The 81,396-nt window shown below is 39.3% G+C and carries 68 protein-coding genes, 2 tRNA genes, 4 rRNA genes and 1 pseudogene (1 of these 75 running past the window's edge); 35 read left to right on the forward strand and 40 right to left on the reverse strand.

Features of this window, described 5'->3' with window-relative positions; genetic code table 11:
* Both F933_RS08810 and tyrS read right to left on the reverse strand, forming a co-directional pair.
* Positions 1-1,180, reverse strand: a 16S ribosomal RNA gene (locus F933_RS08810) (it extends 358 nt beyond the left edge of the window).
* A 496-nt stretch (positions 1,181-1,676) separates the two neighbouring features.
* A complete protein-coding gene (gene tyrS / locus F933_RS08815) occupies positions 1,677-2,909 on the reverse strand; it encodes a tyrosine--tRNA ligase (RefSeq protein ID WP_155757855.1) in 1,233 nt (410 codons plus the stop codon).
* Between the two features lie 61 nt (positions 2,910-2,970).
* Here tyrS and F933_RS08820 point away from each other — a divergent pair, with 61 nt between their 5' ends.
* On the forward strand, positions 2,971-4,104 hold the full coding sequence (locus F933_RS08820; protein ID WP_005060429.1) for an anhydro-N-acetylmuramic acid kinase: 1,134 nt from the start codon (positions 2,971-2,973) through the stop codon (positions 4,102-4,104).
* A 48-nt stretch (positions 4,105-4,152) separates the two neighbouring features.
* On the opposite strand, the gene erpA is transcribed toward F933_RS08820, so the two are convergent.
* From erpA to F933_RS08850, 6 genes are all read right to left on the reverse strand, one after another.
* Positions 4,153-4,488, reverse strand: a complete 336-nt coding sequence (gene erpA, locus F933_RS08825; RefSeq protein ID WP_005055364.1) for an iron-sulfur cluster insertion protein ErpA — start codon at positions 4,486-4,488, stop codon at positions 4,153-4,155.
* 121 nt (positions 4,489-4,609) lie between these two features.
* Positions 4,610-5,614 (reverse strand): putative solute-binding protein, encoded by a 1,005-nt coding sequence (locus F933_RS08830; RefSeq protein WP_005055365.1) that lies wholly within the window; start codon positions 5,612-5,614, stop codon positions 4,610-4,612.
* 221 nt (positions 5,615-5,835) lie between these two features.
* On the reverse strand, positions 5,836-6,843 hold the full coding sequence (locus tag F933_RS08835) for a putative solute-binding protein (protein ID WP_005060433.1): 1,008 nt from the start codon (positions 6,841-6,843) through the stop codon (positions 5,836-5,838).
* A gap of 217 nt (positions 6,844-7,060) precedes the next feature.
* Positions 7,061-8,062 carry a putative solute-binding protein gene (locus F933_RS08840; protein WP_034710658.1) on the reverse strand — a complete coding sequence of 334 codons (1,002 nt, stop codon included), beginning with the start codon at positions 8,060-8,062 and terminating at the stop codon, positions 7,061-7,063.
* A gap of 224 nt (positions 8,063-8,286) precedes the next feature.
* Positions 8,287-9,294 carry a putative solute-binding protein gene (locus F933_RS08845; RefSeq protein WP_005060435.1) on the reverse strand — a complete coding sequence of 336 codons (1,008 nt, stop codon included), beginning with the start codon at positions 9,292-9,294 and terminating at the stop codon, positions 8,287-8,289.
* Positions 9,295-9,340: 46 nt separating this feature from the next.
* Positions 9,341-10,348 (reverse strand): putative solute-binding protein, encoded by a 1,008-nt coding sequence (locus tag F933_RS08850; RefSeq protein WP_005060437.1) that lies wholly within the window; start codon positions 10,346-10,348, stop codon positions 9,341-9,343.
* A 211-nt stretch (positions 10,349-10,559) separates the two neighbouring features.
* On the opposite strand from F933_RS08850, the gene F933_RS08855 reads away from it, so the two are divergent.
* A complete protein-coding gene (locus F933_RS08855) occupies positions 10,560-12,485 on the forward strand; it encodes an ATP-binding cassette domain-containing protein (RefSeq protein WP_005060438.1) in 1,926 nt (641 codons plus the stop codon).
* A gap of 283 nt (positions 12,486-12,768) precedes the next feature.
* Positions 12,769-13,326, forward strand: a complete 558-nt coding sequence (locus F933_RS08860) for a VTT domain-containing protein (RefSeq protein ID WP_005060440.1) — start codon at positions 12,769-12,771, stop codon at positions 13,324-13,326.
* Between the two features lie 116 nt (positions 13,327-13,442).
* Here the strand turns inward: F933_RS08860 and gyrB are convergent, their stop codons facing one another.
* The 4 genes from gyrB to dnaA form a co-directional block, all read right to left on the reverse strand.
* Positions 13,443-15,911 (reverse strand): DNA topoisomerase (ATP-hydrolyzing) subunit B, encoded by a 2,469-nt coding sequence (gyrB, locus tag F933_RS08865; protein ID WP_005060443.1) that lies wholly within the window; start codon positions 15,909-15,911, stop codon positions 13,443-13,445.
* A gap of 48 nt (positions 15,912-15,959) precedes the next feature.
* On the reverse strand, positions 15,960-17,042 hold the full coding sequence (gene recF / locus F933_RS08870; RefSeq protein WP_005060446.1) for a DNA replication/repair protein RecF: 1,083 nt from the start codon (positions 17,040-17,042) through the stop codon (positions 15,960-15,962).
* Positions 17,043-17,069: 27 nt separating this feature from the next.
* On the reverse strand, positions 17,070-18,218 hold the full coding sequence (gene dnaN / locus F933_RS08875; protein ID WP_005060448.1) for a DNA polymerase III subunit beta: 1,149 nt from the start codon (positions 18,216-18,218) through the stop codon (positions 17,070-17,072).
* A 111-nt stretch (positions 18,219-18,329) separates the two neighbouring features.
* Positions 18,330-19,736, reverse strand: coding sequence for a chromosomal replication initiator protein DnaA (gene dnaA, locus F933_RS08880; RefSeq protein ID WP_005060451.1), 1,407 nt, complete (start codon positions 19,734-19,736; stop codon positions 18,330-18,332).
* Positions 19,737-20,394: 658 nt separating this feature from the next.
* Here dnaA and rpmH point away from each other — a divergent pair.
* The 7 genes from rpmH (at position 20,395) to F933_RS17405 (ending at position 26,047) form a co-directional block, all read left to right on the forward strand.
* On the forward strand, positions 20,395-20,529 hold the full coding sequence (gene rpmH, locus F933_RS08885) for a 50S ribosomal protein L34 (protein WP_000831329.1): 135 nt from the start codon (positions 20,395-20,397) through the stop codon (positions 20,527-20,529).
* A 27-nt stretch (positions 20,530-20,556) separates the two neighbouring features.
* Entirely contained in the window at positions 20,557-20,952 is a 396-nt protein-coding gene (gene rnpA / locus F933_RS08890) for a ribonuclease P protein component (protein WP_005055376.1), read from the forward strand.
* Positions 20,953-20,961: 9 nt separating this feature from the next.
* Positions 20,962-21,282, forward strand: coding sequence for a membrane protein insertion efficiency factor YidD (gene yidD, locus F933_RS08895; RefSeq protein WP_005055377.1), 321 nt, complete (start codon positions 20,962-20,964; stop codon positions 21,280-21,282).
* 5 nt (positions 21,283-21,287) lie between these two features.
* Complete coding sequence (gene yidC / locus F933_RS08900) at positions 21,288-23,045, forward strand: membrane protein insertase YidC (protein WP_005060454.1); 1,758 nt, start codon at positions 21,288-21,290, stop codon at positions 23,043-23,045.
* A gap of 113 nt (positions 23,046-23,158) precedes the next feature.
* Positions 23,159-24,514 carry a tRNA uridine-5-carboxymethylaminomethyl(34) synthesis GTPase MnmE gene (gene mnmE / locus F933_RS08905; RefSeq protein WP_005060456.1) on the forward strand — a complete coding sequence of 452 codons (1,356 nt, stop codon included), beginning with the start codon at positions 23,159-23,161 and terminating at the stop codon, positions 24,512-24,514.
* 155 nt (positions 24,515-24,669) lie between these two features.
* Positions 24,670-25,482 (forward strand): DUF2310 family Zn-ribbon-containing protein, encoded by an 813-nt coding sequence (locus F933_RS08910; protein WP_005060458.1) that lies wholly within the window; start codon positions 24,670-24,672, stop codon positions 25,480-25,482.
* Positions 25,483-25,636: 154 nt separating this feature from the next.
* Entirely contained in the window at positions 25,637-26,047 is a 411-nt protein-coding gene (locus tag F933_RS17405; RefSeq protein ID WP_228127868.1) for a hypothetical protein, read from the forward strand.
* Positions 26,048-26,128: 81 nt separating this feature from the next.
* Here the strand turns inward: F933_RS17405 and F933_RS08920 are convergent, their stop codons facing one another.
* Positions 26,129-27,304 carry a PilT/PilU family type 4a pilus ATPase gene (locus F933_RS08920; RefSeq protein ID WP_005060463.1) on the reverse strand — a complete coding sequence of 392 codons (1,176 nt, stop codon included), beginning with the start codon at positions 27,302-27,304 and terminating at the stop codon, positions 26,129-26,131.
* Between the two features lie 444 nt (positions 27,305-27,748).
* Between F933_RS08920 and F933_RS08925 the strand changes: the two genes are divergently transcribed.
* On the forward strand, positions 27,749-28,447 hold the full coding sequence (locus F933_RS08925) for a DsbC family protein (RefSeq protein ID WP_005060465.1): 699 nt from the start codon (positions 27,749-27,751) through the stop codon (positions 28,445-28,447).
* Between the two features lie 49 nt (positions 28,448-28,496).
* Here F933_RS08925 and F933_RS08930 read toward each other — a convergent pair whose 3' ends face one another.
* From F933_RS08930 to guaD, 3 genes are all read right to left on the reverse strand, one after another.
* Positions 28,497-28,748: a GlsB/YeaQ/YmgE family stress response membrane protein gene (locus F933_RS08930; protein WP_005055384.1), complete on the reverse strand. Its 252-nt coding sequence runs from the start codon at positions 28,746-28,748 to the stop codon at positions 28,497-28,499.
* Between the two features lie 168 nt (positions 28,749-28,916).
* Positions 28,917-29,444, reverse strand: a complete 528-nt coding sequence (hpt, locus tag F933_RS08935) for a hypoxanthine phosphoribosyltransferase (RefSeq protein WP_004637322.1) — start codon at positions 29,442-29,444, stop codon at positions 28,917-28,919.
* Between the two features lie 225 nt (positions 29,445-29,669).
* Complete coding sequence (guaD, locus tag F933_RS08940; protein WP_005060469.1) at positions 29,670-30,986, reverse strand: guanine deaminase; 1,317 nt, start codon at positions 30,984-30,986, stop codon at positions 29,670-29,672.
* A gap of 199 nt (positions 30,987-31,185) precedes the next feature.
* Between guaD and F933_RS08945 the strand changes: the two genes are divergently transcribed.
* Positions 31,186-31,740 carry a hypothetical protein gene (locus tag F933_RS08945; protein WP_005060471.1) on the forward strand — a complete coding sequence of 185 codons (555 nt, stop codon included), beginning with the start codon at positions 31,186-31,188 and terminating at the stop codon, positions 31,738-31,740.
* 141 nt (positions 31,741-31,881) lie between these two features.
* Here F933_RS08945 and F933_RS08950 read toward each other — a convergent pair whose 3' ends face one another.
* Positions 31,882-32,835 carry a TerC family protein gene (locus F933_RS08950; RefSeq protein WP_005060473.1) on the reverse strand — a complete coding sequence of 318 codons (954 nt, stop codon included), beginning with the start codon at positions 32,833-32,835 and terminating at the stop codon, positions 31,882-31,884.
* Positions 32,836-33,228: 393 nt separating this feature from the next.
* Between F933_RS08950 and F933_RS08955 the strand changes: the two genes are divergently transcribed.
* Positions 33,229-34,425, forward strand: a complete 1,197-nt coding sequence (locus F933_RS08955) for a low temperature requirement protein A (protein ID WP_005060476.1) — start codon at positions 33,229-33,231, stop codon at positions 34,423-34,425.
* Between the two features lie 60 nt (positions 34,426-34,485).
* Here F933_RS08955 and F933_RS08960 read toward each other — a convergent pair whose 3' ends face one another.
* Positions 34,486-35,400, reverse strand: coding sequence for a LysR family transcriptional regulator (locus F933_RS08960; protein ID WP_005060477.1), 915 nt, complete (start codon positions 35,398-35,400; stop codon positions 34,486-34,488).
* A 106-nt stretch (positions 35,401-35,506) separates the two neighbouring features.
* On the opposite strand from F933_RS08960, the gene F933_RS08965 reads away from it, so the two are divergent.
* Genes F933_RS08965 through F933_RS08980 form a run of 4 tightly spaced genes read left to right on the forward strand, consistent with a single transcriptional unit; the run spans position 35,507 to position 39,329 of the window.
* Entirely contained in the window at positions 35,507-36,736 is a 1,230-nt protein-coding gene (locus F933_RS08965; RefSeq protein WP_167539077.1) for an acyl-CoA dehydrogenase family protein, read from the forward strand.
* Between the two features lie 13 nt (positions 36,737-36,749).
* Positions 36,750-37,871, forward strand: coding sequence for a phosphotransferase family protein (locus F933_RS08970; protein WP_005060481.1), 1,122 nt, complete (start codon positions 36,750-36,752; stop codon positions 37,869-37,871).
* Positions 37,868-38,566 carry a histidine phosphatase family protein gene (locus tag F933_RS08975; RefSeq protein WP_005060484.1) on the forward strand — a complete coding sequence of 233 codons (699 nt, stop codon included), beginning with the start codon at positions 37,868-37,870 and terminating at the stop codon, positions 38,564-38,566. The genes F933_RS08970 and F933_RS08975 overlap by 4 nt, the downstream gene beginning before the upstream one ends.
* A 19-nt stretch (positions 38,567-38,585) precedes the next feature.
* Entirely contained in the window at positions 38,586-39,329 is a 744-nt protein-coding gene (locus tag F933_RS08980) for an SDR family oxidoreductase (RefSeq protein ID WP_005060487.1), read from the forward strand.
* Between the two features lie 246 nt (positions 39,330-39,575).
* On the opposite strand, the gene mpl is transcribed toward F933_RS08980, so the two are convergent.
* Positions 39,576-40,937, reverse strand: a complete 1,362-nt coding sequence (gene mpl, locus F933_RS08985; RefSeq protein ID WP_005060489.1) for a UDP-N-acetylmuramate:L-alanyl-gamma-D-glutamyl-meso-diaminopimelate ligase — start codon at positions 40,935-40,937, stop codon at positions 39,576-39,578.
* A 136-nt stretch (positions 40,938-41,073) separates the two neighbouring features.
* Positions 41,074-41,601, reverse strand: a complete 528-nt coding sequence (locus F933_RS08990; RefSeq protein ID WP_005060491.1) for a hypothetical protein — start codon at positions 41,599-41,601, stop codon at positions 41,074-41,076.
* 74 nt (positions 41,602-41,675) lie between these two features.
* Between F933_RS08990 and F933_RS08995 the strand changes: the two genes are divergently transcribed.
* The 4 genes from F933_RS08995 (at position 41,676) to F933_RS09010 (ending at position 45,695) form a co-directional block, all read left to right on the forward strand.
* Positions 41,676-42,032 carry a DMT family protein gene (locus tag F933_RS08995; protein WP_265596851.1) on the forward strand — a complete coding sequence of 119 codons (357 nt, stop codon included), beginning with the start codon at positions 41,676-41,678 and terminating at the stop codon, positions 42,030-42,032.
* A gap of 135 nt (positions 42,033-42,167) precedes the next feature.
* The gene (purE, locus tag F933_RS09000) at positions 42,168-42,680 is read left to right on the forward strand and encodes a 5-(carboxyamino)imidazole ribonucleotide mutase (RefSeq protein WP_005055397.1); all 513 of its coding nucleotides are present in this window, start codon (positions 42,168-42,170) and stop codon (positions 42,678-42,680) included.
* 11 nt (positions 42,681-42,691) lie between these two features.
* On the forward strand, positions 42,692-43,813 hold the full coding sequence (locus F933_RS09005; protein WP_005060494.1) for a 5-(carboxyamino)imidazole ribonucleotide synthase: 1,122 nt from the start codon (positions 42,692-42,694) through the stop codon (positions 43,811-43,813).
* A 586-nt stretch (positions 43,814-44,399) separates the two neighbouring features.
* The gene (locus tag F933_RS09010) at positions 44,400-45,695 is read left to right on the forward strand and encodes a lytic murein transglycosylase (protein WP_034710667.1); all 1,296 of its coding nucleotides are present in this window, start codon (positions 44,400-44,402) and stop codon (positions 45,693-45,695) included.
* 50 nt (positions 45,696-45,745) lie between these two features.
* On the opposite strand, the gene F933_RS09015 is transcribed toward F933_RS09010, so the two are convergent.
* The 5 genes from F933_RS09015 to F933_RS09035 all read right to left on the reverse strand — a co-directional run bounded on the left by F933_RS09015 (position 45,746) and on the right by F933_RS09035 (position 50,121).
* Positions 45,746-46,129 carry a hypothetical protein gene (locus F933_RS09015; protein ID WP_167539078.1) on the reverse strand — a complete coding sequence of 128 codons (384 nt, stop codon included), beginning with the start codon at positions 46,127-46,129 and terminating at the stop codon, positions 45,746-45,748.
* A gap of 121 nt (positions 46,130-46,250) precedes the next feature.
* Positions 46,251-47,156, reverse strand: a complete 906-nt coding sequence (locus tag F933_RS09020; protein ID WP_005060499.1) for a matrixin family metalloprotease — start codon at positions 47,154-47,156, stop codon at positions 46,251-46,253.
* Between the two features lie 359 nt (positions 47,157-47,515).
* Positions 47,516-48,427, reverse strand: coding sequence for a matrixin family metalloprotease (locus F933_RS09025; RefSeq protein ID WP_005060501.1), 912 nt, complete (start codon positions 48,425-48,427; stop codon positions 47,516-47,518).
* Positions 48,428-48,808: 381 nt separating this feature from the next.
* On the reverse strand, positions 48,809-49,708 hold the full coding sequence (locus F933_RS09030; RefSeq protein ID WP_005060504.1) for a matrixin family metalloprotease: 900 nt from the start codon (positions 49,706-49,708) through the stop codon (positions 48,809-48,811).
* Positions 49,705-50,121 carry a hypothetical protein gene (locus F933_RS09035; RefSeq protein WP_005060506.1) on the reverse strand — a complete coding sequence of 139 codons (417 nt, stop codon included), beginning with the start codon at positions 50,119-50,121 and terminating at the stop codon, positions 49,705-49,707. Before F933_RS09035 ends, F933_RS09030 begins: the two co-directional genes overlap by 4 nt.
* 193 nt (positions 50,122-50,314) lie before the next feature.
* On the opposite strand from F933_RS09035, the gene F933_RS09040 reads away from it, so the two are divergent.
* Positions 50,315-51,199: an MBL fold metallo-hydrolase gene (locus tag F933_RS09040; protein ID WP_005060508.1), complete on the forward strand. Its 885-nt coding sequence runs from the start codon at positions 50,315-50,317 to the stop codon at positions 51,197-51,199.
* Positions 51,200-51,482: 283 nt separating this feature from the next.
* Here the strand turns inward: F933_RS09040 and dnaK are convergent, their stop codons facing one another.
* The 3 genes and pseudogenes from dnaK to F933_RS09055 all read right to left on the reverse strand — a co-directional run bounded on the left by dnaK (position 51,483) and on the right by F933_RS09055 (position 55,209).
* Positions 51,483-53,423 carry a molecular chaperone DnaK gene (gene dnaK / locus F933_RS09045; RefSeq protein WP_005055410.1) on the reverse strand — a complete coding sequence of 647 codons (1,941 nt, stop codon included), beginning with the start codon at positions 53,421-53,423 and terminating at the stop codon, positions 51,483-51,485.
* A 186-nt stretch (positions 53,424-53,609) separates the two neighbouring features.
* The gene (gene grpE, locus F933_RS09050; protein ID WP_005055411.1) at positions 53,610-54,155 is read right to left on the reverse strand and encodes a nucleotide exchange factor GrpE; all 546 of its coding nucleotides are present in this window, start codon (positions 54,153-54,155) and stop codon (positions 53,610-53,612) included.
* 95 nt (positions 54,156-54,250) lie between these two features.
* A pseudogene (locus F933_RS09055) lies at positions 54,251-55,209 on the reverse strand (LysR family transcriptional regulator).
* Between the two features lie 107 nt (positions 55,210-55,316).
* On the opposite strand from F933_RS09055, the gene F933_RS09060 reads away from it, so the two are divergent.
* The 11 genes from F933_RS09060 to F933_RS09110 all read left to right on the forward strand — a co-directional run bounded on the left by F933_RS09060 (position 55,317) and on the right by F933_RS09110 (position 66,363).
* Complete coding sequence (locus F933_RS09060; protein ID WP_005060512.1) at positions 55,317-56,171, forward strand: MBL fold metallo-hydrolase; 855 nt, start codon at positions 55,317-55,319, stop codon at positions 56,169-56,171.
* 383 nt (positions 56,172-56,554) lie between these two features.
* Positions 56,555-56,797, forward strand: coding sequence for a hypothetical protein (locus F933_RS09065; RefSeq protein WP_005060513.1), 243 nt, complete (start codon positions 56,555-56,557; stop codon positions 56,795-56,797).
* Between the two features lie 545 nt (positions 56,798-57,342).
* On the forward strand, positions 57,343-58,413 hold the full coding sequence (locus F933_RS09070) for an alpha/beta hydrolase (protein ID WP_188003260.1): 1,071 nt from the start codon (positions 57,343-57,345) through the stop codon (positions 58,411-58,413).
* A 133-nt stretch (positions 58,414-58,546) separates the two neighbouring features.
* Positions 58,547-59,104 (forward strand): peptidylprolyl isomerase, encoded by a 558-nt coding sequence (locus tag F933_RS09075; RefSeq protein ID WP_005060516.1) that lies wholly within the window; start codon positions 58,547-58,549, stop codon positions 59,102-59,104.
* Positions 59,105-59,524: 420 nt separating this feature from the next.
* Positions 59,525-61,062 (forward strand): 16S ribosomal RNA (locus tag F933_RS09080).
* A 59-nt stretch (positions 61,063-61,121) separates the two neighbouring features.
* Positions 61,122-61,198: transfer RNA gene (locus F933_RS09085), tRNA-Ile, on the forward strand.
* A 70-nt stretch (positions 61,199-61,268) separates the two neighbouring features.
* Positions 61,269-61,344 (forward strand) — tRNA-Ala (locus F933_RS09090).
* 414 nt (positions 61,345-61,758) lie between these two features.
* Positions 61,759-64,652 (forward strand): 23S ribosomal RNA (locus tag F933_RS09095).
* Between the two features lie 176 nt (positions 64,653-64,828).
* A 5S ribosomal RNA gene (gene rrf / locus F933_RS09100) occupies positions 64,829-64,943 on the forward strand.
* A gap of 162 nt (positions 64,944-65,105) precedes the next feature.
* Entirely contained in the window at positions 65,106-65,480 is a 375-nt protein-coding gene (locus F933_RS09105; protein ID WP_005060518.1) for a GNAT family N-acetyltransferase, read from the forward strand.
* A 157-nt stretch (positions 65,481-65,637) separates the two neighbouring features.
* Positions 65,638-66,363 carry an AAA family ATPase gene (locus F933_RS09110; protein ID WP_005060519.1) on the forward strand — a complete coding sequence of 242 codons (726 nt, stop codon included), beginning with the start codon at positions 65,638-65,640 and terminating at the stop codon, positions 66,361-66,363.
* 201 nt (positions 66,364-66,564) lie between these two features.
* On the opposite strand, the gene F933_RS09115 is transcribed toward F933_RS09110, so the two are convergent.
* The 5 genes from F933_RS09115 to ribF all read right to left on the reverse strand — a co-directional run bounded on the left by F933_RS09115 (position 66,565) and on the right by ribF (position 72,120).
* Positions 66,565-67,107 carry an NADPH-dependent FMN reductase gene (locus tag F933_RS09115; protein WP_005060522.1) on the reverse strand — a complete coding sequence of 181 codons (543 nt, stop codon included), beginning with the start codon at positions 67,105-67,107 and terminating at the stop codon, positions 66,565-66,567.
* A 106-nt stretch (positions 67,108-67,213) separates the two neighbouring features.
* The gene (locus F933_RS09120; RefSeq protein WP_005060524.1) at positions 67,214-67,696 is read right to left on the reverse strand and encodes an FKBP-type peptidyl-prolyl cis-trans isomerase; all 483 of its coding nucleotides are present in this window, start codon (positions 67,694-67,696) and stop codon (positions 67,214-67,216) included.
* A gap of 1 nt (position 67,697) precedes the next feature.
* Positions 67,698-68,228 (reverse strand): signal peptidase II, encoded by a 531-nt coding sequence (gene lspA / locus F933_RS09125; protein ID WP_005060527.1) that lies wholly within the window; start codon positions 68,226-68,228, stop codon positions 67,698-67,700.
* Positions 68,221-71,058: an isoleucine--tRNA ligase gene (gene ileS / locus F933_RS09130; RefSeq protein ID WP_005060530.1), complete on the reverse strand. Its 2,838-nt coding sequence runs from the start codon at positions 71,056-71,058 to the stop codon at positions 68,221-68,223. Before ileS ends, lspA begins: the two co-directional genes overlap by 8 nt.
* A 60-nt stretch (positions 71,059-71,118) precedes the next feature.
* Entirely contained in the window at positions 71,119-72,120 is a 1,002-nt protein-coding gene (gene ribF, locus F933_RS09135) for a riboflavin biosynthesis protein RibF (protein WP_005060532.1), read from the reverse strand.
* Positions 72,121-72,327: 207 nt separating this feature from the next.
* Between ribF and F933_RS09140 the strand changes: the two genes are divergently transcribed.
* Both F933_RS09140 and F933_RS09145 read left to right on the forward strand, forming a co-directional pair.
* Positions 72,328-73,461, forward strand: a complete 1,134-nt coding sequence (locus F933_RS09140; protein WP_005060534.1) for a TDT family transporter — start codon at positions 72,328-72,330, stop codon at positions 73,459-73,461.
* A 63-nt stretch (positions 73,462-73,524) separates the two neighbouring features.
* Positions 73,525-74,091 (forward strand): phosphorylase family protein, encoded by a 567-nt coding sequence (locus F933_RS09145; protein WP_005060536.1) that lies wholly within the window; start codon positions 73,525-73,527, stop codon positions 74,089-74,091.
* Positions 74,092-74,190: 99 nt separating this feature from the next.
* Here F933_RS09145 and F933_RS09150 read toward each other — a convergent pair whose 3' ends face one another.
* From F933_RS09150 to F933_RS09180, 7 genes are all read right to left on the reverse strand, one after another.
* On the reverse strand, positions 74,191-75,204 hold the full coding sequence (locus tag F933_RS09150) for a DUF4238 domain-containing protein (RefSeq protein WP_005060538.1): 1,014 nt from the start codon (positions 75,202-75,204) through the stop codon (positions 74,191-74,193).
* A 207-nt stretch (positions 75,205-75,411) separates the two neighbouring features.
* A complete protein-coding gene (locus tag F933_RS09155; RefSeq protein ID WP_005055432.1) occupies positions 75,412-76,023 on the reverse strand; it encodes a TetR/AcrR family transcriptional regulator in 612 nt (203 codons plus the stop codon).
* 240 nt (positions 76,024-76,263) lie between these two features.
* Complete coding sequence (locus tag F933_RS09160; protein WP_005060540.1) at positions 76,264-77,064, reverse strand: ABC transporter ATP-binding protein; 801 nt, start codon at positions 77,062-77,064, stop codon at positions 76,264-76,266.
* 15 nt (positions 77,065-77,079) lie between these two features.
* Positions 77,080-77,883 (reverse strand): aliphatic sulfonate ABC transporter permease SsuC, encoded by an 804-nt coding sequence (ssuC, locus tag F933_RS09165; protein ID WP_005060542.1) that lies wholly within the window; start codon positions 77,881-77,883, stop codon positions 77,080-77,082.
* On the reverse strand, positions 77,880-79,055 hold the full coding sequence (gene ssuD / locus F933_RS09170; RefSeq protein WP_005060544.1) for an FMNH2-dependent alkanesulfonate monooxygenase: 1,176 nt from the start codon (positions 79,053-79,055) through the stop codon (positions 77,880-77,882). Before ssuD ends, ssuC begins: the two co-directional genes overlap by 4 nt.
* A 17-nt stretch (positions 79,056-79,072) precedes the next feature.
* Positions 79,073-80,053: a sulfonate ABC transporter substrate-binding protein gene (locus tag F933_RS09175; protein WP_005060546.1), complete on the reverse strand. Its 981-nt coding sequence runs from the start codon at positions 80,051-80,053 to the stop codon at positions 79,073-79,075.
* 67 nt (positions 80,054-80,120) lie between these two features.
* Positions 80,121-81,119, reverse strand: a complete 999-nt coding sequence (locus tag F933_RS09180) for a sulfonate ABC transporter substrate-binding protein (protein WP_005060551.1) — start codon at positions 81,117-81,119, stop codon at positions 80,121-80,123.
* Between the last annotated feature and the right edge of the window lie 277 nt (positions 81,120-81,396).

An 81,396-nucleotide genomic window follows, 5' to 3' on the forward strand; every position in this document is an offset into this window, starting at 1 on the left:
CGCCTTCCTCCAGTTTGTCACTGGCAGTATCCTTAAAGTTCCCGGCTTAACCCGCTGGCAAATAAGGAAAAGGGTTGCGCTCGTTGCGGGACTTAACCCAACATCTCACGACACGAGCTGACGACAGCCATGCAGCACCTGTATGTAAGTTCCCGAAGGCACCAATCCATCTCTGGAAAGTTCTTACTATGTCAAGACCAGGTAAGGTTCTTCGCGTTGCATCGAATTAAACCACATGCTCCACCGCTTGTGCGGGCCCCCGTCAATTCATTTGAGTTTTAGTCTTGCGACCGTACTCCCCAGGCGGTCTACTTATCGCGTTAGCTGCGCCACTAAAGCCTCAAAGGCCCCAACGGCTAGTAGACATCGTTTACGGCATGGACTACCAGGGTATCTAATCCTGTTTGCTCCCCATGCTTTCGTACCTCAGCGTCAGTATTAGGCCAGATGGCTGCCTTCGCCATCGGTATTCCTCCAGATCTCTACGCATTTCACCGCTACACCTGGAATTCTACCATCCTCTCCCATACTCTAGCTGACCAGTATCGAATGCAATTCCTAAGTTAAGCTCAGGGATTTCACATCCGACTTAATCAGCCGCCTACGCACGCTTTACGCCCAGTAAATCCGATTAACGCTCGCACCCTCTGTATTACCGCGGCTGCTGGCACAGAGTTAGCCGGTGCTTATTCTGCGAGTAACGTCCACTATCCAGTAGTATTAATACTAGTAGCCTCCTCCTCGCTTAAAGTGCTTTACAACCAAAAGGCCTTCTTCACACACGCGGCATGGCTGGATCAGGGTTCCCCCCATTGTCCAATATTCCCCACTGCTGCCTCCCGTAGGAGTCTGGGCCGTGTCTCAGTCCCAGTGTGGCGGATCATCCTCTCAGACCCGCTACAGATCGTCGCCTTGGTAGGCCTTTACCCCACCAACTAGCTAATCCGACTTAGGCTCATCTATTAGCGCAAGGCCCGAAGGTCCCCTGCTTTCTCCCGTAGGACGTATGCGGTATTAGCATTCCTTTCGGAATGTTGTCCCCCACTAATAGGCAGATTCCTAAGCATTACTCACCCGTCCGCCGCTAGGTTAGGTAGCAAGCTACCTTTCCCCGCTCGACTTGCATGTGTTAAGCCTGCCGCCAGCGTTCAATCTGAGCCATGATCAAACTCTTCAGTTTATAATCATTAGTAGCTTATGGCTACAAATCTTGGCTCATCAATTTTCTGACTTTAATTTCTCAAATAAACTTCGAGTAATTTCTACCATCTAATCAATGAAATATTTTCGATCGATTAACCAGTAAAAATCCACACAAGTTGTTCTTCTATTCTCTTAATGATCTTCTCAATGATTCGTCATCATCAAGCTAGGTCGGCTATATTACTCTGAATTTCTTCAAAGTCAACAGGTAATTTAGATATTTATCAAACTTATCAACCAATCCAAGAATCCAACCTTTCTAGCCAAATCCTTGTTTCTCAACAAGTTTTTATCTGCATCACCGCCGATGGATGTGCATTCTACAGCATTTCAGGTCAGGCGCAACCCCCTTTTTTATTATTTTCTTTTGCATGTTTCTTTTTTCTACAAAATCAGTGTTTTCGTTGTTTTTATCAGCTATTTACGTATAAAAAGCAGGCTCATGGCCTGCTTTTTATTATTTACATTTCGAATTAGTCAGTAAAAGTCACACGTGCAATGGCTTTTTTACCCGATTGAATGATTAAAGTGACATTCTCTTTTACAGAGAAGCTCATATCCACCACATTCCAGTCGACTTTCACGGCACCACGACCCACGGCGTCTTTTGCCGCAGCTGCATTCGGGTTTAAGCCCGCAACGCGAAGAATGGTTGCAATAAACAACTCACCGCCAAACTCGCCACGAGAAATGGTTACTTCTGGTGTATCTTCTGGCACTTCGCCTTCGGTTACACGGTTACCTGCGCTCTTATGTGCATTTTCAGCCGCTTCTGCATCATGGAAACGTTCAACCAACTCAAGCGCCAAAATACGTTTGATTTCTTGTGGGTTACGACCCGCAGCCATTTCATCAAGCAAGACTTTGATTTCATCCAATGACTTAAAGCTCAGTAAATCAAAGTAACGTTCAATCAAGCTATCTGGCATCGATAAGATTTTTTGATACATTGCACCTGGGGTATCAAATACACCAATATAGTTGCCTAAAGATTTAGACATCTTATTCACGCCATCTAAACCTTCAAGAATCGGCACAGTAATACATACTTGTGATTCTTGACCGTAACGACCTTGTAAAGTACGTCCCATCAATAAGTTAAAGGTCTGATCTGTACCACCTAACTCCACATCAGCTTCAAGTGCAATCGAGTCATATCCTTGTACCAATGGATAGAGGAACTCATGAATTGCAATCGGTTGATGGTTGTTATAGCGCTTAGTAAAGTCATCACGCTCTAACATACGTGATACGGTTTGCTGACTTGCCAATTGAATTAAATCAGCCGCAGTTTTTTGGCTAAACCATTCTGAGTTAAAACGTACTTTGGTTTTATTCGGATCTAAAATTTTAAAGACTTGTTCTTGATAGGTTTTGGCATTGGCAATCACTTGCTCTTGTGACAACGGCGGACGCGTTGCGCTTTTACCAGTTGGATCACCAATCATGGCTGTATAATCACCAATCAAGAAAGTCACTTCATGACCTAAATCTTGAAAGGTTTTTAATTTATTAATTAGAACCGTATGTCCTAAGTGTAAATCAGGAGCCGTTGGGTCAAAGCCTGCTTTTACACGGAGTGGACGATTCTCTTTCAGTTTTTTCAATAAATCTTCATCAGAGATAATCTCGTGCGTGCCTCGTTGAATGAGAGCAAGCTGTTCTTCGGCTGGCAAGAAATTTGACATCACAAAACCTAAACACATCAGTTATTCAATTTGTGCGATATACTAACATTTTTTCAGCATCTTGCAGGATAAGTTGTATATGAGCGCAATCTATATTGGTGTAATGACAGGCACGAGCATGGATGGTGTTGATATTGTTGCAACTTCATTTGATCCTTTAACACTGCACGCTACGCTGACAGTGCCTTTTGAGCCTGAGTTACGTGATGAATTAATGGCACTCACGCTTCCAGATGACAATGAAATTGATCGTATGGGTAAAGCCGATGTTGCTTTAGCCAAAATGATCGGTCATGGCATTAATCAATTGATTGAAAATAATAATTTAGATCGAACGGATATTAAGGCAATTGGCTCACATGGGCAAACCATTCGCCATCGTCCTGAATACGGATTTACCTTACAAATAGGTGATCCCAATATTATTACTGAGATCACTCAACTTCCTGTTATTTCAGATTTTCGTCGTCGAGATATGGCTGCTGGTGGTCAAGGTGCACCGTTAGTGCCTGCATTCCATCAAGCTTTATTTCAGCATGATAGTATTCACCGTGTGATTTTAAATTTAGGTGGCATTGCCAATGTCAGCATGTTACCTGCAAACGATTTAAACGGCGTATATGGCTTTGATACTGGCCCTGCCAACATTTTGATGGATGCTTGGTGTCATCGCCACACTGGACATCCTTATGATGAAAATGGGGATTGGGCAGCCTACGGTAATCCAGTACGCTCATTGTTAGATCGTTTACAGACCCATGAGTTTTTTGCCAAAGAACCACCGAAAAGTACAGGGCGCGAAGACTTTAATCTAGAATGGCTTGATGATCAGATTAGCGATTGGCGCAATGATCTTGAATATGATGAGCTTGAAGATACGCCTGAAAATATTCAAGCAACGCTCATGAAACTCACCACACGTGCAATTAAAAAAGCCATTTATCGCAGCAAAGAGTTCATGCCTACAGGTGAGGTCTATGTATGTGGTGGTGGCGCTTATAATTCATTTCTGCTTGAACAACTGCGTTGGCGTTTGCGCAAACACAATTGGTCAGTACAAACCACAGATGCTTTAGGCTTGGCACCGACTTGGGTAGAAGCAACTGCATTTGCTTGGTTAGCAATGCGTTTTGTACAACAACTTAGTGGTAATTTACCTGCCGTCACTGGAGCCAGTGGTGATCGTATTTTAGGAACGATTACGGCGGTATAAACAAAAAAAGCTTCTCAATTGGAGAAGCTTTTTTAAATTAAAAATCTTTTAAATCGAGAAAGATGAACCACAACCACAGGTCGTTGTTGCATTCGGATTCTGCACGACAAAACGTGAACCTTCTAATCCTTCTAAATAATCGACCACTGAACCAATTAAATATTGATAGCTCAATGAATCAACTAGCATTTTAACATCGCCATTACTGAATTCAGCATCATCTTCATTCATGCTTTCAGCAAAATTAAAGCCATAAGAAAAACCTGAGCATCCACCACCCGTTACATATACGCGTAACATAAGATCGTCGTTGCCTTCACTTTCGCGCAATTGGCGAACTTTTTTGGCAGCATTATCTGACAATTCGAGAGCTTGGGCATTCATGATCATATTCCTCGGACTTTAATACGTCTTTCATAAATAAAAGACCCGATATGTAGTATAGCATACTCAATATCGGGTCTGTCTTGGACGTTTAAAGTGCTGTTAAAGAGTTTTTACATGTTTATTTGTAATTCTCTTCTTGTAAGCCACATTCAAAGTTTTTGGCATCTTCACGGCAGCGGAATTGCCACAACAATTTCATCATACGCTTATCATAAATCCCTTTTGCAGTCAGACTAATACGCGCTTCACGCATTAATTTTTGATAACCTGGTTTATCTGAAGCAGGAACTTCCATCCAATATTTTTGTGGAATATCGGCTTTCATTTTACCTAGAATGGTAAAAGCACGTGGCAGTTGGCCTTTAATCCACTCTCGTGATTTTTGACCAAATCCTGCTGGGAATTTTTCTGGATGAATAATTAAATTACCAGTTACCTGTAGAATTGGATAATTCACAATTGCACCTTTAGTGCCTAAACCTTTATGTAATTCTAGAGGTTTAAAGGCTGCGGCAGGTGCGCCAATAATATCGACCTGACCATTGTTAAACTTTGCACCAAAGTTGGTGATATCAGAGCTCACTGCTTGAGCACCGACTTGAGAGGCCATAATTTTTTGTGCTTCATCATAATCTAGAACAGCAATTTTCTTACCAGCAGCTTTAGCGACAGTATTGATATTACGGTCATTGACCAGCAGATACGCATCCCCGACTGGAATAACACCCACGACTTCGTATTTTCCATTCACCATCGCTTTTGCAAACACTGGGCTTGCTAGGCCTTGCATTACTTTTACTGCAAGCTTGAGATCAGTAATCGCACCGATTGCATCCAATGAACCTGTAAACTGGTTAAATTGACGACCGCGCATACCTGTGATGCTTACGCCATCACATTTACCCGCTTTAAAGTCTTCAGCGATAACTGCTTCATTAGTACCCACTTTCAACTCAATATCAGCACCCCAATTTTTTGCGGCAAGCTGATAATCTTTCATTAATGCGTATACATCGCCACTTTTACCAACGATATCAAATACACAAATTGTTTGTTTTGCTTGAGCTCCAGCAGATACTGCTGCTATGCCCGTTGCAAGTAGAAGTGTTTTAAACCATTGCATATTATTTTTCCTTTGCATCTATGCTGATTGTTGTTGCATAACCCTAAAATTAAAGAACTCTGTGATGTCCTAGCGAGTCTTCAAATAAATATCATTTGGATATATCTAATCTTATGATCTCGATTTTTATAAATAAAGACAATGACTTAAATGACGGCGCTTATTAAAACAAAAAGCCTAGATTAATCTAGGCTTTAAGTAGGTTTTATCGCATTTTAGGATTATTCACCTGGTAATGCACATTCAAAGTTTGATTTGTTCACTGAACAACGAGATTTTTTCAATACAGACATCATACCTGCATCGTAAATACCGCGCTTAGTCAAATCCATACGACCATCACGTAATAATTTTTGATACTTTAATGTATCTTCCGCGCTTAAGTTCATTTTGTACTTCGCTGGAATTTCAGCTTCGTAACGTTTGATCATTGCAAATGCTTTTGGTAGCTGCTTCACAAAGTAATCACGAGATTTTTGACCAAAACCAGCAGGGAATTTTTCTGGACGAATAACAAGATCTGCAGTTACTTGTAATACTGGGAAGTTGAAGATACCACCATTAGTACCTAAACCCTTGCTCAATTCTAATGGTTTATATGCATAAGCTGGCGCACCAACCATATCTACTTGACCATTGTTAAATTTAGCAGCGAAGTTAGAAATATCAGAAAGTACTGCTTGAGCGCCTACGCGTTGTACCATGATCTTTTGAGCATCATCGTAACCCAATACAGCGAATTTCTTACCAGCCGCTTTCTCAATCGAGTTAATATTTTTGTCGCGTACGAAAATATAAGCAGCACCTAGTGGAGAGATACCCGCAATTTCGTATTTATTACCACCAAGATTAGTGGTCATTTTTGCCGCATTACGAGCGTCAAGAACATATGTAATCGCACGTTGAGCAATTTCATTGCTTGGCGCACCACCTAGAGAATCGATAGAACCCGCGAATTTATTGTATGGACGAGCACGCATTGCTGTCATAGCAACTGCAGCACATTTTCCAGCTTTAAAGTTGTTATCTGCTACTTGTTCATCCGTAATTGCAAGAAGGTTTACATCCGCACCCCAGCCCTTTGCTGCGAGCGCCCAATCTTGCATCATTTTGTATGATTCACCTGACTTTCCTAATAAGTCGAATACACACACGTCAATTGCTGCTTGTGCCGACGCAGACACACCTAAGATTGAAGTTGTTGCAATAGCAAGTGCAATTTTTTTCATATTTTTCATCCTTTCACAAACTTTATGTTTGTCTCCTTGTTCGAAGCAAATATTAATCATGTTTTTGATAAAAAAATAGAGCATCTACTCTATTTTTATATCGTTATTGTTTAGTTTTTGTCCTGTTTTATCTCATTGACTTATTTTCATAGACATTTTTGTTATAAGCACTCCACTTTGTTTATAAAATTATAAACCGATTGTCATTCATATACTGTTACTCACCACTCAAAGAACACTCAAAGTTAGTTCTTTCAACTGTACAACGCGCACGCTTGAGTACATTCATCATATTAGCGTCATAAACACCCTGTTTGGTTAAATTCATTCGTCCATCACGTAACATTTTTTGATAACGTATTTTATCTTCATTTGAAAGCGTGATTCTTCTTGCATTCATGCCTGCTTCTAGACGCTGAACTGTAGCGAAGTTACTTGGTAATTTTTTCACAAACCATTGTCTTGATTGGATTCCAAAATTAGCAGGAAACTTACTTGGTCGAATAATAAGATCACCGGTAATGTTTACAACAGGAAAGTTAAATAATGCACCATTTCCTAAACCTTTATTAATTTCTAAAGGTTTGTATGCATAAGCTGGAGCAGCAATCACATCAACTTGCCCACTGTTAAATTTCTTTACGAAATCTGAAATATCGGATGGCACAGCCACCAAATCTATGCTTTCAACAATCGCTTTTTGGGCATGGTCATAATGTAAATAAGCAAACTTTTTACCTTTGGCTTTTTCAATGGTATCTATATTTTTATCACGAACAAAAATATAAGCAAGCCCCACTTGAATGATGCCCGCTACTTCATATTTATCGCCATTAACTGAGGTCACTAAACGATGACGATTGCGTTTATCTAAGACATAAGTAATCGCTTTTTGGGCAATTGCATTACTGGTTACTGCCCCTACTGCATCAACAGAACCTGCAAATTTATTATATTTCCTTGCGCGCATGGACGTCATGTAGACACCATCACACTTACCCGCGTCAAAATCTATTTCGGCTTTTTCTTCATCTTGATAAGGAATAAGCTCGACATCGCCATTCCAAGATTTAGAAGAAAGTTTCCACTCTTCAATCAGTTTATAAGACTCCCCAGCCTTACCCAATAAATCGAATACACAAATTTCTTGTTTTGCATGTACAGGAGTCGCCATGACAAATAGAGTCGCAGCACTCAATGCCCAAAGTCCTTTTTTCATCTTGTTTTCCCTTATTTGCTGTTTTTGCATATTTTTCCATCAGCTAATGACAAATATAGTCAGGTTTTTAATAAAAGCCTAGTCTTTTTACCTACATGCGTCGGGTTTTTTGGGTTTTTATAAATACTCATCACATTTTAAAATCATAAAAAACCAGATTTTAAGAATGATTATTTAGCTGAAATAATCATTCAGTTTGCTTGATATGAGTAGATTAATTAGAGCTATTCACCACCTAAAGAACATTCAAAACTTGTCCGTTCTACAGTACAGCGAGCACGCTTGAGTACACTCATCATAATTGGATCATAGACACCTTGTTTGGTTAGTCGTATACGTCCATCTCGAAGTATTTTTTGATAACGAACTTCATCTTCTTTTGGTAAATCTAATTTATATTTTGCAGGAATTGAATTTTCTAAGCGCTTGACCAAATTAAAGCTTCTCGGTAACTGTTGGATAAACCATTCACGCGATTGAGCACCAAATTGTGTCGGAAATTTTTCAGGTCGAATAATTAAATCACCTGTAATATTAACGACAGGAAATGAGAACATTGCGCCATTATTGGCAATACCACGCTCAATTTCTAAAGGTTTAAAGGCATAAGCAGGTGATGCAATCACATCGACTTGATGACTATTAAATTTTTTCACAAAATCTGAAATTTCAGAGGGTACAGAAACCATTTCCAAACTATCTACAATTTCTTTTTGCGCAATATCATAGTGTAAATAGGCAAATTTTTTGCCTTTAGCTTTTTCAATCGTATTTAGATTTTTATCACGGACGAAAACATAGGCTAAACCAAATTGTAAAATACCCGCAACTTCATAACGTTGATTATCAACGGTTGCCAACAAACGCCGTTTATTGCGTTTATCCAAGGCAAAACTGATTGCCTTTTGTGCAACCTGATTATTGGTTACTCCACCAATCGCATCAATTGATCCTGCAAAACGATTGTATTTACGCGCACGCATCGATGTCATATACACCGCATCACATTTGCCTGCTTCAAAATCATTTTGTGCTTTTGCTTCATCTTGATATGGAACTAGCCGAACATCAGCATTCCACTGTTTGGTAGCAACAGCCCATTCTTCGGTAATTTTATAGGTTTCACCCGCTTTACCGAGTAAATCAAATACGCATACTTTTTGTTTTGCTTGTACTTGGCTCGTCATCCCCATACCGACCAACGCAACTAAAGCAAACAACCCCTTTTTCATTTTCTTTCCCTACTAAAAGTAAAACTATTAAACGCAAAAATTAAAATTATTCGCCACCTAGGCTACATTCGAAATTGGTTCGCTCTACCGTGCAACGTGCACGTTTTAATACGCTCATCATAGTTGGATCATAAATTCCACGTTTGGTTAGCCCGATCCGCGCTTCACGTAGAATCTGCTGATAGCGTGTTTTGTCTTCACTGCTGAGATTGATTTTGTATTGAGCAGGCAATTCAGCCTCTATTTTTTGAATCATCGCAAAATTGCTATTCAACCGACTTAAAAACCACGCTCTAGAATTTTGACCAAAATTACTCGAAAACTCTTTCGGGCGGATAATCAAATCCATCGTCATATTCAGTGCAGGGAAAGTGATGATCGCACCATTAGCCCCCAATCCTTTATGTATTTCGAGTGGTTTATATGCATAGGCTGGCGCCGCCATAATGTCGGCTTGTCCATTATTAAATTTTTTCGCTATATCAGAAATATCCGAAAGTACCGCTTGCCCACCTAAACTTTTAACCACAATTTTTTGTGCTTCGTCATAGGCTAAAACAGCAAATCTCTTTCCTTTGATTTGCTCGATCGTATTAATTTTTTTATCTTTGACAAAAATATAGGCTAAACCAATTTGAGAAATACCTGCGACTTCATAACTTTGGTTACCGATCTGGGTAGATAAGCGACGTTGATTTCTTTGATCCAACGCAAAACTAATGGCTTTTTGTGCAATCGCATACGTTGGCACCGCACCAATTGCATCAACTGAACCTGCGAACTTGTTATAGCTTCTGGCGCGCATGGATGTCATATAGACACCATCACAATACCCTTGCTCAAAATGCTTTTCAGCTTGAGCCTCACTTTGATAACTCAATAAGGTCACATCTGCTCGCCATGTCTTAGCAGCGAGTGCCCACTCTTCCATGGCTTTGTATGCTTCACCTGATTTACCCAATAAATCAAAAACACAAATTTTCGTTGATGCCTGAGCTTGGGTATTAAAACCTAACGCTAGCATTGCCCCCAATGCAAGAAATCCTTTCTTCATCATTCATCCCATTACTATATTTCTAGTCTTGTTACTTATTTTTTCATTTAAACTAAATAATAATCTGATTTGAACCGCAAAAATAGAGCTTTTACTCTATTTTTTATAAATTGAATCACTTAATTTAATCGAGTAGATATCCTGTATAAAAATTTGCATTCATGGGTATACACCTTAAAATGCTGTCATCTATTCGCTATTCTGCATAATCATGATCCAATTTGACCAAGTTTCATTACGCCGTGGTGGCCGAGTCCTATTTCAGAAAGCCTCTATGCAGCTCCATCCTGGCTGGAAAATTGGTTTAACAGGTGTGAATGGGGCTGGTAAATCTACATTGTTTGCTGCTTTTTTAGGTGATCTCGGCGCAGATGAAGGGAATTTGACTCGTCCTTCTGTATGGACAGTCGCGCATATGGCACAGGAAATTAAAGCACTCGAAATGCCAGCGCTCGACTTCGTATTGTCAGGTGATGAAGAATATTGGGATATTCAAGAAAAATTAGCGCATCCAGATCAATTGAGTAACGATGAGTTAGCAAAACTCCATGGTCGCTTTGATGAAATACATGGTTATGTTGCACCTGCAAAAGCGGCTCAACTCATGGCAGGTTTGGGTTTTTTAGATCATCAATTGAGTTTAGGGGTTGCGAGTTTCTCTGGTGGTTGGCGCATGCGTTTAAACTTAGCGCGTACCCTGATGAGCCGTTCAGATCTGCTGTTATTAGATGAACCAACGAACCATTTAGATTTAGATGCAATCTTATGGTTAGAAGACTGGTTAAAAGCATATGAAGGAACCTTGGTTCTCATTTCACATGACCGTGATTTTTTAGATGCAATCACCGACCATATTTTACATATCGAAAATCAAGAACTAACGCTGTATACAGGCAATTACTCTATTTTTGAAACGACACGTAGTGAACGTTTAGCCCAACAGCAACAAGCTTTTGAGAAACAACAAGAAACGCGTGCTCATTTACAAAAATTTATTGATCGCTTTAAAGCCAAAGCAACCAAAGCACGTCAAGCACAAAGCCGCATCAAACAACTGGAACGGATGCAACAACTTGCTCCTGCACATGTAGATACACCATTTACCTTTAGTTTCCGTGAACCAACCAAAATGAGCTCGCCACTGTTGAGCTTAGATGCAGCAACGATTGGCTACGGAGATAAAGTGATTGCGGAGAAAGTTCGTTTACAAATCACGCCTAGTTCCAGAATTGGTTTACTCGGTATGAATGGTGCGGGTAAATCAACGTTGATTAAAACATTAGTCGGAGATTTACCTTTACTCGCCGGAGAACGCAAAGCTTCTGAATTGCTTAATATTGGTTATTTTGCCCAACATCAAATGGATGCCTTAGATGCCAATGCCAGTCCTATGTTACAACTGGCTCGGATTGCGGATAAAAAAATCAGTGAAGCTGCTTTACGCTCTTTCTTAGGTGGATTTGGCTTTAGTGGTGAACGTATGGATACGCCATGTGAAAGCTTTTCTGGGGGGGAACGTGCGCGTTTAGCCTTGGCACTGATCGTATGGCAACGTCCAAATGTTTTAATTCTTGATGAGCCGACCAACCATTTAGACTTAGATATGCGCCATGCTTTAACAATGGCTTTACAAGATTTTGATGGTGCGGTTGTATTGGTTTCGCACGAACGTCAATTGATTGCGAGTGTATGTGATGATTTATTGCTGGTTCATGCAGGTAAATGCACTGAATTTGAGGGTGATTTACAAGACTATGCGAAATGGTTACGTGAAGCACGTCAACAACAAATGAATGCTCAAAACACTTTACAGCAAACTGCGAATACACAAACTCCAGCAACCAAAATAGATAAAGAAGCGCAGCGTAAAGAAGCGGCTCGCCGCCGTGAACAAACTCGACCTATACGTAAAAATATTGAAAAAATAGAAGCTCAAATTGAAAAGATTCAGCCTCGTTTAAATGAAATTGAACAAGCATTGGCTGAAAGCAGTTTGTATGAATCACATCGCAAAGAGGATTTGAAGAAGGTCATGCATGAACAAACTGAGTTCAAAAACAAACTGGCGCAATTTGAAGAGCAATTATTAGAGTTAATGATGGAGCTTGAAGAGCTAGAAGGCTCTTTCGAAGTTTAGATGGTCATCTCACCCTATATTCACTAGGGTGAGATTTTCTCACGATTTAATTTTTTGATACTTAAAAGCATAATGAATCTCTATAAAGCTGTCATGAAATGCATAAAGATTTGATTTAAGCTAAAAGTTGGAATTTTCTCACAAAATTGAGCTTTGCTTTCAGGCTCGATATACTCAGCTTAATCCTTTTAAAGTCATCACTTTCAAATGGATCCTGAGGGTTATTTTTTTATTTTTTGTACTTCAATTTGGTGAGTACTCTATTTGGGATCATACAAACTGAATGAATTCTTTAGATTTTGTTTTTAATTTTGAGCATATCCTTCCCATTTTAGTTCAAGAGTATGGTCTATGGATTTATGCCATCCTTTTTCTCATTATTTTTTCTGAAACTGCTTTTGTTTTTATGTTTTTCCTACCCGGTGATAGTTTATTACTCACTGTTGGTGCGTTGTGCTCAGTGGTTGAAATCATGCACCTTGGCTACATGATTAGTTTATTATTCTTTGCTGCGGCATTGGGTTACATGGTGAACTATCATATTGGACGACATTTCGGGGATCGTATTTTCAATATGGATTCGCGTTTTATAAAGCAAGAATATCTCAAAAAAACCAATAAATTCTTTTTAAAACATGGTGGGAAAACAATCTTGCTTGCTCGTTTTATTCCTTTTGCTCGTTCATTTGCACCTTTGGCTGCGGGTTCAAGCAGCATGAATTATACCCATTTTGTCATTTATAATATTCTAGGCGCATTACTTTGGATTAGTGTTTTAGTGACTGCTGGTTATTTATTTGGTCATGCACTCATTCAAGTGAGTGACTTTGTGGATCCCTAAACTTAGTAAGCTCAGATGTTTCACGTGAAACATTCATACAAGAAAAAGGCGATGCATCAAGCATCGCCTTTTTTGTTCGAGAGAAATAATACAAATTAAATCTCCCATCAATTTAATTAAGCATCAATATCCGCATTCAGTGCATTCTCTTCAATGAAGGCACGACGTGGTTCTACATCATCACCCATCAAACAAGAGAACATACGATCTGCTTCAATAGCATCATCAATGGTCACTTGCAACATATGTCGGTTTTCAGGATCCATCGTGGTTTCCCAAAGTTGATCAGCATTCATCTCACCCAAACCTTTGTAGCGTTGGATCATCATGCCACGGCGTGAGTCTTGTAAAATATGTTGCCATACTTGATGAAAGCTATTAACTTGAATATGACGCTCACCTTTTTGTAGATAAGCACCCTCTTCAAGCAATTTGAACCAACTCTTCGAGTTTTTGAGCAAACGTGCGTATTCCGCAGAATTTAATAATCCAGCATCTAATAAATATGAATGCGGCAAATTATGTACGTACACCGTGACACGTGGCCAGTAATGTGCTGATTTTTCACCTTGCGCATTTTCACGCTCAAATGCTTCTAGTGAAATTTCAGGGCGTAAACTTGGCTGTAATTTCTCAATCGCATCACGCAATTGCTCTGCCCAAGTTTCAACATAGTCACGTTCATGATTATGATCAGTTTTGAGTGCATCTAACTCCAACAACCCATCAAGCAAGCTTGCAGGATAACGTTGTGTTAAACGCTGTAAGCTCTTTTGCGAGACTTGATAATCTGCAATCACTTTCGCCAAAGCTTCGCCAGTAATTGCTGGTGCATCAGCACTAATATGCAATGAAAGCTCATCAATCGCATTGGAAATTAGGAAAGTTTCCAGTGCATCATTGTCTTTCATATACTGTTCATGCTTACCTTTCTTCAATTTGTACAAAGGTGGCTGTGCGATATAGATGTAACCACGCTCAACCAACTCAGGCATTTGACGGAAGAAGAAAGTCAATAACAACGTACGAATATGTGAACCATCCACGTCCGCATCGGTCATGATAATGATTTTGTGATAACGCAATTTGTCAGGATTATATTCTTCTCGACCGATACCACAGCCTAAAGCGGTAATTAAAGTACCGACCTCTTGGCTTGAAATCATCTTGTCAAAACGCGCACGTTCAACATTCAGAATTTTACCTTTTAACGGTAAAATCGCTTGCATTTTACGATTACGACCTTGCTTCGCACTTCCGCCCGCAGAGTCACCCTCGACTAAATACAATTCAGACAATGCTGGATCTTTTTCCTGACAGTCTGCCAATTTACCTGGTAAACCAGCAATATCCAATGCACTCTTACGGCGTGTCATTTCCCGTGCTTTACGCGCTGCATCACGCGCACGCGCCGCATCAATAATCTTGCCTGCAATCGATTTAGCTGCTTGTGGATTTTCTAGCAAATAAGCAGAAAACTCTTTGTTCATTGCCTGCTCAACAGCAGGTTTAACTTCGCTCGAAACCAGCTTTTCTTTGGTTTGAGAAGAGAACTTAGGATCAGGCACCTTCACTGAAATAATCGCGGTCAAGCCTTCACGCGCATCATCACCAGTAACAGCAACTTTCTCTTTTTTCAATAAGCTTTCATTTTCCATGTAGCTATTTAAGCCACGGGTTAATGCCGCACGGAAGCCAGCAAGGTGTGTACCACCATCTTTTTGCGGAATGTTATTGGTAAAGCAACGTACATTTTCTTGGTAACTATCGTTCCACTGTAACGCGACTTCTACACCGATGCCATTGTCAGCATCAACGGTAAAATGGAAAATATCGTTTAAATGATGTTTACCTTCGTTAATATATTTAACGAACTCAGATAAACCACCTTCATAGTCGTAGACATTTTCAAGATTGACACGCTCATCACGTAAAACGATACGCACACCAGCATTTAAGAAAGAAAGCTCTCTTAAACGTCGTGCTAGAATTTCAACGCTAAAAATGGTCTGACTAAACGTTAGTTCACTCGGCCAAAAACGAACAATTGTACCTGACTTGTCGGTATCACCAATAACACGCAGCGGGTACTGTGAATCGCCATGTTGATATTCTTGTTCGTGTATTTTTCCTGCGCGGTAAATCGTGAGTTGTAATTTTTTTGAAAGTGCATTTACAACGGATACACCGACGCCGTGTAATCCACCTGATACTTTATAACTATTGTCATCAAACTTACCGCCCGCATGCAGAATCGTAAGAATAACTTCAGCAGCAGACACCCCTTCTTCAGGGTGAATATCGGTTGGAATCCCACGACCATTATCCGACACACTGACAGATTCATCTTCATGAATCGTGACTAAAATTTCATCACAATGTCCAGCTAATGCTTCATCGATGGCATTATCCACCACCTCAAACACCATATGATGCAAACCTGTACCATCATCGGTGTCACCGATGTACATACCAGGACGTTTACGAACCGCGTCTAATCCACGTAATACTTTAATACTAGAAGAATCATAAGCCTTTTCATTTGTTTGTTCTGTTTGAGAGACTGATTGAGACTCTGAACTCATGGTTACTCCCTAGTAAATATCTATCTATCCAAAGAAGAGGAAATAAAATTATGGTGCAGCAAGACTGATTTGACCGTGTACAACATGGAACAATTGAAAAGAAATCGACAATTCATGTAAGTGTTTTAATACCGACTTATGGTCTAAGGTGGTCATAAAAACTTGACTCCCTAATTGACTTAATCGCTCAATTAAACGTTGTTGTGCAGCTAAATCTAACTCTGCTGTCAGATCATCTAATAATACCACAGTTTCCTTATTACTCGCATGTAGCATTGCAATTTGTGACAGTTTTAATGCCATGATTAACAACTTTTTTTGCCCACGAGACAACACATCATCTGCATTACCAAAAGGTGTTTTTAGACGCAAATCAGCACGATGTGGACCATACTCTGTGTAGCGTCGATCTAAGTCTTTTTGATGGTATTGAACTAGATCTTGTAATAACCCATGCTCGGTATGAAACCCCGCATGGTATTCAAGCTCGATCTCTAAATCAGGTAAAAGAAATTTTAAATCTTCATGGAAAAATTGATTCCATTGCTCCACGATAGCGATACGTTGTGAGTGAAGAATTTCACCATAATCACTCAACATCTTATTCCAAGGCTCTAAATCTGCCAGTGTCAAATTACGCCGCGTTTTAAGCAAGCTATTACGCTGTTTTAATGCTCGAGAATAATACTGCCATGCAAAGTAAAACTCTGGTTCCACGTGGAACATCAGCCAATCCAACAATTGTCGTCTTGGTTTTGCGCCGTGATCAATAATATCGGTACTTTGCGGATCAATATGTTGTAGAGGGAGTAACTTTGCGAGCTGCCCTTGCGTCGCAATCGTGTCGCCATTTACTTTAATTAATTGCTCGCCAGAAGCAAACTTCTGCATACCTATACGCTCATTGATTGATTGTGCGAAGACAATTGCATCAACAGCATCATATTGAATGTAATGTTTAGGAATATGGGTACGGAATGATCTTCCTGTTGCTAATAAGTGAATCGCCTCTAAGACTGACGTTTTACCTGATCCGTTTATACCGTAAAAAATATTAAACGGCTGCAACTCAGTAAGTGCAACCGTTTTTAAATTTCGTACACGCTCGATATTTAAACGCGTAATTTGCATGATTTAAAGCTCAAATATCGGTATCAATTAAACTCGCATTGGCATCACGACATAAGTTTGATCAGGATGTGCTGGATCTTGCACAAGCACCGATTGATTGGCTTCTGACATGCTCATTTTAACATCGTCACCATCTAATACACTCAATACATCAAGAATATACTGCGCGTTAAATGACATTTCCAATGGAGCATCTTGATACTGGATCGCAATATCTTCAACTGCTTCATCTTGTTCTGGGTTATTGGCACGTAATTGCAAAGAATCTTGGTTGAAATTTAAGAAAACGCCACGTAGCTTTTCATTACTTAAAATCGCAACACGCTGCAAAGATTGTTTAAAGACATCATGCGCAATAAAGACATGTTTATCGCCACCTTTAGGAATCACACGGCGATAATCAGGGAATTTGCCATCAATCAGTTTCGTGGTAAAACGAACGGTAATTTCACTTTGTTCTTTGTCACGACTCGGCGTTTGAATCGTTACATTTAATAGTTCACGACCAATTAACAACGTCAGTTGTTCATCTTCAATACTGAGTAAGCGCTGTAATTCTCCGACAGCTTTACGTGGCACAATCGCTTGTATCGGCGCAGACGCAGTAGACGAAGCCAAAACTTCACACAAAGCCAATCGATGACCATCAGTCGTTACTGTACGCAATTGATTTTGATCAATTTCAAGCAAAGTACCTGTCAAATAAAAGCGGACATCCTGAACTGCCATCGCAAATGCAGTTTTCTCAAACAAACGCTTTAATTCACGTTGCGTCACTTGAACTTGCGTGCCTAAACTATTCTCAGTAGATAACAGCGGGTAATCTTCAGCTGGAAGTGTACCTAAAACAAAACGACTATTACCTGATTTTAAAATACAACGTTGATCTTCAGTAATTTGTAAATCAATCAATGCTGCTGTTGGTAAAGATTTACAAATATCAACCAATTTACGTGCTGGAACCGTAGTTTCACCTGCTTCTAAGCATGCGCCTTCAGCTAATGTCGTACTTGCAACCAATTCAACTTCTAAATCAGAACCAGTAATGGTTAAGGCCTGTTGCGTGGTTTGAATTTTGACATTTGAAAGAATATTCAAAGTATGACGGCGTTCAACAGCCCCCACTACATGCGATAAAACATTGAGTAAACTTTCTTTAGCGATTTTCAAACGCACGATTTATTCCTCTTACAACAGAAGCCAATATGAATGTTAGCAGTGTACTATGCGGTAGTTAAAAGCCGTTTGCAACTATGAAACGAGGGTCAATGAAGATTAACCCCTCGATTAACTTTGTAATAGCCGAAGTAGATTTTTATAATCTTCATTAAAAATTGGATCTTCCTCACGCAAACTGGTTACTTTTTCACAGGCATGCATCACGGTACTATGGTCACGCCCACCAAAAGCCATCCCAATTTCAGGAAAACTATCCCCAGTTAATTCTCGCGCAAGCCCCATTGCCAACTGACGAGGACGTGCATAAATACGTGTTCTTTTCGGCCCAACCAATTCTTTCAATGGAATTCGGAAATATTCACTCACTACACGTTGAATATTTTCTACACTAATCGTTCTCGCTCGAATCGCTAAAACATCTTTTAATGACTCACGCACCACATCGAGATCGATCACCGTACCTTTAAAGCGAGAAATTGCCACAACTTTATTTAAAGCACCCTCAAGTTCACGAACATTCGCAACCACTTGTTGAGCAATAAATAAAGCACAATTTCTAGGTAAATCCACACCACTATTTTCAGCTTTTTTTAACAAAATTTCGATGCGAGTTTCAATATCTGGCGGTTCAACCCCTACAGATAATCCCCATGAAAAACGAGAAACTAAACGCGGATCAAGTTCAGTTAACTCTTTAGGATAACGATCTGAGGTAAGGATAATCTGCTTTGATTCGTCCAATAAAGCATTGAAAGTATAGAAAAACTCTACAAGGCTTGCTTCTTTACCAGCAAGTAAATGAATATCATCGACCAATAATAAATCTAAAGAACGACAATTTTTCTTAAATTCTTCAACCTTACCTTTTTGCAAAGAACTGACAAAATCTTGTACAAAACTTTCCGAGGTCATATACATCACACGCGCATTTGGTTTCGCTTGTAATAATGCATTACCCACCGCTTGCATTAAGTGTGTTTTACCTAAACCTGTCGGCCCATATAAAAATAAAGGATTGTGTTGAGAAGCACCAAGCTGCGTTAAAACTTTACGACAAGTTTCGGCTGCCATTTGGTTAGAACGCCCCTCAACAAAAAGCGAAAATGTAAATAACGGATTAAGTTGTCTCTTTTTTGGAATTTTATTTGCACTTTGACTAGGTTGAACCAAATCAGCTTCTTTTTTTACTTTTATTGCTGTTGCTGTTGAAGAAACGGGTTGTGAATTCAAAGCAGCAGTTGTTGTCGCTGGTTGCTCACTCGATGACAAAATTGTGCCAGGACGCGAATCAACCAGAATTTCAACTTGACGCACCCGCCCCTCTGATAATTGCTCAGCGAGAATTGAGATCAGTTCTAAATGATTATCTTGAATATAACGAGTCCAATAAGGGTTCGGTGCATATAAACGCATCACGCCATCGGCTTCTTCAGCAACCAAAGGACGAATCCACATCGCAAAGACGTTATCAGAGAGCTCTTGTCGCAAGCGAGTTAAGCAGTCTGTCCAGAGCATGTGCATCCCCTAATATCCATTTTTAAATTCAAAAGTAACCACCCTCATTGCTAAGGGGTCGCCATTCTAACCAAGTTATCCACATCTGTCAGGGAAATTTAGGTGACTTTCGATGAAAAAGAAAGCACTTGTTTATAAATTTAAATTCAAAAGTGCATGTGAATAACTTTTCGCACAAACTGTGGATAATTTTTAGCTCAAAGTTATCCACAAAGTATAAAAGTTATAAAAACACAGTTATCCACAAAGTAAGTTTTTGTTTAATTTTAAAATAAACCGTGTTTCCACAGAAAAACGCGCCCTTAATAATAATAAATTTAAATTTTAAAATTTGAATTTACTTATAAGATTAGGCTGGTTTGTGGATAACTGAGCATATCGAAATTTAAATTCAAAATCCAAGAATTAAATTTAAACTAGAATAACTATTGTTGATAAGTATGCTGTTAAGCTGTGAATATAACTTAATAGTGATATAATTTAAATAGATAGTGTGTGTATATTTTTTGTTTTCAATAAAAAGTATTTAGTTCAACTTTTTCTGATTTCAGCAAAACAGAACAAAGAAAATGTAAAGTTTTGGATTTTTGATTGACAGCGTAAACATTGCGCAATAAAATCGCGGACCTTTACAGAAAGATCATTTTGGAGTTTCGAAATGAAACGTACTTTCCAACCATCAGAATTAAAGCGTAAACGCGTTCATGGTTTCCGCGCTCGTATGGCTACTAAAGCAGGTCGTCAAGTTTTAGCTCGTCGTCGTGCAAAAGGTCGTCATAGCTTAACTGTTTAATACTGTTAAGCTGACCAGACTTGGGTGATGACACTTTACAGTTTCGGTACGGAATCTCGTATTCGCTGTGCCGCTGATTATAAAAGTGTATTTGATGGTGCGCTTTTTAAAGTGCATCAGCCCCATTTCCTTTTTTTAGCAAAATTAACCGAACAGCCTAAAAGCCGTTTGGGTATTGTCGTTGCTAAAAAGAAAGTGCGTCGTGCGCACGAACGAAATAGAATAAAACGTCTTGCTCGCGAGAGCTTTCGTTTACATCAAGCGCAATTTAATGCTGATATCGATATTGTGGTTATGCCTAAAATAGGTATAGAAACCGTAGCAAATCAAGAATTACATCAACAATTAGATTTTGCTTGGCAAAAATTACAACGCTTAGCAAAGAAGCATTCCAAAGTCGTTGTAACATCCCTCCAAACTTAGAGATCTCCAATGGTACGTTTGCTGCATTGGCTGATAAGATGTTACCAAATCGCAATTAGTCCACTATTGGGTCCTCGTTGTCGCTATATTCCCACATGCTCCCAATATGCAGTTGAAGCATTAAAAATACATGGTGCAGCAAAAGGTGTATGGCTATCGACTAAGCGAATTTGCCGTTGTCATCCTTGGGGTGGTTCAGGCTATGATCCCGTTCCAAGAAAAGCGATTCGTTTTATTTCGTTTCATCAAATAGATTCTCAAATGCATCACGTTGCTGTACCCTTTCGTGATCGTTTATTCAAGCAAAATCTCTCTAACCATTTGGGATAATAGATATGCAACAATGGGCCAGATTTGCAATCCTTGGAGCCATGTTTGTTACCGCATATTTGCTAATTTTGGCTTGGCAAAAAGATTATGGTCATGCTCAAACAGCACCGCAACAACAAGCGGCAGTTGTGAGTTCGCATGAAGTATCTGCAGATTTGCCAAATGCTCAAAATGCAACAGCGGCTTCAGACTTGCCACAAGCAAATGTGACTGCATCACAAAGCACAGAAAAGGCTTCTGTGAACCAGCAATTGATTTCTGTGCAAACAGATCTTTATCATCTTTGGATTAATCCTAAAGGTGGTGATATTGTTCGTATTGAGTTATTAAGCCACGATCAAAGCAAGAATGGTGATCAACCATTTGTGATGTTGGAAAATGATGCGAAACGTACTTACGTCGCTCAATCTGGTTTAATTGGTTTAAATGGACCGGACAGTAACCGTAACGGTCGTCCAATGTATGATGTTGAGAAATCAGCATATACTTTGGCGGATGCAAAAAACGTCGCAGTTAAAGATGGCGGTACAGCTCAAGTTTTAACTGTTCCATTGGTTTTTAAAACACCTGAAGGTGTGGAAGTGATTAAAACTTTCACTTTTACCAAGGGTGATTATCCAATTATAGTGAAGCATCAAGTCATTAACCGTAGTCAGCAAAACTGGCAAGGTCAAATGTTTGGTCAGTTAAAACGTGATAATTCAGATGATCCAGGCAAATCTGATCAAGGCATCTTTACGCTAGGCACATTCTTAGGTGGCGCTTGGGGTACACCAGAAGCAAATTATAATAAATTAAAGTTTGCGAATTTCTCTGATGAGAAACTTAACCTTGAAGCGAAAGATGCTTGGGTTGCTATGGTTCAGCACTATTTTGTTAGTGCTTGGATTCCAGGTAATTTAAAGTTAACTCAAGCAGATGGTCAACCTTATACAGCTAAATTAGAATCGCGTCAGTCAACTGATAAGATGAATATTATTGGTTTTACTTCGCCAGTAATCAATGTACCTGCGGGTACTTCGATGGAAGTAGATGCCAAATTGTATTCAGGTCCAAAAATTCAATCTGAATTAAAAGATCTTGCTGTTGGTTTAAATCAGACAGTTGATTATGGTTGGTTATGGCCAATTGCGAAGCTGCTTTTCTTAGGTCTACAATTTTTCCATAACATCGTTGGTAACTGGGGTTGGTCAATTATTTTATTGACGATTTTAGTGAAATTGATTTTATGGCCACTTTCTTCAAAAAGTTATCGCTCAATGGCGAAAATGCGTGTGATTGCACCAGAAATGCAACGCATGAAAGAAGAGTTTGGTGAAGACCGTATGCGTTTCTCTCAAGAAATGATGGCGTTATATAAGCGTGAACAAGTTAATCCATTGTCTGGATGTTTACCGTTGTTATTACAAATGCCGATTTTCTTAGCGTTGTATTGGGTATTGATGGAATCGGTTGAACTTCGTCATGCACCTTGGTTAGGTTGGATTCAAGATCTTTCAGCAATGGATCCATGGTTTATCTTGCCGTTGATCATGGGTGTAACCATGTATGTTCAACAAATGTTAAACCCGCAGCCAACAGATCCAATGCAGGCAAAAGTATTCCGTATCATGCCAATTATGTTTACGGTATTTATGCTGTTCTTCCCTGCTGGTTTAGTACTTTACTGGATCGTCAATAACAGTATTACGATTTTACAGCAGTCATTTATCAATAAAAGTGTAGAAAAAGATCGTCTCAACAAGGTTGAGTCTGCTTCTTAATCTGGAACTTTTACTGAATTAATCCGCTTAAGATGGTAATCTTAGGCGGATTTTTCTTTGTGTATATTTAGGGTTTACGTTATCGAACCCTCGTATTTTTAGGTGAATTTAAAATGCTACATCAAACCACAATTGCTGCGATTGCTACTCCATTAGGTCGTGGTGGTGTGGGGGTGATTCGTCTTTCTGGACCTAAGGCTTATGCGATTGCCGAGCAACTGACCCAAAAAAGTCTGCCTGCGGCTCGAATGGCTGGATTTCGTCAGTTCCTTGATGCTGATGGCTCGGTCATGGATGAAGGAATTGTACTGTGTTTTCCAAACCCTCATTCGTTTACTGGCGAAGATGTGGTGGAGTTACAGGGGCATGGTGGCCCTGTAATTCAAAATGCTTTACTGGCACGTTTACTTGACTTGGGTGCTACTGCTGCAAAAGCGGGTGAATTTTCCATGCGTGCTTTTGAAAATGGCAAAATGGATTTAGTACAAGCGGAAGCAATTGCCGATTTGATTGATGCCACTTCTCAAGCAGCTGCTCGTTCTGCAGTTCGATCCTTACAAGGTGCATTTTCAACCAAAATTAATACAGTTTTAGAAAAACTCATTCACTTACGTTTGCATGTAGAAGCTGCGATTGATTTTCCAGAAGAGGAAATTGATTTCCTAGCAGATGGTAAGATTTTAGCTTTATTGGATGATGTAAAAGATTCAGTTAAAGCGGTACAACAATCGGCACGTCAAGGTCAGCTATTACGTGAAGGTTTACAAGTGGTGATCGCGGGTAAACCCAATGCAGGTAAATCTAGCCTATTGAATGCACTTGCAGGACATGAACGTGCGATTGTGACCGATATTGCAGGGACTACACGTGACGTCTTGCACGAAAAGATTAGTTTAAATGGCTTACCAATTACCCTAACCGATACGGCAGGTCTGCGTGAAACGGGCGATATCGTTGAACAAGAAGGTATTCGTCGGGCGATTAAGGAAATCGAGCAGGCAGATTTATTGCTGTTGGTTTATGACTTAAATCAAAAAGATGAACCATTGGCATTAGCAAAAGAATATTTCGCAGAACATATTGAACCAAAGCGTTTGATGTTAATTGGCAATAAATGCGATTTAACTGGACAACATGCAGAAATAACCGATTATCAAGGTTTTCGTCAAATCCGAGTTTCTGCAAAACAAGATATGGGTGTGCAATCACTCATAGATGCGATTACAGCGCATGCGGGCTTCCATCCTGAAGAAGATACCTTTATTGCGAGAACACGTCATTTAGATGCAATGAAGCGCACTCAGCGCTATTTAGCAGAGGCACGTGAGCAACTCGTTGTGTTTAACGCGGGTGAGTTGGTGGCGGAATCATTAAGACTGGCTCAGAATGCTTTAGGTGAGATCACAGGTGATTTTAGTGCTGATGATTTGTTGGGTAAGATTTTCGGTTCATTCTGTATTGGAAAGTAATCTAGTATTTAAGTAATTTTGAGAATTATAAAATAAGATCAAAGTACTAATTAATTAGTACTTTGATTATAAATTATACGGATAATAAGATTTAGTGTAATTATTATACTTTTATTGCTAATTTTTCTTATTACAAAACTTCTGATGAGTTAAAAATGATTGCTTATAAAGTGATTTTTGGACCTATTACGAAAACAAATCGAGAGGATGCAGAATGGATAGTCGAAGATTACATTTCGATTTTATTTCATAATGGACAAGTATGCGGTGAGAATTTTTTAGTCGTACAAAATGGGCTACTTTGTACGTATATTAATTTGCAAGGAATTAATGCAAATTTAAAAGAATATCATTGCAAATATGGCATAGAGCGACTGAAACGCGTTATTGAGTTATTTGGTTGTGAACCATTGTGGGAGTGTATTGATGACGATGTTCCCGAACAAAATACCCATTGGCAAAACGCTAGCTTTCTTTATCTCTATACTCATATGAATGATTGGCAGTCACCCGTGTATCGAGGAGATAGTGGAAACCCAATTCCGATTTTTATTCTTTCTGGAGAGCATAAGCAACGAGAAGAAATATATTTTTGGCAACAAGAATATAAAAACTGTGATCAAGCTTGGATACATAGTGGTGCTTTGGAAAAAATAGCCTATAAACAATTGGCAATTCCAGATAGTGAATTGTCAAAAGCTGGACAAAATATATGTAAATATATTGAAGAGGTTACAGGTATATCTACATATTATTATCTTCAACGTTATTGGGGACGTAGGAGAAATGAAGACAAAAGGCTCTGCCCATCTTGTGGTCAAAATTGGAGTACAGGATTACACTCTAGTGAGTTTCATCATTTTGCATTTCAATGTAATCAATGCCGTTTAGTATCTCATCTCGCTGTCTCTTATGAATATGAACGACATGCAGTTATTGGAGAGTGGCGTAATTCCAAAATCAAATAAAGCAAATATTCCGAGAAAATGAAATAATCATCATAAGAACTGGAATTTATATAAAATTAGATATTTAGCCGAAAATTATTTTGCTCAACTAAAGTAATTTAGTGGATAGCTACTCGACATTACAAGTTAAAGGGCTGTTGCTTTATCTTGTATTATGGCTGCTATTGCTTTTAAAATATGCTCTACAAATGTCAGTAGGTCCTATTTAATTCATTATTTTTTGATTTACTACATTTTTGAAGAATTTTTAAAGAAGATTATGCAACATATATCAAACCATCTTATTTTTGCCATTATTTTGTCAATGCTATCATCAACTTGTTATGCAGTTACTGAGGTCTATCAGTGTAAAGAGAAGGGTTCGGTGACATTTCAATCTAAGCCTTGTCAAGGAATGGGTAAAACCGTAGCAGAAAAATTAGAGCAAGAACAACAAGCTAAAGAAAAAAGACTCGCAGAAATTCAAGAAAAAGAAAGAAAATATCAAGAACGTCTTAAGCAGCAAGAGAAAAAACCAATGACGTTTAAAGCCTTTATGATGAAATTAAAAAGTAAAATTTTCTAATTTCATCATAATGATGACATGATTTAGAAATGAATACATAAATTGCAGCTTAAAGTATTTGTATATTCAAGCCGTAGTTTTTTAAGCTTCTTCTTGCTCTTCAACTGCTTCTTTCACCATATTCAATGAAGCCGCAGAATTGACAGGCATTCCTTCTTGGCGCGTACTTTTAAGTTTAATTTGTAAACGTAATTCATTGACAGAATCAGCGTTACGCAGTGCTTCATCGTAGCTAATAGCTCCTTCATTATAAAGCCCAAATAAGGCTTGATCGAAGGTTTGCATCCCTAACTCACGTGACTTGCTCATGATTTCTTTCAGAACATGGAATTGTCCTTTTAGAATATTGTCACCAATCAACGGCGTATTCAGTAAAATTTCAATTGCAGCTCGACGCCCTTTACCATCTTCAGTGCGCACCAGACGTTGTGAAATAATCGCTTTCATATTGGATGAAAGATCCATTAGTAATTGATTGCGACGTTCTTCTGGGAAAAAGTTAATAATACGATCTAAGGCTTGGTTGGCATTATTTGCGTGTAAAGTCCCTAAACAGAGATGTCCAGTTTCAGCAAAAGCAATCGCATGCTCCATAGTTTCTGTATCACGGATTTCACCAATTAAAATCACATCAGGTGCTTGGCGCAAGGTGTTTTTGAGTGCATGATGCCATGAGTGACAATCGACACCAACTTCTCGATGGGTAATCATCGATTTCTTATGTTTATGTACGTATTCAACTGGATCTTCAACCGTAATAATATGCCCTGCTGAATTTTCATTACGATGATCAATCATTGCTGCTAATGATGTCGATTTACCTGAACCAGTTCCACCCACCACGAGGACTAAACCACGTTTTTCCATAATCACATTTTTAAGCGATTCAGGAAGTTTTAATTTTTGAAAGGTTGGAATTTCTGATGTAATGGTACGAATGACCATACCAATTTGCAGCTGCTGTTTGAATACATTGACGCGAAAGCGCGATACATTGGGTACATTGATGGCAAAATTACATTCCCAATCATTTTCAAAGTCTTGTCGTTGTTTTTCATTCATTAAACTATAAGCAAATAACTTGGTTTTTTCCGCAGTTAATTCTTGTTGTCCTAACGGTCGCATCAAGCCTTGTAATTTAATACTCGGTGGAAAATCTGCTGTAATAAATAAATCTGAGCCGCCATATTCAACTACTTTGGTGAGCATGTGAAACATAAAGGTTTTTGCTTCTTCTAATAGTTCCGCGTTATACATGAATTTACCCAAACTCAAAGATATGACTGTTGTTCAGTCTAGTGATGTGAAATCTCTTTATTCAAAACAACAGATCCATCTGTATGTCTGATAAAAATATAATCTCTGTAGCTCATTTTATTTAGATTTAATTTAAAAGAATGAGTGAACAGAGCTTGTAGTGATCGGTGAAGTGGGATTATTCCAAAAATAAACCAAATGTTCTACTTTGATTTTTGCATATTGCTTGAATATCAATATGCTGTGAAAAAAATTGTCAATTTCTAACCAAAAATATCTTTTTCACAAGTTTGAAGATTAAGTTGATTGTTATAAATAAACGTTCCACGTGAAACATCAGATTTTTTGGTTGGGTTTTAGTTGTTGCTCGGTAAGCTCATGAGATTAAGCATCTGTTAGTCATTACAATCGCGATTAATTTTTGATTTGAATTGAGTGTGCATCATGTTTAAGAAAGTTGGGATTTTCTCTATCTTGAGTTTTATTTCTGCTTTGAGTTTCGCAAATGTAGAGACTGTCAAAAGTAATTTAAATCAAAACTATCCTAATATCCAAGTGACTAACATTCAAAAGACCGAAATGGCAGGTCTATACAGCGCAAATTTAGATAAGCAAATTATTTATTTGGATGAAAATGCACAATATATGTTTGTAGGTTCTATGGTTCGTATGAAAGATCAAAAGAATCTCACCAAAGATCTAGTATTAAAACAAAACTCTATCGATTGGAAAAAACTCCCTTTCAAAGATGCAATTAAAACTGTAAAAGGCAATGGTAAACGGGAGCTTGCAATTTTTTCAGATCCAAATTGTCCATATTGTAAAAAATTAGAGACGGAATTAGACAAACTAAACGATGTGACAATCTATACGTTTATTTATCCATTAAAACAGCAATCGATTGCTGTATCAAAACAGATTTGGTGTGATGCAAATCAAGCTTATGCATGGAAAAATTTACTAGAAAAAAACATTCAACCTAAAGCCAAGACCTGTGCTAATCCGATAGAAAGAAATTTAGAGTTAGGTCGTAAACTAGATGTAACTGGCACACCAACTTTAATTTTCGCTAATGGTTTAAAAATGGTAGGCGGACGTAGTGCAGAAGATATTCAAGCGATTTGGAAAGAACTAGGGCTATAAAAAAGAACTCCCAAATCATGATTTATGATGATTTGGGAGATTTTTCGGTTTAGCTTTTTTTGGTGATAAGTTTATAAAGAAATAAAATGATTACAGCGCCCAATACGGATGCGATAAAACCTGCTGCTGAATTTTCACCGTACAACCCAAGTAAACGACCACCATAGGTTGCTAATAATGAACCTGCAATACCCAGTAAAGTCGTGACAATAAAACCTGCTTTGTCATCACCAGGATGTAATGCACGAGCAATTAAACCAGCAAAAAAACCTACAACGATTGCTACAATCAGAGTCCACATTGTCTTTTCTCCTTGTTTTAACAATAGTATTTATTGTTATCCTGCTTGATTAAACTAAGCTTTGTCTGTAGTCGATTACTCAGTTATGTCGTATTTTTGTGCATAATTGAGCGGTCTTTGATGAATAGAGTTATAAAAAAGGCGCTTAATAGCGCCTTAATTTCTCGTTTAAAGTCCGATTTCACCAATAAAAGGTAAATGGCGATATTTCTGATCATAATCGAGACCGTAGCCAACGATAAATCGATCTTCAACTTCAAAGCCTAAAAATTTCACTTCTAAATCAATTTCACGGCGTGAGGGTTTACTCACTAAAGTACATAGTTCGATTGAATTGGGCTTACGTGTTTGCAGCATTTGTATTACTTTGTTGAGGGTGTTACCTGAATCAATAATATCTTCAACCACTAATACATCTTTACCGTGAATTTCACCATCCAAGTCCTTTAGAATTTTGACATCACGGCTAGACGTGGTACCACCGCCATAGCTTGAAACGGTCATAAAATCGAGTTCATGTGGTTTTTCAATCGCACGGCATAAATCTGCCATAAAGATGACTGAACCACGCAATAAACCAATCAATACCAGTTCTTTATCACTTTGAGCATAGTGTGCATTGATTTTTTCACCTAGCTCTTTCACTTTGGCTTGGATCTCTTCACTGGAAATCATTACGCGCATCGCAACAGTCATCAATAGATTCCTAAAACTTTAAAAATGGGAAAATAAAAAAGGTGTTGACCTGCAACACCTCGAAATCTTGAGTTAATGTGAGAATTTTAAAACAAAATGAATTTTCATGCATCTTTTGATGATGAAGAATATGTATCATTTTGCCGTGAAGCACTGTCTCGCTTCAACAAAACTGCGCAGCTCATGGCAAAGATGATCAATCCAATCCTACGTTTATTGAATACCCTAGTTGGCGCTATAGGCTTTTTGTCCATAGATATAGGTTGCCTCGATATTACGGTCATCGCCCATAGTAAACAGCGCAAATAAGCTGTCATCAATTGATTTAGAGCGTGACTGACGTAGTTGTTGTAAAGCCGTTGCTTGCAGATTCAGCACGACAAAATCAGCTTCTTTACCGATATTGAAATTGCCGAGCTTATCATCTAACTCAAGCGCTTTTGCCCCGCCCAAGGTTGCATGATACAACGACTCAAAAGCAGAGAGTTTATCACCTTGTAACTGCTGCACTTTATAGGCTTCATTGACGGTTTGTAATAAGCTAAATGAAGTCCCTGCCCCAATATCTGTACCCAAACCAACTTTGACTTGTTGTTGCCATGTTTTATTGAGAGGGAATAAACCACTACCTAAAAACAGGTTCGACGTTGGGCAAAAAGCAATTGCAGAGTCAGTCTCATGCATGCATTTCCATTCTGCATCTTCTAAATGTACGCAATGCGCGAATACCGAACGCTGACCAGTTAAGCCATAATGATGATAGACATCGAGATAGCCTTTCTGCGCTGGGAATAAATCTTTAACCCATGCGATTTCATCTTTATTTTCACTTAAATGGGTGTGTACATAAACATCAGGAAACTCAGCTTTCAACTGCCCTGCTTTTTCAAGCTGCTTTGGTGTCGAGGTCGGCGCAAAACGTGGGGTAATCGCATAAAGAGCGCGCCCTTGACCATGCCACTTTTCGATCAGTGCTTTAGAATCGTCGTAAGCGCTTTCTGCTGTGTCGCATAAGGCTTCAGGTGCATGACGATCCATCATGACTTTACCTGCGATTAAACGCATTTGATGCTGTTCTGCGGCTTCAAATAAGGCATCAACCGATTCAGCATGAACTGTACAGAATACCAATGCTGTGGTCGTACCATTTTTAAGTAGTTCCTGCACAAAGAATTTTGCGATCTGTTGCGCATATGTTTTGTCTTTGAACTGGATTTCAGTTGGAAAAGTATAAGTATTGAGCCAACTCAATAATTGTTCACCATAAGCACCGACCATTTCGGTTTGTGGAAAGTGAATGTGCGTGTCAATCATGCCAGGGATGATCAATTGTTCTGGATAATGTTGGATTTCAACATCTGTAGGAAGATGATCTTGAGCGGTATCCCAAGTGCCAAACCAGCGAATTTTGCCTTGTTCAGTGATTAGCACGCCATCTTCGATATAACGAACTTGATCGGCAATTTCAGTAGCTTGGGAAACGGTTTTTTGAATATCTAAGAAGCGACCACGAATGACCGTGATGGGAGTAGCCAAAGTCATAACAACCTACAATGTTTTTCGAATGATTATACCTGACTTTGTGAAACTTACTGGATTATTCGCCTAATTTTAGCGTTTAAAGCGTGTATAAATATGAGTAATTATTTGAGTCGATTCATTTTGATTGAAAATTAGAATGAATAATTTATCGACAGTAAATGTCTTTGTTGAAAATAATACCGCAAAAAGGAGATTGGTCATGTCAAAAATTCATCTTGCAATAAATCATGGCTTTAAAAAGTTTAAGAATAGTTCTGTTTTAATTGAGGAAATGAAAAAGCAAATTCAATCCATGTGGATATTATTCGCTTATACCGATGATCAAGGAGATCCAAGGCAAAGCTTTGCTCTGATTGAGGTCATTATAGATGATATCAGTATCCCTAAAAATGAAAGGATTTTAACTTACCATTCAGATGATTTTTTATCTGAGGATTTTATTGCATTTGATGAAGAGAATGACGAGATTCTTTATTATCAGATTCTTGAAGATGAACAGTTTGATGTCAAGGAATTAGAGTTTTTTAAATGGGAGTGTGATGAAAAATTTGATGGGAAAATTCTATACTTTCGAGTTCCAATAACAAAAAAGGATAAAATAAAGCAGGAGGTTTTTTTGGGATGGGCTGATTTTGAAAACAATTCTCAGAATCTTGAGTTATACACCGCTAGCCTTAGTAAGTTAGTTGATGTGAACGAGCATACCATTAAGGATATTTATTTTTCTTACGTACCTTTCTTGAGCATAGAATAACTGAGTCTAGTGTTAAAAAAATAAAATTTAGCTTATTTAAGATGATTTTGGCTGAAAGATTTTTTTGAATATAAAACGATTCGTAATCAATACATAAACAAAAAGGGCCTTCATTTGAAGACCCTTTGATGCTGTTTAAAATTATTGAGCTTGGCGTTTGTTATGACGTATAGAGAGATAAGCAGTGATGCTCAATACCAGTACGATAAAGCCGAGTGAAATCCAAATTGGCATGTGGAATACATCGAGCAATAACATTTTCGCACCGATAAACAATAAAATGATGCCTAAGCCATACGGTAAGTAATGCATTTTAGATGCAGCACCTGCAAGAAGGAAGAACATTGCACGTAAACCTAAAATCGCCATTAAGTTTGCTGTTAAAACAATAAATGGATCAGTGGTTACCGCAAAAATTGCAGGAATTGAATCGACCGCAAAAATGACATCCGACACTTCCACCAAAATTAAGACCAAGAATAGTGGTGTTGCCCATAACAGACCATTTTGACGAACAAAGAAACTATTTCCATGTAGTTGCGGTGTGATTCGCATGTGTTTGCGTAACCATTTCAGCAAACTGTTGTCTTCGATATTGGTTTCTTCTTCTTGACCTTTTAGGAATTTGAAACCTGTATAAACAAGGAATGCACCAAAGATATAGAGAATCCAAGAGAACTCTTGAACGAACCAAGCGCCGATAAAAATGAAGATCGTTCTTAAAACAATTGCACCGAGTACACCATAAAGTAAGATTTTACGTTGTAAAGAAGGTGGAATTGCAAAAGCTGCGAAAATCATCAACCAAACGAAGACATTATCGATCGCTAGGGACTTCTCAAGTAAATAGCCTGCGAAGTATTCCATGGTTTTCTGATTGGCGATGTTGGCGCCCACTGTCTGTTGCAGGTAGAGCCATAAACCTCCACCAAATAATACTGCTACAGTGACCCATGCAATACTCCAATAAGCTGCTTGCTTAATTGGGACATTTTGGTCTTGTTTTTGTTTAAAGCCTAAAAAGTCGATGAGTAGCATGACTGTTACCATGCCAAAGAATACGACATACAGCCATAAGTTACCGATAGTTTCCATCACAACTCCCTATCTGGCAAATGGACATAAAAAAACCTCGACCAGTTGCCAGATGATTAATAAAACATCTGTTTCAACATGATCAAGGTCTTGCCTACATCACAAATAATCGTGATGCCCAGAGTCCGACTTTTTGCAAAGTGTAATGACGATACGCTGGCGCCTAAGTATTTAAACCACTTAGATTTAAGGAGGCTACTCCCCTTGTCAAACTAATTTTGTATGGATGCTGACATCCAAATATGTTCATAGAATTACATAATTTATGCATTTGTGCAAATTTTGAATGAATAAATTTTCAACAATATTTTATTATGCTTGGTGTTGCCCTTTCATTCTAAAGAATTGTCTTAGCAATAATGATGAACAAAATACAGCGTAGAGAAAAAACATATGAGTGCTGAAAAACTTCACCACATAACATTAAAGGCCTTTGCCCCCCGAAATCCTCAAGAATCACATCGTGCTGCTACACCCTTAGAGCTTTTATTTGATTTGGTTTTTGTTGTTGCCATTGCGACAGCAGGTCAACAACTGCATCATGCCATGATTGAAGGTCATTTATGGCATGCGTTACCGACTTACTTTATGGTGTTTTTTGCACTCTGGTGGGCGTGGATGAACTTTTCTTGGTTTGCTTCAGCCTACGACAATGATGATGCCCTTTATCGGTGTTTGACTTTCGTGCAAATGGTTGGGTCTTTAGTGATGGCAGCAGGTATTCCTGCGGTATTCCAGCAGCATAATTTTGACATGATCATTATAGGCTACGTCATTATGCGTTTGGCTTTAGTGATCCAGTGGATTCGTGTCGCCAAACATGATCCTTTAAGAAAAGGGACAGCTTATCGTTATGCCATTGGCATTGTTTTGGTTCAATTAGGTTGGTTGATTAGTAATTTTAGTTCGATTCATCTCGGTCCGTTGATATTTCTACTACTGGTGATATTTGAATTGGCAGTACCGTTGTATGCAGAAAAACATGCGGCGACGCCTTGGCATCCTCATCATATTGTTGAACGTTATGGCTTGTTGACGATTATTGTATTAGGTGAGTCGATTATTGGATGTTTTGCTGCTACTCAAGATGCATTTTCGAATCAAGTATTGAACGTTGAGGAGATTTTTCTGATTGTGGGTGGGCTATTGATGATGTTTGCGATGTGGTGGGTTTATTTTGATCGCAGCCATCACCACCATCAACGCCGTGGTGTACAACCATTTTTATGGGGTTATGGACACTTTCTCATTTTTATTAGTATTGCTGTGTTAGGAGCTGCATTGGCAGCCGCGGTCGATGTTTCAACGAAACATGCCGAAATTTCAGCTCAAATGATGGGTTTGATTATTGCCGCAAGTTTGGTTGTATACAGCACCTGCGTATGGCTATTTTATGAAGCGTTTTATTTAAAGGGATGGAGACGTTTGATTTATCCAATCACGGTTTTTATTCTGTTTTGTATCCCATTCATTTTTAATCAGATTGGACATATTGTGTTTGTGATGGCGATTGTCTACATCTTCCGTCTTATGTTGTCTAAAGCATTTTTGATGAATTGTGATGATGAGGAAAGCATCGCAATACATTAAGCTTCCTTTCCATTTGAACTACCACCAAGTTTGGCGTTTTAATACGCTAACTTGGTAGGCTCAAAAAATTTTCAAAATTTCATTTCGAAGAAACTGATGGCGAGGATTCTGTCTGACGTGTTCGTGCCAATACATGCCCATTTTAATTTTAGGAAGCTCGATGGGTAACTGATGTATTTTTAAATCTTGCGCATAATGCAGATGTTTTAAAATACTATGAGGAATGGTGAGAATCGCCTTGGGATACTGAGCCAAGACTTGTAAGGCTGTGGAATAGTGCTGACAGCGCATAAAAATTTGTCGAGAAAGTTGTTGTCGATTGAGATAAATATCTTCAAGCAATAATCCTGTTCGCCGAGAGGACACACCGATATGTGGTGAGGATAAATAGAGCGATAAATCCATCTCTGTTTGAAGTGTACACGCCACAAAATGATCTTCAATCAAGTTTTCAAACTGTAAATTTTCTTGATAGGGTTGTACTCGATCAATCACAAAATCAATTTGTTGCGCTGAAAGATCAGCCAGCATATTTTTTCGATCAAGTTTGGAACTCAAAAACTGAATATCCAGATTGAGTTGACTAAAGTGATGCACTAATTGAGGAAAAATAATGGGTTCAATTTCATCATGAATTGCGATTTTCAAGCTTTGTAGCATGCTAGGATCAAAGTCGTATTGTGGAATCGCAATATTTTGAATCGTTGATAACGCCGTTTGAATCGGTTGATAAATTTGTTCGGCAAAAGGTGTGGGAAGCATTTTTTGTCCACTGCGCACAAATAATTCATCTTTAAGTTGCAGACGCAAACGTTGTAAAGCATGACTGACCGCAGATTGACTAATACAAAGAAGTTGAGCGGCCTTAGAAATACTTTTTTGCTCAAAAATCGCAATAAAAAGTGGATACAGATTGATATCAATACGATGGAAGTTACCCACTTCCAATGGATTTATATTATGAATCTGATTCATAGTTTTGCATAAAATAAAATCATTTCATTCATAATAAGTTTTCGCTTAAGGTGATGTAAAGCAGCGAATTCAGTTTCGCCACATATTTACCTTGAGGGAAATGATGATGTTTGCATTATCTGAACGTGCACAGGATTTTATCGCGCGAACACAAGCTTTTATTCAACAAGAAATAGAACCGATTGAAAAAGTATTTTGGGATGAAGTGCATCAACTCAATGTCGATGGTGACTGGACCAAATGGCAGTGGCCAGCTCAACTCGAACAACTCAAAACCAAAGCCAAAGCAGCAGGCTTATGGAATATGTTCTTGCCTGATGCTGAACTGGGTGCAGGCTTATCGGTACAGGAATATGCACATATTGCTGAATTGACAGGACGTAGTCTGCTTGCTCCGACAGTATTTAACTGTAATGCACCTGATAGTGGCAATATGGAACTGCTATGGCGTTATGGCAGTCAGGAACAAAAACAACAATGGCTGCAACCTTTACTTGCTGGCGAAATACGATCTGTATTCTGCATGACTGAACCTGAGGTCGCGTCAAGCGATGCGACTAATATGCAAGCCACGGCAGTGATTGATGGCGATGAAATTGTTCTGAATGGGCGTAAATGGTGGTCATCTGGCTTGGGTGATCCGAATGCAAAAATCATTATTTTTATGGCTTATACGCCAAACCCCAACAAAGATCGTCATCATCAACACTCAATGGTATTGGTACCGATCGACACGCAAGGCGTAACGATTGAACGGATGTTGCCTGTGTTTGGTGATTACGATGCACCGCATGGACATGGACAGGTCAGTTTTGACAATGTACGTGTTCCTGTGAGCAACTTTATTGGTGGTGCGGGTCAAGGATTTGAAATTGCTCAAGGGCGCTTAGGACCTGGTCGTATTCATCACTGTATGCGTTGTATCGGTGCAGCGGAAAAAGCGTTAGAACTGATGATTAATCGTGGCATGTCACGCAAGGCATTTGGTAAAGAAATCCTTAAACTTGGCGGCAATTTAGAACGTGTCGCGGAAGCTCGTGTGCAGATCGATCAAGCTCGCTTATTAACGCTGTATGCTGCTTATAAGATGGACACCTTAGGCAATATGGCAGCACTCACCGAAATTTCTGCAATCAAAGTCGTTGCACCGACTGTATTGCAAAACGTCGTTGATATGGCGATCCAAATTCACGGTGGTGAAGGTGTATCACGCGATACTCCGCTGACAGCATTTTTCAATCAAGCACGTAGTTTACGTTTAGCTGATGGACCCGATGAAGTGCATAAGGGCATGATTGCTAAATTAGAATTGAAAAAACGTGGCTATGGTCGTTAATAAGGATAAAAAAATGACAATGATTGATATCGGCGGTCAGGTTCGTCACGGTGAAGAACTAGATATTGCGGCGGTTGAAAGATGGTTAAAGGATCAAGGTGTTCAACTGCAAGGTCAAGTACAAGTCACCCAATACTCAGGGGGTGCTTCGAATTGGACCTATCGTTTGCAATACGACAATCAAGATTTAATCCTACGTCGTCCACCGAAAGGCACCAAAGCCAAATCAGCACATGATATGGCGCGTGAATACAATGTGCAGAAACATCTTGCGCCGTTCTACTCTGTCTTGCCTGAAATGGTTGCATTGTGTCAGGACGAGAACATAATCGGTTGTGATTTCTATGTCATGAAGCGGATTGAAGGCATCATTCCGCGAGCTAATTTACCCAAAGAATTACAATTGGATCAGTCACAAGTTCAACAGTTGTGTCTGAATGTTTTGGATAAATTAATTGAATTGCATCAAGTGCCATATCAAGGCACAGAACTGGAAAAATTGGGTAAAGGCGAAGGCTATTGCCGTCGTCAAGTTGAAGGTTGGGATGTACGTTATAGTAGAGCGCTTACGCCAAATGTACCTGATTTTAGCTTTGTGCGGGAATGGCTACAGCAACATATTCCAGCGGATTCTAAAACTTGTGTTATTCATAATGATTGGCGTTTTGATAATGTCATTTTAGATCCACAACAACCAACGACAGTGATCGGAGTGCTGGACTGGGAAATGGCGACTATTGGCGATCCGCTGATGGATTTAGGCAGTGCTCTCGCTTACTGGATTCAAGATAATGACGATGTTTTGATGAAGTCTAGTCGTCGTCAACCGACCAATCTACTAGGTATGCTGACACGTCAACAAGTCGTGGACTACTACTTGGAAAAAACAGGCATGCAACCTGCCAATTGGGCATTTTATGAGGTGTTTGGTTTGTTCCGTTTGGCGGTGATTGCGCAACAGATTTATTATCGTTATTACCATCAGCAAACCGATAATCCAGCCTTTAAGGATTTCTGGATCATGATTCATGCCTTACATATTCGGGCACTTAAATTAATTGCACTAAACAATGCTGAAGCACAGCAGTTAATTCCTGAATATGGGGCGAAATTACAGGATATTTTAAAACGATGACCACAATCTATTTGGTACGACATGGACAGGCATCATTTGGTGCTGCGAGTTATGATCAGCTTTCAGCCAAAGGTGAACAACAGGCGCAGGTGGTGGGTGATTTTTTTAAACATACCTTGAAAGAACGTCCTTTAGTGCTTGCAGGATCAATGCAGCGGCATCAGCAAACAGCACAATTAGCCTTGGCTCAAAGTTTTGATGATGCGTCCATTCAAATGGAGTCGGCTTGGAATGAGTTTGATCATCAACAAGTGTTTGCCAAATATGATGCACGTTTTAATCAACCTGAGTTATTGAAGCAGGATGTTGAGCTAATTGCTAATCCACGTGCTTACCTCGCCAAAATTTTTGATGGCGCGATTGATCGCTGGATTGGAGAGCAATATGACCATGAATATCATGAGACCTGGTTAGGCTTTCAATCGCGTGTAGAACGTGCTTTGCACGGTTTGTGTCAGCAGATTGATGCCACGCAACCACGTCAGGCGGTGGTGTTTAGTTCAGGCGGTGTGATTTCTGTGGCAGTTGGTCAGGTGTTGGGGCTGAATGCTAAACAGATTTTTGCGCTGAATTGGTCGATTGCCAATGCCAGTATCACCACATTGCGTTGGACAGATGGTGGTTTGCAATTACTCAGTTTTAATGAGCATCATTATTTGAAAGCGCGTGATGCTGAACTCTTAACATGGATATAAATAAGAATAGGTGAAGGAAATGACAAAGACGATTTTAATTACAGGTGCAAGTTCAGGTTTAGGCGCTGGGATGGCACGTGAATTTGCAGCCAAAGGCTACAATTTGGCATTGTGCGCACGCCGTTTAGATCGTTTGGAATCCTTACAACAAGAATTGCAAAGTCAGTTTGCAATTCAGGTCAAAATCAAAAGTCTTGATGTGACCCATTACGATGATGTTTTTACGGTTTTTAAAGCTTTTCAGCAGGAATTTGGGACAATTGACCGAATTATTGTCAATGCGGGTGTGGGTGATGGTCGTCGTATTGGTAAAGGGCATTTTGAAGTAAATCGTGCCACAGCGGAAACCAACTTTATTTCAGCATTGGCACAGTGCGAAGCAGCAGTTGAAATCTTCAGAGCACAAAACAAAGGTCATTTGGTGGTGATCTCCTCAATGAGTGCAATGCGTGGTTTACCGAAGCATTTGTCGACCTATGCTGCGAGTAAAGCAGCAGTGGCACATTTAGCGGAAGGCATTCGTGCAGAGTTGTTGTATACGCCAATTAAAGTTTCAACCATTTTCCCCGGCTATATTCGTACTGAAATGAACGAAGGTGCGAAAAAACTACCGTTTGAAGTGGATGAAAAGACAGGTTGCAAGGCGTTGGTGAAAGCGATTGAGAAGGAACCTGTGAAAGCTTATGTTCCGCAGTGGCCGTGGTTGCCAATGGGGATTGCAATGAAGATTTTGCCTTTAAAGTTTGTAAATAAACTGAGTTAATTGCTATTCAAAATAGATTGGAGATATCTCTATTTGGAAAGTTTGACAGCCTCATACAGGCTGAATCATTGACCTGTTTGGATATAGGCGTTTCCTTACTTTTCAAAGATGAAAAGTAACAAAAATCTTTTGTTGAGCAGAGGGTACATCCATGTAACCCCTGCTCAACTGGCGGCATCCATGCCGCCTGTCACGATAGTGAATACCGTGACAAAATTAGGTTATGAAAATAGGCTACTGGCTAAATTATGACAAAGCTGTAATCAACTTTTGGTGTAAACCACCAAAACCACCATTCGACATGATCACCACAGCATCGCCCTCACCTGCTTCATTCACTACACGTGCAATAATATCATCCAAAGAGCGTCTGACTTCAGCCTTGTTTGAAGATGCTGAGATTACAGGTTGTAAATCCCAGTCTAAACCTTCTGGTTGATACCAAATTACCTCATCCGCTAAACGTGCAGAGTGAGCCAAACCATCTTTATGGCTGCCCATACGCATAGTGTTAGAACGTGGTTCAATGATTGCCCAAAGTTTACGTTCACCAAGACGTTTACGTGCGCCGTCGAGTGTAGTTTCAATCGCAGTTGGGTGATGGGCAAAGTCATCATAGACTTCGATGCCACGCACAGTACCTAACAGCTCCATACGGCGCTTTACACCACCGAAGTTGGATAATGCTTCACAGGCTTGTTCAAGGCTGACACCGACATGCTGAGCAGCAGCAATCGTTGCCAAAGCATTGGCTACACTATGCTGTCCTGTCATATTCCATTTTACTTGCCCGATTACTTTACCATTTTCAAGGACTTTAAAATGACTTCCATCGGCACTGATCAGCTCCGCCGATAGAGTAGCTTGATCATTTGGCTCTAGACTGGTACGAAGCACAGGTGTCCAGCAGCCTTGTTCTAAGACTTCATCAATATTAGTCTCAGTAATTGGAGCAATGATACGGCCTTCGCTTGGAATGGTACGCACTAAATGATGAAACTGTTTTTGAATCGCAGCAAGATCATCAAAAATGTCAGCATGGTCAAATTCAAGGTTATTTAAAATCGCGGTCTTTGGATGGTAGTGAACAAACTTAGAACGTTTATCGAAGAACGCAGAATCATATTCATCTGCTTCCACACAGAAGTATTTTCCGCCACCTAAACGTGCGCTTTCACTAAATCCGAGCGGTACACCACCAATTAAGAAACCTGGATTTAAACCTGCTTGATCTAGTACCCAAGCCAACATCGTAGTCGTCGTTGTTTTACCATGTGTACCTGCGACACCTAGGACATGTTTACCTTGTAGCACATGATCAGCTAAGAATTGTGGGCCAGAAATATAAGGTAAATCTTCATTCAGCATATATTCAATCGCATCAATACCACGTTTCATGGCATTGCCGACGATGACAAGATCGGGATGTGGTTGCAAATGGCTACGATCATAACCTTGCATCAGTTCGATGCCTGCATTTTCGAGTTGAGTCGACATCGGTGGATAAACATTGGCATCTGAACCTGTGACTTTATGTCCTAAATCTCGTGCTAATAGAGCCAAAGACCCCATAAATGTGCCACAAATACCCAAAATATGCAGATGCATCATGCTTCTCTCTTTATCCAATCACGCAATAAACGTGTGTAATGCAATTAAAAATTTGCTTGAAAAGATAGCAAGGCTGTTATGGAAAAGATAGTCAAAATTCGTTGTTGTTTACTTAAAATTAAAGCCAGAAATGTTAAGATTTCAACGTTACCGTTGCAAAAAAATAGACACTATCCTCTTCACCTTTTTGCATAAATTTAACAACTTTATTTATTGGAAATATAAAACTTTCACCATCTGTAAGAACAGCAGCAACTTCAATTGAATGGGCTTTGTCTTTAAAAAAATCAGGGTTTATTTCTTTTGCTGTCTCATAGTCGACCCAATACCATTTTCTCTTTTTATCATTTTTTCTTATAACTTCGCCAACATACGCGCCTGTGCGTAAAATGGTTTTAAATCTTTGATCATCTGAGATTTGATTTAAATTGGCTTTTCTTAAATCAGATAGATAAATATCAATCAGTTTTAAACTTTCAATAGAATAGTCTAGTTTTTTAGGATTCAAAGTCTCAAACTGATATACAGGGTCATTTTTTTCACTATAAAACATATCTGCTAAATCAGATAGCGCCTCATTTTGATTGTCGAGATATATTTCAATAGAATGACTTAAAGTCATTGAGAAACATAAAATAGTCGTTAAAAATAATTTTTTCATAGCATTCTTAATTTTTTCAAACTCTATCCAAAAACTGATTTTAATATAAAATTATTGCAAAATTTTTAGAGTAAATACAATTGAACCCTACTCTTTTAGCGCTGTGTTTATTGGTTATTTCCAATTGTTTTATGACTTTGGCTTGGTACGGTCATTTAAAATATTTGCATAACGCCCCAATTTGGCAAGCGATCTTACTGAGTTGGTGTATTGCATTATTGGAATATAGTTTCATGATTCCTGCAACGAAGTTATTCAGTCAACATGGCTGGAGCTTGGGGCAAATGAAAATTACCCAAGAAGTTGTGACGCTGATCGTTTTTGTTCCTTTTATGCTCTTCATGTTTAAACAACCCTTTAAGTTAGATTATGTCTGGGCAATGCTTTGCTTACTAGGCTGTGTCTATTTTGTTTTTCGTAATCAGAGTTAATATTTCTTCTTTTAGTTAAAGCGTTCTGTAGTTGGGGATGCTTGAAAAAAACGCTATAATATTTTCCAATTTATTCCTTTGTGTTTGGCTTAAGTCGGCACACTCTTCTATTTTTATCATGTTTTGGAAAAGCCAATGAATGCGGTCGCAACAGATAGCCAACCTTTAGTCGGGATTATCATGGGTTCTCAATCAGATTGGGCAACGCTTGAACATACCGCTAACATGCTCAAACAATTGGGTGTGCCTTTTGAAGCTGAAGTGGTTTCTGCGCATCGTACCCCAGATCGTTTATTTGAATATGCTGAAACTGCACGAGATCGCGGTATCCAAGTGATTATTGCTGGTGCTGGCGGTGCTGCACATTTACCGGGAATGTGCGCAGCAAAAACAGATTTACCAGTACTTGGCGTTCCTGTTAAATCTTCAATTTTAAATGGTGTCGATTCATTGCTTTCTATTGTACAGATGCCAGCAGGTATCGCCGTAGGAACATTGGCGATTGGTCAAGCTGGTGCAACCAATGCCGCTATTATGGCAGCGCAAATTCTCGGTTTAACCCGCCCAGAGATCGCAAAAAACGTTGCGGATTTCCGTACGGCACAAACTGAAAAAGTGTCGAGTAAAAATATTCCTGGTCAAGTGTAACGAGGTTGATCATGAATAAAACCATCGGTATTTTTGGTGGTGGACAGTTGGGGCGTATGATGGCTCAAGCTGCTTTACCGCTCAATATTCAATGTACCTTTTTCGAGACAGAAACTGATTGCCCTGCGGCTATTCTGGGTTCTGTGTTTTCAAGTAAAAATGAGCATGCATTGCAAGATTTCATTGCAAGTGCAGATGTATTTAGCCTTGAATTTGAGAATACGCCTGTTGCTGATGTAGATGTTTTGACTCAAACAAAAACACTACACCCTCCTCGCCTCGCTTTGGCAACTGCACAAAATCGCTTAGCTGAAAAAAGCTTATTTGATGAATTGAATATTCCTGTTGCGCCGTATCGTGCTGTTGATAGTTTAGACAGCTTAAAACAAGCAGTTGTTGAGCTTGGACTGCCTATTGTCTTAAAAACTGTAACAGGTGGCTATGATGGCAAAGGTCAGTTCGTGTTACGTACGGAAGATCAAATCGACACGGCTTGGGCTGAGCTCGGTCCTGCGAAAAGCTTGATTGCAGAAAGTTTTGTCAAATTCAGCCGTGAAGTTTCGATTATCGCGGTACGTGGACAAAACGGTGATGTAAGAACTTGGGCATTGGCAGAAAACCATCATCATCATGGCATCTTGTCACATTCGATTGTGCCTGCCCCAAATAGCACCGATTTACAGCCTATTGCGCAAGATTACATCACTCGTTTGTTAAATCATCTCAATTATGTCGGTGTATTGACGCTAGAATTGTTCGTGACTGAGCAAGGTTTATATGCCAATGAAATGGCGTGTCGAGTACATAACTCAGGTCATTGGTCAATTGAGGGTGCGATTTGCTCTCAATTTGAAAATCATATTCGTGCTGTTGCTGGATTGCCATTAGGCTCAACTGAAGTGGTTCGTCCAACAGTAATGATCAATATTATTGGTCAGCATCCGAAATCAGAAGATGTTTTGGCGCTCAATGGTGCACATTTACATCTTTATAATAAGTCTGAGCGTACTGGTCGTAAGTTAGGACATATTACTTTGATGCCTAACAATTCGGACGATTTAACAGATTTGTGCCGTCAATTGGCTCAAGTTTTACCTGTACCATTAGCCTTAACGGCTGATATGAATATCTAAGTTATCCACAGTAACTTTAAAAGCGATCTTAGGATCGCTTTTTTATTGCAGATTAATTTTAAATTTAAACTTTTAAATTTAAAACAAGACAAACACTAGTTGTGGATAAAATTATTTTAGATTCTGAATTTAAAATAAAGATAGTTATTTGAATTTAAAACTACATAAGTACGGCTTTGTGTTTTTAAATTCAAAAATACTGCCGAGTTTTTAAATTTAAAATGACTGGGTTTGATGGTGTTTAAATTTAAATAATTTGCTTGTGGGTATCTATTTTCATTATTTAAGTTATTGAAGCTGCTATAGATTAATATTGTATTTAACCTTTGGCTTGTTTTTTTGCTGAAATGAATTGAAACGTGGATAAGTTTTGAATTTAAAATAACTGGCTGGTTGTAATTTTGAATTTAAATGATCGGTTGTTGATAACTTCCATGCTGAAAAGTTGCGTAAATTATGAATTTAAAGTGGTAATTTGAATTTAAAACTTGTGAAATGAATTCAAAGTTACGTTTCCAAACTATACATCTGTTAAGAGCATGCTAATGTGGATAGGAAATTTAAATTCAAAATTTTTGGTTTAATCATGAAACGTCATTTTTCTTTTTTTCTAGGCACTGCCTTATTTACTTTTTTCAATCAGGCGCATGCTGAGCTTGTGATTAATGGTGCAACGATCTCGACACCAACTAATGCAGCTTCAGTAACCAGTAATTATACGCCAAACTCAAACTTTCAAGGTTGTCTTGCTAATTTACGTTCACAAGCAATTGCATCAGGTGTTTCTGGTTCGAGTTATGATCGCTATACTCAAAATCTAACGCCCGATTATTCTGTAATTGATAAATTAAATTATCAACCTGAATTTTCCACACCAATTTGGGATTATTTATCTGGATTAGTTGATGAAGAAAGAGTAAACGCTGGAAAGCAAAAGCTCGCTCAACATCGTGATGTATTAAGAAGAGTAGAGCAGGCTTACGGTGTTCCGGCTGAAACTGTTGTTGCTGTTTGGGGTGTCGAAAGCAATTATGGTGATATTTCGGGTAAATATCCTTTATTACAAGCGTTAGGCACTTTAAGTTGTGAAGGTCGTCGTCAAAGTTATTTCCGTGGTGAGTTTTTTGCCACCATGCGTATTTTACAACGTGGTGATCTGACACAAGATCAGCTTTATGGGTCTTGGGCTGGCGCTTTCGGTCATACTCAGTTTATGCCTTCGACTTATGAGCGTTTAGCCGTTGACTTTGATGGTGATGGTCGCCGTGATTTGGTTTCGAGTACTACAGATGCCTTAGCTTCGACAGCGAATTTCTTAAAGCGAGCAGGGTGGCAGACAGGTATGCCATGGGGCTTTGAAGTGAAAATCCCAGCGGGAATGTCGATCTCTGGTGAAAGCCGCCGCAATAAAAAACCACTGAATAGTTGGATTGCACAAGGTGTGACCCGTGCAGATGGTACAGCTTTAATTCAAGGTAATCTTTCAGGTAGTACATCGGCAGGATTAATTTCTCCAGCGGGTGCCAATGGTCCATTGTTCTTGGTGTTCAAAAACTTTGACGCGATATACAGCTACAACGCTGCGGAAAGTTATGGTTTGGCAATTGCCCATTTATCCGATCGTTTACGTGGTGGAACACCATTTTTAACTGCTTGGCCGACCGATGATGCAGGTACATCTCGTGCAGAACGTCGTGAAATTCAACAGTTTTTAGTGCAGCGTGGCTATGATATTGGTGCAGTCGATGGATTAATTGGAGACAAGAGTCGTCAAGCTATTCGTCAAGAACAAACAAGACTTGGCTTAAACCCAACTGGACGTGCAGGGCAGCAGATATTAAGAGCTTTCCGTCAAGAAATGGCAAAACAAATGATGCAATAACTTATTTATCAATTGTTTAAAAAAAGGTCTACTAAAAATAGACCTTTTTCTTATGGTTCGACATCTAATTTCACAGCTTCTAAAATATCAAAAATCACTGCAGTCACATCTTGACTTAAATCACGATCATTAAAAATTTCATAAGCTGTTATTGTGACGTCGGTATCACTCGGCAATTGTTTTTGTTCTTCTTCTACCAAATGTTCAATCGGCAACAATGTTTGTTTCACTTCGATATGTAGAATCTCATCATAAGCCACATTTTCATCTTCAAGTTCAACTTCTTGTTCATTGAAGTAGGGAATCAGAATTGAGTGGAGATAAGGGCTAATATCCTGAATATTCAGAATTTCAACATCACGAGTTTGTTCAATCGTACTGATGTGGTCATTCACTTCAATGAGGATATGATAGTAACTCATGTTGATCTCCATTAAGACTAAGATGATGTTTTATCAACACAATAGCATGAATAAATCCAAATAATCGACTCATAGTTAATATCTTGTGTGAAAACATAAAATTAGTAAAATAAGGATCAAGATTTAAATCATTCTATTGCGAAAAACCCAATAGTTTTAAATCGGTATCTGTTAATTTAAAGTCTTTTGCATCCTGCTCTTTAATACGGGGATACATCAGTGATTTTGGGTCTTGTGTATGTTTTAACCCTAAAGCATGACCAAATTCATGAGCTAAAGTCAGTCGCAAATCATCGATTGATGAAAATTCATAGATAAAAATTTGGTTATCTTTAAATTGACCTTTGTGCAAAACTACCGGTTTAAAGGTTTGATTAAATTGAGCTACAGCATCCGCTATCTCTTGATGACGTTGATCAAAAGCTTTCATTTTCTGATCAAGCTGCTGTTTTTTTTGACTATATTCTTCAATCTGTTTTTGTATATTAACTGACTGATGTTCTAGACGCTGTCTGAGTTTCTCTATCTTTGCTAATCCAACAGTATTTTTTTTGCTTGAATTTAGTTTAGATAATTGCTGTTCATAATTTTCATGATCAATTTGATATTGAATTTTCTGCAATTCCAATTGGGTGGCAGTTTGAGTCAGATCTGCTTTGAATTCTTGAATTTGTTCATTTTGATTTAACCAAACTTTCTTATTTTGCTCCAGTTGGCTCAGATTTTCCGAACGTTTCATACTACGAACTTGGCGTTGATCAAAAACAATATTGATCACAAATTTTGCATTTGGATCATAAGAAAAATATTTTTGTCCCGTATCTTTTTCCCAAATAGCGGCTGCTTGTTTACTCAAATCAATCACATCTTGTTTGCTGAGATTTAATCGAGGATCTACGTTGGCAATCCGATAATGTAGGGGATTTACGGTGCTATAGCGTATTTGACTCTCAAAAGTATTTGACGAAACTTGAGCGAAAGTATACGTCGTTGCCAGCATGGAAAAACACGCAGCAAAAAGCATAAAAAAAGAACGCATTGTTGGGAGATGAAACTTGAAAAAGGCTGTATTTTAATCAGTTGTTTTTAGTAGTCAAGCTGATGAATATAGTGTAAAAACATCAATTTTAAGAATATTTCTGAAAATATAGAATAAAAAAGCAATAAGAAATGATTAAAATTAATTTAATAAAAAATAAATATATGTGTGTATATTAATCAAAATAAAAGTGATAACAAATATTTAGTTTTAATAAAATAAATAATTAAGAAATTAAAATAATGTGAAATAAAAAATAATTTTTCATGCATAAATCACGTAATTTTATTGTTATAAATAACAAAAAATATACTTTTTGGTAAATTCTGTAAATATAGTCGGATCTTTCATGCTCACCGTTATTTGATGGATTGAACCAATTCTCGATCAGCGACCGCCAACTCAAATTGATTTAAATTTTGTTTTTGGATTACTGGATACATGATCGATGTCGGGTCATCTGTATGCTCTAAACCTAAAGCATGACCAAATTCATGAGCTAATGTTAAACGTAAATCATCTTTTGATGAAAATTCATAAATATCAATTTGTTTAGAGTTGAAATTACCCTTGTGAAATAAGCGGGGTTGAAAGACTTGATTAAATTGGCTCGCGTTAAGTACTAATTTTTGATTGTTTTGATTTAATTTATTAATTTCTTGATTCAATTGCTGAGTTTTTTGATTATGTAGTTGAACCTCTTGTTGTAGAGCAATCGATTGTTGTTGTAAGTTTTTTTGGCGCTGTGATAATTGCTCAGCAGCACTTTTGGATGAAGACTTCAATTGATTGAAGAGTTGGGCTTCAGCATTATATTTTTGAAATTCAGCTGCAAGACGTGTCTGTTTAGTTGCGATTAATGCTGTTGATTTTTGAATTTCATCTCTAAATTGTTGCAACTGCTGATTTTGCTTTTCCCAATGGGATTGATCTAGTTTCAGCTGATTTAATTCTTGTAGACGTTCAAGGCTTCTTTGTTGGCGATCATCAAAAACAAGATTAATTGTGAACTCAGCTTGAGGGTCATATATAAAGTTCTTTTTACCCGTTTCTCGTTCCCAAATTTCAGCAGCTTGTTGTGTTAATTCTATAATTTGCTGTTTCGTGAGTTTAAAGCGTGGATCGATATCAGCAATTCGATAATGCAAAGGCATTTTTATGGATTCATGCTGATGAGTGCTCGCATTGTGTAAATTATTTTGTGCGAAACTTGGGGTAGGCAGGCAAGTACATAAATATGCCATCATGATGGCTAAAGATTGATAGCGCATGATCTAGACTCCCCAAGTAAAGACTTATTTTTCATCATTATTTTGAGGGCGTCAAAATGCTATCTAGTTAATAAATAAAAGTAAAAATTGTGACTTTTTCCCAATAATTAAAAAATTGAATCGAACAATTAGCATTCTTTAAAATAAAAAAATATGGTAATTTTTTGATCTAAAGTGCAAAAATATCAAGGTATTAAATCCATATCATGCGTAAATTGCTGAAATGATAGGTTGAAAACTCCAAAATGTTAACTTTTGTAAAGTTTTTAAAAAATTGAAAAGTTTTTTACTTTTTAGTTAAAAATCGCCCAATTGTGACGTTTATCGGCCATCTAAATTTAGTCGTTTTTTGAGTGATAATGAGATAAGCATTTGCTTTAATTATCTTGCTGATAAAAGCGAGCGGTCCGCTTGGGTTAAACGGAAATGTGCAGTATCCTGATCTTTCATTATTGGATGCATCAGTGCTTGTGGATCATCACTGTGTTCTAGACCCAAAGCATGACCTAGCTCATGCGCAATCGTTAAGCGTAAATCATCTGTTGATTCAAACTCATATATTAATATTTGTTTGCCATTAAATAAGCCCTTATGAAATAAATGTGGTTTAAAACGTTGCTTGTATTGCTGCACTGATGCATCTAATTGTTGGTTAAGTGTGTTAAGTTCATCTACTTTTTGATTTAATTGATTAATTCTTTGATTATATTGATTTATTTCTTGCCTCACTAATTCAATATTCGTTTGTAGTTGTTGTTGTCTTTGTTGAAAATATGCAGATGAAGCTTGATTTTGTTGAGCGGAGAGTCGCTCTTGATTGTATTGCTGAATTTGTTGATTAAGTTGCTGTTGTTTTAAATCTAGAAATTGCTTACTACGAATAACTTCTTTTTCAATTTGATCTAATTGCTGTTTTTTATCTTTCCAGACCTGTTGATTGGCCTCGAGTTGAGTTATATGTTCTCGACGTTGTTCACTTTCTTGTTGCCGTTCATCATAAATCAGACGAATTGCAAGCTGGGCATTCGGATCATAAACAAAATAATCTTGACCTGTACCATCTTTCCAAATTTGTGTCGCTTGTTGGCTAATCTCTTGTACTTGTTCAATACTAAGTTTAAAACGAGAATCAACATCAGCGACTCGATAACGTAAACGGTGATCGAATGGATGTATGATTCGATCGAGCAAAGCATTAAATTTAAGTTGAGGATGTTGTCTAGTTTGATAACCAGACCATAAGATGAAAACGACGATGGCAATAATAATGATTCGATTCATTTAATGCTTTTTTGGAATAAGGGCTGATATAAGCTAGGTACAACTAAAATTCCCCAAAGCAGAGTAGAGAGAATACTTCCTAACTCATAAAAAATTGCTCCGATGCCTTGCATGAAAGACCATGAGAAGCTAGGTAGAAGGTAAATTAAGAGAATAGGAAAATAACCATATATGTATATTTTTCTTGCCCATTCTTTCAACATGAGCAATCCTATTTCTACAATGATAAAAACAATAGATGCACTTCCCAAAATGACCCATTCCCATAACTGAGGTTCTTGATATAGTATTTCTTCAATGACAAGCGATGTTTCATTATAGGATTCAAAAAATCCATATATAAATGCAGTAATCCAAAAAAATACAATCATCAATCTAAATTTTGTTTTTGTGATAATCGGGTCAGTTTTCATTTTTTATAGCGTAATGTTTTAATGTTCTGGATTATACATACAATATTTTAGCTGTATCAAATTGATATCTTTGAATTGGCTCAGTTGAATCTATTTTAATGCGAGGGATTACTTGTCAACAATGCCTACAGCTGCCATATTTAAGGTACTGAAATAAAACAATTACCGATAAATAAAATGCAAAGGACGTTGCATGCTGAAATATTTACTTAAAGCACCTGATTCAACATGGGTTGCCTCTTCGCCAGCTAAGGCAAAAGCTGAAAATTTAAAAATCAAATATTTGGGGACAGCAGGATTTATTGTTTCTGATCAGCATCGTACGATCGTACTTGATCCATTTATTAGTCGTCCAACCTTAATACAAACATTTACCCAGCCTTTATTAAGTGATCCAGAATTAGTTAGACAAAATATACCAAGCGCAGATGATGTATTGATTGGGCATGCTCATTATGATCATATTTTAGATGCACCAGAGGTATGTAAACAAACAGGTGCACGTTTAATTGGTTCCCAAGCAACTTTAATGTATGGACGATCAGCAGGTTTGTCTGAGTCGCAAATGCTTGAAACGAAGGGGCGGGAAGTCATTGATTGTGGTGAATGGCAGGTTGTTGGTTTGCCATCGATCCATGGCAAAGCATTGTTTGGTCGTGTGCCCTTAGCAGGTGATATGACCACACCACCACCATATCCACCAAAGTTTCATCATTTACGGCATGGGCAGGTATTCAATTGGTGGATTGATACAGGCAAACTTAAAGTCGTTCATATTGATTCTGCTGACTTTATTGAACAGGAGTTGCAGGGTAAGCAGGCAGATATTGTTTGTCTTTGTGCCATAGGCCGTAAATATCGCCCAAACTATGTCAAAGATGTGGTGCGTTTGCTGAAACCCAAATACATTATCCCATGCCATTGGGATAGTATGGTCACGCCGATTGATGCACCACCACAGTTATTACCAGGGGTGAATATTCCTGAGTTTCTTGATGAAATAAAAGCCTGTGGCGTTATACCTTTATTTATGCCGATTTTAGGAGAACTGTATTTCGATCAATCTAAATCTACCTAATAATTACTTTCTATAAATAAGATTTAATTCATTTATGAAAGTCACAGCCTCAAATTTTGTGTAAAGTTTAAATGTTTTGCACAGGCAAGATCCTACTTTGTTTTTGGACAAAGTAGACAAAACCATTTGTTGAGCTGACAGTATATCCATGTTACCGCAGCCCAATAGGGCGGCTTCCATGCCGCCTCTACTGTAGCTAAAACTAATTTGAATTTAAGTATGGATATAAAAATTTAATGCAAAAAAAACCGCGCTTTCGCGCGGTCTTTTTTAAAGAGACAAATTATTTTTTGTCATCTTTAACTTCTGTGAACTCAGCATCTACAACGCCATCGTCCGCTTTCTGTTGACCAGCATCACCACCTTGGAATGCATTTGGATCAAAACCTTCTGCACCGCCAGCACCTTGTGCTTGTTCATAAGCACGTTGCGTGATTGGCATCAAGATGTTTTGTAAAGCTTCAGTTTTCGCTTTGATGTCTTCAACATCATTTTCTTTGGTTGCTGCTTCAAGCTCAGAAACCGCAGTAGCGATAGCAGTTTTTTCATCTTCAGTTACTTTGTCACCAAGATCTTTAACTGCTTTGTTCGAGCTAGACACAAGAGCATCTGCTTCGTTACGAGCTTTCGCTAACTCTTCAAACTTACGGTCTTCTTCAGCATTCGCTTCAGCATCTTTGATCATTGCTTCGATTTCAGCATCAGACAAACCTGAGTTTGCTTTAATCTGGATTGATTGCTCTTTACCAGTGCTCTTATCTTTAGCCGATACTTTCAAGATACCATCAGCGTTGATGTCGAACGATACTTCAATTTGCGGTACGCCACGTGGAGCAGGTGGAATATCGCCTAATTGGAAGTTACCCAACAATTTGTTTTGTTGAGCCATTTTACGTTCACCTTGGTAAACCGAAATGTCTACGGCAGGCTGATTGTCAGCAGCAGTAGAGAACACTTGTGATTTCTTCGCAGGAATCGTGGTGTTTTTCTCAATGATCGGAGTTAATACACCGCCCATTGTTTCGATACCTAAAGTTAACGGTGTTACGTCTAATAAAAGTACGTCAGTTTTGTCACCAGACAATACTGCACCTTGAATCGCTGCACCAATCGCAACTGCTTCGTCAGGGTTCACGTCTTTACGTGGCTCTTTACCGAAGAATTCTTGTACTTTTTGTTGAACCATTGGCATACGAGACTGACCGCCCACCAAAATCACGTCAGAGATGTCAGAAGTCGAAAGACCTGCATCTTTAAGCGCGATACGGCAAGGTTCAATCGTACGAGCAACTAAGTCAGCAACTAAACCTTCAAGTTTTGCACGTGTTACGTTGATCACTAAGTGTTTAGGACCAGTCGCATCAGCAGTGATGTATGGAAGGTTGATTTCAGTTGCATTTGATGAAGAAAGCTCGATTTTTGCTTTTTCAGCAGCTTCTTTCAAACGTTGTAACGCAAGTGGATCATTTTTCAAGTTCACACTTTGTTCTTTCTTAAATTCTTCAACCAAGAATTCAATTAACGCGTTATCAAAGTCTTCACCACCAAGGAAAGTATCACCGTTTGTTGATAACACTTCGATTTGTTGGTCGCCATCAAGATCAGCGATTTCAATGATTGATACGTCAAACGTACCGCCACCTAAGTCGTAAACCGCGATTTTACGATCGCCTTCTTTTTTGTCCATACCGAACGCTAGTGCAGCAGCAGTTGGTTCGTTGATGATACGTTTAACATCAAGACCTGCAATTTTACCTGCATCTTTAGTTGCTTGACGTTGTGCATCATTAAAATAAGCAGGAACAGTAATTACTGCTTCAGTTACTGTTTCACCTAAATAGTCTTCTGCAGTTTTTTTCATCTTTTTCAAGATTTCAGCAGAGATCTGTTGAGGTGCAAGTTTCTTATCGTTTACTTCAACCCAAGCATCGCCATTGTCTGCTTTGATGATTTTGTAAGGTACAAGACCGATGTCTTTTTGTACCGCTTGATCTTCGTAGCGACGACCAATTAAACGCTTGATTGCGAATAATGTATTTTTTGGGTTAGTTACTGCTTGGCGTTTCGCGCTTTGACCAACAAGGATCTCGCCATCTTTATATGCAATGATCGATGGAGTGGTACGTGTGCCTTCAGCATTTTCGATTACTTTTACTTTATCGCCTTCAAGTACAGCAACACATGAGTTGGTAGTACCTAAGTCAATACCAATAATTTTTGCCATTTGGGATGTTCCTCTAAAATTTTGTGAATCCCCGATTTCTCCAGTGACAAAGGGGAGAATCAAAAGGGGATTTTCTTGTTATTCGATATGAGAGTTAATCGGTTTTTTTCAAGCATTTTTGTGAAAAAAAATTAAAAAACTCTCAAATTTCCACATTTTTGAGCAAATAAATGCTTTGCTCGCAGATTATTGACCTACCATTACCATCGCTGGGCGAAGTAAACGACCATTCAAGGTATAACCTTTCTGTAAAACAGTACCGATTTGGTTCGCTTGAGCATTTGGATCGATACCAACTGCTTGATGTAGGTCCGCATTGAAACCATTTTTAGTATCAGCCTCTACAACGCCAAACTTTTCAAGTGTGCTTAGGAGTGATTTTAACGTCAGCTTAATTCCTTCAAGTACAGGCGTTTCTTCTTCACCTGCAGCTTGAATAGCGCGTTCTAAATTGTCGACAGAATCTAATAATTCTTTGGCGAATTTTTCCAGCACAGTTTCTTTATGCTTTTCAGATTCACGTTGAATGCGTTCGACACTTTTTTGTGCTTCATAAACCGCATTGGCAGTACGTGCTTTTTCGAGCTTTAAGCTCTCTTCAAGTTTGGTGATTTGCGCTTGTAAATCTTCAACGCTAAGCTCGTTTGCTTGCTCTACACCTTCAGCTTGAGTTTGTTCAGTTTGTTGCTCATTTTGAATGTCTTGAGCTTGCTCATTGTGCTCATTAGCCATTGATGATCTCCGTTGAAAAAAGTTCTTAAACATGTACAGTCCTTTTTGCAGTGAATGCTCATAGGGTCAAACCCGAACTGCCACATCTTGGTCATTTATAGATAAGGATGAGGTATGGGCAAGGCGACAAAATTCAAGCGTTCAGATCTATTTAAATCTTTTAATTTTGCTGATTTAAGTAAAAATTTAAGTTTTCGATCACAAAAGCAATAAATTCTTGGGTTATTTTAGGTAAATGTTGTCTAGAGGCATACACCAGTGACAAGGTCAGATCGGGCGCCGAAAAATCGGTAAACACCTGATGTAAATGTTGTTGAGCAATATCCTTACGCACTAATAAAGTGGGCAACATGGCAATGCCTTCTGCTTTAAGACACATTTGATAAAGTGCAATCACATCATTACTTTTAAACGTAACATTTAATGGATAATTCTGTGGTTGCTGATCTGTATCAAACAAAGTCCAATACTGATTATGGGTATGGTGCGCGATACACTCATGTTGAATCAGTTGGCTTGGATGTGACAGGAGAGCGTGGTCTTGCAAATAATGTGGATGGGCGCAAAAAGTAGATTCGATTTGACAGACAGGACGAGCAATCAGCCCATCGGCAACTTTCTGTGTGATTCTGAGCGCAAGATCAACCTGAGCATCTATGAGATCTACTGTATTTTCAGTTAAATAAACATCAAAGTGGATATGTGGATAGAGTTTTTTAAATTGTTTAATACATTCATTCACACCAAGCTGAAATAAAAACAAACCACAGGTAAAGCGAATCGTGCCACTCTGTTGTTCGGGTGCAGCTAAACCTTCTAATAATTGTTGCTGCTGTAAAATATTTTCACAATAAACCAGTGCTTTCTCACCCGCAGGGGTGAGTGAAACTTTGCGCGTGTTACGTTGGAAAAGTCGAGTCGAGAAGGTATGTTCAAGATGATCTAAATAGCGAGAAACCATTGCTTTAGAATAGTCTAAATGTTCAGCTGCCTTGCTCAGATTGCCTTGCTGGGCAATACAGACAAAGACTTGAATGGCTTTTAAAGTATCCATGTTGATTGTTATTGTTGCAAAATATGCAACATTTTATCTTAATTTAGAGTGTTTATTTAGCAAAAATTGCAACGTAAAGTATCTTCTATCAGATAGGAGATGAATAAATGAACGTTAAACCTTATGCATTAGCACTTACTGTATTGGCTGCAAGCTCAACCAGTTTTGCACAAGAATTAAAAATTCAGAATTTTTTAGCAAAGCCTGAGCATTTTGGCGTAACTTCGACTTTAATCGAAGGTGATAAAGAAGTTTTGCTAGTAAATGCACAATTTTCTAAATCAGAAGCATTGCGTATTGCTGCCGATATTTTAGATAGTGGAAAAAGCTTAAAAACCATTTTTGTCAGCTATGGCGATCCTGATTTCTATTTTGGCCTGGATGTATTTAAACAATATTTTCCGAATGTACAAATTATTGCAACACCTGAAACGGTGAAGCATATTCAAGATACGCAAGCGCTAAAAGTCGCTTATTGGGGACCAAAAATGGGAGCCAATGCGCCGAGCAAGATTATTGTTCCGCAAGCGTATACGGCTAAAACATTAAAGTTAGAAAATGAAAATATTGAAATCAAAGGTAATAAAGAGCTGACTTATTTATGGATTCCAAGCGCTAAAGCAGTTGTAGGTGGTATTCCTGTGTCTTCAGGCATTCATTTATGGATGGCAGATACACCAACCACTAAAGATCGTCATGAAGTTATTCAAACTTTGGAAAATATCAAATCCTTAAATCCAAAAGTTGTGGTGCCAGCGCATATGAAATCAGGTGCAGCCGAAGGATTGGATGCAGTTAATTTCTCTATTGACTATTTAAAGCAATATGAAAAAGCAGTTAAAGTCACAAATGACTCAACAACGCTCATTCAAAAGATGCAAACTCAATATCCTAATTTAACCGAAACAAGCAGCCTAGAATTGGGTGCAAAAGTGGTTAAAGGCGAGATGAAATGGCCTTAATATTGGGCTGAAATAAAAACCGTGAAGACAATTCACGGTTTTTTGTCTTGATTTAGACTAAAGATTCAGCTAATTACAATGTAAGCTTATAAGAGGATTTCACAAGCTTTATATAAATTATAAAAAATGAAGATAATGCCTTTTTCTGATGTTGTCGTAGTGCTGATATCAGTAAAACTTTTGATTAGATAATTGTTTAGCTGTTTTTGAACAATTAAAAAAATGCGTGAAGCTTAAATTGAATCGATTTAATAAAAATTGCAAAAACCTCCTGCATCAATAACAAACTGCAACTAATCCTCATCACGTTTAAGAAAAAAATTGTGAATGATAGGCAACGCAAAGACAACTTTGCTTTTTGTCATAATGAAAGGAAATACGTAATGAAAAAGTTAGCATTGATTTCTATGGTTGTATCGGGTGTTGCTTTCACAGCTGTGGGTTGCTCAACTCAAGGTGGTTTGGATGCTTCTGGCTCAGCTCAAACAAGCGCAAGCCCAACAGGCGTTCAAGGTGGTGTAGGCGTGCAAGCAGGTACATCAGTTGATGTTCAACCTGGTAATGCATCTGCTGATGTTTCTGGTTCAGTATCAGGCTCTGCGGGTGCGGATGCATCTGCACAGTAAGTTAATCTTTGACTTAATTAGACGATAGATTGTCATGTCGATGCCAACACATCAATCTATTCATATACTGCTATATATGAAAGCGATTAGGTCAAGTAAATAACTAAATTTGAAAGAACTAGGATCCAACCGACCCTGGTTCTTTATATTTGAATTGAACACTTCTCTTTGATTTGGATAAATGGAATAGACATTTAATCGAAGCAATAGATTTTTTCAGCTAGCAATCATGAAATCTGATAGATCACAATTCTATTGTAAAGTTTGGATACTAGATCAGCAGAAGGATTTTCAGTATTTATTTCCCTAAACGTACAAACAAAACGAATCACTAAAAGTCAGTTTTAAGTTGTGATTATAAATACAGATAAATTAATCAATTGGCATAAAAAGCACATACGCATAAGCAGAATGGTTAATGACTTTTTAAGATCATGGCTTTAGGTTACAGCATGATTTTAATTCTTTATCTTGATCTCAGACTTTATAAAGGCATATAGTCGATGTGGACAAGAACTATGGACAGCGCGATAAAGGGGAAGAACGTGACAGCATTACCTCAGAAAATTCAAACAATCTTAGATAAAGGACAAGGTCCAGCTGCACGAGCACTTGATAAGTTACCTAAAATTATTCAAGAGTCTCTGGCTAAACTTTTAGGCTATCCATACCAATATCCAGATTTAGACGCATTTATAAAATGTTTAATGGCTGTTCAAATTAAGCAAGGTCATATTGGCTTTATTGGAGATGATCCGATTGAGTCACGACGTCAGTTTGATACTCAAATGTTAGCAATCTTAAATAAAGCTACATTTATTGAATCCGTTGAAGATATTCGCTTACCCTTACAAAGCGGTACCGTATTCGCACGGCATTATCATCCAGCACCCAATAAAAAGCTTCCAATGATCGTGTTTTATCACGGTGGTGGTTTTGTTGTGGGTGGTTTAGATACCCATGATGAAGCATGTCGTTTAATCGCTAAACATGCCAAAGTACAAGTTCTCAGTATCGATTATCCACTAGCACCAGAAGCATCGCCGCAACTGCTTATTAAATCTTGTGAAGATGCTTTGGCATGGGTATATCAAAATCGTCGTCAACTGAAAATTTATAAAAATCGTATTGCTGTTGCTGGCGATAGTGCTGGCGGAAATATTAGTACAGTTGTGGCGCAGCATGCCGCTGGGAAATCTTATGCACCACAAGCACAACTTCTCATTTATCCAGTAGTAGATTTCAAAAGTAGACATCCATCATTTTATGCTTATGGGCAAGGCTTAGTATTAACCAGCAAAGATGTTGACTATGTCACTGACTATTATGCAACTCAACACAACATTGCTTTAGATGATCCATTAATTTCTCCAACCTATGGAAACCTTAAAAAGCTTGCTCCAGCATACGTTATTACAGCTGGTCACGATTTACTTCATGATGAAGGTGAAATTTACAGCCATAAACTGAGACAGAGTGGTGTGAAAGTTCAATATGTAAATTATCCTGATCAAACACATGGTTTCATTAACTTAACGCCTGTGTTTAATAAAGCTAAACGTAATACAATTGAAATTGCCAAAAACTTTAGAAAATTTTGGGATAAACATAGTTAATAAAGTCTAAGCCGATGTTTCACGTGAAACATCGGTTTTTTGATTTAAAGATAACAAATAGAAATAGTAAAATAGAATCAGCAAAATTAAGATGATCATTCACAACAAATCTATGTTCAAGCCGAGAAAAGCAATGATGAAAAAGTTGTTCATCACAACAGGTTTAATTTTGGCAAGCAGCCATTTATTTGCAAATACCATGGTTGATATGAAAACCAGTATGGGGAATATTGAAATCGAGCTTTATGATGATAAGGCACCTGTCTCTGCAAAGAACTTCGAAAGCTATGTAAAAAGCAACTTCTATACGGGTACTATCTTTCACCGTGTGATTCCGGGTTTTATGGTTCAAGGCGGTGGTCTTGATGCAAATATGGTTGAGAAGAAGACTAAAGCGCCGATTGTAAATGAGGCAAACAATGGTTTGAAAAATACTCGTGGCACTTTAGCAATGGCGCGTACCAGTGATCCGAACTCAGCGAGTAGTCAATTCTTTATTAATGTCGCAGATAATAACTTTTTAAATAAGTCACCGATGGATGCGGGTTACGCCGTTTTCGGTAAAGTGACTAAAGGTATGGATATAGTTGATAAAATCGTAAAAGTGCCAACTGCTAACTTTGGTATGCATCAAAATGTACCAAAACAACCGATTAAAATTATTAGTGTACAGATAAAGAACACTAAGTAAAAAACAAAGCAGAAATATGAATTAAATATTTCTGCTTTAATTTTATATGGTTACAGCTATATTGTTCGCTTGTTGAACATGTTTGTGTGTAAAAAAAGAACACTCAATAAAACAAGGGTTTAAAAAAGCTTGCACACCAAAAAAAATCTCCTATAATGCACACATCCCGACGCGATGAAGCAAAAATAACTTAGCTTTACTGGTTAAGTTGTTAAACATTCATTGCGTTAATTTATCGCTGACGAGGCGATAAAGAGATCATTAAGAGAATAGAAGAACAACTTGTGTGGATTTTTACTGGTTAATCGATCGAAAATATTTCATTGATTAGATGGTAGAAATTACTCGAAGTTTATTTGAGAAATTAAAGTCAGAAAATTGATGAGCCAAGATTTGTAGCCATAAGCTACTAATGATTATAAACTGAAGAGTTTGATCATGGCTCAGATTGAACGCTGGCGGCAGGCTTAACACATGCAAGTCGAGCGGGGAAAGGTAGCTTGCTACCTAACCTAGCGGCGGACGGGTGAGTAATGCTTAGGAATCTGCCTATTAGTGGGGGACAACATTCCGAAAGGAATGCTAATACCGCATACGTCCTACGGGAGAAAGCAGGGGACCTTCGGGCCTTGCGCTAATAGATGAGCCTAAGTCGGATTAGCTAGTTGGTGGGGTAAAGGCCTACCAAGGCGACGATCTGTAGCGGGTCTGAGAGGATGATCCGCCACACTGGGACTGAGACACGGCCCAGACTCCTACGGGAGGCAGCAGTGGGGAATATTGGACAATGGGGGGAACCCTGATCCAGCCATGCCGCGTGTGTGAAGAAGGCCTTTTGGTTGTAAAGCACTTTAAGCGAGGAGGAGGCTACTAGTATTAATACTACTGGATAGTGGACGTTACTCGCAGAATAAGCACCGGCTAACTCTGTGCCAGCAGCCGCGGTAATACAGAGGGTGCGAGCGTTAATCGGATTTACTGGGCGTAAAGCGTGCGTAGGCGGCTGATTAAGTCGGATGTGAAATCCCTGAGCTTAACTTAGGAATTGCATTCGATACTGGTCAGCTAGAGTATGGGAGAGGATGGTAGAATTCCAGGTGTAGCGGTGAAATGCGTAGAGATCTGGAGGAATACCGATGGCGAAGGCAGCCATCTGGCCTAATACTGACGCTGAGGTACGAAAGCATGGGGAGCAAACAGGATTAGATACCCTGGTAGTCCATGCCGTAAACGATGTCTACTAGCCGTTGGGGCCTTTGAGGCTTTAGTGGCGCAGCTAACGCGATAAGTAGACCGCCTGGGGAGTACGGTCGCAAGACTAAAACTCAAATGAATTGACGGGGGCCCGCACAAGCGGTGGAGCATGTGGTTTAATTCGATGCAACGCGAAGAACCTTACCTGGTCTTGACATAGTAAGAACTTTCCAGAGATGGATTGGTGCCTTCGGGAACTTACATACAGGTGCTGCATGGCTGTCGTCAGCTCGTGTCGTGAGATGTTGGGTTAAGTCCCGCAACGAGCGCAACCCTTTTCCTTATTTGCCAGCGGGTTAAGCCGGGAACTTTAAGGATACTGCCAGTGACAAACTGGAGGAAGGCGGGGACGACGTCAAGTCATCATGGCCCTTACGACCAGGGCTACACACGTGCTACAATGGTCGGTACAAAGGGTTGCTACCTAGCGATAGGATGCTAATCTCAAAAAGCCGATCGTAGTCCGGATTGGAGTCTGCAACTCGACTCCATGAAGTCGGAATCGCTAGTAATCGCGGATCAGAATGCCGCGGTGAATACGTTCCCGGGCCTTGTACACACCGCCCGTCACACCATGGGAGTTTGTTGCACCAGAAGTAGGTAGTCTAACCGCAAGGAGGACGCTTACCACGGTGTGGCCGATGACTGGGGTGAAGTCGTAACAAGGTAGCCGTAGGGGAACCTGCGGCTGGATCACCTCCTTAACGAAAGATTGATGGCCGGTAAGAATCCACAACAAGTTGTTCTTCGAAGATGTATCTGAGGGTCTGTAGCTCAGTTGGTTAGAGCACACGCTTGATAAGCGTGGGGTCACAAGTTCAAGTCTTGTCAGACCCACCACTACTGACGAAGTGATGAATAATCACAAGCTGCTAGATTGAAAGATATGTCGTTCATTATGATTTAAGCTGGGGACTTAGCTTAGTTGGTAGAGCGCCTGCTTTGCACGCAGGAGGTCAGGAGTTCGACTCTCCTAGTCTCCACCATGAATTAAAAAGAGTTTGTAAAAACGAAATTAATTCAAAGCTAAAGTAAATTATAGAAATTAATAAATGCCTAAATAAATCAAAAGAGATTTTGATTTGAGTTTATTAACTTCTGTGATTTATCACAGTTTACTACGCACCGACGAGGTGGTAGTTAATCATTAACAGATTAGAAAATTGAGTCTGAAATAAATTGTTCAAACTCGATTAATTCAACACTAACAGTAATACGTAAGTATTTCAGTTGGATGAAGAGTTAATCTGAGAACTAGCAAAAACACTGAATCAAGCGTTTTGGTAATGAATTTAGATTGAAGCTGTATGGTGATTAAGTTCACAGACAACGAATAGTAGCAATTAAGTTTGCAACGCTAACACTCACTTGTATGTGTTAACGACTGTTTGGGGTTGTATAGTCAAGTAATTAAGTGCATGTGGTGGATGCCTTGGCAGTCAGAGGCGATGAAAGACGTGATAGCCTGCGAAAAGCTCCGGGGAGGCGGCAAATATCCTTTGATCCGGAGATTTCTGAATGGGGGAACCCACCCGCTATAAGGCGGGTATCATAAACTGAATACATAGGTTTATGAAGCGAACGAGGGGAAGTGAAACATCTCAGTACCCTTAGGAAAAGAAATCAATTGAGATTCCCTTAGTAGCGGCGAGCGAACGGGGAGCAGCCCATTAAGTTATGTGTGTTCTAGTGGAACGCTCTGGGAAGTGCGAACGTAGAGGGTGATATTCCCGTACACGAAAGGGCACACATAATGATGACGAGTAGGGCGAGGCACGTGAAACCTTGTCTGAATATGGGGGGACCATCCTCCAAGGCTAAATACTCCTGACTGACCGATAGTGAACCAGTACCGTGAGGGAAAGGCGAAAAGAACCCCTGTGAGGGGAGTGAAATAGATCCTGAAACCGCATGCATACAAGCAGTGGGAGCCGACTTGTTCGGTGACTGCGTACCTTTTGTATAATGGGTCAGCGACTTACATTCAGTAGCAAGGTTAACCGCATAGGGGAGCCGTAGAGAAATCGAGTCTTAATAGGGCGTTTAGTTGCTGGGTGTAGACCCGAAACCAGGCGATCTATCCATGAGCAGGTTGAAGGTTGGGTAACACTAACTGGAGGACCGAACCCACTGTCGTTGAAAAGCCAGGGGATGACTTGTGGATAGGGGTGAAAGGCTAATCAAGCCTGGTGATAGCTGGTTCTCCCCGAAAGCTATTTAGGTAGCGCCTCGGACGAATACCATTGGGGGTAGAGCACTGTTTCGGCTAGGGGGTCATCCCGACTTACCAAACCGATGCAAACTCCGAATACCAATGAGTACTATCCGGGAGACAGACTGCGGGTGCTAACGTCCGTAGTCAAGAGGAAAACAATCCAGACCGCCAGCTAAGGCCCCAAAATCATAGTTAAGTGGGAAACGATGTGGGAAGGCATAGACAGCTAGGAGGTTGGCTTAGAAGCAGCCACCCTTTAAAGAAAGCGTAATAGCTCACTAGTCGAGTCGGCCTGCGCGGAAGATGTAACGGGGCTAAAACTATGTGCCGAAGCTGCGGATTTACGCATTAGCGTAAGTGGTAGGGGAGCGTTCTGTAAGCCGATGAAGGTGTATTGAGAAGTATGCTGGAGGTATCAGAAGTGCGAATGCTGACGTGAGTAACGACAAAACGGGTGAAAAACCCGTTCGCTGAAAGACCAAGGGTTCCAGTCCAACGTTAATCGGGGCTGGGTGAGTCGACCCCTAAGGCGAGGCCGAGAGGCGTAGTCGATGGGAAATTGGTTAATATTCCAATACTTCTGTGTAATGCGATGAGAGGACGGAGAAGGTTAAGTCAGCCTGGCGTTGGTTGTCCAGGTGGAAGGCTGTAGGCATGCATCTTAGGCAAATCCGGGGTGCTCTATGCTGAGAGCTGATAGCAAGCTGTACTTGTACAGTGAAGTGGCTGATACCATGCTTCCAGGAAAAGTCTCTAAGCTTCAGTTACACAGGAATCGTACCCGAAACCGACACAGGTGGTCAGGTCGAGTAGACCAAAGCGCTTGAGAGAACTCTGCTGAAGGAACTAGGCAAAATGGTACCGTAACTTCGGGAGAAGGTACGCTGCTGACGGTGATGGGACTTGCTCCCTGAGCTATTGGCAGCCACAGAAACCAGGCCGCTGCAACTGTTTATTAAAAACATAGCACTCTGCAAACACGAAAGTGGACGTATAGGGTGTGATGCCTGCCCGGTGCTGGAAGGTTAATTGATGGGGTTAGCGTAAGCGAAGCTCTTGATCGAAGCCCCAGTAAACGGCGGCCGTAACTATAACGGTCCTAAGGTAGCGAAATTCCTTGTCGGGTAAGTTCCGACCTGCACGAATGGCATAATGATGGCGGCGCTGTCTCCAGCAGAGGCTCAGTGAAATCGAAATCGCTGTGAAGATGCAGTGTACCCGCGGCTAGACGGAAAGACCCCGTGAACCTTTACTGCAGCTTGACATTGAACTTTGACCTTACTTGTGTAGGATAGGTGGGAGGCTTTGAAGTTGGAACGCTAGTTCCAATGGAGCCGTCCTTGAAATACCACCCTGGTAATGTTGAGGTTCTAACTCTGCCCCGTAATCCGGGGCGAGGACCATGTCTGGTGGGTAGTTTGACTGGGGCGGTCTCCTCCTAAAGAGTAACGGAGGAGTACGAAGGTGCGCTCAGCGTGGTCGGAAATCACGCGTAGAGTATAAAGGCAAAAGCGCGCTTAACTGCGAGACCCACAAGTCGAGCAGGTACGAAAGTAGGTCTTAGTGATCCGGTGGTTCTGTATGGAAGGGCCATCGCTCAACGGATAAAAGGTACTCTGGGGATAACAGGCTGATACCGCCCAAGAGTTCATATCGACGGCGGTGTTTGGCACCTCGATGTCGGCTCATCTCATCCTGGGGCTGAAGCAGGTCCCAAGGGTATGGCTGTTCGCCATTTAAAGAGGTACGCGAGCTGGGTTTAGAACGTCGTGAGACAGTTCGGTCCCTATCTACCGTGGGCGCTGGAAATTTGAGAGGATCTGCTCCTAGTACGAGAGGACCAGAGTGGACGAACCTCTGGTGTACCGGTTGTCACGCCAGTGGCATCGCCGGGTAGCTATGTTCGGAAGGGATAACCGCTGAAAGCATCTAAGCGGGAAGCCTACCTCAAGATAAGATTTCCCTAGGACTTTATGTCCTCTAAAGAGCCGTTCGAGACTAGGACGTTGATAGGTTGGGTGTGGAAGCACGGTGACGTGTGAAGCTGACCAATACTAATTGCTCGTGAGGCTTGACTATACAACACCCAAACAGTTGTTGTATTCAAGATAAATTCAATACTTAACTTGATTTAGTGTATAAACTAGTTACAATACAGACCAATGATCTAATCCGTTAATAACTCTTTCGGTACTAAGTGGCAAAGAACTTAAAATTAAGTTCAAGAGTAAGACCACCGAAAGCCAAAACAGTTTGCTGGCGACAATAGCAAGAGTGAACCACCTGATCCCTTCCCGAACTCAGAAGTGAAACCTCTTCGCGCTGATGGTAGTGTGGCACTTGCCATGTGAGAGTAAGTCATCGCCAGCTTTTAAATTCAAACACCTCTAACCTAACGGCTAGGGGTGTTTTTTATTGGAAAAAATATAACTAGAGAAAAGTTTAGGGTATAGATATTTGATATGAACTTAGGTTTAGATCATGATGATAATATACAAAATAACAAATTTGATTTGTTCATAGAGTGCCAATTTGTATACGATTTTAGGTATTAACTCCTGTAATGATATCGGCAATAAGATTCTTTATCATCGTGCTAACAGAGCACAAGGGGGAAGATCAATAAGAATAGATAGGGAGGAAGTTGCTCTTTTATCATATGAGGATTGGAGTGAAAAATATATCGGGTTTATCTATGAAATCTATGTTCTTCCTAACTATAGATATCAAGGTATAGGGGAATTATTGCTTTCTTATGCTGAAAGAAAAGCTTGTGAGCTTAAATGTAAGTATATAAAACTAAAACCATACCCTTTAGATGAAAAAACTCAGAAAGATCGTTTGATAGCTTGGTACAAGAAAAATGGTTATTTTCAAAGTCCTGATAAGGAAGAAAAAATTAGATAAAAATAAAATCTTAATATATATTAATAAGATGTAAGCTAATTTTAATTAAAACAGATCGTTTGATCCAAGCGACAATTCAAGACGTCCTTAAATGAATTAGGGTGTTTTTCAAATTTAAAATCCAGCATGCTATAACAAATAGATGTGCCAATGTTTTATGCAAGAAAGACCTTATATTCGAGCCGTAAAGTTTAAAACACCTGAGTCCTTGGATTGGGCCAGTTATCCTTATGTTGTTCCTGCTGTTAACGATTTAGAAAGCATCGAGTTTCATCCAGAAGTCACTTTCTTTGTCGGGGAGAATGGTTCAGGAAAATCAACCATTCTCGAAGCTTTAGCGCTTGCTTTGGGTTTTTCAGAAGAAGGTGGAACGCGTAATGTACAATTGAATACAGCAACCACGGCTTCTGATTTGCATCAGGCGATTCGAACGATAAAAAGCTATAAGAAGCCCCAAGATTATTACTTTTTGCGCGCTGAGAGCTTCTATAACGTTGCAACCTATATGAAGCAAGTAGATTATCTGGTGGAGTATGGGGGAGATATTCATTTACGCTCCCATGGAGAGGCTTTCTTAAACTTATTAACGCTGAAACTAAAAGGCAAGGGTTTATATCTTTTGGATGAACCAGAAGCAGCCTTATCTCCAACAATGCTGATGACAACTTTATCTGTTTTAAATCGTTTATGTCGGGAGCAATCTCAATTTATTATTGCCACCCATTCTCCTATTTTATTGGCTTATCCCAATGCCAAAATTTATCAGTTTTCGGATATGGGGATTAAAGAGATATCTTATGAAGAAACTGAGCATTTTCGGGTAACAAAGGATTTTCTGAATAATTATCAAAAGAGAATTCAGCAGCTTTTAGAGAATGAGTAGATATAAAAAAGAAGCCCCATCATCCTGACGGGGCTTCTTCATATTCAGTTTATGTCGTTGATATCCTATTAACGACCACATCCTGTGTGTTTTATTATTCTCAATGAGACTTCCTGTCTCTCTATAATTCATATATTAGCAACCAAGTCGAAAGTGGAACAGACGTAAATCGACCTAATCAACGTACGCTTAGGCGTACAACTAAGCGATATGATACTTCTGTAATTTACTAATCAGCGCTGCTAATCCTTTCATTTCAAACTCATTGGCTTCAAAGTTTTCGTCTTTATTACGTTTAAAGATGTCACGAATTTCAATCACAGCATTTGGATCAACTAGACCTAAGCTTGAAGTTACTTGGCGAATTTGACTGATTGAACGTGAGCCATTGGTAGAACCATAGCCGATAAAGGCTGCAGGTTTGCCTTGCCATTCTTTACCCACATAATCCAAGGCATTCTTCAGTGCTGGACTATAGCCATGATTATATTCAGGGCTAATGAAGATAAATGCCTGTGCCTGCGAAATTTTATCTGCCCATTGCTGTTGTTTAGGCTGATCATAGATGCCTGTTGCTGGTGGATGAGAACCTGCAAATAACGGTAAATGCCATTCTTTAAGATCTACGATTTCTGTTTGAATATTATTTAACGCGAGTTCAGAAGTTGCTTGCTGTACCCAGTTTGCGACTTTAATTGCAGTTCGTCCTTCGCGTACACTACCCACAATAATATAAATGAGCATTTTTAATCCTAAATTGTTTGAATTGAAGTTTTGGAAATGAGTTGTTGAATATAATCTTATACTTTTATTTAGGGATAAAAAAAGCTCTCATTTGAGAGCTTTTATGTTACATCAGTTTAATGCCTTGCTGACCCGCAGGGGTAACTTTGAAAATTTCCACTTCAAAGGTAATATTTTTACCAGCCAATGGATGATTAAAGTCGATTTCAGTGATGTCTTCATTGACTGATTTAACGATGCCAAACAAGGTTGCTTTGGCTTTATCTTCAAATTCAATCATATGCCCAACAATCGGACGTTGTTCAAATTTTACAGTATCAAAAGTTTGGATATTTTCAGGATTCCAAGGACCAAATGCATCTTCAGGTGGCAAGTGAACGGTACGACGATCGCCAGCACGTAAGCCAAAAAGTGCTTTTTCGAAGTGAGGAAGTAAATTACCATCACCGATCACTAAAGTGACAGGCTCATCACGCCCACGAGTATTGTCGATTTCAACACCATTTTCGATGGATACTGAAAAATGTAATGCGACTTTTGAGCCATCTTGAATGCGAATTTCTTCGTTTGGTTGAATAATTTCAGTCATCTTATGCATCCGCGTTTTGGCTGCGTTTCTTCTCAAGGAAGAAAGTATCGATTAGCAGCAAAATTGTACCCAATGTAATCGCACTATCTGCAAGGTTAAAAGCAGGGAAGTGACTATTTTGATAGTAAAAATGGATAAAATCGACCACATAGCCCAAGCTGACACGATCAATTAAATTCCCTATAGCACCACCTAAGATCAGCGCAATCGCCATTGGTAGAATAACCAGTGTCTTTGGCATCCGCATCAACCAAAATACGAAAATGATTGAAACGAAGCCAGCCAATGAGGTGAAAAAGTAACGTTGCCAACCACCAGCATCAGATAAAAAGCTAAATGCTGCACCATAATTATGAAGTAGAGTCCAATTTAAAAAAGGCAATACAGGTACAGGGTCTGCATAGTTTAAATGTGAGCTTGCAATCCATTTGGTCCATTGATCCAACACAATGGCAAGAACTGAAAGTCCAAGCCAAAGTAAGTTGTGCGGGTAAAATTGGAACAAGCCCTTTTTTGCTTGTGTATTAGGCATACTTTCTCACTTCGCCACTACCAGTGACATTGACGATACAACGAGCGCATAAACCAGCATGACCAACGTGTGTATTCACATCTGGCAATACATGCCAACAACGTACACATTTCTCACCATCTGCAGCTGAAATTTTCACACGTAATCCTGAGAGATCAGTGCTTTCACCTTGTTCAGCATATGGGTGAACGATGACTTGAGATGTGATTAACACGAAACGTAATTCATCAGCCAATTGGTTTAACAGTTTTTGTAATGCTTCATCTGCCCAAAGTTCGACTTTTGCAGACAAGTTACTGCCGATGAGTTTAGCGTTACGTGCGGCTTCAATCTGTTTATTTACTGCTGATTTTACGCTAATCAATGTTTGCCAATCAGCTTCAGACAGTAAATTTGCGGTTGATGCAGTTGGAATATCATACCACTCAGCCGTGAACACATATTTACCTGTTTGCTCTGGAATCAATGGCCAAGCTTCTTGTGCGGTGAAGCTCAAGATTGGTGACATCCAACGAACAAAAGCTTGCACGATATGATATAGCGCAGTTTGTGCAGAACGACGTGCTTGTGAATCCGCTTTGGTGGTGTACTGACGATCTTTAATGATATCGAGATAGAAGCCACCTAAGTCATTGATACAGAAGTTGGTCAATGCGTTGGTGACAATGTGGAAATTCATCTCTTCATAGGCTTGCTGAATGGTTTTTTGTACATCAGCAGCACGTTGTAAGATGTATTGATCTAGTGCAATCAATTCATTGACTGGTAATGCATCTGTCGATGGTTTGAAGCCATTCAAGTTTGCCAGCAAGAAACGTAAGGTATTACGAATACGACGATAACCATCTGATGCACGGCTAAAGATTTCTTTACCTGCGGTCATTTCATAGCGATAGTCAGCAGATGCAATCCAGAAACGTAAACCATCAGCACCCATATCTTTGATAATGTCTTGTGGGGTGATGATATTGCCTAATGACTTAGACATTTTACGACCTTTCTCATCCACCACGAAACCGTGAGTGAGTAAGCCTTTATATGGTGCACGTTGATTAATCGCAATTGAGGTTAACAATGACGATTGGAACCAACCACGATGTTGGTCTGAACCTTCAAGATATAGATCAGCAGGATCCTGTAATTCTTCACGTTCACGCAATACTGCGTAATGTGTTGTACCAGAGTCAAACCAAACGTCTAGCGTATCGTGTACAGCATTGTATTGTTCAGCATCCGCACCAATAAAATCGCTAGCATCACGGTTATACCAACCATCAATCCCTTCTTGTTCAATCAGTTGAGCCACTTCTTCAATGAGTTCAGGCGTACGCGGGTGTAACGCATTGGTATCTTTATGCACAAAGAATGGGATTGGCACACCCCAAGTACGTTGACGTGAAATACACCAGTCAGGGCGACCTTCAATCATCGATTGAATACGATTTTTACCCCAGTCAGGAACAAATTCGATGTCATTTTCAATCGCATTTAGTGCGGTTTGACGCAAACCTTGGGCATCCATGCTGATGAACCACTGTGGTGTCGCACGGAAGATAATTGGGGTTTTATGGCGCCAGCAATGTGGATAGCTATGTTTAATCGGTTGATGTGCCCATAAACGACCCACAGCACCTAATGCTTCGATAATTTTTGGATTGGCTTTATAAATGTGCTCGCCCGCAAAAATCGGTGCAGTCTGTAAATACACACCATTGCCACCGACTGGATTATCGACTTTTAGATTGTATTGTAAGCCTACTTTATAGTCGTCCACACCGTGTCCAGGCGCAGTATGTACCGCACCCGTACCACTGGTTGCAATCACGTGCTCACCGACAATCACTGGGACTTGACGATCAGTAATTAAAGGATGTTGCAATAATAGGTTTTCAATCACAGCACCTTTAAAATCAGCCAGTACGACTGAATTTTCGAGCTTATAACGTTCGATTGCTGATTCAACTAAATCTTTGGCAAGAATAAAGTTTTGCAAGCCGTGGTCAGTTGTAACTTGGATAATTTGATAATCAATGTCGGCATGTACTGCAACTGCTTGGTTTGCAGGAAGCGTCCAAGGCGTTGTTGTCCAAATCACGATGTCCGTCACATCTTGCACGTCGATATTTAAACGTGCGCTTAAATCTTTAAGATCAACAACCGTAAAGCCAACATCAATCGCATCTGATTTTTTATCTTCGTATTCAACTTCTGCTTCTGCCAGTGCAGAACCACAATCCAAACACCAGTTCACAGGTTTTAAGCCTGGTTCGATATGACCTGCTTTGGCAATTGCGCCAAGCGAACGAACAATGTCTGCTTCTTGCTTGAAGTTCATGGTGAGGTATGGATTATCCCAGTCACCAAATACGCCCATACGCACAAAGTCTTTTTTCTGTAATTCGACTTGCGTCAATGCATATTCACGACACGCTTTACGGAAAGTGGAGGCATCGACTTTGACACCCACTTTACCGACTTTTTCTTCAACTTTAAGTTCGATTGGCAGACCGTGGCAGTCCCAACCTGGTACATAAGGCGCATCGAAGCCATCCATGATACGGCTTTTAATAATGATATCTTTTAAGACTTTATTAACTGCATGACCTAAATGGATTTGACCATTAGCATATGGAGGACCGTCATGAAGGACATATTTTTTCTTACCAATACGCGATGTGCGAATCTGCTGATAAATGTTGTCGGCATACCACTCTTCTAACCATTTGGCTTCACGCACAGCCAAATTTGCTTTCATGGCAAATTCAGTATCAGGCAAATTGAGTGTGGCTTTATAATCCACTGCATTCTCAGGAGTTTGCTTATCGCTCATGCAAGTTTTCTTCCAGTTTTATCAGTCTAAACTGACATGTATTACAAATGAAATTTAAATTTAAAAAGGAAATTCTGGTGTGCGTTCACGATAGTCTCGTAATTTTTGCACATCATCATCGATTCCAGCTTTGAGTGCTTCAAGCGAAGGGTAATTCAGTTCACCATGTAGATAGTGAAGGAAAGTTACCCGCATCAATAAGCCATACAGATTAGCAGAAACATCAGGAAAATGTACTTCTAATCGCCACTCTGGATGTTCTTGTTTGATGGCTGGACGTGTTCCGACATGACCTGCACCAAATAAACTGTCAGCTTGATAGCCTGCAATTCCGTTCAAAGCAGGATCAGCGTGTTTTGTTTTTGCAGTGAGTGAGGCATTTTCACAGACTACATCAACCGCATAAATCCCACTTAAGCATGGTTTATGACGGTTCAAACGAACATTGATGGTTGGAAAGTCAAGGGTACGTCCAATCTGATCGCCATATTGCACACGCCCTGTAATGCTATAAGGGCGACCCAACAATTTTGCTGCTAATGCCAAATCACCTTCTTGTAGAACCTGACGGATACGGGTTGAACTGACGCGTTCATCATTTAAAGCCACGGTATTTAAATTAGTGACATCAAAGCCGTAATCACGCAAGAATTCGCTATTACCTTGGCGGTCTTTGCCAAAATGGAAATCATCACCCAGTACTAGGCTTTGTGCGTTGAGTTTTAATTTGAGTAAGTCAGCAAATTCGGTGGCATTTAAACTTCTAAAATATTGATCAAATTTCGCAACTGCAATGTAATCTACACCGAGCTCTGTTAAATATTCTACTTTTTCTCTAAGCGAGCTAATACGTGGTGGAGCATCATAACCTTTAAAAAATTCAAGCGGTTGTGGCTCGAAAATCATCACTAATGTTTTTAAGCCTTTGGCATCTGCCAATGTTTTGAGCTGGCTAATCATCGCTTGATGACCAAGATGGACACCATCAAAATTGCCAATCGTTACCGCAGTCGGTGGCAACTGAAAATCTGGCGATAATGCGTTGAGACGAAGCAACTTCATGGGCGTTAAATTCAGCGAATTTTGCAAAGGCTATATATTGCCATATTCTCAGCGTTTCGTCTTGTTGTTGTGTTTTTACACACGGAAATTTCAATATTTAAAGTTTTATTATAAGTATAATTGATTCATTAAATAAAAATAAATCAATTTTTCTTATTTGGTGATTGACCTAAAATAGCTTCATAGTCGCTTGATATTGAGAAAGAGATGAAAAAGCCGTTTTATCAGCTAGAGCAGAGCACCGATGTAATTCGCCATTTTACCCCAAACTGGTTTACTGCAACTATGGGTACGGGTGTGGTGGCGATGATTTTAGCACAGCTGCCTTTTGCTTCATCTCTGTTATTTATACTTGCGACTAAATTATGGCAATTTAATATTTTGTTATTTAGCACCTTTAGCGTGCTGTATATCTTACGTTGGATCTTATTTCCTGCTGAAGCCAAGCAGATTTTTACTCACCCCAATATGAGCTTATTCCTCGGAGCGATCCCGATGGGTTTAGCCACGATTGCCAATGGTTTTCTTAATTTTGGGACGCATTTATATGGTGATATTGCCGTTCAGATTGCGACTTATCTTTGGTATATCGATGTTGTTCTTGCAGTGGTGATTGCGTGGGTGGTGCCATTCTGTATGTTTAGCTGCCAAGATCATCAATTACAACGGATGACTGCGGTGTGGTTATTACCCATCGTTGCCTGTGAGGTTGCTGCGAGTTCAGCAGGGCTTTTATTGCAACATTTAGCAGCCGATCAGCACGCATTAATCATCTTGATCACAGGCTATGTGTTGTGGGGTATTTCATTATTACCTGCTTTTGCAATCTTAACCATTTTGATGCTACGACTAGCTTTACACCAGTTACCTGAAAAAGAAGTCGCGATTTCTAGCTGGTTATGTTTAGGGCCAATTGGAACAGGGGCATTAGCATTATTATTACTGGGTGAACAATCGCCACGTATCATGCAGGCAATGGGTTTCGAAGGTTTAGCGACATTACTGCCAGCCTTGGGCATTGTGGCAAGTTTGGTGCTATTAGGTTTTGGCTTATGGTGGTTTGGGATTGCGATCTTGACCACACTGCGCCATATGCGTACTGGTATTCCATTTAACTTAGGTTGGTGGGGACTGACTTTCCCCTTCGGTGTCTTTATCTTGGCGATCTTCAACTTGGCACATCAGTTAAATATTGATTTTTTACAGTATGCGGCGGTGATCTTAAGTGTATTGTTGGTTGGTTTGTGGGCATTGGTGATGAAAAAAACGTTGGCAGGGGCGTATAGTGGTCAATTATTTTTCTCTCCTTGTTTGGTCGCCTTACAGCAGAAGATGCAATAATATCGAGGTGTGCCGAAGCACACCTTTTTTGTGTCTCTATTTTGAGTTGAACGAGTCTTTTTTATGAATGCTGATATTGCTCTGATTATGGCCTTACCGAATGAATCCAAAGGTTTATTTGAGCAAGCAGGTATTGAAGTTCATTACAGCGGAATTGGCAAAATTAATGCAGCATTCAAGGCATTTGAGGTGATTCAAAAAACGGGGTGCAAAACGCTGATCAATTTAGGCAGTGCAGGCAGTTCACACTTTGATGCACATAGTTTGGTTGAGGTGATTACTTTTGTACAACGTGATATGGATGTATCTCCACTTGGTTTTGCCGTGGGTGTAACTCCAATGGATGATGAAATTCCTGCGGAGATCCATACCCAACCCCATTTTGAGCTTTTACCCAAAGGGATTTGTGGTACAGGTGATTCGTTTGAAACAGGTATTCCAAAAATCAGTTGTAACCTTGTCGATATGGAAGCTTATGCTTTAGCCAAAGTCTGTCAAAAGTTAGGTGTTCGTTTGATTTCGGTTAAGTATATTACTGATGGTGCCAATGATACTGCGCATTTAGACTGGGAAGAGAATTTGTTGCTTGGTGCACAAAAACTATTAGCACTGTATCAGGCACATTTTTAAATGCAACGATCTAACGCTGTAGTGTGTACGAAACAACTATTTAATGATTAGATAGTTGTTTCGGTAAATTTGCATAACAGCCATTAAGTTAAATCAGAGTTAAATCTTGGCTTTATTAACGTAACTACTTTTTATTTCTTTTATGATTTTTAGCCTTTTCCCAACAAGTGTTTTATAAATTTTTAATTGATTTTCAGTAGTACCAATAATGTACTGATCTGCATTAAAAGCTAATTTTCTATTAATTTCCTTAACAAAATCTATAGATACGTAATTTATACCTTTTTTAAAGCGATCTGATCTATTGATCATATATCCGAGTTTAGGAGAAATAGCATAAAAAAAGTCGGCTTCATCTTCAGCTGGAACAGTCATATCATTTTCGTTTATTGCTTCATGTACATTAATAATTGGATCATCAGAAGTTATAAAATCTTCATTTGTTTCATTGATTAATAGACAATGTTTATCAATTTTTCGTGTTTCAAAAAAACTTTTCCCTAAATTCATACCAAACATATAACTAATGAACCACCAAGATTCTTTATAGATTTTCTGTAACTGCTCGTCTTCTTGACTGGCTATGATTTTATCTCTGAATGGCTTGGTTCTAGCAATTTGATGTCCCCAATAGCTCATGAATTTACAGCTATTTTCAGGGGTATCTAAAACTGTTAAATCATAGTTTTGTAAGCCTTTTAGGACAACCTCAACATCTTTCTCATGTGCTGTGTGCAGATTTTCTATTGTATTACTCTTAAAAGCTTCAATATAAGCTAGAACCTTCTTGTCTGTTTTTCCTGATTTTATATATAGGGACTCTGCTTTTTGCAATTTTAAAAATGTCTCTAGATAGGATCTATGATGCTTTTGTAGTTCTTCTGGTGATTGTTTTGATATAAATAAAATCACCTGTAAATGTTGTTCTGTAATGTACTGGTATCTATAGAAGTCTTTTTCTTTGGCGATTGCTTTGACGCTATCATTAGCGATTTTTAGTTTTTTGGTTGTATACCATACATCTGAACTATTTAAGGACCAATTCCTTAAGTAATTAGCCCATACATAATGATTTTCTCTTTTTAACTCTAATTGCTTAGGTGTTAATTCCATTTTATTTTTGAGTGTTACTTTAAAGAATTATTGAAATTAAAATTATACGCCTTACTTGATACTTCATAAGTATCACCATCGTAACCTAAGCTATTCCGGACAAGAGCAATTTTTTTCATAATACATTGAATAAAAAAAAGCGACTTACAACGTCGCTTTTTTTCTATATTTCAATCGTTAAAATTAAGGCTTTTAACGGAATAAAATTTAACGTGGTATCACTCCATATAGCATCAGGTGAACGGTGTGCTCGATGGTACGTTGGTACATACTACGGTTACGCAGAGTTTTACCTGTGACCATTTCCATTTGTGTTGAAAAATCAGCATAGTTTTGTGTAATCGCCCAAATATTAATAATTAATAACTCAGGATCAATGTCTTGAGACAATTTGCCTTGTTCTTGCCACGTTTGAATGACTTTAGTTTTACGTTTAAATAATTTCTTCAAAGGGCCTTTTAAGATCGGCAAAATATGCGGTGCGCCCTGGATAATTTCCAATGCAAACAAACGCGAAGCCTTTGGCTGATCACGTGAGCTTTCAAGCTTTTGAGTCAGATAATTCGTAATTGCTTCGGTAGGTTCAAGTTCAGATTCTAAATTTTGCAACGGTGCTAACCATTTCTGTAAAACGGTTGTAAGCACTTCAACATAAAGGGACTCTTTATTTTCATAGTAATAGAAAATATTAGACTTATGCATATTAGCAAGCTGTGCAATCTCGTCCAAACTGGCACCGCTAAACCCATAGACGGAAAAAACATCTAGGGCAGCATTCAGCAGTTGATTGCGCTTTTGTGTACTTTTTTTCTGTTCCATCTGCGAGCTTGATTCAAAAAATGTCATTGACATTGTAAGATAATTTGTCGGATTTGTGCACAACGGCAACGTTTTTTTGTCGAAAAAAACACAGTTCCAAGATGAATTGTTGCGATGTGTTTGATAATTCTTGAAATCTAAAAATACATTTACATATTTTGTTAATAATTCGCTCTACTCTCGTAGATCAAAAAATCATTTTTGCTTTTTTATGGTGCGGATTGTGAGGGCAGATGCAGTTTAAGTTGCCAAAACCGCATCGAGAACTTGTTGTTCTAATTGTGAAAAAGCAATACTTTTCTTACGAGGTCGGGGTAAATTCACTTGAAAGCTCTGCGCAATATGCCCTTGGTCAAGCAAAATGATGCGATCAGCCAACTGTACGGCTTCACTCACATCATGCGTCACCAAGATCGCGGTAAAACCTTGTTCTTTCCAAAGACGTTCAATCAGCGTTTGCATTTCTAAGCGTGTCAGTGCATCCAAAGCCCCTAATGGTTCATCGAGCAATAAAATTCTTGGCGAATGTGATAAAGCACGCGCTAAAGCCGCTCTTTGACGCTGACCGCCTGAGAGTTGGGTCGGCCACTGGTTCGCCTTTTCTTTTAAACCTACTTTTTCTAATAGTGTTTCTGCAAGTTGATATTTATCTTTTGGTAAACCTAATTGTGCATTCTGTAATATATTTTTCCAAGGCAATAAACGTGGATCTTGAAACATCACACGAATATCATCACTGGTAATGCCTTCACGGAAATTACGAACAGATTGGAATTTAATTTCGCCGTAACTGGCTTTTTCTAGTTGGGCAATTAATCGAAGTAAGGTACTTTTACCACAACCACTCCGTCCTACTATGGCAACAAATTCACCTGCCTGAATATTCAAGTCTAAATCTTCTAAGACTTTCACATCACCATAGAATTTATAGAGTTGTTCAATCAGAATCGTTGCACCATTCACTGGGGTTGTAGTTGTTTCTGTTTCCGTGACAGGTTGAAGCCGATGATCTTCATAAAAGTTTAAATTTAAGTTACTCATTTTGATTTCTCCCTTTTACTTTTGATAGCCTGCATGCCAGCGCAATAAATAACGCTCTAGGCCTTGAGCCAATACATCCGCAAGTTTTCCAAGCAGTGCATAGAGCAAGATGCCAACCAGAACGATGTCAGTTTGTAAAAATTCACGTGCGTTCATGGTCATATAGCCAATGCCTGCTTGAGCTGATATGGTTTCTGCAACAATTAATAACACCCAAACTAAACCCAAAGAAAAACGTAGACCCACCAAAATCGATGGCATTGCACCCGGTAGAATGATTTCTTTATAGAGCTGCCAACGATTAAGACCATAACTTTTACCCATTTCGATCAATTGAGGGTCAACCGAACGGATGCCATGATAGGTATTGATATAAATAGGGAAAAATACACCGACGGCGACTAAAAAAAGTTTGGCGGTTTCATCAATACCAAACCACAGAATCACCAGGGGAATTAGCGCAAGTGCAGGGATGTTGCGCACCATTTGTAAGGTGGTATCCAGTAGCGTGGATGCGATGCGAGAAGAACCATTTAATAGCCCTAAAATCAGTCCTAAACCACCGCCAATCAACAAACCGAGTAAAGCACGGCCTGCGCTGACTTTGACATGATGCCAAAGTTCACCACTGATCAGTAAGTGCCAAAAAGCACTGACCACAGCGGTTGGTGCAGGTAAAATCCGACTTTGCAATAAACCACTACTCGATGCGATTTGCCAAATAAGCACCAGTAAAATTGGAAATAACCAAGGGAGCAAACCTTTACCAATGCTTAGTGTTCCACGTGAAACATGATCTAAAAGCAGCTTTGCACTCATGTTGTCTCCTTAGTCAAGGTTTTTGGCTCTTTCACATCTGGAACATAGTTATTGGCAATGATTTCACCAAAAGGCCCTGTTAAATGTGGTTGTGCCAATTTCTCTCTTGTTTTGAGTGGTAATAGTGGAAATACCAATTCTGCAAAACGAATCGACTCTTCTAAATGCGGATAACCTGAGAAGATAAAAGTATCAATGCCTAAATCGGCATACTCTTGAATACGTGCCGCAACTGTTTCAGGATCACCGACTAAGGCTGTACCTGCGCCACCACGGACTAAACCAATTCCTGCCCATAAGTTGGGTGAGACTTCAAGCTGGTCTTTACGTCCGCCGTGTAGAGCTGCCATACGTTGCTGACCGACAGAATCCATTTGTGCAAATTTTTTCTGAGCTGCGGCAATAGTGTCATCATCTAAATATTGAATCAGCTCATCTGCCGCTGCCCAAGCTTGTGCATCGGTTTCACGAACGATTACATGCAAACGAATTCCATAATTGAGGGTACGGCCTTTAGCTGCTGCTTTTGCTTTTAAGTGTTCTATTTTTTCTTTTACCGCAGCAGGAGGTTCGCCCCATGTTAAGTAAGTATCCACTTGTTCTGCTGCAAGTTCAGTTGCATCTGCTGAAGAGCCACCAAACCACAACGGAGGATAAGGTTGCTGTACGGGTGGGTAAAGTAATTTAGCATCATCAACGCTCAAGCGCTCACCATGAAAAGTAAACGACTTGCCTGTATGTGATCGAGTGAGAATCTCACGCCATATTTTTACGTATTCTGATGCAGTTTTATAACGGGTACTGTGATCTTCATACAGACCATCACCTTTCAGTTCTTGTTCATCACCGCCAGTAACAAGGTTCAGTAAAATACGGCCATTAGAGAGACGATCGAACGTGGCTGCCATGCGAGCAGCGAGTGCAGGAGTGGTAATCCCAGGACGGAGCGCCACGAGGAATTTAAGGTGCTTGGTGGCATCAATTAAACTCGCGGCGGTAATCCAGGGATCTTCACAAGAGCGTCCAGTTGGAATCAATACACCTGCATATCCAAGATTATCTACAGCCACAGCAATCTGTTTCATATAAGCATGATCGACCTGACGTGCACCCTTACTGGTGCCTAAATAGCGACTGTCACCGTGAGTGGGGATAAACCAAAAAATATTCATGTCGATGTTCCTATATATTATTGAGCGGGCCAAACTGCCTGTTTGATATTGATCGATTTGGGAATAAGACCTTGCTGGGTGAAAATGTCTGCCAATTGTTGTTGCTCGGCGATCACTTTACTGTTGAGTGGAGCGGCAGTAGAAGGGCGAGGGCGACGTTGAATAAAGAGTTCACTGGTGGAAGTATTTAAACCTGTACTCTGTCCAATGTTCTTTGCCGTTTCGATCTGATGTGATTGCACCCATTTATCTGCGAGATTGATTTGCTTAATTAAATCCAATGTTGCTTTTGGATGTTGTTGTACGAAGCTCGGTGCAGCGAGGTAAAAAGTATAATTTGGACTCAAACCCTTACCTGTTGTGATTATCCGAGCTTGGTCTTCCAATTGGGCTGAAGCATAGTAAGGATCCCAAATGGCCCAAGCATCTACTGCTCCTTTTTGAAAGGCAGCTCGTGCGTCAGCAGGTGTTAACCAAATCGGCGTAATATCGCTCCATTTCAATCCAGCCTTACGAACAGCCTGCACCAGTAAATAATGTGAGCTTGAGCCTTTTTGTAGAGCAATCCGTTTGCCTTTCAAATCTTTCAGTTGCTTGAGCGTTGAATTCTTCGGTACTAGAATCGCTGAGGAAAGTGGCTTCGCTGCCTCATAAGCAAAGTAATATAAAGGTTTGCCTGCTGCCTGTGCATAGACGGGTGGTGTATCGCCTGTTACCCCAATATCCAAAGACCCTACCGCTAGAGCCTCCAAAATTTGTGGTCCTGCTGGAAATTCATTCCAGCTAATTTTGGCGTTTGGAAATTCTTGCTCAAATAACTTTTGCTGCTTGGCGATTGCAAAGTTAATCGAGCTTTTTTGAAAACCAATCCTTAGTTCTTTCACGCTAGGATCAATCGCCCAAACTGAGCTGCTAAATGCTGTACTCAAGCTCGTCATCACCACTAGATATTTTAAATGTTTAAACCAGCTATTCTTGTTCGATTGAGCATAGTGCATTGTGAATTCCTTATATTTGTTTTGACGGGCTAGACAATGTAATTGTAGGTACATTGTCTAACTGCATTTATTTCACTTGATTTTTCAGGACTGCATCTTGAATCACGAGTTGCTTCGGAATGAGTTTCTGAGCAAAGAAAGCATCGACAATATATTGTTGTTCTTTAGCGACTTTTTCAGAGATCGGTTGAACACCAAAGCCCATACGTGAGATCGACGTTTTCAAAATATCGAATTCAAGTGCTGTTGGTTTTTCTAATAGTTTTGCAGCATCATCAGGATGCGTTTTAACCCAATCTGTGGTTTGATTCAGAGTATTAACCAAAGTATTCAGTACTTCAGGATGCGTTTCAGCAAATTTTCGATCTGCCAAATAAAATTGATGATTACTCACCAAGTGCTCACCATTTGCAATCACACGTGCTTGGATTTGATGTTCTGCTGCGGCGAAAAACGGGTCCCAAATTACCCAAGCATCGACTGCTCCTTTTTCAAAAGCAGCACGGGCGTCTGATGGCGGAAGATAAATCGGTTGAATATCATTTAAAGTAAGATTATTTGCTTCCAAAAGTTTCAGTAATAAATAGTGAACATTCGAGCCTTTATTGAGTGCGACACGTTTGCCTTTCAGGTCTTGAATGGATTGAATCGGAGAGTCTTTTTGCACAATCAAGGCTTCCGCTGTTGGTGCAGCGGGTTGATTGGCTACATAAACCAAATTAGGATTCGCCGCCTGCGCAAAAATAGGTGGTGCTTCGCCTGCTTCACCAAAAACTACGCTTCCAACATTCAATCCCTCCAATAATTGTGGTCCTGCTGGAAACTCGACCCATTTTAGATTTACACCTTGAGCCGCTAGATTTTTTTCTAATTCACCTTTTGCTTTCACGATTGGCAAGATGCCGTATTTCTGGAAGCCAATATTTAATGTTGTGGTTTCTTGTTTTGTAGATGAGGTCTGTTGCTGCTCAGGTTTTTTTGTACAACCTGCAACGCCCATTAAACTCGCCAGACTTGCTGCAATAATGGTGTATGTCGCCCATGAACGATTGATAGAAATAGCCATGTTGGTTGTGCTCCCCGACAAATCAAACGATTTAAATAAGATGAGCGACTAAGCTAAAACTTTTTTTATTGCGAAAAAAATAAATAATCGGGCTTTGCTTATGAAGAAAATTGCAAAATAGAAAAATGCATAATTATATCTATGGAGTGAATAATGGAAGCTGGCTTAATAAGTGTTAAGTTTATGATTTTATATGATTTTATATGATTTTATATGATTTTATATGATTTTATATGATTTTATATGATTTTATATGATTTTATATGATTTTATATGA

Origin of the sequence: Acinetobacter beijerinckii CIP 110307, from assembly GCF_000369005.1 — a bacterium.
Lineage (GTDB): Bacteria > Pseudomonadota > Gammaproteobacteria > Pseudomonadales > Moraxellaceae > Acinetobacter > Acinetobacter beijerinckii.

Excerpts from the sequence above, each read along its gene's own strand:
- tyrS (WP_155757855.1), bottom strand. The coding sequence starts at position 2,909 with ATGTGTTTAGGTTTTGTGATGTCAAATTTCTTGCCAGCCGAAGAACAG.
- F933_RS08820 (WP_005060429.1), top strand. The coding sequence starts at position 2,971 with ATGAGCGCAATCTATATTGGTGTAATGACAGGCACGAGCATGGATGGT.
- erpA (WP_005055364.1), bottom strand. The coding sequence starts at position 4,488 with ATGAATGCCCAAGCTCTCGAATTGTCAGATAATGCTGCCAAAAAAGTT.
- F933_RS08830 (WP_005055365.1), bottom strand. The coding sequence starts at position 5,614 with ATGCAATGGTTTAAAACACTTCTACTTGCAACGGGCATAGCAGCAGTA.
- F933_RS08835 (WP_005060433.1), bottom strand. The coding sequence starts at position 6,843 with ATGAAAAAAATTGCACTTGCTATTGCAACAACTTCAATCTTAGGTGTG.
- F933_RS08840 (WP_034710658.1), bottom strand. The coding sequence starts at position 8,062 with ATGAAAAAAGGACTTTGGGCATTGAGTGCTGCGACTCTATTTGTCATG.
- F933_RS08845 (WP_005060435.1), bottom strand. The coding sequence starts at position 9,294 with ATGAAAAAGGGGTTGTTTGCTTTAGTTGCGTTGGTCGGTATGGGGATG.
- F933_RS08850 (WP_005060437.1), bottom strand. The coding sequence starts at position 10,348 with ATGAAGAAAGGATTTCTTGCATTGGGGGCAATGCTAGCGTTAGGTTTT.
- F933_RS08855 (WP_005060438.1), top strand. The coding sequence starts at position 10,560 with ATGATCCAATTTGACCAAGTTTCATTACGCCGTGGTGGCCGAGTCCTA.
- F933_RS08860 (WP_005060440.1), top strand. The coding sequence starts at position 12,769 with ATGAATTCTTTAGATTTTGTTTTTAATTTTGAGCATATCCTTCCCATT.
- gyrB (WP_005060443.1), bottom strand. The coding sequence starts at position 15,911 with ATGAGTTCAGAGTCTCAATCAGTCTCTCAAACAGAACAAACAAATGAA.
- recF (WP_005060446.1), bottom strand. The coding sequence starts at position 17,042 with ATGCAAATTACGCGTTTAAATATCGAGCGTGTACGAAATTTAAAAACG.
- dnaA (WP_005060451.1), bottom strand. The coding sequence starts at position 19,736 with ATGCTCTGGACAGACTGCTTAACTCGCTTGCGACAAGAGCTCTCTGAT.
- rpmH (WP_000831329.1), top strand. The coding sequence starts at position 20,395 with ATGAAACGTACTTTCCAACCATCAGAATTAAAGCGTAAACGCGTTCAT.
- rnpA (WP_005055376.1), top strand. The coding sequence starts at position 20,557 with ATGACACTTTACAGTTTCGGTACGGAATCTCGTATTCGCTGTGCCGCT.
- yidD (WP_005055377.1), top strand. The coding sequence starts at position 20,962 with ATGGTACGTTTGCTGCATTGGCTGATAAGATGTTACCAAATCGCAATT.
- yidC (WP_005060454.1), top strand. The coding sequence starts at position 21,288 with ATGCAACAATGGGCCAGATTTGCAATCCTTGGAGCCATGTTTGTTACC.
- mnmE (WP_005060456.1), top strand. The coding sequence starts at position 23,159 with ATGCTACATCAAACCACAATTGCTGCGATTGCTACTCCATTAGGTCGT.
- F933_RS08910 (WP_005060458.1), top strand. The coding sequence starts at position 24,670 with ATGATTGCTTATAAAGTGATTTTTGGACCTATTACGAAAACAAATCGA.
- F933_RS17405 (WP_228127868.1), top strand. The coding sequence starts at position 25,637 with ATGGCTGCTATTGCTTTTAAAATATGCTCTACAAATGTCAGTAGGTCC.
- F933_RS08920 (WP_005060463.1), bottom strand. The coding sequence starts at position 27,304 with ATGTATAACGCGGAACTATTAGAAGAAGCAAAAACCTTTATGTTTCAC.
- F933_RS08925 (WP_005060465.1), top strand. The coding sequence starts at position 27,749 with ATGTTTAAGAAAGTTGGGATTTTCTCTATCTTGAGTTTTATTTCTGCT.
- F933_RS08930 (WP_005055384.1), bottom strand. The coding sequence starts at position 28,748 with ATGTGGACTCTGATTGTAGCAATCGTTGTAGGTTTTTTTGCTGGTTTA.
- hpt (WP_004637322.1), bottom strand. The coding sequence starts at position 29,444 with ATGACTGTTGCGATGCGCGTAATGATTTCCAGTGAAGAGATCCAAGCC.
- guaD (WP_005060469.1), bottom strand. The coding sequence starts at position 30,986 with ATGACTTTGGCTACTCCCATCACGGTCATTCGTGGTCGCTTCTTAGAT.
- F933_RS08945 (WP_005060471.1), top strand. The coding sequence starts at position 31,186 with ATGTCAAAAATTCATCTTGCAATAAATCATGGCTTTAAAAAGTTTAAG.
- F933_RS08950 (WP_005060473.1), bottom strand. The coding sequence starts at position 32,835 with ATGGAAACTATCGGTAACTTATGGCTGTATGTCGTATTCTTTGGCATG.
- F933_RS08955 (WP_005060476.1), top strand. The coding sequence starts at position 33,229 with ATGAGTGCTGAAAAACTTCACCACATAACATTAAAGGCCTTTGCCCCC.
- F933_RS08960 (WP_005060477.1), bottom strand. The coding sequence starts at position 35,400 with ATGAATCAGATTCATAATATAAATCCATTGGAAGTGGGTAACTTCCAT.
- F933_RS08965 (WP_167539077.1), top strand. The coding sequence starts at position 35,507 with ATGTTTGCATTATCTGAACGTGCACAGGATTTTATCGCGCGAACACAA.
- F933_RS08970 (WP_005060481.1), top strand. The coding sequence starts at position 36,750 with ATGACAATGATTGATATCGGCGGTCAGGTTCGTCACGGTGAAGAACTA.
- F933_RS08975 (WP_005060484.1), top strand. The coding sequence starts at position 37,868 with ATGACCACAATCTATTTGGTACGACATGGACAGGCATCATTTGGTGCT.
- F933_RS08980 (WP_005060487.1), top strand. The coding sequence starts at position 38,586 with ATGACAAAGACGATTTTAATTACAGGTGCAAGTTCAGGTTTAGGCGCT.
- mpl (WP_005060489.1), bottom strand. The coding sequence starts at position 40,937 with ATGCATCTGCATATTTTGGGTATTTGTGGCACATTTATGGGGTCTTTG.
- F933_RS08990 (WP_005060491.1), bottom strand. The coding sequence starts at position 41,601 with ATGAAAAAATTATTTTTAACGACTATTTTATGTTTCTCAATGACTTTA.
- purE (WP_005055397.1), top strand. The coding sequence starts at position 42,168 with ATGAATGCGGTCGCAACAGATAGCCAACCTTTAGTCGGGATTATCATG.
- F933_RS09005 (WP_005060494.1), top strand. The coding sequence starts at position 42,692 with ATGAATAAAACCATCGGTATTTTTGGTGGTGGACAGTTGGGGCGTATG.
- F933_RS09010 (WP_034710667.1), top strand. The coding sequence starts at position 44,400 with ATGAAACGTCATTTTTCTTTTTTTCTAGGCACTGCCTTATTTACTTTT.
- F933_RS09015 (WP_167539078.1), bottom strand. The coding sequence starts at position 46,129 with ATGGAGATCAACATGAGTTACTATCATATCCTCATTGAAGTGAATGAC.
- F933_RS09020 (WP_005060499.1), bottom strand. The coding sequence starts at position 47,156 with ATGCGTTCTTTTTTTATGCTTTTTGCTGCGTGTTTTTCCATGCTGGCA.
- F933_RS09025 (WP_005060501.1), bottom strand. The coding sequence starts at position 48,427 with ATGCGCTATCAATCTTTAGCCATCATGATGGCATATTTATGTACTTGC.
- F933_RS09030 (WP_005060504.1), bottom strand. The coding sequence starts at position 49,708 with ATGAATCGAATCATTATTATTGCCATCGTCGTTTTCATCTTATGGTCT.
- F933_RS09035 (WP_005060506.1), bottom strand. The coding sequence starts at position 50,121 with ATGAAAACTGACCCGATTATCACAAAAACAAAATTTAGATTGATGATT.
- F933_RS09040 (WP_005060508.1), top strand. The coding sequence starts at position 50,315 with ATGCTGAAATATTTACTTAAAGCACCTGATTCAACATGGGTTGCCTCT.
- dnaK (WP_005055410.1), bottom strand. The coding sequence starts at position 53,423 with ATGGCAAAAATTATTGGTATTGACTTAGGTACTACCAACTCATGTGTT.
- grpE (WP_005055411.1), bottom strand. The coding sequence starts at position 54,155 with ATGGCTAATGAGCACAATGAGCAAGCTCAAGACATTCAAAATGAGCAA.
- F933_RS09060 (WP_005060512.1), top strand. The coding sequence starts at position 55,317 with ATGAACGTTAAACCTTATGCATTAGCACTTACTGTATTGGCTGCAAGC.
- F933_RS09065 (WP_005060513.1), top strand. The coding sequence starts at position 56,555 with ATGAAAAAGTTAGCATTGATTTCTATGGTTGTATCGGGTGTTGCTTTC.
- F933_RS09075 (WP_005060516.1), top strand. The coding sequence starts at position 58,547 with ATGATGAAAAAGTTGTTCATCACAACAGGTTTAATTTTGGCAAGCAGC.
- F933_RS09110 (WP_005060519.1), top strand. The coding sequence starts at position 65,638 with ATGCAAGAAAGACCTTATATTCGAGCCGTAAAGTTTAAAACACCTGAG.
- F933_RS09115 (WP_005060522.1), bottom strand. The coding sequence starts at position 67,107 with ATGCTCATTTATATTATTGTGGGTAGTGTACGCGAAGGACGAACTGCA.
- F933_RS09120 (WP_005060524.1), bottom strand. The coding sequence starts at position 67,696 with ATGACTGAAATTATTCAACCAAACGAAGAAATTCGCATTCAAGATGGC.
- lspA (WP_005060527.1), bottom strand. The coding sequence starts at position 68,228 with ATGCCTAATACACAAGCAAAAAAGGGCTTGTTCCAATTTTACCCGCAC.
- ileS (WP_005060530.1), bottom strand. The coding sequence starts at position 71,058 with ATGAGCGATAAGCAAACTCCTGAGAATGCAGTGGATTATAAAGCCACA.
- ribF (WP_005060532.1), bottom strand. The coding sequence starts at position 72,120 with ATGAAGTTGCTTCGTCTCAACGCATTATCGCCAGATTTTCAGTTGCCA.
- F933_RS09140 (WP_005060534.1), top strand. The coding sequence starts at position 72,328 with ATGAAAAAGCCGTTTTATCAGCTAGAGCAGAGCACCGATGTAATTCGC.
- F933_RS09145 (WP_005060536.1), top strand. The coding sequence starts at position 73,525 with ATGAATGCTGATATTGCTCTGATTATGGCCTTACCGAATGAATCCAAA.
- F933_RS09150 (WP_005060538.1), bottom strand. The coding sequence starts at position 75,204 with ATGGAATTAACACCTAAGCAATTAGAGTTAAAAAGAGAAAATCATTAT.
- F933_RS09155 (WP_005055432.1), bottom strand. The coding sequence starts at position 76,023 with ATGGAACAGAAAAAAAGTACACAAAAGCGCAATCAACTGCTGAATGCT.
- F933_RS09160 (WP_005060540.1), bottom strand. The coding sequence starts at position 77,064 with ATGAGTAACTTAAATTTAAACTTTTATGAAGATCATCGGCTTCAACCT.
- ssuC (WP_005060542.1), bottom strand. The coding sequence starts at position 77,883 with ATGAGTGCAAAGCTGCTTTTAGATCATGTTTCACGTGGAACACTAAGC.
- ssuD (WP_005060544.1), bottom strand. The coding sequence starts at position 79,055 with ATGAATATTTTTTGGTTTATCCCCACTCACGGTGACAGTCGCTATTTA.
- F933_RS09175 (WP_005060546.1), bottom strand. The coding sequence starts at position 80,053 with ATGCACTATGCTCAATCGAACAAGAATAGCTGGTTTAAACATTTAAAA.
- F933_RS09180 (WP_005060551.1), bottom strand. The coding sequence starts at position 81,119 with ATGGCTATTTCTATCAATCGTTCATGGGCGACATACACCATTATTGCA.